This window comes from Paenibacillus rhizoplanae, assembly GCF_042684125.1.
GTDB classification, from domain to species: Bacteria; Bacillota; Bacilli; order Paenibacillales; family Paenibacillaceae; genus Paenibacillus_AQ; species Paenibacillus_AQ rhizoplanae.
This window is the reverse complement of the sequence record NZ_JBHUKY010000058.1, coordinates 1-115,343: the sequence shown is the minus strand read 5'-3', so window position 1 is coordinate 115,343 and position 115,343 is coordinate 1. Positions and strand designations below refer to the sequence as shown.

General features: G+C 50.7%; 101 protein-coding genes, 2 tRNA genes and 1 other annotated feature (1 of these 104 running past the window's edge). Of the genes, 83 read left to right on the top strand and 20 right to left on the bottom strand.

Annotation, left to right across the window (positions count from 1 at the left end; genetic code table 11):
• Positions 1–354, top strand: the 3' portion of a protein-coding gene (locus ACFSX3_RS25235; protein ID WP_209993499.1) for a MarR family winged helix-turn-helix transcriptional regulator. Its footprint begins 69 nt before the window's first position; 354 of the gene's 423 nt are visible here — the last part of the coding sequence; its start codon lies off the left edge, out of view; its stop codon occupies positions 352–354.
• 52 nt (positions 355–406) lie between these two features.
• Positions 407–1,243, top strand: a complete 837-nt coding sequence (locus ACFSX3_RS25230; RefSeq protein WP_209993500.1) for an alpha/beta fold hydrolase — start codon at positions 407–409, stop codon at positions 1,241–1,243.
• Between the two features lie 102 nt (positions 1,244–1,345).
• Here ACFSX3_RS25230 and ACFSX3_RS25225 read toward each other — a convergent pair whose 3' ends face one another.
• On the bottom strand, positions 1,346–1,531 hold the full coding sequence (locus ACFSX3_RS25225; RefSeq protein WP_036723496.1) for a hypothetical protein: 186 nt from the start codon (positions 1,529–1,531) through the stop codon (positions 1,346–1,348).
• A 251-nt stretch (positions 1,532–1,782) separates the two neighbouring features.
• Positions 1,783–2,202, bottom strand: a complete 420-nt coding sequence (locus ACFSX3_RS25220; RefSeq protein WP_209993501.1) for a histidine kinase — start codon at positions 2,200–2,202, stop codon at positions 1,783–1,785.
• 255 nt (positions 2,203–2,457) lie between these two features.
• Here ACFSX3_RS25220 and ACFSX3_RS25215 point away from each other — a divergent pair, with 255 nt between their 5' ends.
• The 3 genes from ACFSX3_RS25215 to ACFSX3_RS25205 are packed head-to-tail and all read left to right on the top strand — an operon-like array spanning position 2,458 to position 4,965.
• Positions 2,458–3,456, top strand: a complete 999-nt coding sequence (locus ACFSX3_RS25215; protein ID WP_209993502.1) for an ABC transporter substrate-binding protein — start codon at positions 2,458–2,460, stop codon at positions 3,454–3,456.
• Positions 3,437–4,219, top strand: a complete 783-nt coding sequence (locus ACFSX3_RS25210) for an ABC transporter ATP-binding protein (protein WP_209993503.1) — start codon at positions 3,437–3,439, stop codon at positions 4,217–4,219. Before ACFSX3_RS25215 ends, ACFSX3_RS25210 begins: the two co-directional genes overlap by 20 nt.
• Positions 4,213–4,965, top strand: a complete 753-nt coding sequence (locus ACFSX3_RS25205) for an ABC transporter permease (RefSeq protein ID WP_209993504.1) — start codon at positions 4,213–4,215, stop codon at positions 4,963–4,965. Before ACFSX3_RS25210 ends, ACFSX3_RS25205 begins: the two co-directional genes overlap by 7 nt.
• A gap of 516 nt (positions 4,966–5,481) precedes the next feature.
• Here the strand turns inward: ACFSX3_RS25205 and ACFSX3_RS25200 are convergent.
• Positions 5,482–6,309: a TerC family protein gene (locus ACFSX3_RS25200; protein WP_209993505.1), complete on the bottom strand. Its 828-nt coding sequence runs from the start codon at positions 6,307–6,309 to the stop codon at positions 5,482–5,484.
• 568 nt (positions 6,310–6,877) lie between these two features.
• On the opposite strand from ACFSX3_RS25200, the gene nifB reads away from it, so the two are divergent.
• From nifB to ACFSX3_RS25120, 16 genes are all read left to right on the top strand, one after another.
• The gene (gene nifB, locus ACFSX3_RS25195; protein WP_209993506.1) at positions 6,878–8,245 is read left to right on the top strand and encodes a nitrogenase cofactor biosynthesis protein NifB; all 1,368 of its coding nucleotides are present in this window, start codon (positions 6,878–6,880) and stop codon (positions 8,243–8,245) included.
• Between the two features lie 6 nt (positions 8,246–8,251).
• The gene (nifH, locus tag ACFSX3_RS25190) at positions 8,252–9,118 is read left to right on the top strand and encodes a nitrogenase iron protein (protein WP_036723486.1); all 867 of its coding nucleotides are present in this window, start codon (positions 8,252–8,254) and stop codon (positions 9,116–9,118) included.
• A gap of 33 nt (positions 9,119–9,151) precedes the next feature.
• Complete coding sequence (gene nifD / locus ACFSX3_RS25185; RefSeq protein WP_209993507.1) at positions 9,152–10,609, top strand: nitrogenase molybdenum-iron protein alpha chain; 1,458 nt, start codon at positions 9,152–9,154, stop codon at positions 10,607–10,609.
• Positions 10,606–12,165 carry a nitrogenase molybdenum-iron protein subunit beta gene (gene nifK, locus ACFSX3_RS25180; protein ID WP_209993508.1) on the top strand — a complete coding sequence of 520 codons (1,560 nt, stop codon included), beginning with the start codon at positions 10,606–10,608 and terminating at the stop codon, positions 12,163–12,165. The genes nifD and nifK overlap by 4 nt, the downstream gene beginning before the upstream one ends.
• A 96-nt stretch (positions 12,166–12,261) precedes the next feature.
• Positions 12,262–13,626 carry a nitrogenase iron-molybdenum cofactor biosynthesis protein NifE gene (gene nifE / locus ACFSX3_RS25175; protein WP_209993509.1) on the top strand — a complete coding sequence of 455 codons (1,365 nt, stop codon included), beginning with the start codon at positions 12,262–12,264 and terminating at the stop codon, positions 13,624–13,626.
• A complete protein-coding gene (gene nifN / locus ACFSX3_RS25170) occupies positions 13,616–14,944 on the top strand; it encodes a nitrogenase iron-molybdenum cofactor biosynthesis protein NifN (protein ID WP_209993510.1) in 1,329 nt (442 codons plus the stop codon). The genes nifE and nifN overlap by 11 nt, the downstream gene beginning before the upstream one ends.
• Positions 14,919–15,332 carry a nitrogen fixation protein NifX gene (gene nifX, locus ACFSX3_RS25165; protein ID WP_209993511.1) on the top strand — a complete coding sequence of 138 codons (414 nt, stop codon included), beginning with the start codon at positions 14,919–14,921 and terminating at the stop codon, positions 15,330–15,332. The genes nifN and nifX overlap by 26 nt, the downstream gene beginning before the upstream one ends.
• Positions 15,313–15,879 (top strand): DUF269 domain-containing protein, encoded by a 567-nt coding sequence (locus ACFSX3_RS25160; protein ID WP_209993512.1) that lies wholly within the window; start codon positions 15,313–15,315, stop codon positions 15,877–15,879. The genes nifX and ACFSX3_RS25160 overlap by 20 nt, the downstream gene beginning before the upstream one ends.
• A gap of 47 nt (positions 15,880–15,926) precedes the next feature.
• Complete coding sequence (locus ACFSX3_RS25155) at positions 15,927–16,679, top strand: HesA/MoeB/ThiF family protein (protein ID WP_209993513.1); 753 nt, start codon at positions 15,927–15,929, stop codon at positions 16,677–16,679.
• Positions 16,676–17,818, top strand: a complete 1,143-nt coding sequence (locus ACFSX3_RS25150) for a homocitrate synthase/isopropylmalate synthase family protein (protein ID WP_209993514.1) — start codon at positions 16,676–16,678, stop codon at positions 17,816–17,818. The genes ACFSX3_RS25155 and ACFSX3_RS25150 overlap by 4 nt, the downstream gene beginning before the upstream one ends.
• 203 nt (positions 17,819–18,021) lie before the next feature.
• Positions 18,022–18,792 (top strand): Cof-type HAD-IIB family hydrolase, encoded by a 771-nt coding sequence (locus tag ACFSX3_RS25145; protein ID WP_339219958.1) that lies wholly within the window; start codon positions 18,022–18,024, stop codon positions 18,790–18,792.
• 344 nt (positions 18,793–19,136) lie between these two features.
• Positions 19,137–20,300, top strand: a complete 1,164-nt coding sequence (locus tag ACFSX3_RS25140) for a BclA C-terminal domain-containing protein (RefSeq protein WP_209993515.1) — start codon at positions 19,137–19,139, stop codon at positions 20,298–20,300.
• Positions 20,301–20,509: 209 nt separating this feature from the next.
• Positions 20,510–22,216, top strand: a complete 1,707-nt coding sequence (locus tag ACFSX3_RS25135; RefSeq protein ID WP_209993583.1) for a glycoside hydrolase family 13 protein — start codon at positions 20,510–20,512, stop codon at positions 22,214–22,216.
• A 281-nt stretch (positions 22,217–22,497) separates the two neighbouring features.
• Positions 22,498–23,235 (top strand): class I SAM-dependent methyltransferase, encoded by a 738-nt coding sequence (locus tag ACFSX3_RS25130; protein ID WP_209993516.1) that lies wholly within the window; start codon positions 22,498–22,500, stop codon positions 23,233–23,235.
• A gap of 41 nt (positions 23,236–23,276) precedes the next feature.
• Positions 23,277–24,266 carry an MBL fold metallo-hydrolase gene (locus tag ACFSX3_RS25125; protein WP_379255301.1) on the top strand — a complete coding sequence of 330 codons (990 nt, stop codon included), beginning with the start codon at positions 23,277–23,279 and terminating at the stop codon, positions 24,264–24,266.
• A gap of 584 nt (positions 24,267–24,850) precedes the next feature.
• Positions 24,851–25,429, top strand: coding sequence for a TetR/AcrR family transcriptional regulator (locus ACFSX3_RS25120; protein ID WP_379255302.1), 579 nt, complete (start codon positions 24,851–24,853; stop codon positions 25,427–25,429).
• 53 nt (positions 25,430–25,482) lie between these two features.
• On the opposite strand, the gene ACFSX3_RS25115 is transcribed toward ACFSX3_RS25120, so the two are convergent.
• Both ACFSX3_RS25115 and ACFSX3_RS25110 read right to left on the bottom strand, forming a co-directional pair.
• Positions 25,483–26,307 (bottom strand): hypothetical protein, encoded by an 825-nt coding sequence (locus ACFSX3_RS25115; RefSeq protein ID WP_209993518.1) that lies wholly within the window; start codon positions 26,305–26,307, stop codon positions 25,483–25,485.
• 41 nt (positions 26,308–26,348) lie between these two features.
• Positions 26,349–26,948: a phosphatidylglycerophosphatase A family protein gene (locus tag ACFSX3_RS25110; RefSeq protein ID WP_379255304.1), complete on the bottom strand. Its 600-nt coding sequence runs from the start codon at positions 26,946–26,948 to the stop codon at positions 26,349–26,351.
• Between the two features lie 195 nt (positions 26,949–27,143).
• Here ACFSX3_RS25110 and ACFSX3_RS25105 point away from each other — a divergent pair, with 195 nt between their 5' ends.
• The 16 genes from ACFSX3_RS25105 (at position 27,144) to ACFSX3_RS25030 (ending at position 42,066) form a co-directional block, all read left to right on the top strand.
• Positions 27,144–28,265 (top strand): GerMN domain-containing protein, encoded by a 1,122-nt coding sequence (locus ACFSX3_RS25105; RefSeq protein WP_209993519.1) that lies wholly within the window; start codon positions 27,144–27,146, stop codon positions 28,263–28,265.
• Positions 28,266–28,456: 191 nt separating this feature from the next.
• Positions 28,457–29,215: a ribonuclease PH gene (rph, locus tag ACFSX3_RS25100; RefSeq protein WP_036694812.1), complete on the top strand. Its 759-nt coding sequence runs from the start codon at positions 28,457–28,459 to the stop codon at positions 29,213–29,215.
• A 1-nt stretch (position 29,216) separates the two neighbouring features.
• Complete coding sequence (locus ACFSX3_RS25095) at positions 29,217–29,858, top strand: XTP/dITP diphosphatase (RefSeq protein WP_209993520.1); 642 nt, start codon at positions 29,217–29,219, stop codon at positions 29,856–29,858.
• A 486-nt stretch (positions 29,859–30,344) separates the two neighbouring features.
• Positions 30,345–32,267: a glycosyl hydrolase family 18 protein gene (locus ACFSX3_RS25090; protein ID WP_209993521.1), complete on the top strand. Its 1,923-nt coding sequence runs from the start codon at positions 30,345–30,347 to the stop codon at positions 32,265–32,267.
• Between the two features lie 309 nt (positions 32,268–32,576).
• A complete protein-coding gene (locus ACFSX3_RS25085) occupies positions 32,577–33,011 on the top strand; it encodes an NfeD family protein (RefSeq protein ID WP_209993522.1) in 435 nt (144 codons plus the stop codon).
• Positions 33,011–33,946: an SPFH domain-containing protein gene (locus tag ACFSX3_RS25080; protein WP_209993523.1), complete on the top strand. Its 936-nt coding sequence runs from the start codon at positions 33,011–33,013 to the stop codon at positions 33,944–33,946. Before ACFSX3_RS25085 ends, ACFSX3_RS25080 begins: the two co-directional genes overlap by 1 nt.
• Positions 33,947–34,090: 144 nt before the next feature.
• Complete coding sequence (locus ACFSX3_RS25075) at positions 34,091–34,549, top strand: cupin domain-containing protein (RefSeq protein WP_209993524.1); 459 nt, start codon at positions 34,091–34,093, stop codon at positions 34,547–34,549.
• Positions 34,550–34,739: 190 nt separating this feature from the next.
• Positions 34,740–35,576 (top strand): aldo/keto reductase, encoded by an 837-nt coding sequence (locus tag ACFSX3_RS25070; RefSeq protein WP_209993525.1) that lies wholly within the window; start codon positions 34,740–34,742, stop codon positions 35,574–35,576.
• Positions 35,577–35,751: 175 nt separating this feature from the next.
• The gene (gene nikB, locus ACFSX3_RS25065) at positions 35,752–36,669 is read left to right on the top strand and encodes a nickel ABC transporter permease (protein WP_379313395.1); all 918 of its coding nucleotides are present in this window, start codon (positions 35,752–35,754) and stop codon (positions 36,667–36,669) included.
• Between the two features lie 24 nt (positions 36,670–36,693).
• Entirely contained in the window at positions 36,694–37,533 is an 840-nt protein-coding gene (nikC, locus tag ACFSX3_RS25060) for a nickel transporter permease (RefSeq protein ID WP_209993527.1), read from the top strand.
• A complete protein-coding gene (locus tag ACFSX3_RS25055; protein ID WP_209993528.1) occupies positions 37,534–38,319 on the top strand; it encodes an ABC transporter ATP-binding protein in 786 nt (261 codons plus the stop codon).
• A gap of 40 nt (positions 38,320–38,359) precedes the next feature.
• A complete protein-coding gene (locus ACFSX3_RS25050) occupies positions 38,360–39,187 on the top strand; it encodes an ATP-binding cassette domain-containing protein (RefSeq protein WP_209993529.1) in 828 nt (275 codons plus the stop codon).
• Entirely contained in the window at positions 39,184–40,815 is a 1,632-nt protein-coding gene (locus tag ACFSX3_RS25045) for a nickel ABC transporter substrate-binding protein (protein ID WP_379313391.1), read from the top strand. Before ACFSX3_RS25050 ends, ACFSX3_RS25045 begins: the two co-directional genes overlap by 4 nt.
• A complete protein-coding gene (locus tag ACFSX3_RS25040) occupies positions 40,812–41,117 on the top strand; it encodes a class I SAM-dependent methyltransferase (protein ID WP_379255317.1) in 306 nt (101 codons plus the stop codon). Before ACFSX3_RS25045 ends, ACFSX3_RS25040 begins: the two co-directional genes overlap by 4 nt.
• Before the next feature lie 7 nt (positions 41,118–41,124).
• A complete protein-coding gene (locus tag ACFSX3_RS25035) occupies positions 41,125–41,310 on the top strand; it encodes a hypothetical protein (RefSeq protein WP_379255318.1) in 186 nt (61 codons plus the stop codon).
• 12 nt (positions 41,311–41,322) lie between these two features.
• Positions 41,323–42,066: a class I SAM-dependent methyltransferase gene (locus tag ACFSX3_RS25030; protein WP_339225521.1), complete on the top strand. Its 744-nt coding sequence runs from the start codon at positions 41,323–41,325 to the stop codon at positions 42,064–42,066.
• Between the two features lie 90 nt (positions 42,067–42,156).
• Here the strand turns inward: ACFSX3_RS25030 and asnB are convergent, their stop codons facing one another.
• The gene (gene asnB / locus ACFSX3_RS25025; RefSeq protein WP_209993531.1) at positions 42,157–44,001 is read right to left on the bottom strand and encodes an asparagine synthase (glutamine-hydrolyzing); all 1,845 of its coding nucleotides are present in this window, start codon (positions 43,999–44,001) and stop codon (positions 42,157–42,159) included.
• 148 nt (positions 44,002–44,149) lie between these two features.
• On the opposite strand from asnB, the gene ACFSX3_RS25020 reads away from it, so the two are divergent.
• Both ACFSX3_RS25020 and ACFSX3_RS25015 read left to right on the top strand, forming a co-directional pair.
• Positions 44,150–44,506, top strand: coding sequence for a hypothetical protein (locus ACFSX3_RS25020; RefSeq protein ID WP_209993532.1), 357 nt, complete (start codon positions 44,150–44,152; stop codon positions 44,504–44,506).
• Positions 44,507–44,694: 188 nt separating this feature from the next.
• Positions 44,695–44,768 (top strand) — tRNA-Arg (locus ACFSX3_RS25015).
• A gap of 965 nt (positions 44,769–45,733) precedes the next feature.
• Here the strand turns inward: ACFSX3_RS25015 and ACFSX3_RS25010 are convergent.
• Both ACFSX3_RS25010 and ACFSX3_RS25005 read right to left on the bottom strand, forming a co-directional pair.
• Positions 45,734–47,680, bottom strand: a complete 1,947-nt coding sequence (locus tag ACFSX3_RS25010) for an arginine--tRNA ligase (RefSeq protein WP_209993586.1) — start codon at positions 47,678–47,680, stop codon at positions 45,734–45,736.
• 54 nt (positions 47,681–47,734) lie between these two features.
• Positions 47,735–47,956 (bottom strand) — a binding site (T-box leader).
• Positions 47,957–48,190: 234 nt separating this feature from the next.
• Positions 48,191–48,496 (bottom strand): hypothetical protein, encoded by a 306-nt coding sequence (locus ACFSX3_RS25005; RefSeq protein WP_209993533.1) that lies wholly within the window; start codon positions 48,494–48,496, stop codon positions 48,191–48,193.
• A gap of 193 nt (positions 48,497–48,689) precedes the next feature.
• Between ACFSX3_RS25005 and ACFSX3_RS25000 the strand changes: the two genes are divergently transcribed.
• Positions 48,690–49,049, top strand: coding sequence for a hypothetical protein (locus tag ACFSX3_RS25000; RefSeq protein WP_209993534.1), 360 nt, complete (start codon positions 48,690–48,692; stop codon positions 49,047–49,049).
• Between the two features lie 126 nt (positions 49,050–49,175).
• On the opposite strand, the gene ACFSX3_RS24995 is transcribed toward ACFSX3_RS25000, so the two are convergent.
• The 4 genes from ACFSX3_RS24995 to ACFSX3_RS24980 all read right to left on the bottom strand — a co-directional run bounded on the left by ACFSX3_RS24995 (position 49,176) and on the right by ACFSX3_RS24980 (position 55,095).
• A complete protein-coding gene (locus tag ACFSX3_RS24995) occupies positions 49,176–52,520 on the bottom strand; it encodes a DEAD/DEAH box helicase (protein ID WP_379255321.1) in 3,345 nt (1,114 codons plus the stop codon).
• Between the two features lie 65 nt (positions 52,521–52,585).
• Positions 52,586–53,272 carry a TetR/AcrR family transcriptional regulator gene (locus tag ACFSX3_RS24990; protein WP_209993535.1) on the bottom strand — a complete coding sequence of 229 codons (687 nt, stop codon included), beginning with the start codon at positions 53,270–53,272 and terminating at the stop codon, positions 52,586–52,588.
• Positions 53,273–53,329: 57 nt separating this feature from the next.
• Positions 53,330–54,367, bottom strand: a complete 1,038-nt coding sequence (locus tag ACFSX3_RS24985; RefSeq protein ID WP_209993536.1) for an ABC transporter permease — start codon at positions 54,365–54,367, stop codon at positions 53,330–53,332.
• On the bottom strand, positions 54,364–55,095 hold the full coding sequence (locus ACFSX3_RS24980; protein ID WP_209993537.1) for an ABC transporter ATP-binding protein: 732 nt from the start codon (positions 55,093–55,095) through the stop codon (positions 54,364–54,366). The genes ACFSX3_RS24985 and ACFSX3_RS24980 overlap by 4 nt, the downstream gene beginning before the upstream one ends.
• 184 nt (positions 55,096–55,279) lie before the next feature.
• Here ACFSX3_RS24980 and ACFSX3_RS24975 point away from each other — a divergent pair, with 184 nt between their 5' ends.
• From ACFSX3_RS24975 to ACFSX3_RS24940, 8 genes are all read left to right on the top strand, one after another.
• Positions 55,280–55,723 carry a hypothetical protein gene (locus ACFSX3_RS24975; protein ID WP_209993538.1) on the top strand — a complete coding sequence of 148 codons (444 nt, stop codon included), beginning with the start codon at positions 55,280–55,282 and terminating at the stop codon, positions 55,721–55,723.
• A 171-nt stretch (positions 55,724–55,894) separates the two neighbouring features.
• Positions 55,895–57,331 (top strand): stalk domain-containing protein, encoded by a 1,437-nt coding sequence (locus tag ACFSX3_RS24970; RefSeq protein WP_209993539.1) that lies wholly within the window; start codon positions 55,895–55,897, stop codon positions 57,329–57,331.
• 44 nt (positions 57,332–57,375) lie between these two features.
• On the top strand, positions 57,376–58,239 hold the full coding sequence (locus tag ACFSX3_RS24965) for a phosphate ABC transporter substrate-binding protein (RefSeq protein WP_209993540.1): 864 nt from the start codon (positions 57,376–57,378) through the stop codon (positions 58,237–58,239).
• A gap of 90 nt (positions 58,240–58,329) precedes the next feature.
• Positions 58,330–59,274 (top strand): phosphate ABC transporter permease subunit PstC, encoded by a 945-nt coding sequence (gene pstC, locus ACFSX3_RS24960; protein ID WP_209993541.1) that lies wholly within the window; start codon positions 58,330–58,332, stop codon positions 59,272–59,274.
• Positions 59,274–60,155, top strand: coding sequence for a phosphate ABC transporter permease PstA (pstA, locus tag ACFSX3_RS24955; RefSeq protein ID WP_209993542.1), 882 nt, complete (start codon positions 59,274–59,276; stop codon positions 60,153–60,155). Before pstC ends, pstA begins: the two co-directional genes overlap by 1 nt.
• A 228-nt stretch (positions 60,156–60,383) precedes the next feature.
• Positions 60,384–61,190 carry an RQC-minor-1 family DNA-binding protein gene (locus ACFSX3_RS24950; protein WP_209993543.1) on the top strand — a complete coding sequence of 269 codons (807 nt, stop codon included), beginning with the start codon at positions 60,384–60,386 and terminating at the stop codon, positions 61,188–61,190.
• Positions 61,183–61,608, top strand: coding sequence for a hypothetical protein (locus tag ACFSX3_RS24945; protein ID WP_209993544.1), 426 nt, complete (start codon positions 61,183–61,185; stop codon positions 61,606–61,608). The genes ACFSX3_RS24950 and ACFSX3_RS24945 overlap by 8 nt, the downstream gene beginning before the upstream one ends.
• A gap of 18 nt (positions 61,609–61,626) precedes the next feature.
• On the top strand, positions 61,627–62,859 hold the full coding sequence (locus ACFSX3_RS24940; RefSeq protein ID WP_379255332.1) for an SEC-C metal-binding domain-containing protein: 1,233 nt from the start codon (positions 61,627–61,629) through the stop codon (positions 62,857–62,859).
• 688 nt (positions 62,860–63,547) lie between these two features.
• On the opposite strand, the gene ACFSX3_RS24935 is transcribed toward ACFSX3_RS24940, so the two are convergent.
• Positions 63,548–63,621: transfer RNA gene (locus ACFSX3_RS24935), tRNA-Arg, on the bottom strand.
• Between the two features lie 153 nt (positions 63,622–63,774).
• Here ACFSX3_RS24935 and ACFSX3_RS24930 point away from each other — a divergent pair.
• The 5 genes from ACFSX3_RS24930 (at position 63,775) to ispG (ending at position 69,553) form a co-directional block, all read left to right on the top strand.
• Positions 63,775–64,704, top strand: coding sequence for a hypothetical protein (locus ACFSX3_RS24930; protein WP_209993545.1), 930 nt, complete (start codon positions 63,775–63,777; stop codon positions 64,702–64,704).
• Between the two features lie 96 nt (positions 64,705–64,800).
• On the top strand, positions 64,801–66,144 hold the full coding sequence (gene tig, locus ACFSX3_RS24925; RefSeq protein ID WP_209993546.1) for a trigger factor: 1,344 nt from the start codon (positions 64,801–64,803) through the stop codon (positions 66,142–66,144).
• 280 nt (positions 66,145–66,424) lie between these two features.
• Positions 66,425–67,015, top strand: coding sequence for an ATP-dependent Clp endopeptidase proteolytic subunit ClpP (gene clpP, locus ACFSX3_RS24920; RefSeq protein ID WP_209993547.1), 591 nt, complete (start codon positions 66,425–66,427; stop codon positions 67,013–67,015).
• Between the two features lie 12 nt (positions 67,016–67,027).
• On the top strand, positions 67,028–68,284 hold the full coding sequence (gene clpX / locus ACFSX3_RS24915; protein WP_209993548.1) for an ATP-dependent Clp protease ATP-binding subunit ClpX: 1,257 nt from the start codon (positions 67,028–67,030) through the stop codon (positions 68,282–68,284).
• 129 nt (positions 68,285–68,413) lie between these two features.
• The gene (ispG, locus tag ACFSX3_RS24910) at positions 68,414–69,553 is read left to right on the top strand and encodes a flavodoxin-dependent (E)-4-hydroxy-3-methylbut-2-enyl-diphosphate synthase (protein ID WP_209993588.1); all 1,140 of its coding nucleotides are present in this window, start codon (positions 68,414–68,416) and stop codon (positions 69,551–69,553) included.
• Positions 69,554–69,651: 98 nt separating this feature from the next.
• Here the strand turns inward: ispG and ACFSX3_RS24905 are convergent, their stop codons facing one another.
• The 4 genes from ACFSX3_RS24905 to ACFSX3_RS24890 are packed head-to-tail and all read right to left on the bottom strand — an operon-like array spanning position 69,652 to position 73,698.
• Positions 69,652–70,755: a GerAB/ArcD/ProY family transporter gene (locus ACFSX3_RS24905; RefSeq protein ID WP_379255335.1), complete on the bottom strand. Its 1,104-nt coding sequence runs from the start codon at positions 70,753–70,755 to the stop codon at positions 69,652–69,654.
• Positions 70,756–70,786: 31 nt separating this feature from the next.
• Positions 70,787–70,999, bottom strand: coding sequence for a hypothetical protein (locus ACFSX3_RS24900; protein WP_209993549.1), 213 nt, complete (start codon positions 70,997–70,999; stop codon positions 70,787–70,789).
• On the bottom strand, positions 70,996–72,216 hold the full coding sequence (locus ACFSX3_RS24895; RefSeq protein ID WP_209993550.1) for a Ger(x)C family spore germination protein: 1,221 nt from the start codon (positions 72,214–72,216) through the stop codon (positions 70,996–70,998). The genes ACFSX3_RS24900 and ACFSX3_RS24895 overlap by 4 nt, the downstream gene beginning before the upstream one ends.
• An 18-nt stretch (positions 72,217–72,234) precedes the next feature.
• Positions 72,235–73,698 (bottom strand): spore germination protein, encoded by a 1,464-nt coding sequence (locus ACFSX3_RS24890; protein ID WP_209993551.1) that lies wholly within the window; start codon positions 73,696–73,698, stop codon positions 72,235–72,237.
• Between the two features lie 189 nt (positions 73,699–73,887).
• Here ACFSX3_RS24890 and lonB point away from each other — a divergent pair, with 189 nt between their 5' ends.
• The 30 genes from lonB to ACFSX3_RS24740 all read left to right on the top strand — a co-directional run bounded on the left by lonB (position 73,888) and on the right by ACFSX3_RS24740 (position 109,467).
• Entirely contained in the window at positions 73,888–75,597 is a 1,710-nt protein-coding gene (gene lonB / locus ACFSX3_RS24885; protein WP_209993552.1) for an ATP-dependent protease LonB, read from the top strand.
• Between the two features lie 234 nt (positions 75,598–75,831).
• Positions 75,832–78,231 carry an endopeptidase La gene (lon, locus tag ACFSX3_RS24880; RefSeq protein ID WP_209993553.1) on the top strand — a complete coding sequence of 800 codons (2,400 nt, stop codon included), beginning with the start codon at positions 75,832–75,834 and terminating at the stop codon, positions 78,229–78,231.
• Positions 78,232–78,243: 12 nt separating this feature from the next.
• The gene (gene yihA, locus ACFSX3_RS24875; RefSeq protein ID WP_209993554.1) at positions 78,244–78,909 is read left to right on the top strand and encodes a ribosome biogenesis GTP-binding protein YihA/YsxC; all 666 of its coding nucleotides are present in this window, start codon (positions 78,244–78,246) and stop codon (positions 78,907–78,909) included.
• 30 nt (positions 78,910–78,939) lie between these two features.
• Positions 78,940–79,527, top strand: a complete 588-nt coding sequence (locus ACFSX3_RS24870) for a non-ribosomal peptide synthetase module (protein WP_209993555.1) — start codon at positions 78,940–78,942, stop codon at positions 79,525–79,527.
• A 101-nt stretch (positions 79,528–79,628) separates the two neighbouring features.
• A complete protein-coding gene (locus ACFSX3_RS24865; RefSeq protein ID WP_379255340.1) occupies positions 79,629–80,411 on the top strand; it encodes a tyrosine-protein phosphatase in 783 nt (260 codons plus the stop codon).
• Between the two features lie 86 nt (positions 80,412–80,497).
• Positions 80,498–82,525, top strand: a complete 2,028-nt coding sequence (locus ACFSX3_RS24860) for an S-layer homology domain-containing protein (protein WP_209993557.1) — start codon at positions 80,498–80,500, stop codon at positions 82,523–82,525.
• A 93-nt stretch (positions 82,526–82,618) separates the two neighbouring features.
• Complete coding sequence (locus ACFSX3_RS24855; RefSeq protein ID WP_339219911.1) at positions 82,619–83,395, top strand: YveK family protein; 777 nt, start codon at positions 82,619–82,621, stop codon at positions 83,393–83,395.
• Positions 83,376–84,062, top strand: a complete 687-nt coding sequence (locus ACFSX3_RS24850; protein WP_209993559.1) for a CpsD/CapB family tyrosine-protein kinase — start codon at positions 83,376–83,378, stop codon at positions 84,060–84,062. Before ACFSX3_RS24855 ends, ACFSX3_RS24850 begins: the two co-directional genes overlap by 20 nt.
• A gap of 41 nt (positions 84,063–84,103) precedes the next feature.
• Positions 84,104–85,936 carry a polysaccharide biosynthesis protein gene (locus tag ACFSX3_RS24845; RefSeq protein ID WP_209993560.1) on the top strand — a complete coding sequence of 611 codons (1,833 nt, stop codon included), beginning with the start codon at positions 84,104–84,106 and terminating at the stop codon, positions 85,934–85,936.
• A gap of 23 nt (positions 85,937–85,959) precedes the next feature.
• Positions 85,960–86,640, top strand: a complete 681-nt coding sequence (locus ACFSX3_RS24840; protein WP_209993561.1) for a hypothetical protein — start codon at positions 85,960–85,962, stop codon at positions 86,638–86,640.
• A gap of 2 nt (positions 86,641–86,642) precedes the next feature.
• On the top strand, positions 86,643–87,692 hold the full coding sequence (locus tag ACFSX3_RS24835) for a stalk domain-containing protein (protein WP_209993562.1): 1,050 nt from the start codon (positions 86,643–86,645) through the stop codon (positions 87,690–87,692).
• A 106-nt stretch (positions 87,693–87,798) separates the two neighbouring features.
• Complete coding sequence (locus ACFSX3_RS24830) at positions 87,799–88,401, top strand: sugar transferase (RefSeq protein ID WP_379255346.1); 603 nt, start codon at positions 87,799–87,801, stop codon at positions 88,399–88,401.
• Positions 88,402–88,440: 39 nt separating this feature from the next.
• Positions 88,441–89,331: an NAD-dependent epimerase/dehydratase family protein gene (locus ACFSX3_RS24825; RefSeq protein WP_209993563.1), complete on the top strand. Its 891-nt coding sequence runs from the start codon at positions 88,441–88,443 to the stop codon at positions 89,329–89,331.
• Positions 89,328–90,533, top strand: a complete 1,206-nt coding sequence (locus tag ACFSX3_RS24820) for a glycosyltransferase family 4 protein (RefSeq protein ID WP_209993564.1) — start codon at positions 89,328–89,330, stop codon at positions 90,531–90,533. The genes ACFSX3_RS24825 and ACFSX3_RS24820 overlap by 4 nt, the downstream gene beginning before the upstream one ends.
• A gap of 58 nt (positions 90,534–90,591) precedes the next feature.
• Positions 90,592–91,608, top strand: a complete 1,017-nt coding sequence (locus ACFSX3_RS24815; RefSeq protein WP_209993565.1) for a polysaccharide biosynthesis protein — start codon at positions 90,592–90,594, stop codon at positions 91,606–91,608.
• Positions 91,609–91,612: 4 nt separating this feature from the next.
• Positions 91,613–92,728 (top strand): polysaccharide biosynthesis C-terminal domain-containing protein, encoded by a 1,116-nt coding sequence (locus tag ACFSX3_RS24810; protein ID WP_209993566.1) that lies wholly within the window; start codon positions 91,613–91,615, stop codon positions 92,726–92,728.
• A gap of 2 nt (positions 92,729–92,730) precedes the next feature.
• Positions 92,731–93,864 (top strand): non-hydrolyzing UDP-N-acetylglucosamine 2-epimerase, encoded by a 1,134-nt coding sequence (gene wecB / locus ACFSX3_RS24805; protein ID WP_209993567.1) that lies wholly within the window; start codon positions 92,731–92,733, stop codon positions 93,862–93,864.
• A complete protein-coding gene (locus tag ACFSX3_RS24800) occupies positions 93,857–94,852 on the top strand; it encodes a glycosyltransferase family 2 protein (RefSeq protein ID WP_209993568.1) in 996 nt (331 codons plus the stop codon). The genes wecB and ACFSX3_RS24800 overlap by 8 nt, the downstream gene beginning before the upstream one ends.
• 46 nt (positions 94,853–94,898) lie before the next feature.
• Positions 94,899–96,116, top strand: coding sequence for a glycosyltransferase (locus ACFSX3_RS24795; protein WP_209993569.1), 1,218 nt, complete (start codon positions 94,899–94,901; stop codon positions 96,114–96,116).
• Between the two features lie 32 nt (positions 96,117–96,148).
• On the top strand, positions 96,149–97,417 hold the full coding sequence (locus ACFSX3_RS24790; RefSeq protein ID WP_209993570.1) for an O-antigen polymerase: 1,269 nt from the start codon (positions 96,149–96,151) through the stop codon (positions 97,415–97,417).
• 33 nt (positions 97,418–97,450) lie between these two features.
• Positions 97,451–98,695 (top strand): glycosyltransferase family 4 protein, encoded by a 1,245-nt coding sequence (locus ACFSX3_RS24785; RefSeq protein WP_209993571.1) that lies wholly within the window; start codon positions 97,451–97,453, stop codon positions 98,693–98,695.
• Between the two features lie 67 nt (positions 98,696–98,762).
• Positions 98,763–100,091: a flippase gene (locus ACFSX3_RS24780; protein WP_209993572.1), complete on the top strand. Its 1,329-nt coding sequence runs from the start codon at positions 98,763–98,765 to the stop codon at positions 100,089–100,091.
• 20 nt (positions 100,092–100,111) lie between these two features.
• Positions 100,112–101,023, top strand: a complete 912-nt coding sequence (locus ACFSX3_RS24775) for a glycosyltransferase (RefSeq protein WP_209993573.1) — start codon at positions 100,112–100,114, stop codon at positions 101,021–101,023.
• Between the two features lie 6 nt (positions 101,024–101,029).
• The gene (locus ACFSX3_RS24770) at positions 101,030–102,331 is read left to right on the top strand and encodes a UDP-glucose dehydrogenase family protein (RefSeq protein WP_209993574.1); all 1,302 of its coding nucleotides are present in this window, start codon (positions 101,030–101,032) and stop codon (positions 102,329–102,331) included.
• 95 nt (positions 102,332–102,426) lie between these two features.
• On the top strand, positions 102,427–102,963 hold the full coding sequence (locus ACFSX3_RS24765) for a YdcF family protein (RefSeq protein ID WP_209993575.1): 537 nt from the start codon (positions 102,427–102,429) through the stop codon (positions 102,961–102,963).
• Between the two features lie 271 nt (positions 102,964–103,234).
• Positions 103,235–104,638 carry a helix-turn-helix domain-containing protein gene (locus ACFSX3_RS24760; RefSeq protein WP_209993576.1) on the top strand — a complete coding sequence of 468 codons (1,404 nt, stop codon included), beginning with the start codon at positions 103,235–103,237 and terminating at the stop codon, positions 104,636–104,638.
• Between the two features lie 500 nt (positions 104,639–105,138).
• Entirely contained in the window at positions 105,139–106,434 is a 1,296-nt protein-coding gene (locus tag ACFSX3_RS24755) for a helix-turn-helix domain-containing protein (protein ID WP_379313381.1), read from the top strand.
• A gap of 121 nt (positions 106,435–106,555) precedes the next feature.
• Positions 106,556–106,708 carry a hypothetical protein gene (locus ACFSX3_RS24750; protein WP_209993577.1) on the top strand — a complete coding sequence of 51 codons (153 nt, stop codon included), beginning with the start codon at positions 106,556–106,558 and terminating at the stop codon, positions 106,706–106,708.
• Positions 106,709–106,785: 77 nt separating this feature from the next.
• Entirely contained in the window at positions 106,786–108,570 is a 1,785-nt protein-coding gene (locus tag ACFSX3_RS24745) for an aminopeptidase P family protein (RefSeq protein WP_209993578.1), read from the top strand.
• Positions 108,571–108,657: 87 nt separating this feature from the next.
• Entirely contained in the window at positions 108,658–109,467 is an 810-nt protein-coding gene (locus ACFSX3_RS24740) for a Fic family protein (protein WP_209993579.1), read from the top strand.
• Positions 109,468–109,555: 88 nt separating this feature from the next.
• On the opposite strand, the gene ACFSX3_RS24735 is transcribed toward ACFSX3_RS24740, so the two are convergent.
• The 3 genes from ACFSX3_RS24735 to ACFSX3_RS24725 are packed head-to-tail and all read right to left on the bottom strand — an operon-like array spanning position 109,556 to position 114,683.
• Positions 109,556–112,726, bottom strand: coding sequence for a hybrid sensor histidine kinase/response regulator (locus ACFSX3_RS24735; protein ID WP_379255365.1), 3,171 nt, complete (start codon positions 112,724–112,726; stop codon positions 109,556–109,558).
• A 54-nt stretch (positions 112,727–112,780) separates the two neighbouring features.
• Positions 112,781–113,689 carry a DMT family transporter gene (locus ACFSX3_RS24730; RefSeq protein ID WP_209993580.1) on the bottom strand — a complete coding sequence of 303 codons (909 nt, stop codon included), beginning with the start codon at positions 113,687–113,689 and terminating at the stop codon, positions 112,781–112,783.
• 25 nt (positions 113,690–113,714) lie between these two features.
• The gene (locus ACFSX3_RS24725; RefSeq protein WP_209993581.1) at positions 113,715–114,683 is read right to left on the bottom strand and encodes a metallophosphoesterase family protein; all 969 of its coding nucleotides are present in this window, start codon (positions 114,681–114,683) and stop codon (positions 113,715–113,717) included.
• Positions 114,684–115,343 lie beyond the last annotated feature (660 nt).

The window sequence follows — 115,343 nt, the reverse complement described above, 5'->3', positions numbered from 1 at the left end:
GAGATGGCGAAGCAGGGAGTAGACGGCATTGCCACCTCACATGGGGATATTCTTTATGCGCTGCTGTCTAAGCACAGACTCACCATGGCCGAGATCTCGGCCCATATTCATAAGGACAAATCTACGGTTACAGCACTTGTGGATAAGCTGGTCCGGCTGGGACTGGTTATGAAGAAGAGGGATCAGGAGGACACGCGGTACGTATACGTCACTCTAACCGGGAAGGGGAAGGAGCTGGAGCCTGTATTTGAATCGGTCTCTTCTGCCTTGCTGAAGCAGTTCTACCGCGGTATCACGGAAGAGGAGCAGGCGATTTTGCTGACGATTTTGATTAAAATCAATCATAATTTCTAAAAAAATTTGCATGATAGTTTGATATCAAACTAATTATGGAAAGGATATTACAATGAGAGACTACACTGATGAATTACCGCCGCATACAGAGAGATATGTAGGTGAGCATGATCTGTATCTAGAGATATACAAGGGAGAGGAGGCTCGGGAAGGCCAGGAACAGGAAGATAAGGCACCCCTGCTGTTTGTGCACGGTGCGTATACCGGAAGCTGGATGTGGAGCAAGTACCTTCCCCACTTTATCCGCGAAGGCTGGACCTGTTATGTGATGAATCTGAGAAGTCATTACCGGAGCCGGGTGCTGGATATGACGCAGATTACCTTTGAAGATTATCTGGAGGATATCCATGAAGTGGTGCAGTTGATCCAGGCTGAATGCGGAGTTACTCCTGTCCTGATCGGGTTCAGCATGGGCGGGATTCTTAGCCAGAAGGTGGCAGAGACAGCCGGGCTGGCCGGACTTGTGCTGATTGATTCAAGTCTATGCAGAGAGGTACATGAGGAGGTCCCTTATACGGATATCGTCAGAACGATACCAGGTAATGTAGTGCCCGCTCCGGTCCGCGAAGAGGGGAGCAGCCTGGATGAAACGGCAGAAGACATAGCGTTTCAGCGCAAATACCTGACGATGGAGTCCGCCAAGGCTTTTCGAACTTTTTCTTATCATTTCGGGGCAGCGGGGGTATCCGTAGACAGCATGTCCATTACTTGCCCTTGTCTTGTGATCCATGCGGTTAACAGTGATGAGGATGAGCGCCGTGGCAGAGCCAATGCAGCGTATTTCCGCGCAGCCTATGCAGGTCTTTGGAATACCACCCATACCGGCCTGCTCGTAGGACAGCGCTATCTGGAAGCGGCACAGACGATCCTGCGGTGGTTAGCAAGATAATATAGTGCAACAAATAAAAGGCCGCCTGAACCGGGATGCTCCCGTTCCTTAGCGGCCTTAACCTGATAGGTGAAGGTGTTCTATATATAGATCTAATTGGAATTAGTGAAATTTGACGGTCTTGATGCGCGATTCCTGTTCGTAAGTAAGCGGACTTGGGGTTGGCGGTGTGTGCAGATGGCGGTGTGCGCTGTATTCCATTCTCCGGTAATCCTCTTCTCCGGAAGCCATCCCCGGCTGCCACATCCCGGTTACCCAATTCTTCAGTTCCTTAATTCCTGCCAGCATTGCATTCATCCTCCTTGGCGATGAAATACGGTAATGAACCTCTGGGAAATCTCTTTTGGTTACGTTTTCATTATAGCATACATAATCCATAAAGCAATGAAATGTCCGCCTATAAAAGACAAATAAATAAGGAATAATGTTGATATAACTGGGTTTGTATTTGTATAAGAGAACGATGTCCTTGTGGGATGGACTATGTGCGGGCAACAAAAAAGCGGCAGCCGGGAGGGCGGTCGCTTCGGGGCAGGATTTTATGCAGAAGCAGCTAAACGTTTCAATTCAGCTTCCTGATCTATAGAACGCCGGGCCAGTATATCCAGCGTTGCGTCATGTCCTCGTAGGCTCCGGTCGATCCGCTCCAGCGTATCACGGCCTGCAACGACTTCAGCGTTGACTTCGGACACCGCTTGTTGAATAAGCGGAATTAGCTTCGTATCTTCCTTAATACTTTCAATGTCAGCCTTGATGATCACCAGTTCGGCTGAAATTTCAGACTTGAATGCAGCGAATTCTGACTGAAGATTTTTAACATCAGCCTTGATTCCTGAAATTTCGGACTTCATTCCTGTAACTTCGGATTTAACTCCTGAAATTTCGGATTTTAATTCTGAAATTTCGGACTTTACTCCTTGCAGCTCGGCAAGAATCTGCTGGAGAATTACATCGCTCATAGGGCACAGCTCCTTAGATAGGGTTGGAATAAGACTGCTGCTTGAAGGGGGGATACCTGCGGAATAGGTACAGGTTATTATAGCATATTTGCGTCATTATTGGGTGCTGCTGTAAAAAGAATTCCATGAACATATTGGACATTAGAAGACTGATACTTAAATTTATAAATATACAAAATAGGACAATGGGTGTACTATGTATGTGAATAAATTCGCATGAAGCGTAACCGATAAGAGATGGGGGAATCAAGATTCATGAAGACAAGAAACTGGAAACACCTTATGAAGCTAGTCGTGCTGACTGCTGCTGTCAGCGTGGTAGCTGCCGGATGCGGTAGCGCAAATCAGGCAGGAAATGCCAAAAATTCGAATACAGGAGCTGCTGCAGCTGCACCTGCTGAGGCTGTTACGATATCGCTGGGACTACTGCCATCCATCGACGCGATTCCTTTTATTATTGCCCATGAGCAGGGATTCGATCAGAAGCATCATGTGAACCTGGATATCCAGACCTTCAAGAGCGCGAAGGATCGTGATGTGGCTTTTCAGGCGGGTAAGGTAGATGGCCTCAGTGCGGATCTGGTGGCGATCTCGATCTATAATGAGGCAGGACTCGATGTCAAAATCACCAGCACGACCACAGGTGAATTCGACCTGCTGACCGGAAATGATGAAGTGAAAGAGGTAAAGGATCTGAAGGGGAAGACCGTCATCCTGTCCAAGAATACCTCGACACAGTATACCGTCGCCATGATGCTGAAGCAGGCAGGCCTGTCGGAAGCCGATATTACTGTAACGGAAGTGCCGCAGATTCCAACGCGTCTGGAGCTGCTTAAGAATAATAAGGCGGATGCGGCTGTTTTGCCGGAGCCTTTTGTAACCATGGGCCGCACTGCCGGTCTGCGCGTTCTCAGCTCTACTCACAGTGCGGGTATCAATCCGTTTGTGCTGGCTTTTCCGCAGAGTGCCATTGATGCCAAGGGTCAGGGAATCCGTGATATGTACGCCGCTTATGATGAGGCTGTCCATTATATGAAGACGCATGACCAATCGGAATATATCGACCTGATTATTAAGGAAGTGGGTTTTCCCGACACGCTGAAGAATGAGATTAAGGTGCCGGAGTATCTGCCTGCGAACCAGGTGGATGTGAAGGAAGTGGAGGCTGCTTTTGCCTGGGCCCGTGAAAAAGGACTGCTGACCAAAACACTATCGGCTGAAGATGTGATCTCCGATGTCCAGTTTAAAAAATAGCGGTCTCCGCATTCATCAGCTCCATGTAGCTTATCAGAACGGGCAGCTGGCTCTGGGTGAAATGAACCTGACCCTGCCGGAGCACGGGATTTATACGGTGATCGGCCCTTCGGGCAGCGGCAAATCCACGCTGCTGCGGGCGATTGCCGGATTGCTGCCCGGTTACGAGGGGGAGCTGCTCTTCAATGGCAGATCTGTTCATGATAAGGACACGCTGATCGGGCTGGTGCCGCAGAATTATGGTCTGTTGCCCTGGAAGACGGTCCGTGACAACATCCGGATTGCGATGCGGATCGCCCGTCCGGGCGGGGCAGGCCACAATCGGCGGGAGCAGGACCGGCAAATTATGCATTGGCTTGAATCCATGGGGATTGCCCAGCTCGCCGGCCGGTTTCCGCTCTCACTGAGCGGCGGTCAGCAGCAGCGGGTAGCCATTGCCCGCGCCTTTGCCATTCTGCCGACCCTTCTGCTGCTGGATGAGCCGTTCTCGGCGCTGGACGCCATTACGCGGGAAGGGCTGCAGCAGATTTTTATCGACAACTGGCAGGCGCATCCGGCGACCACGCTGTTCGTCACCCACGATGTGGAGGAGGCGATTCTCCTGGGACAGAAGATTATCATCATGCTGCCGGGACAGCAGGAGCCGCCGGAGATTCTCGATAACGCTGCTGTATTTGCAATGAAGCATTCCGAGAAGCGGGAGAGCGATGAGTACTTTATGCAGTCCAAGAGAATCCGAAAGGTAATGATGGAGAAATGGTAAAACGACGGCATTTTGTTCACCTGCTGCGCCTGCTGCTCGTTTTTGCCGGAATGAATGTAGTCTGGTATGTCGCTTATCTGCTCATGAATCACGCGATTCTGCCCAGCCCGGGCGCGGTGTATAAGGCAATGTTTCAGCTGGGGGCCCATGATGTGGCGCTGAATATCGGCTACAGTCTGATGCGGATCACTGAAGGTGTGCTGCTGGCTCTGCTGCTGGGTCTGCTGGCCGGTCTGCTGATGGGCCGCTCCCCCTTCTGGAACCGGATACTGGACCCGGTCGTCTATCTGACTTATCCGATTCCCAAAATTGCGCTGTTGCCGGTGGTCATGCTCTTCTTCGGACTCGGAGAAACCTCCAAGGTGCTGATGATTATGCTGATCCTGCTGTTCCAGGTCATTATCTCGGTACGCGATGGTGTGAAGGCTATCCCCGAGAGTACTTATGATGTACTGACGAGTATAGGTGCCAGCACGATGCAGAAATTCTGGAATGTGACGCTTCCCGGCGCTTTGTCGGTGATCCTCAGTACCATTCGCATATCGCTGGGCACAGCGATTTCCGTACTCTTTTTCACCGAAATCTATGGTACGGAGCATGGTATGGGCTTCTTTATCATGGATGCCTGGCTGCGGCTGGACTACCCTGAGATGTATGCCGGAATTATGCTGTTCAGTCTGGTGGGGTTCGTGCTGTTCCTGCTGGTGGATGTGCTGGATTACAGATTTATGAAGTGGCGGAGATAGTGTTTGAGTGGGAGCAACGTGAGCACTTGGGTGGACGCTGCGCGAACGGACCGTTGTTCCAATCGCTGTGGTCTCCAGATTTTTTTTATTCCCCTATGTGGTGAAAATCCGGAGACCAAGGCGACCGCTGCCGCTTCTACACAATCGTTCCGTCCTCTCCGCTGTTTAAGCGGTATACAATACATCTAAGTTTCAAAAACTCAAAAAAGAAATCGCCCTTTTGGTAAGATGGAAAATTCATCATCCATCTCAAGGGGGCGATTTCTTTTTATTTTATGGACTATATAAGACGCACTATACAAATTAACAAAAAGCCAAAAGAAGCGGAGGGGAAATTTGGAACTGTAGGAGCGAAAGCGACCGCCTTTGTATTTGGATTTCTACCGCGAGTAGCGGTTTCAATCAGGAAATTCAAATTGGGCAGCGGCCGGAAGTCCAAATGTTCACCGCAGCGACGACCAAGCTTTGAGTTCTAATCTTAAGGGCATCTTATATAGCTTTTCTTTCTAATAGAGATTATTTACCGAGCTGCTTATCGACTTCCTTGACAGGATTCTCGCCGACATTCTCTTCGGTCTTGACACTGCTCATGAACCAGCCTGTAGCTGCAATGATGATCAGAACCACATAGAAGGTTAATTTCCACCAGGTGCTGTGCGCGAAGTCTTCGGACAATACACCCAGGGAAGGGTGAGCCAGAGTGATGACAGCGAGCTTAATCCCAACCCAGCCGACGATGAAGAACGCAGCAACCTCAAGACCCGGACGGGTGTGAAGCAGCTTAACGAAGAAGGAAGCAGCGAACCGCATAATGACGAGTCCGATGAATCCGCCCGCAAAGATCACGAGGAACTGTCCGCCGTCAAGGCCGCCGATGTGGCCGATTCCGCTTGGCGGAAGGGCAACGGCAAGGGCTACAGCAGCGAGGATGGAGTCCACCGCAAAGGCGATATCGGCTACTTCCACCTTAAATACAGTGAACCAGAAGCTGGCTTTCTTCTTATTCACAGCTCCAGGGCTTCCGCTTTCAGCGGCGTCTTCCGTGACCGGCTTAGCGAATAACACTTTTCGGAAGATGTGATTCCCCGCGATAAATAATAGATAGAGCGCTCCGATGGCTTGTACCTGCCAAATATCCACCAGATAGGAGATGACGAACAGCGATCCGAACCGGAACACAAAGGCCCCGGCCAATCCGTAAAACAGCGCCTTCTTACGTTCCTCATCAGGAAGATGTTTGACCATGATTGCCAGTACAAGTGCGTTATCTGCGGCAAGCAGCCCTTCCAGTGCTACGAGAACGAGCAATACCCATCCGTATTCTAATAATAATCCCCAATCCATTGCTGTTTCCTCCTCAAGTGGTTTAGCTGCTTTGATGAAAAATACCCATGATACCCATATTGTAACCAAAATTATATAAAAAAGACCTTTACCAAACAGATTAGCCTTTGGAATAAAGGTAACCTGATCGGTAAAGGTCTCGCTAACAATAATTTATTGCCGATAAAACCGGAGAACATCCTCACATTCTCGTATTGACGATTTTATCTAACAGCTACTCCCCTTTACGGGATTATATGAAATTATAAGGTATTTCGCTTCTGACTAAAAGTATCATATCCGAGTTAAGAGGCGTTGTCAATGCTTTTGTGAGAACAAATATCAATAGAAATGGAAGGATTGAAAACGGAAACATGATAAGTCTGAGTCATATAAGTTGACGTATCATATGGCGAAACTGCAAACAAAAGGAAATAAAGGGCGAAATGAACGTTGGACTAATTGACGATCCCCGGTAATGAAAATATGATGAGACTAATTAAAGCGGCCAAGTGAAGTAAATGTTAGATAAAATAACATTAACCGAAACAAAGGCTAGTTGAACCATAAAACTTTTAGGAGGTGGGAAATGATGCAGCCGTCATGTCTATCAAGTGAAGCGGAGGAGGAGATTAGCCGCCACCCTTGCTACAGCGAGGAGGCTCACCGGTTTTATGCCCGGATGCACATCCCGGTTGCTCCCGCCTGTAACATCCAGTGCAATTACTGTAACCGCAAGTTCGACTGTGTGAATGAGAGCAGGCCGGGTGTGGTCAGTGAGGTGCTTACTCCGGAGCAGGCGGAACGCAAGGTGCGGGGAGTTGCCTCCCAACTAATGCAGCTCTCGGTAGTGGGTGTGGCCGGACCCGGAGATCCGCTGGCGAACCCGGAGCAGACCTTCGATACCTTCGCCCGGGTAAGGAAGCATGTGCCTGATGTCTCCCTCTGTCTCAGTACTAACGGACTCACGCTGTACCGGCATGTGGATGAGATTATGGAGCTGGGCATCCGCCATGTCACGATCACCATCAACGCCATCGACCCTGAGGTCGGCCAGGCGATTTATCCCTGGGTGTTCGATGAAGGGGTCCGGTACGAAGGCAGAGAGGCAGCCGAGCTGCTGATCAGCCGTCAATTGCTGGGACTTGAACTGCTGGCGAAGCTGGGGATTCTGGTCAAAGTGAATTCCATTATGATTCCGGGGGTTAACGATCATCATCTGGCCGCAGTGTCAGCGCGGGTAAAAGAGCTCGGGGCTACGCTGCACAATGTAACACCGCTTATTATCGCACCAGGCAGCCAGTATGAAGCGGATGGGCGCAAGGCGCCCCGTCCGAAGGAATTGCTTAATTTGCAGGAGCAGCTGGGCCGCGGGGGAATGAAGGTTATGCGTCACTGCCGGCAATGCCGGGCCGATGCGATCGGGCTGCTGGGCCAGGACCGTAATCCCGATTTCCCGCTGGAAGCGATGGAGGCGGAGCCGGTCATTAATGAAGAAGCCCGGGCGATGTTCCAGCGTGAGCTGGACACCAAGATCCGCGAGCGAGTCTTAGCCAAACAGGCCAGACGCATTCAGGCCGGAGGGCAGAAGACGCGGGTCGCGGTTGCTACCAGAGGCGGTGACAAGGTGAATCAGCATTTCGGTCATGCCACTGAGTTCCTGGTCTACGACACCGACGGAACTGATGTGCAGCTCCTGGGTGTCCGCAAGATCCAAGCTTATTGCCATGGCAAGGCCGATTGTAACGGTGACAAAGCAACTACGCTGCAAGAAATTATATCGATTCTAAGTGACTGCCGCATTCTTCTCTGCTCCGGCATCGGCGAGGCCCCAAGGGCCAGCCTGAACACAAACGGTGTCCTGCCTCTTGTCCGCAAAGGCGGCATTCAGGAAGCCATTCTCGAAAGCGTGAAGTACAGCTCTTATTTTGAAAAACTAAACATTTCGAAGGGATGATGAACAATGAGACAAATCGCTTTCTACGGTAAAGGCGGTATCGGTAAATCGACGACTTCACAAAACACCCTGGCTCAGCTGGCCACCAAATTCAAACAAAGAGTCATGATCGTAGGCTGCGACCCGAAGGCGGATTCCACCCGTCTGATCCTGAATACCAAAGCTCAGAACTCCGTGCTGGAACTGGCGGCTGAGCTTGGCTCCGTAGAGGACCTTGAGCTTGAGGATGTGCTGCAGACAGGCTTCGGCGACATTATCAACGTAGAGTGCGGCGGTCCGGAACCTGGGGTAGGCTGCGCGGGACGCGGGATTATCACTGCGATTAACTTTCTGGAGCAGGAGGGCGCTTATCAGGATCTGGATTTCGTCTCCTATGACGTACTGGGTGACGTTGTGTGCGGCGGATTCGCCATGCCGATCCGTGAGGGCAAGGCCCAGGAGATCTACATCGTCTGCTCCGGCGAGATGATGGCGATGTACGCAGCCAACAATATCGCCCGCGGTATCCTGAAATATGCCACTAGCGGCGGCGTAAGACTCGGCGGACTGATCTGTAACAGCCGGAATACAGACCGTGAGGATGAGCTGATTATGGAGCTGGCCCGCCGCCTGAACACACAGATGATTCACTTTGTTCCCCGCGACAACATCGTTCAGCATGCCGAGCTGCGCAGAATGACCGTAGCCCAATATAATCCTGAGCACCAGCAGGCGAAAGAATATGAAATCCTGGCCGAGAAAATCCTCAATAACAAAATGCTGACGATCCCTACCCCGATCTCGATGGAAGAGCTGGAAGAGCTGCTGATGGAATTCGGCATTATTGAAGATGAAGAAGCTGCGATCAAGAAGCTGGCGGCTTCCGGGCAATAAGCTCTGAGGCGAAGAGAAAAGGAGGGTCAAACCATGGGGATGAATATTGAAGAGAATCAGAAGCTGGTTGAAGAGATTCTGGAAGCCTATCCCAAAAAGGCGCGGAAGGACCGCGAGAAGCATTTTCAGGTGGCGGATGAAAAGGCCATTGATTGCAGCACCTGTGCGGTGAAATCCAATATCAAATCCCGTCCGGGTGTGATGACCCCGCGCGGCTGCGCTTATGCCGGCTCCAAAGGAGTGGTCTGGGGCCCGATCAAGGATATGGTCCATATCAGTCACGGGCCGGTGGGCTGCGGACAATATAGCTGGGGCACACGCCGTAACTTTGCGAACGGAACGCTCGGCATCGATAACTTTACCGCGATGCAGATTACCAGTGATTTTCAGGAGACGGATATCGTATTCGGCGGCGATAAGAAGCTGGCCGTCATTATGCGTGAGATTACCGAGATGTTCCCGCTGGCCAAAGGGATCTCTGTCCAGTCGGAATGTCCGGTCGGCCTGATCGGCGATGATATCGAAGCAGTGTCGAAGAAGATGTCCAAGGAGCTGGAGCTGCCGATTGTTCCGGTACGCTGCGAAGGCTTCCGCGGGGTCAGCCAGTCGCTGGGCCATCATATTGCGAACGATGCGATCCGTGACTTCGTGCTGGGCCGTGCCGAGCTGGCGGAGACCGGTCCCTATGATGTGAATATCATTGGCGACTATAATATCGGCGGCGATGCTTGGGCCTCCCGTATTCTGCTGGAAGAGATGGGCCTGCGCGTTATTGCCCAGTGGTCCGGTGACGGCTCTCTGAACGAGCTGGAGGTAGCCCACAAAGCGAAGCTGAACCTGATCCACTGCCACCGCTCCATGAACTATATGGTGGACCATATGGAGAAGGCCTACGGCATCCCTTGGCTGGAATACAATTTCTTCGGGCCTACGAAGACGTATGAGAGCCTGCGGGCGATTGCAGCGCTTTTCGATGACACGATTCAGGAGAACTGCGAGCAGATGATTGCCAGATACAAGCCGGTGATGGATGCGGTGATCCGCAAATACAGACCGCGTCTGGAAAATAAGACCGTCATGCTGATGATCGGAGGCCTGCGTTCCCGCCACACCATCGGGGCTTATGAGGATCTGGGGATGGATATCGTAGCCTCCGGTTATGAATTCGCCCACAAGGATGACTATGAGAAGATGCTCCCGATGCTTGCCGAGGGGACCATTGTCATGGATGATCCTACCGCTTACGAGCTGGAAGAGCTCACGAAGAAGATGAACATTGATCTGGTGGGTTCAGGTGTGAAGGAGAAATATGTCTATCACAAGATGGGTGTGCCGTTCCGCCAGATGCATTCCTGGGATTATAGCGGCCCGTATCACGGCTTCGATGGCTTTAAGGTGTTTGCGAAGGATATGGATATGACCGTGAACAGCCCGGTATGGGATCTGGTGAGCAGACAAGGCAAAATGGAGCCGGAGGAGGCGGGCGTATGAGCAGGGATGAACTGAACATTAAAGATAATACCAGCTTGTTCAAAGAAGAGCGTTATGTGCAGCAGCGGGAGAACAAGAAGCCCTTCGAAGCGCCCTGCAGCGAGCAGGAGACCGCCGAAGCACTCGCTTACTCTAAGTCTGCCGAATATATGGAGAAGAATTTCAGCCGTCAGAATGTGGTGATCAATCCGCATAAAGCGTGCCAGCCGCTGGGTTCAGTCATGGCCGCGCTCGGCTTCGAGAAGACACTGCCGTTCGTACACGGGTCGCAGGGCTGCAACGCCTACTTCCGCAGCCATCTCAGCCGCCACTTCAAGGAGCCTACGCCGTCCGTGTCTACGTCCATGACCGAGGATGCAGCCGTATTCGGCGGGATGAACAACCTGATTGACGGTCTGGAGAACAGTGTCGCCTTGTACAAACCGGAGATGGTTGCAATCTGTACCACCTGTATGGCTGAGGTCATCGGGGATGACCTGAACTCTTTTATCGGCAATGCCCGCATTAAAGGGGTGATCAGTGAGGAATATCCGGTGGCCTACTGCAACACGCCAAGCTTCGTCGGTTCGCATATCACTGGCTACGACGCCATGATCAAAGGTATCCTGAGCTACCTCTACACCCGTTCGGGTACCAGAGGCAAGCCGGGTAGCGGCGCGGAGAGCGGGGAGAAGCTGAATGTGATGCTGGGCTTCGAGCCGTACACCGGCAACTTCGCGGAGCTGCGCAAGATTCTGGGAGCCTTCGATACCAAGTACACCATACTGGGAGACCACAGCGGGAACTACGATTCACCGGCAACCGGAGAGTATGAATATTACTACGGCGGCACGAAGCTTGCGGATGTTCCGCAGGCTGCCAATGCGCTTGCAACCCTGTCCCTGCAAAAGTATACGCTGAAGAAGACCCAGGAATATATCAGCGGTACCTGGAACCAGCAGCTGGCAGCGTTATCCACGCCGCTGGGCATTAAGGGCACAGATACTCTGCTGGATACGATCAGTGAGCTGACCGGTCTCCCGATTCCAGCAATACTCACGGAAGAACGCGGCCGTGTCGTGGATGCGCTGATGGATAGTCACCCTTACCTGCATGGCAAGCGGGTAGCGCTGGTAGGCGACCCGGATCTGCTTATTGGCCTGATCGGGTTCTGCCTGGAGACCGGAATGGAGCCGGTGCATATCGTCTGCTCGAACGGCGATGTGGATTACAACGAAGTGAAGTTCAAGGATGAAGCTGAGGCGCTGCTGGCAGCAAGTCCTTACGGTTCCGAAGCAACTGTGCATGTGGGTAAAGACTTGTGGCATATGCGCTCGCTGCTGCTGAATGATCAGGTGGATCTGGCGATTGGCAGCTCCCATCTGAAATTTGCCGCCAAGGATGCGGAGGTGCCGCTGGTGCGGGTCGGCTTCCCGATCTTCGACCGCCATCACATGCACCGTTATCCGATTATCGGGTATCAGGGAACACTCAACCTGCTCAGCCTGATCGTGAACACGATCCTGCAGCAGCTGGATGATCATAACTCCGGCTTTAATTTTGAGCTGGTGCGCTAGGGCCGGGATTCTTGCCATCATGGGCACTGCCTCATCAGGAAGAGCGCAAGATTCGTGTGGAACACAAGCCTCTTAAGCGAAGGAGATGAAGAGCCGATGGACCCTTTACGGCAAGATGAATTTGATTCTCAGGCTTGCGGGAGTATAGCGCCTAAGGCGAAGCCCTGTCCAAGGCCCAAGCCGGGTGAAGCTGCTGGAGGCTGCTCCTTCGACGGAGCCCAGATTACGCTGCTGCCAATTATGGATGCTGCGCATCTGGTTCATGGACCGATTGCCTGCGCCGGAAACAGCTGGGAGAGCAGAGGCACGTTATCCAGCGGCCCCTCGCTGTCCCAATATGGCTTCGCTACGGATCTTACGGATTCTGATATTATTTTTGGCGGCGAGAAAAAATTGAAGGACAGCATTGACTATATTGCCGGGCGCTTTGCGCCTCCGGCAATATTTGTATATTCAACCTGCGTGACCGCGTTGATCGGCGAAGATATGGATGCGGTCTGCAAGGAGGCGGCGGATCGGATCGGGATTCCTGTCATCCCGGTGAACAGCCCCGGCTTCGTCGGCAGCAAGAATCTCGGGAACCGGCTGGCGGGCGATGCGCTGCTGCAGTATGTCATTGGGACGGGGGAGCCGGAGCCGGAGACGGATCTCGGGGTCAACCTGATCGGGGAGTACAATATCGCCGGTGAGATGTGGGATATTGAGAAGCTGATGAACAGCGCCGGGATCGCCGTAACCTCGCGGATTACGGGAGATGCCCGCTATAAGGAGATTACGTGGGCGCACCGGGCGAGAGTAAATATGGTGGTATGCAGCCGGGCGCTGCTCGGCCTTGCCAAGGAGATGGAGGCGAGATACGGCATCCCGTATTTCGAAGGCTCGTTCTATGGTGCGAAGGAGACGACCTATTCGCTGCGCCAGATGGCCTATCTGATGAATGACCGGGAGATGGAGCGGCGCGTGGACCGGCTCACCGAGCGGGAGGAAGCCCGCTTAAGCCAGGAGCTGCGGCCTTACCGCAAGCTGCTGAGGGGGAAGCGGGCTGTACTCTATACAGGCGGCGTCAAAAGCTGGTCCGTAATCTCGGCTCTGAAGGAGCTGGGTGTTCAGGTCGTCGGGGTAGGCACGAACAAAAGCACGGAGGATGATGTGCGGCGGATTGCCGACCGCGTGGGTGATGATACGGAATACATTCCCGAGGGCGGGGCCAGCCGGATGATCAAGACGGTAAGAGAACGCAAGGCGGATATTATGATTGCCGGCGGCCGCAATATGTATGTGGCGATGAAAGAGCAGATTCCCTTCATTGATATCAATCAGGAGCGCCACAAGGCGTATGCCGGATATGAAGGGCTGCTGCGGCTGGCCAAAGAGCTGACCTACTCACTTACGAACCCGATCTGGAAGCTGGCGGCAAGCCCTGCTCCCTGGGATAAGGAGGCGCCGCCCTATGACCGTTAACCGGAGAAAAAAGCCCGCATCGGTCAACCCGATGAAGATCGGACAGTCGCTGGGTGCCGTACTGGCATTGCAGGGCTGCTACCGGGCCATGCCGCTGATTCACGGCTCCCAGGGCTGCTCCGCTTTTCCGAAGGCGCTCCTGACCCGTCATTTCCGGGAACCGATTGCCGTGCAGACCTCGGCGCTACAGGAGATGGATGTCATCTTCGATGCCAACCGCAATCTGGAGGAGGCGCTGAATCTGGTGCTGAGCAAGCACCGCCCGGATATCATCGGCATTATTGGGACGGAATTGACCGATGTAGCCGGTGTGGATTATCAGAACATGCTTAAGACGTATAAAAGAGAGCGGAATATGCGCGGAGGTCTCGCCTTCTCCGTGGTGCTGCCTGATTTTCGCGGATCGCTGGAATCGGGCTTCAGCTCTACGGTGGAGGCCATGATTGACGAGATGATCCAGCAGGTAGGACACCGGGGGACGAGAAGCATGAATACCCGGCAGATTACCCTGCTGCCGGGCTCGTTCTTAACCCCGGCCGATGTGATGGAGCTGAAGGAGATCATCTCCTCCTTCGGCTTCGAGGTGATTGCGCTGCCGGATATCTCGACCTCCTTGTCCGGCCATCTGCTTACCGGCTTCTCGCCGCTGACGCGCGGCGGGGTTCCGCTGGACTCTATGCTTCAGAGCCTGCAGTCCGGGCTGACGATTGCCGTGGGCGGCAGCATGGAGCGTCCGGCCAGACGGCTGCATAATGCCATAGGCACCCCGTATAAGGTATTCGAGGGGGCGATGGGGCTTAAGGCAACCGATGAACTGCTGCATTTCCTGCATCAGATCAGCGGAGAGCCGGTGCCGCTGCGGTATTGCTGGCAGCGGGAGAATCTGCTCGACAGCATGCTGGACGCCCATTTTCAATTTGCCGGAATGTCGGTTCTTGCCGCACTGGAACCGGATCATCTGTATTCGGTCTCGGGGTGGCTGGAGGAACTGGGCGTAGAGCAGAAGGCGCTGATCACCTCCTTCGAGACCCCGCTCATTGCCGGAATGGAGCGCGAGGTATGGGTGGGCGATCTGGATGATGCCGAGGTGCTGGGCAAGGGAGCGGATCTCTGGATCAGCAATTCCCACGGGATCGCCGGGGCGCAGCGGACGGGTACCGCGTTCATGCCGGCCGGGTTCCCGGTCTGGAATGAGCTCGGCGCTTACATGTCCGTCTCAGTCGGGTACCGGGGGGCGATGGAATGGAGTAATAAAGCAGGGAATCTGTTAATGCAAAGGGAGGCAGGGCACCGTGAAAGTAGCGTTCGCCACAGATGATGGAAGCCGTGTGAATGCGCATTTCGGACAGAGTCCGATGTTCGCTGTATATAATGTAACGAAAGCCGGGGCCGAGCTGGTGGAGCTGCGGAGACTGTCTGCCATACCGCACCAGGATGAAGCAGGCAAAATCGAAAGCCGCCTGGATTCCGTAGGCGACTGTACTCTGATCTTCATCATGCAGATCGGCGCATCGGCCGCTGCCCGGGTAACACGCCGGAAGATTATGCCGGTGAAGGTTCCGCTGGGCAGCCCTATCGAGGGGCAGCTGAAGCGGCTGGTCGAGATGCTTCAGGGCAAGCCGCCGATGTGGCTGGCCAAGGTGCTGCGGGCAGAGGAAGCGGAAGAGAATGAAGGAGGAGAAGCGGATGGAACCCATGACTTATGAGAGTGCGGCACTGCAGGGTACGGTGATTCCGGGAGCTGCGGCGGTGAGACAGCGCAGTCCCAAAGCGCGCAAGGAGCTGAATCCGGAGACCGCAGATGCCCTGATCCGGCGACTGTGTCATCTTCTGGATGCCGGAGACTTCTTCGGACATAGCAGCAGCCTTCCACCGCTAGAGAAGATCGGGAAGCTGTTCCTGGCGTCTGCCGGGGATAAGGATCAGTCGGAATTCAATTGCGCGGTGTCGCCCAAGGTCCGCCAGCAGGTGCCGCTGCTGTTCCAGGCCATGGCAGGCGTTATGGAGGAGAGAACCGGCCTTATGATCCAGAGTACAGCGGAGATTAACGGGGAGGGCTTCGGCCGGGGGCTGCTCTACAGCGGCAGAGTTATTGTGGTGCTTAAGAGCCTGCGGGCCGGCTTCCCCTTCCCGTTCACTTCGGCAGAGAAGACGATTTCGTACGGGGTGGAGTGTATTGAAGAAGGAATGGCTTGGCTGGAGAAATATAAGGAGCTGACTTCAGCGCACGGCCTGCTTAGCCTGGAGGGCTAGAGTAAGAAAGGAATATCTAATATAACTGGTCACAGGGGGAGTCAGTGATGGAGCAGCTTGCCGGAGGGTTAGAGCTGGAACGGTACACCCGGCAGCTGAAGCTGCTCGGGGAGGACGGGCAGAAGGCGCTGAAGGAAGCGACGGTTATGGTGGCCGGGATCGGCGGGCTTGGCGGAACGGCTGCCCTTTATTTGGCGGCGGCTGGCGTGGGCCGGCTTATTCTGGCTCATGAGGGGGTGATTGTGGCCCCGGATTTGAACCGGCAGATTCTGATGGACAGTGAGCATCTCGGCCAGGAGCGGATGAGTACGGCGATTGCCCGGCTGAAGCAGCTGAATCCGCATGTGGAGATTGAAGGCTATAATTCAAGAATTGAATATCCTGCGGCATGGCCTTGGGTGGAAGCGGCTGATCTTGTGATCGATGCCCGTTACGACTTCCCGGAGCGTTATGCGCTGAACCGGCTGTGTGTAGATACGAATACACCGATGGTGGAGGCGGCCATGTATGGCTTTGAAATATCGCTCACTACGGTGATCCCCGGACTTACGCCTTGCCTTGAATGTCTGTATCCGGAGTTGCCGCCGCAGTGGGAGCCGCTCGGCTTCCCGGTTCTGGGCGCCACCTCCGGGATTGCCGGTTGTCTGGCAGCGCTGGAGGCCGTAAAATGGATTACAGGGGTAGGGACAACTTATGCGGGCGTAATGCATCGCTTCAGCTCACTCGACTTCGCCTGTTATAGCGTCCGTATTACCCGTAATCCGAATTGCGCTTGCTGCGGAGAGGGAGGTAAACCGTGAAACGTCTCAAGCTATGTGACACGACACTCAGGGATGGTGAACAGGCGGCTGGAGTATCATTCACGAGGGCGGAAAAGCTGGAAATCGCAAAGTTGCTGTCGGAGAGCGGAGTAGAGCAGGCAGAGGTAGGCATTCCTGCCATGGGCAAACGGGAACAGGAGGATATTGCCGCTGTTGCTGAGCTGGGATTACCCATGAAGCTAATGACATGGAACCGCTCGGTCCCCGGGGATATTGACAAGGCCAAGGCTACCGGTGTGAACTGGAGCCATATCTCCATTCCGGTGTCGGAGATTCAGCTGCAGGGGAAGCTGGGGCTGACGCCCCGGGAAGGGCTGAACAAGCTGCTGCGTACCGTGGAATACGGGCTGCGGCAGGGCATGACCGTATCGGCAGGCATGGAGGATTCCTCCAGGGCGGATATGAGCTTCCTGATTGAAGTGGTGAATACCTTATACAAGGAAGGCATCCGCAGGTTCCGGTATGCAGATACCGTCTCGGCCCATCATCCGGGGCAGGTGGCAGAGCGGGTAAGCCAGCTGCTGGGAGAAGTGCCTGAGGATGTGGAGCTGGAGGTACACTGCCACAATGACTTCGGGCTGGCCTGCGCGAACACGCTCAGCGGCATAGCTGCCGGAGCGGTGTGGGCCAGTACGACGGTGGCCGGGATCGGCGAGAGGACCGGCAATGCGGCCATGGAGGAAGTAGCCATGGCCTGGCGCTATTTGTACGGCGGGGAATGCGCGGTCCGGCTGGAGGGGCTCCAGGGCCTCGCGGACAAGGTCATCGCCGCGTCCGGCCGCAGTGTCGGCGATGCGAAGCCGGTCGTGGGGCAGCTCGCCTTCACCCATGAATCCGGGATTCATGTGGACGGGCTGATGAAGAAGCAGGAGACGTATCAGTTCTTCGATCCGGCGGTGGTCGGCCGCGCGCACCGCTATGTGCTGGGCAAGCATTCCGGCAGCGGCGGCGTGGCCCATGTGCTGGAGCAGCAGGGGCTTGCGGTCAGCGCCGAGACAGCCGGCCGTCTGTTGGAGAAGGTCCGGGCCTACGCGGAGGCCCGCAAGGGCACTGTGCCGGAAGTCATGCTGCTGCAGTGGCTGATGGAAGAGCAGCAGCGCGCGCAGAATGCGGTATAATATATATTTTTAAATATGCGGATGCTTAAGCTGGGCTGTCCTCCATGTGGAGTGCGGCGCAGCTTTTTTTGGAATATAATGCCTGATGATATCCGAGTTAGGCAGAGCGGCGGGGAGAATAGACTCCACTTTGACGGAGGATTTTGTTACAATTTGAGCAGGCTGTAAATAGGCAGAGCGTATGGAGAAGGGAAGGCATCACTTTGAAGAAAACGATTTTTTTCGATATTGACGGTACAATCTATGATGAAGACAAGAATATTCCGGCTTCCACCAGAGAAGCGATAGCGGAGCTGAAGAGACGCGGGCACCATGTAGCGATTGCTACAGGAAGAGCGGATTATATGTTCGAGGGGCTGCGTGAGGAGCTGGGAATTGACTCGTATGTCTCACTGAACGGACAGTATGTAGTCTATGAAGGGAAGCCGGTGTACAAGAACCCGATTGCGACCAGCGTGCTGGAAGAGCTGACCTTGTTCGCGGAGAAGCTGGATCACCCTGTTGCGTATACGGATACGGCGGGCATGAGAGTGAATGTGGCCGATCATGAGTACATCAATACGAGCGTCGGTTCGCTGAAGCTGGTATTTCCGACGCATGATGCGGGATATTTCCTGAAGAATGACATCTACCAGGCCATGATCTTCTGTCCGCAGGAGAGTCAGGTGGTCTACGCCGAGCGCTACCCGGAGCTGAATTTCATCCGCTGGCACCCGCTGTGTATGGATGTGCTGCCCGGCAACGGCTCCAAAGCGAACGGGATCGCGGAGATGCTGAAGGTGATCGGGGTGGAGAAGGAAGAGGTCTATGCTTTTGGCGATGGCCTGAATGATGTGGAGATGCTGGGGTATGTCGGATATGGCATTGCCATGGGCAATGGCGAGAAGGAAGCGAAGGCGGCCGCCTCCTTCATTACGAAGTCTGTCCGTGAGGACGGCATCTATGAAGGCTTGAGGATGGTGGGACTGCTGTAGATTACCTCCAGGGGCGTTGCCCGGAGCGGAAAGGCTTAGACGAGTATTCGATTGCAGTTTATGCAATGGAATACTTTTTTTTGCATTTTGAACGGGTTCTATTGCAATCAAATATGATCACCGGGGCAATCGAAGGCGGGTTGTCCGGCAATAGTATATGTTTTGGCTGGACGGGGTGTGATAGGGCGGGTGAACAATTTTGGCTCTGCGCAGATGAATTCAGCTTGTCCAACCGGTACAAATCACCCGTTTTCCCAAAATAAATATTTGCCTACGGGATGAATGTCCATGCCTCCTCTGGGTTAACGGAGTAGGATACATAAAGTCTGTAGGAGGTGTTGAGCATGGGTCTTACCAAACATAAGAGAAAGAAGCGGATCTGTAAAGATGAGATCGCAGAATGCCCGCTGCCAAAAGTGAAGCGTCCTGTGAGAAAACGGAAGGACAACCAATGCGGCTGCAAGAAAATTATCGTCAAGCAGCAAATTGTCCGCGTCAATATTCCATTAGGTGCGCTGGGAGCAGCGGGTGCGGCCGGAGCCTTAAGCGCGGCAGGCGCTGTTGAAGCACTGGGAGCGGCGGGAGCCGCAGGTGCCGCAGGTGCGCTCGGTGCAGCGGGAGCGGCCGGAGCGCTGGGCGAACAAGGAACCGCAGGGGCACTGGGGGCAATCGGCGCAGCCGGAGCACTTGGCGCCGCTGGCGCAGCCGGTGCCCGTGGAGCAGCGGGAGCAGCAGGGCTGTTGGGCGCAGCCGGAGCAGTCGGGGGGCTGGGCGCAGCCGGTACCCAAGGTGCACTCGGAGCGGCGGGCGCGGCGGGAGCATTAGGCGCGGCAGGAGCGCTCGGCGGGATCGGTCCGGCGGGCCCGGCAGGAGCCATTGGCCCGGCGGGCCCGGCAGGAGCCATTGGCCCGGCGGGCCCGGCAGGAGCTATCGGTCCGGCGGGGCCTGCGGGAGCAGCAGGAGCTATCGGTCCGGCGGGGCCAGCGGGAGCGGCAGGAGCCATCGGCCCGGCGGGGCCAGCGGGAGCAACGGGTGCAACAGGGGTTGCCGGTCCAGCCGGGGCAACGGGAGCGACGGGTGCCACAGGGACGGCTGGCGGAATTGCCGAGTTCGGTTACGTATATAACCTCGGTGCGCAGGTAGTGCCGATTGAGGCAGATGTGTCTTTTGATACAAATGGGCTGCTTACCCCCGGGATTACCCATGCCCCTGGTACAACTACAATTTCGGTGACCAATGCCGGAATCTATGAGGTTAATTTCTCGGTCTCGGGTGTAGAGCCCAACCAGTTTGCCCTGTTCGTGAACGGGGCAGAGGTTCCGGGAACGGTCTATGGGTCGGGTGCAGGCACCCAGCAGAATACCGGCCAGGCGATCATCGCATTATCGTCAGGCGATGTGCTGACGCTTCGGAATCACAGCTCGGCTGCTGCAGTCACCCTGCAGACGCTGGCTGGAGGAACACAAGCCAATGTCAATGCTTCGATTGTTATTAAGCAGTTGGCTTAGTGACTCTTTTGACCAGAATAAATCCACTCATTGGGCCGGATACGTCCCGGCAGAAGACGGGTACCCGATCAGGGTATCCGTCTTTTCTTTTGCGCGGCAAAGGTCGATCAGGCTTGTGAATACACTGGTTGGTTGAAGGCGGTTGTTCTGGTTAAAATATATTAATGTGTCTTATGCAACAGGAATCGAGAGAAGCGGAGGTATCTGAAGTGAACCCTAAATGGTGGAAAGAGAGTGTTGTCTACCAGATCTATCCGATCAGCTTCATGGACGCTAATGGTGATGGAATTGGAGATTTGCGCGGAATATTATCGAAGCTTGATTACTTGCAGGACCTCGGAGTGGATGTGATATGGGTCTGCCCGATCTATAAATCCCCGAACCATGACAATGGCTATGATATCAGCGATTATTGCGACATTATGAAGGAATTCGGCACGATGGATGATTTTGACCTGCTGCTGCGCGAGATGCATTCCCGCGGGATGAAGCTGATGATGGACCTGGTGCTGAATCATACCTCGCATGAGCATCCGTGGTTCGTGGAGTCCAGAAGCTCGAAGGACAATCCCAAGCGGGACTATTATATATGGCGACAAGGTAAAAACGGCGGTCCGCCGAACAACTGGGAATCCTACTTCAGCGGTTCGGTCTGGGAGCTGGATCCCCGTACGGATGAATATTACCTGCATCTGTATTCCCGGTTCCAGCCGGATCTTAACTGGGAGAATCCTGCTGTCATCGACAAGCTGCATGAGATGGTGGAGTGGTGGCTGAAGAAGGGAGTGGACGGCTTCCGTTTTGATGCGATTGCCCATATTGTGAAGGCGGAGGGTTACCCGGATGCGCTGAACCCCGGCGGCACTCCGACGGTCCGCGCCTATGACATGTTCTCGAACCTGGAGCATGTGCATACCCTGCTGCAGAACCTGCATGATAAGGTGCTCTATTACTACGACATTATGACGGTTGGGGAGACCTCGGGGCTCGGGCCGGAGCAGGCGCTGGATTATGTCGGTGACGGACGCCGCGAGCTGAATATGACCTTTCAGTTCGAGCATATGAATCTGGATGCCGCCTCGCCGGGCAGCGGGAAGTGGGATGTGGTGCCCTGGAAGCTGACGGATCTCAAGAGGATCATCAGCGATTGGCAGACTATGCTGCATAACCGGGGCTGGAACGCCAACTATCTGTGCAACCATGACCAGCCGCGCTCGGTGTCGCGGTTCGGCGATGACCTGTACTACCGGGTCCCGTCGGCCAAGATGCTCGCCACCTTCATCCATATGCTTGAAGGCACGCCGTATATTTATCAGGGTGAGGAGATCGGCATGACCAATGTAGCCTTCGAGTCGATCGTTGATTACCGGGATGTCGAGACCTTGAACTATTATGAGGACAAGCGAAAGAACGGCGTTCCCGAAGCCGACATCATGGCTGCAATTCATACCAAGAGCCGCGACAATGCCCGTACTCCGATGCAATGGGATGATGGCGAGGAAGGCGGGTTCACCGCAGGGAAGCCCTGGATCAGGGTTAACTCGAACTCCCGGGAGATTAATGCGGCCAGCAGCGTCAAGGACCCGGACTCTATTTTCAATTATTATAAGAAGCTGATCCAGCTCCGCAAAAAACATCAGGTCATCGTCTATGGTGAATACGGACTCTTGCTGGAGGAGCATCCCGAAATCTATGCCTATACCCGGACGCTGGAGGATCAGCGGCTGCTGGTGATCCTCAATTTCTACGAGCATGAGCCTGTATTTGAGCTGCCGGAGGAATTCCAGCCCGCCGAGAAGCTGGAGCTGCTGATCTCTAATTATCCGCCCGTCAAAGAGGAGGATCTGCGCCAGCTGAAGCTTCGTCCTTATGAAGCGCGCGTGTATCTGCAGCGGATGGATACGAGTTCTGCTTAAGCGAACCGAACCCATAACCGAAACTATAGATGTGTAGCAGTCCCGGCTGGGTCACCGGGACTGCTGTTTGTTATGCGAAAAACCGAATACATATGCGCCGCGAAGGAATACTTTTTTTATCCGCACAGTGATCCTGTTCCTATAATTATAAATAAACTATTATGTGTTGCAGGTCTGTGACTTCGCTGGGCTTCTACAGTAAAAGGCGGTACAATAGGCGTTATTAGAGACAGGGATAAGCCCGTGCGGTGAAGCGGGGTGTGGAAGGAGCTAGGAAAGAGATGAGTGAGTGGTATGAGAAATGTTTTGGCGAGGACTATCTGATTGTATACAGACACAGGGATTTCAGCGGTGCGCGTCATGAGGTGGAGAGTATGATCCAGTGGCTTGGCCTGCCCCGGGGGGCGAAGGTGCTGGACCTCTGCTGCGGTATGGGCCGCCATTCGCTGGCTCTGTCGCGGGCTGGCTATGAAGTAACGGGCGTAGATTTGTCGGAGGTACTGCTGCGTGAGGCGCGTGCGCAGACGGGGGCGGAGCAGATAACCTGGCTGCACTCGGATATGCGTGAGCTTCCGCTTGCGGGAGGCTTCGATGCCGTGGTCAATTTGTTCACTTCCTTCGGGTATTTTGAAGAGGATGAGGAGCAGATTAAGGTGCTTAAGGAGATCTGCCGGATGCTGAAGCCGGGTGGCCGGTTCATCATTGATTTTCTGAACCCGGCTTACGTCATCCGCCATCTGGTACCCCATTCGGTCCGGGAGGACGGAGATGTCCAGATTGACGAGACCCGCCGGATCGAGGAAGGGTATGTGAAAAAGAATATCCTGCTGACCTCGAAGGCTGGGAGCGCTCCGGCCCGCAAGTGCCAGGAACGGGTGAAGCTCTACACGCTGGAGGATTTCCGCAAAATGCTTGACGCTGCCGGGCTGCGGCTGGATACTGTTCACGGCGGCTACGATGAAGAGGAATATGACGCTGAATCCTCGGCCCGCATGATTTTCATGGGAGGTAGACCTTAGAGATGGCATCAGGGAGAGGGCTTAGAGGAGGCGAAGGAAGGTTGAATAAGGAGATCGTTCAAGCTTGGGACGGCGGAGTACTTCAGGTATCCGTACCGATGGGGCTGCCGCTGCGTCAGGTTAACAGCTATCTGCTGCCGGACAAGGACGGCAGGGTTACAGTTATTGATCCAGGCCCGCATACACCGGCTGCCGAGCTTGCCTGGCAGGGGGTACTCGAGGCGCTGAGCCTTACCTGGAGGCAGGTGCGGGATATCGTGGTTACCCATCATCATCCCGACCATTATGGCCTTGCGGGCTGGATGCAGTCCCGCAGCGGAGCCCGGGTATGGATGACCGAGCGGGCTCATACCGAAGCCGGTCTCGCCTGGGGCGATGAAGCGATTCTGAATGAGGCGCTGCCGGTCTTTTTCCGGCGGCATGGCATGCCGGAGGAGTGGATCACAGGCATCCGCGAGCATCTGGAGGGCTTCCTGCCCGAGGTGACCCCGCAGCCGGAGGTCACCTACATCAATGCCGCGGAGCCGTTTGTAATGGGCAGCCGTAAATGGCAGCCCATTCTCACAGGCGGGCATGCGCCGGGGCATGTGTCGTTCTACCACGGCGGCAGCGGGCAGATTCTCTGCGGCGATGCTGTGCTGCCGCAGATTTCGCCCAATGTCGGCCTGCAGCCGGGCAGCGATCCGCAGCCGCTGCTGACGTTCCTGGAGGGGCTGCGGGAGCTGCGCAGCCTGCGGGTTACGCTGGCGTTCCCGGGCCACCGGGAACCGTTCCCGGGGTTCACGGCGCGGGTGGACAGCCTGCTCCGGCATCATGAGGAGCGGCTGGATACAACAGCCGCGCTGCTCGCAGGCGGACCGCAGAGCGGGTTCGCGGTCTGCGAGGGGTTGTTCCGCAGCCGGGTCGCGACAGCGCACCAGATGCGGTTCGCCATGAGCGAGGCGCTGGCCCACCTGGCCGAGCTGGTGCGCCGGGGGCGGGCAGCCGAGACGGAGGCCGGGCCCGGCCTGCTTTTCACGGCTGTGGAGTAGGCGGCGCGAGGAACGGGCCGACTGCTGGCAGCAGACTACATCATACTGTAATCTGCTGCCGCTAACCCACGACTCATCACACTATACGTAGCCCATAACACGCAGTCCAATACACGTAGCTCATAACCCGCTGATCCCTGCGCACAACCCGCTGTTCGAAAACCGCTCATTTGCCTGTTGTTACCCTCGCACTATTCTGGAAACCTCTACTACTGGAACACTTGAAAGAAAGGTGAGAACTTGTAGTCTTTAATTAGCACTACTGATTCCATCAAAGTTAGCTGCGTGTGATAATCAAAGGGATAAATCCCATTGAGCAGTCTGAATGAAGAGCACAAGTGCCCCTGAATTTGCCGAAAGTGAGCTGGGTGAGCGAATGAAGAGCACAAGTGCCCTTGAATTTGCCGAAAGTAGCCGAGTAGCGCAAATGAAGAGCACAAGTGCCCCTGAATTGGCCGAAAGCGGTCGGGGAGCATGAATGAAGAGCACAAGTGCCCCTGAACTCTGCACACGTGTTGATTTTTTGACAACTGTTAAATATAATGAACCCAACTAAGAGCTGAGGGGAAGGAGTTGTAAGAGGGATGGCGGTGGACAGGCGGATCGGGAAGACGCGGGATGCTATTTTTAAGGCGTTTCTTAGTCTGATGGAAGAGAAGAGCTTTGAGCAGATTACGGTCCATGAGATTGCAGAGCGGGCTAATGTGAGCAGAGGTACTGTTTATCTGCATTTTGTGGACAAATATGATCTGCTGGATAAGTGTGTTGAGAAGGAAATGACGGAGCTGCGTGACCGTTGTATGGGTGTTCAGGAGAATCTCGATTTTACCTCTTCCGGTCCCCTGCTGCGTACGGCTGAATATGTGGAACAGCATGCTACCGTTTTCATTACACTGATTAATAACAGCGGGATTCCTGCCTTCAGAACCCGTCTGCATGCCATGCTGATGGAGGGACTGGCGGAGCAGATCGATATGGATGGTGTGAACCAGGGGATGAACAAGGAGATGCTGCTGCATTTTATGGCTTCGGCTGCTGTGGGAGTAATGGAATGGTGGATTACACACTCGCTGCCGATTTCGGCCAAAAAGCTGATGGAGGATATTAGTATCCTCCTCGAACGCAACCAAATGGGGCCGCAGCCGCTGGACGCTCTGCCCTAGACAATGATCTGTCTGTGTCGTCCAGTGGCCTGCGGCCTGCGATTATCCCATTCTTAAGAATCCGGCTGGATCACCTTCATCTTGGACGGGTTGTTGATTTTGTATTTGACCGGGTGCTGGGAGAGCTTCTTGGCTACAATCTTCGCTTCAAAAGAAACGGGGTCGCCCTCCTTAAGCTCCAGCTTCTTCAGCGTGGCACTGTGGCTCGACCAGACTTCGTCAATGGCCAGATCATGGCCTTCTATGGCTATGTTTTCATAGATAATAACTTCATCGTCATTATCCGAAAAGTGGTTGGGAACGGTCGTAAATTCTTTGACAACCGCTGTAACCTTGAGCTTGTCTTCCGGCAGCTGCAGGGCGGGCTTCTTCTTGGAGGCAGCTGGCTTGCGCGGCTTCTCTGCAGGAGCCGCTGTCTCCGCAGCAGTCACGCCTTCAACAGCGCTCCCACTCTCTGAACGCTCCGCAGCACCAACACTCCCGCTCCCGCTCTCTAAACGCTCCGCACCCTCCACATCGCCCTCAACCGGCTGGTTCTCCAGCAACTCAGCTTCTCCGGCAGCTTCTGCCGGGTCCTCAGCCCGTGCATCCGCCGCCGCTTGCGCGCGCTGGCCGAAGCTGGCGGTCTGCATTTCTTTGAGGTAGGCCGGGTGGATGCAGTGCTGCTGCTTGTTCTCGAACTGGACCACCACCGTCTGATTATCCACAAACCCTACAATTTCGCAAGGCAGGGTCAGGCCCTGCCGCTTGTACAAATAAGTCTTGACCCGGGTGGCTGAACCGGGCAGAAGATTCCATTCCTTACACCGCTCAATCCGCTCATCCTCACTCTCGAAATCCTGGACAGTCAGCGGCTCCACTACGAACGAATAGGTCATGCACATTCGCACCTTTCCTTTTATAAATAATAGCTCTCGTCTTATTCCGGCAACGTCTCCTCCAGCCGGCTGCGCCGTGCAGCCTCTTCCACATCCTCCGGTTCAAGTTCCAGGCCAAGCTTCTGCTCAATTTCCGCCTGCTTGCGGTGGGCAATACGGCTGCTGGCTGCTGCGGCTACGGCACCTACGATATCATCCAGATAAGTATGGATCTGGCCCGTGGTTTTGTCATTCAGCCTTTCCAGCACGCCCGGCTTAAGCTTGTCCACATACCCGAAGTTGGTGAAGCCGATGCTGCCATATACATTCACGATGGAAAAGGCGAGAATCTCATCCACCCCGTATAAGCCTTCGTCATTCTCAATCATTTCCTGCAGCGGGGCAAACAGCTTCCCCTCTTCGGCCAATACATCCAGCTGGATGCCGGTCAGAACCGCATTCTGCACCTCACGCTTGCTGAGTACCATCTCGACGTTATGAATACATTCCTCCATGGTCAGGCCCGGATAGTATTTCTTTTGCAGCAGCATGACAAGCTCGGCGATCTCCTCTAAGGTTACCCCGCGCTTGTGCAGCCAGTACCGGGTCGCTTCGGCAACGGCTTTGCTGTTGAGGCTGTAAGGAATTTTGGCATCAGTCATAGGAAGTCCTCCATTCGTGAGTCGGGTGTGATTTGGGTATGTACTAAATTGTACGCAAGCGGCAGACCGATGTCCAGAAACGTCCGAATAGAATCTCTGTAATTTAGGATAAGCTGTTGTTATTTTTTGGACACAGGGCTCGTATACATAGCAGTACAAACTGATCTTAACGCTAGAAAGGGGTAATGAAGATTGATGAAACCTGTGAAACACCTCCGCGGGGCGTCTGCGGCTTGCCTGCTGGCCGTTCCGCTTGTGCTCTCCGGCTGCAGTCTGTTCGGTTCAGAATCCGCTGCTGTGGACCCGCCTCCCGCCGCCGTAGAAGCTCAAATGCTACAAGTGAGCGGGGAAGATACGCTGGATACCGGTGTATTCGGACCCGCATCCCTGAATGAGACGGATCTGTCCGCCGGGGTGAAGGATACCGGAGCGCCTGCTGTAGCCGGTGAGCGGACCACTGTGTATCTGGAGGATCAGAACGGTCTGCTGGCTCCGGTGGCTCTGTCTTTTCCGAAAAGCGAGGACACAGTCATGCTGAAGAATTCCCTCACGGCACTGGTCAGCAAGGGGGATTACGCGTCTGCACTGCCTAAGGGCTTCCAAGGCGTACTGCCCGCAGGGACGATAGTGAATCAGGTGTCGGTCGGCCAGGACCATGTCGCGATTGTTGAATTCAACTCAGCGTTTAACGACTACGATCCTGCGGATGAACGCAAAATTCTCGAAGCGCTGACCTGGACACTGACCGGGCAGGATGACATCAAGGGAGTGCAGCTCTGGGTCGATGGCAAAAAACTCACTGAAATGCCGCTGCAAGGCACACCGCTGGATCGCCCGCTGGCCCGCACCATGGGCATTAATCTGCCGAAGCATAACGCACTGATGATGAACTCCAGCGCAGTCACAGTCTATTTCGCAGCTGCTTCACCGGATGGCGGCCATCAGTATTATGTTCCGGTTACCCGGTTTGTACCCGCTGGCGGGGATACGGTGAAGGCTGCTCTGAGCGAGCTGATTGCCGGACCGCAGTCCGAGAACGGCCTGGAGATGGTCATGACGCAGGGAACGGTGGTCGATTCTGTAAAAGCAGGGCAGAACGGAGTAGTCACCGTATCGCTGACCGATGATATGTTCGAAGGCAGCACAAGCATTCCCGAGGAGATGCTGGAGTCGGTCGTGCTGACGGTGGCCCAGAATACAGATGATTCGCTGGTGCAGATCCGTCTGAACGGCAAGGATACGGTTACGGGTACCAATAACGTCGATTACGGCCAGCCTGTTTCAGCGCCGGAATATGTGAACGAGCTGCCGCTTTAGACCGAATCCATCGGTTTAAAAAGATGCTTTTGTGCCTACTCTTTGATAGAATAAAGTATTGTTCATCCGAATAACGGGTCAGGAGCAGCGGTGCCGTTCTCTTCCATAGGGGGCGGCACCCGTTTCTGCGTATAAGATACGGATGAATGTATACACAAACTTCGCGCTATACGATGTAGGAGGCAGAAAAGATGAGATCAAACGGACGCAACGAAGATCAGCTCCGGCCAATAACGATAACGACCCAGACCAACAAATATGCAGAAGGCTCCGTCATCATTGAGATGGGAGATACCAAGGTCATCTGTACGGCAACCGTGGATGAGAAGGTCCCGCCGTTTCTGAAAGGACAAGGCAAGGGCTGGGTAACCGCCGAATATTCGATGCTTCCCCGCGCGACCCAGACCCGCAACCAGCGTGAAGCCGCGCGCGGCAAGCTGACCGGGCGGACCATGGAGATCCAGCGTCTGATCGGACGGGCCTTGCGTTCGGTGGTGAATTTGCAGGCGCTCGGCGAACGCAGTATTACGCTGGACTGTGATGTGATTCAAGCGGACGGGGGAACGCGGACGGCTTCGATCACGGGCGCTTTTGTAGCGATGGCCTTCGCCATGAACAAGCTTGCCCTCCAGAATAAGCTGACGGTCTTCCCGATTACGGACTACCTGGCAGCCATCAGTGTGGGGGTAGTCGGCGACAAGACACTGCTCGATCTGAATTATGAAGAGGATTCCAAGGCGAAGGTGGATATGAACGTGGTTATGACGGGCGGCGGTGCTTTCGTTGAGGTTCAGGGCACAGGCGAAGAGCGGCCATTTACCCGACAGGAGCTTGACCAGCTGCTGGGTCTTGGAGAGAAGGGGATCTACGAGCTGATCGCTGTGCAAAAAGAAGTCCTTGGCGCCATCGCGCTCAAAATCCCTGCCGGCCAGACCGGCCAAGAGGTGTAGGATGAAATCCGGCAGCGGAATTCTGATTGTCGCAACGAAGAACAAAGGCAAGGTGCGGGAGTTCCAGCATGCCTTTGCTCCCCTGGGACTCACGGTCAAAAGCATGTATGACTACCCGGATCTGCCGGATGTAGTCGAGGACGGGGCCACTTTTGCCGAGAATGCCTTCAAGAAATCACGCGCCGTAGGGGATGCCCTTGGACTGCCGGTGCTGGCAGACGATTCCGGGCTCTGCGTAGAGGCGCTGGACGGAAGCCCCGGCGTGTATTCGGCCCGCTATGCTGGTGAAGCAGCGGATGATGAGGCGAATAATCTGAAGCTGATGAGCGAGCTGGAGCGGCTGAAGCAGGGGGAGGATACCGGACAGCCGCTGCTGAGTCCCGCCCGGTTTGTCTGTGCCCTGTCGCTCTATGATCCGGCGGACGGCCGGGAATGGACGGCTGAGGGTACGGTCGAAGGCTGGATTACCTCGGAGCCTGCGGGCGGCGGCGGTTTCGGCTATGACCCGCTGTTCTATCTCCCGGAATATGAGAAGACGATGGCTGAGCTGACGCTTGCGGAGAAGCAGGCGATCAGCCACCGCGGGACGGCGCTGCGGCGTCTGACCGAGAAGCTTGCTGCCGCGCAGAGCGGCGGTCAATAGAAGATTTGGATACTGTAGAAGCAGCCCGTAAGCAGAATATGCTTAGGGCTGCTTATTTTTTTAGATAATAATCCCCCCTGATTATGGAAATTTATCCCTAGCATATCCTCCGGCTTTGTATGAGAATAAGAGTTGACTTCACCCCTTCGCAGATCCTGCATCCTCCCGCAAAATCGCCGCAAACTACCCACCCTGCCCTGTACCAGACAACAACGTAGGCCTCAGCGGAGCGAGTGATCCGTATGCTGCTGAACTGCGCTTTTTTTGAGCTGTATAACTATTCTACCAGTCAGACTGCCAGGAATTTAATAGTTTCACAGGGTGAAGGTCAAGGCCAATCGGGTCCGGGAGGTGAACGCTGAGCTTTCTCATTCTCATTCGCGGCAAGGGAAGAACGGTCACTTAATATCCTTGATGGCAGAGGCGCATGTATGTCCATGAAGCAGGCTTACAGGTTACGCATTGAACCGGGGAGGTAATCACGAAATGGCCTTTATCAAAAGAAAATCCTTTGTGCTTGGCTTGGCGGCAGTTCTTTTCCTTACTCTTTTTTCGGCTTTTGGTGCAAATAGCAGAACTGTTCAGGCAGCCGGAGACTACAAGATTGTCGGCTACTATGCTTCATGGGCCGCCTACGGGCGGGCTTATAATGTAACGGATATCGATCCTGGCAAAATGAATGTCATCAACTATGCCTTTGCCGACATCTGCTGGAACGGAATACACGGCAATCCTGACCCGACCGGGCCGAATCCGGTCACCTGGTCCTGCCAGAACGAGCAGGGGCAGGCGATCAGCGTGCCCAATGGCACCGTAGTGCTGGGCGATCCCTGGATCGATGCCCAGAAAAGCTTCGGCGATGACAAATGGGATGACCCGATCAAGGGAAATCTGAAGCAGCTCTGGAAGCTGAAGGACAAGAATCCGAGCCTGAAGACGATGATCTCCGTCGGGGGCTGGACCTGGTCCAACCGCTTCTCGGATGTGGCTGCCACGGCGGCAACCCGTGAGGTGTTCGCCAATTCCTCCGTGGATTTCATCCGCAAATACAAGATGGACGGTGTCGATCTGGACTGGGAATACCCGGTTAGCGGCGGACTTGCGGGCAATAGCTACCGCCCTGAGGATAAGCAGAACTACATCCTGCTGCTCCAAAAGATCCGGGAGAAGCTGAATGCCGCCGGAGCTGCTGACGGCAAAACGTATCTGCTGACTATTGCCTCCGGTGCAGGCCCCACTTACATCCAGAATAACAATCTCAGCGGAATCGCCGCTGTGGTCGACTGGATCAACATTATGACCTACGACTTCAACGGCAGTTGGAACCCTACCACCGGTCACAATGCGCCGTTGTATTATGACCCGGCAGCCGCATCTTCAGGGTTGACCGAGCCGGCGAATTATAACATCGACAAGGCGGTGACCAGCTATCTGAGTGCAGGCGTACCGGCTAATAAGCTGGTGCTCGGCATGCCGTTCTACGGCCGGGGCTGGGGAGGTGCTCCTGCTGCGGGGAACGGGCAATATCAGGTATCTGCCGGGATATCCTCCACCGGAACCTGGGAGAAGGGCAACTACGATTTCAATGATTTGGAAGCGAACTACATTAACAAGAACGGTTATACCCGTTACTGGAACAACACCTCCAAGGTTCCTTATCTCTACAACCCGGCCAACCAGACCTTCATCAGCTATGATGATGCCGAATCCATCGGGTACAAAGCGACCTACCTGAAATCAAAGGGTCTGGCCGGAGCGATGTTCTGGGAGACCAGCGGCGACCGCAACAAGACGCTGCAGACCAAGCTGGGCGCAGAGCTGGGAGGCGGAGTGGTGACACCAACGGCTACGCCGGTGCCGACCGCGACAGTCGCACCGACCGCAACAGTGAAGCCATCGGCTACGCCGACCGCGACAGTGGCACCGACGGCCACGGTGAAGCCATCGGCTACACCGACAGCGACAGTGGCGCCAACGGCTACGCCGGGGCAATGCTCGGCGGTTGCATGGAGCTCGGCCGCTGTCTACACGCAAGGCCAGCAGGTCTCCTACGGTGGACTGCTGTATCAAGCCCAGTGGTGGACGCAAGGAGACCGGCCGGACCTCAGCGATGCCTTCGGGGTATGGCGGGTGATCGGCACTTGCGGCAACGCAACTCCGCAGCCGACAGCTACGCCACTCCCGACAGTAAGTCCGTCGGCTACGCCGACAATAGCGCCAACGGCTACGCCGGTAGTGACGCCAATCCCTTCGGCTACTCCAGGCGCTGCTGCCTGGAGAGCGGGTACTGCGTATAGTGTCGGCAGTATCGTAACTTACAGCGGGCAATCTTACACCTGTCTGCAGGCGCATACCTCACTGGCCGGCTGGGAGCCGAATGTCACTCCTGCGCTCTGGAAGCTGAACTAAAGGCGGAGCGGACAGCGCAGGAATCCAACCATAGGGCATGACTATGCCTAAGTATAGAACAAGGAACGGTGCCGGCTTTTAAGCTGGCACCGTTTTTAATTTGGTTAATGATTTTTTTTCGCTTCGATTGGATATATTTATGTTTAAATACAATTTAGCCATCCTGTATTCCGCTTAAGGTTCATAAGCTTCCACAGGGTGAAATATAATGAACAGACAGGCGGCTGTCCCGGCCTCCAAAAATATTATGAAACGTGATGCCGATTATTTCGTTATAGTAGTATATAGCGGAAGGTGGTGGGTTCACCAATGAGTATGTGGGTATTGTGGTTAATTGCCGCTGGCGTCTTGTTTGTTGTAGAGATGTTTACGTTTACATTCTATTTGTTATGGCTTAGCCTGGGAGCCTTGGCTGCCGGACTGGTTGCGCTTGTGCTGCCGGATGCATGGCTGCTGCAGGTCGTAGCGGGTTCGCTGTTAGCCCTGGTCCTGACGTTCTTCACCAAGCCATTGTCTGAGCGGCTGCGCAATGCGCGGGGCTTCAAGGATACGGGTACCGACATTGTCGGCAGGCAAGGTCTGGTCGTTGAACCGATTGAGCCTGGCCGTTACGGGCAGGTTAAGATTGGCGGCGATACATGGAGTGCAACCTCAACAGTGGCACTGGGCAAGGGTCAACAGGTAATTGTAGTAAGAAGAAGCACTACCATTATTGAAGTAGAACGATGGGGGGATATGTACTAATGGAATTGGTGATTATCGGAATTATTATTGTTGTCGTCGTAGTATTTATCGCAATGACTATCAAGATTGTCCCGCAGCAAAGAGTTGGGGTTGTAGAGCGTCTTGGTAAATTCCACCGTCTGCTCACACCAGGTCTGAACATTCTGATTCCGGTCATTGATCAGGTGCGGGTTTATCATGACCTGCGGATTCAACAGGCGAATGTACCGCCGCAGACCGTAATCACGAAGGATAACGTACAGGTGCAGATCGATACGATTATCTTCTATCAGGTAGTAGGTCCAGAAGAAGCGACGTACGGAATCTCCGATTATGTGTATGGGGTACGGAATATCTCCACAGCTACCATGCGTCAGATTATCGGTAAGCTGGAGCTGGATGAAACCTTGTCCGGCCGTGAAAAAATCTCCTCCGACATCCGTCTCGCGCTGGATGAAGCGACAGAGAAGTGGGGCGTGCGCATTGAGCGGGTCGAAGTTATCGATATCAAGCCGCCGCTCGATATCCAGGAAGCCATGGACAAACAGATGAAGGCCGAACGTAGCAAGCGTGCGATTGTACTGGAGGCGGAAGCTGCTAAGCAGGATATGATCCTTCGTGCTGAAGGGGATAAGCAGAGTAAGATCCTGAAGGCGGAAGGGGATAAGGAAGCCCGCATCCGTCAGGCGGAAGGTCTCGGTCAGGCGCAGGAGCTGGAAGCCCTCGGCCAGGCCAAGGCGATCGAAGCAGTGGCGATGGCCGAGAAGGCCCGGATTGCCATGATTGCCAGCGCAGGACTGGATGAAAAAGTACTGGCTTATCAGTCCTTTGAAGCTTTGACAGACATCTCCAAGGGACCTGCGAACAAAATATTCCTGCCGACCAGTGCGGTGGAGACGCTGGGCAGCCTGGGAGCCATCGCCGAAGTATTCAAGGCTAGCAAAGAAGGCAAATAAGCGTTAGACAATTTACAATTCTTGCAGTTTCCGTTACAGTTAATAGCACAATCAGGCCGAGGCTTAGCAGGTACTCCGTACCTCTTAAGCCTTTGCTTATGAAGACTGTTTTGCCGCTGTGCAAAACTTGAAGGAGAAGATACCGTGACGCAAAAAGAAATTTCTCCGCTCGTAGAAACACTGGGGCTGCAGCCCCACGTTGAAGGCGGATGGTACAAGAGACTTTGGAATGCTCCATTTGAGATTCCTCAGGAGACGCTGGGCGAGGCTTATTCGGGCCCGCGCGCTTCAGCTTCGTCGATTTATTTCCTGCTTCATGCTGACGAGAGTTCAGACTTTCATACCGTGCTGTCCTCCGAAATCTGGCTGTATCATTCCGGCAGCCCGATTGTGCTCAGTCTGGGAGGCAACGGCGCAGAGCCGGAGAACGTAACGGAGGTTATCCTGGGTCTGGATATCGCTGCGGGCCAGCAGCCGCAGGTTGTGATTCCTCCCGGCGTATGGCAAGCCGCGCGCCCGCTAGGTGAAGAACCGGCGCTCGTCTCCTGCATCGTATCTCCGGAGTTCCACTTTGACGATTTCAAGCTGATTGACAAGAAATAAGCGGGTTTAGGTAATGGAGTACGGCCGAATAGGGCTGTGCTCCATTTTTAACATAATAGGCATACAATCTTCACGATTTGGCAACCTATTCGCTATAACGGTGAACGGATTTCGCAGTTGGATGATTATGAGAGCGGGAATACGGTTAAGGAAGCTTGTTGAATTCAAATTAGGCTTGGAGGGTATCGATATGAGTGAAATGAACGCACCATTTACAGGCGGGCCTACCTTGAACGATGGCGTGACCATGCCGTGGCTGGGTCTTGGCGTATGGCAGACCAAGGATGGCGAAGAGGTTATCCGTGCGGTGAAGTCTGCGGTGGAGACGGGGTATCGCAGTATTGATACGGCTGCCGGCTATAACAATGAAGAGGGTGTGGGGCAGGCAATCCGTGAATGCGGAGTTCCCCGGGAAGAGCTGTTTATTACCACCAAGGTCCGCAACCCGGATCAAGGGTATGAATCTACCCTGAAGGCTTTTGAAGTCAGCCGCAAGAAGCTGGGCCTGGAGCAGGTGGATTTGTACTTGATCCACTGGCCGGTCGCCGGCAAATATAAAGAAACCTGGAAAGCGCTGATCCATCTGCAAAAGGAAGGGCTGGTCAAATCCATCGGGGTAAGCAATTTCCAGACGCATCATCTAGAGGACATCATCGAGGACAGCGGAGTGGTGCCGGTGGTGGATCAGGTGGAATTCCATCCGCTACTGACCCAGCGTGAATTGCTGAAATATGCACGGGCGCATGATATCCAGCTGGAAGCCTGGAGTCCGCTCATGCAGGGGAATCTGGACCTTCCACTGCTGAAGGAGCTGGCGGAGCGGTATGGCAAGACAGTAGCGCAGATTGTTCTGCGCTGGGATCTGCAGCAGGGCGTCATTACCATTCCAAAGTCGGTCCATCAGGAGCGGATCATTGAGAACGCCGGATTCTTCGACTTCACACTCAGCGATGAGGATGTTAAGGCAATCGAGGATCTCAACCAGAACCACCGCTTCGGCCCGGACCCGGATAATTTTAATTTCTAAGCTGACAGATAGAGCATTATAAGCTGTAGATGCAAAGAGACGGTCTCCCCAAGGGAGGCTGCTTTTTGCATTTGGCGGCAGTGTGGCATTTTTTTAGGACTATTCATTTAAAATTTTTATGTTATAATCGTAATTATTACGATTAATAATGGAGTTGAATGCCATCATACGATATTTGTTGCAACGTTTATTCCAGCTGGTTCCTGTGCTGCTGGGTATCTCTGGTATTACTTTTGCACTTATGCACTTAACCCACGGTGATCCTGCAGAGATTATGCTTCGTGCTGACGGTATTAAGCCTACATATGAAGCCATTGAGGCGACCAGACATACACTTGGTCTGGATGGACCTGTATATATGCAATATTTTCATTGGTTGTACCGGGTGCTTCATCTCGATTTGGGTATATCCTACAGCAGTAATCGTCCGGTGTTCACAGAGCTAATGAACCGTTTCCCGGCTACTGCGCTGTTGAGCAGCTGCTCCATATTGGCCGCAATTCTTATAGCTCTGCCTGTGGGTGTAGGATCTGCACTGTATCCGGGGAAATGGTTTGACCGGCTGGGGAGAGTATGTGCTCTGTTCAGCGTTTCCATGCCAGGTTACTGGCTGAGTTTGCTCCTGATTTATTATGGTTCAGTGAAGCTGAGGCTATTTCCTGTAATGGGAATGGATGGGCTATCCAGTGTCATTCTGCCTGCATTTACACTTGGGTTTGGAATGGCAGGGGTGTACATCCGGTTGATCCGTTCCAGTCTTCTGGACGTTCTGGGTACGCTCTACATCAAAGCGGCGAGGGCCAGGGGGCTGCAGGAATGGAGGATCATAACCATACATGCGCTTCGCAATGCACTTCTTCCGAGTCTTACCCTATTTGGGGTTAACATAGCAGGGCTGCTAGGCGGTTCTGTTATCGTTGAGACTATATTTTCCTGGCCGGGGATCGGAAAGTATGTGATTGAGGCGATTTTTGCGAAAGACTATATTGTCATTCAGGGGTATGTATTATGGATGGCTGTCGTCGTTGTCCTGATTAATTTGGCAGTAGATTCGTTACAGCTAATGCTGGACCCGCGCATCAGGCTGCGTTGACGCTGTGAAAAGGAGTAAGGTGTTATGTTTCGGAGTAGCTTATTCAAGAATAACGGAGCGAAGCTGGGGGCAGGGATTGTCTTTGTGTTCATTTGCGCAGGACTCTTTGCCTCCTGGCTCTCCCCTTCCGATCCGCTGCAGATTCACATGGAGCATAAGCTGAGCATGCCTTCCTGGCAATACCCGCTCGGTACAGATCATCTGGGGCGCTGTGTGCTATCCCGTATAATCTATGGGACAAGGACCACGTTGTATTATTCGTTTATCGTTATGACTGTAGTATTTGCCATTAGCATCCCCGTTGGGTTACTGGCTGGTTACGCTGGCGGCAAGATTGATCATTGGATTATGCGGATCATTGACATCTTACTTGCTTTTCCCAGCTTAATTCTATCTCTCGCGATTACAGCCATGTTAGGCGCCAGTATGAACAATCTGTTAATCGCATTTGCAGCAGTCTGGTGGACGGGATATGCCAGAGTGATCCGCAGCCTGGTGCTTCAGATCAAGGAAAGCGGATATGTTGCAGCCGCCAAAGCGTCGGGCACTTCACATTTGCAAATTGTGCTCAGACATGTCCTGCCGATTGCGGCGCGCCCCATCCTGGTTCTGGCTTCTATGGAGGTTGGGACAATTATGCTCTCGATTGCGGGTTTGTCCTTCCTTGGTCTGGGAGCCCAGCCGCCTACACCGGAATGGGGGATTATGCTGAACGACAGCCGCGCCTATATTCAGACAGAGCCGCGGCTCATGCTCTTCCCTGGAATGGCAATCCTGCTGGCAGTTCTGGGCTTTAATCTGCTGGGGGAAGGCTTGCGCCGCACAGCGCATGATTACGATTCCCGGGAGGTGAGCATCCGGTAAATGAACAATGAATCCACCCTGCTGAAGGTCAGCCACTTATACACCAGCTTCCATACCGGAAGTCAGCAAGTCAAGGCTGTAGAGGATGTCAGTCTCGAAGTGAGGTCCCGGCAGATTGTCGCTTTGGTCGGCGAGAGCGGCAGCGGTAAAAGTGTTACGGCTATGTCTATTCTGGGACTGGTAGACCCTCCAGGCTTCATTGATGGCGGAGAAATCTGGCTTCGCGGCAACAATCTTCGGGAGTGCTCCACCCGCCAGTTAAGGAAGCTCCGAGGAACAGAAATGGCTGTTATTTTTCAAGACCCCATGAACGCGCTGAATCCGGTGCTTTCGGTTGGAAGACAGATCATGGAGACGATTATCCTGCACCGGCAAGTCACTGGACAGGAAGCAAGGCAGCTGGCCATGGAGCAGATGCAGCAAGCAGGCCTTAGCGATCCTGCGCAGCTATTTAATAAATATCCTTTTCAAATTAGCGGCGGGATGTGTCAACGGGTCATGATCGCTATAGCACTGGTGTCCGGTGCAAGCTTGCTCATTGCTGATGAGCCTACAACGGCACTGGATGTAACCATTCAAGCACAGATTCTTAAGGAGCTGGACCGGATCAGATGGGTCAATAATATGGGCATCCTGTTAATTACGCATGATCTCGGCGTTGTCGCCGAGCTTGCAGACTATGTATATGTGATGAAGTCCGGAAGGATTGTGGAAGCAGGAGACGTCTTTGACATCTTTTCACATCCATCGCATCCCTATACGAAATACTTAATGGACTGCAGATAACAACTATAATATTACATCGTTTGCTGGGAGGTGGTGATCTATGAAGCTGCTGGAGGCGGTAGGTCTGAATAAAAAGTATGAAATGAAAAGGGGGTGGTTCACACCTGATGCCAGAAGTGTGCATGCAGTGAACAATCTGTCCTTCAGTCTGGAGAGCGGAGAAACCCTGGGACTTGTGGGTGAAAGCGGCTGCGGGAAGAGTACCTTAGCCAGACTTTTGCTGGGACTGGAGAAACCCTCCTCCGGAAGAGTGCTGTACCGAGGTATGGATTATACAGACTGGAGCTTCAGCGAGATGCGCAAGATCCGTAGCAGGATGCAGATGGTGTTCCAGAACAGCCTGGGCTCCTTTAATCCATTGTTTACAGTAGAGCAAATTATTGGAGAGCCTCTTCGGAACTATGGGGAGAGGAAGACCGGCGCGCGCAGAGTTCTGGTAGCTGACACACTTGAGCTTGTAGGACTTGAGCGGAAGTACATTCACCGTTATCCTCATGAACTCAGCGGCGGCCAGCAGCAGAGGGTCGGAATTGCCAGAGCCCTCGCGCTGCGTCCGGAGCTAATGATCTGTGATGAACCGTTCTCAAGTCTTGATGTCACCTTGCGGAAGCAAATGATGGATCTGTTGCAGGAATTGAAGCGTGAGCTGGGATTATCCTACGTGTTCATTACGCATGACTTGTCCGTCGTGAACCGTTTTTGCGACAGTGTGGCTGTTATGTATCAAGGGGGAATTGTGGAGAAGCAATCAGGTGAGGGGCTCATGCAGCAAGCAGCCCACCCTTATACAAGAAGATTGCTCTCCTCGATACCGGTGCAAGACCCTCGCTTAAGGAGAAAAGATAGAGAAAAGGAGTACAGAGAATGAGAACCTACTCAAAGTCAAAAAGCCTGTTAACAACATCGCTATTCTTCCTGCTTCTTATAATAATTATGGGAATGTCAGGTTGCAGCAATTCTGATGGAGCAGCACAAGCCTCTGAATCCGGGGACAAGGCGCTCACTGTGGCCATATCGGCTGATACCGGTCTTGACCGGCTGGATGCCGGGGCCTATGATGGTTCGATGAATGTGCATGCGATGATATACGACGGATTAGTAGAGTACGGCGAAAAGGGCGAAATCTTGCCTTCGCTTGCGGAGTCATGGGACATCTCAGAGGACGGGAAGGTCTATACCTTCCATCTTCGTCAGGGTGTGAAATTCTCAGACGGTACGGAATTTAATGCGGATGCGGTTAAGTTCTCCTTCGAACGCTGGATTAAGGACCCGTCCAACTCGCTGAATGTGGCTACAGCCATGCAATCTCTTGTTGTCGTAGACAAGCATACCATTACTATGACATTCAACAAAACCTATTATCCTTTCCTGACCGAGCTGTCCTTTGCCAGACCGGTACGGATTATAAGCCCTACCGCAGTGGAACCAGCAGGTGATATTACAGGTACTTTCGTCAAAGCGATTGGAACCGGTCCTTGGATGGCAGAGAGCTATAAGACAGATCAGGAGGCCGTACTTGTCAGAAATCCTAATTATTGGGGAGAAATGCCGAAGCTGTCCAAAATTATCATGAAGGTCATTCCTGACCCGCAGTCCAGAGTACTGGCGCTGCAAAGCGGCGATGTGGATATTGCCGGGGGACAAATGGGGAAAATTCCAGTCGAAAGTGTACCCGTGATCGAAGCGGATTCCTCACTAAGCCTGCAAAAGGCACCGGGAACGAGCTCACATTTCATGATTTTCAACTACAATACGTCTGCTCTGCAAGACCTGAATGTCCGCAAAGCTATTAATTTGGCGATGAACAAAAAAAGCATTGTGAACGATCTTATGAACGGTATTGGAAATGAGGCCGAGGGCCTATTCCCGCTGACCGTTCCCTATGTCACAGAGTCAAACAATACATGGTACGGCTTCAATCCGGAGGAAGCGAAGCAACTGCTGGCAGCTTCCGGCTATAAGGATTCGGATGGAGATGGAATTGCCGAGAAGGACGGAAACCCGCTTGAGTTCAATTTCGTGCTTCAACAGGCTGAATATCCGGAATGGAAAGCCATCAGTGAGCTGATTCAATCCGAACTCCAAGAGATTGGCATTGCCGTCAATCTTCAGGTGCTTGAGCCAAATGCCTATTATGATGCTTTATGGACAAGCAAAGCTTATGATCTCATCCTGTATAGGACCTATGATGATGCCTACAATCCTCATTCGTTCCTGTTGTCGCTGTTCCACCGGACCACTGAAGCAGCTGCTGTGGTATGGTCGGATGCGGAACTGGAAGCACAGATTGATACCGCAGTCGGAGCCATGGATCTTCAAGAACGTCAGAGTGCCTATGATTCCATATTCTTAAGAATGTATAAGGAAGCAATGTTTGCAGCTGTTTATTTCCCAGATGACATATTGGCTGTAAATCATAGAGTAACCGGATTTAAGCCTGGGTACACCACGTTCACACCTATCTTTTGGAACCAGCTTGATGTGGGTAATGAATGATGCTGAAAGAGATTTCGAAATACTGGAGTTCCAGCTCGGAGAGCTATGACAAGGTCATCCAGACTCAGTTCCGCAGTACAAAAACCATAGACCTCTGGAAACAGCTGCTGACGAAAGGGCTGGGAAATAAACCTCGTCAAAAGGTGCTGGATGTGGGCACCGGACCGGGATTCTTCTCTATCCTCTTATCGCAGATGGGTCACCAGCCTACAGCGGTGGATGCCTCACAGGGAATGATACTTGTCCTGGACCCTTATTCTGTTCACAGAACGAAGAATCCGCCAGCGGAGCAGCCAGGATAAAAGCCTTTTGAGCGAGCTGCCGTTTGTTAATGTACTTAGACCTGAAGCCGATGAAAAAGCGCTGATACAGGCCGGATTCCGCAGCATAGATATTCAGAGGAACTTTATTCCTGCCCGCGTAATGCCCCTGAATTATTTGAAATACGGTTATCAGAATGTGAACCGGTTCATGATACTTGCCAAGAAGGAGTGAATGATATTGAGTATGCAACAAGAGGTAGAACAGTATTGGGAAGGCGAAGCAGAGCTGTACAGTGAAGGTATTCAAAAGGAACTGAACGGCTTCCAGCGGGAGGCCTGGCTGAAGCTTATCCTTGGTCATGCACCGCAGAAGGAAAGCCTGCATGTTCTGGATATTGGCTGTGGTCCCGGTTTTTTCTCTGTCATTCTCTCCAGCGCCGGACATTTGGTTACGGCCATTGATTGTACAGACAATATGCTGGAAGAGGCGCGTCTGCACTCAAGCCGGGAAGGGGTCAATGTTACTTTCCGCAAGATGGACTCGCATAAGCTGGATTTTGCTGCGGAAAGCTTTGATCTAATCGTGTGCCGCAATGTCACTTGGAGTCTTGCCGATCCGCAGTCAGCCTACAAGGAGTGGGAAAGAGTGCTCAAGCCGGAGGGACGGCTGCTGGTCTTCGATGCCAACTGGAACCGTCATCTATGGGATGAAGAGATGGCGCGGAAGCATGCGGAGGATCAGCAAGCCTATATAGATAGGGGCTATGGTGAGCTTCCGCATCATAAGGATATAGAAGAAACTGACCGTCTGAGTCTTGCCTTGCCGCTGACCAGAGAGTGGCGGCCGAAGTGGGATGTGCAGGCACTCACAGAGGTGGGCTTCTCTGCTGTCTATACAGAAGAGAATCTGAACGATAAGGTGATGGATGAGAAACAGCAGGTCTTGAACCGGTCAACGCCGATGTTCATGATTTGCGCTGTAAAGTGAGACGGACCGGCTTTCCCGATAAAATGTAAATGTAAAATAGAAATAGCGACTCTCTTTAATGAGAGCCGCTGTTTTTGGTTTGAAGCGCCATCAGCCGAAGGACACATTGTATGTCTTTAGCCACAGGTTGACCTGGGCCAGATAAGCGAATAATTGCGGGCCGGACATCAGCTGGCCGAACCACGGCAGGTTGGTGGAGGACTCTGGCGATGCGGCGATTTCTCTGATTTTGGCCGGATCAATGAGCGGGAGGATGGGGGAAGAAGGATCGTCCAGAATGCTTAGTACCTGTGAGCGCACCTTGTTCAAATAGGCAGGATTATGCGTTTTGGGGTACGGGCTTTTTTTGCGGTAGAGCACATCGTCCGGCAGTACACCCTCCAGCGCCTTGCGCAGGATGCCTTTCTCCCGGTTGCCTACCATCTTAATCTCCCATGGAATGTTAAAAACATATTGCACCAGCCGGTGGTCACAATACGGAACGCGTACCTCCAGTCCCACGCCCATGCTCATCCGGTCCTTACGGTCCAGCAGGGTCGGCATGAAGCGGGTAATGTTGAGATAGGACATCAACCGCATCTGTGCCTGTTTGCCGGTTTCGCCGTCAAGCTTAGGTACCTCAGCCACCGCATCGCTATAACGGTCACCCAAATATTCCAGCGGACGTATCCACTCCCTTATTTCTGGCGACAATAGACTGGCGCGCATTGTGGGAGCCACTGACCAGGGGAAGGTACCGGAAGATAACATCTCCTCGCGGTGGAACCAGGGATAGCCGCCGAAGATTTCGTCTGCGGCTTCGCCTGAGATGGCTACGGTGGCTTTCTTTTTGATCTCCTGGCAGAACAAATAGAGGGAGGAATCCACGTCGGTCATTCCCGGCAAATCACGGGAGTACAGGGCGTTATCGAGTGCGGCTACCAGCTCCGGTGTGTCAAAAGCGATAAAGTGATGGTTCGTGTCCAGCTCGTCGACCATCCGCTGAATCCAGGGACCGTCAGCTCCGGGCTGGAAGGCATGGCTTTTGAAATGCTTATCGTTGTCTACATAATCGACGGAGAAGGTATCGACCCGGCCCTGGCCGGTCCGCTTGTAATAATCCACGGCAAGCGCAGTCAGGGCGCTGGAATCGAGTCCGCCGGAGAGCAGCGAGCAGACCGGAACATCGGAGACCAGCTGGCGTTCAAGCGTATCCTGAAGTAATTCACGCACCCGTGCTGCCGTTTCATCTACGTTATCCGTGTGCTGAACACTCTCCAGCTTCCAATAAGCATAGGTGCGGATTCCGCTGCGGCTGTAAATCATGGCATGACCGGGGCGAAGCTCGAATATATCTTTGTATACCCCTTGTCCCGGAGTCCGGGCTGGACCGATAATGAAAATCTCGGCCAGACCCTCCGGCCCGACCTTCGGCTGGACCAGGGGATGCTGCAGCAGCGCCTTGGGCTCGGACCCGAAGACGAAGACGTCATCGACTTGGCTGTAGAACAGCGGCTTCACACCCAGACGGTCGCGGGCCAGGAATACCTGATCGCGCAGGCTGTCCCAGACGGCAAAGGCGAAGATGCCATTGAGCTTCTCCGTGCAATCCGGACCCCATTCGATGTAGGCATGCAGCAGAACCTCTGTATCGCATTCCGTGAGAAAATGATGCCCGCGCTGCTTCAGCTCTTTTTTCAGCTCAGGGGCATTATATAGCTCGCCGTTATATACTATTGCGTATAACTTATCCTCATGGCGGGCAATCATCGGCTGTGCACCGTTCTCAGGATCGATGACGCTGAGTCGGCGGTGTCCGAAGGCAATAGGCCCTGAAATCCAGGTTCCGGCTGCATCCGGTCCGCGGTTGGCTAATGTTTCGGTCATTCTGACAAGCAGTTGCGAGTGCCCTGTAAGATCACCGCGCCACTGGACAAATCCGGTTATTCCGCACATGTCTGATTCATCCTCTCTTTTGTGCGATTGTTGTCTGTCCTTTCTTTTTTGCCAAGTAATACAGATATATGCCGATTGAAGGGATAAAATGTATGTCCTTATCCGAACACTAGGGGAGAGGGAAATTTGCCAGGAGGGATGATGACAAGTGTATTACATTAAAGACGCCAAAATCCGCAGAATGACTGACTACGACGGCGCGCCTTGCGCAGAGGTTGGCGTATTACCTGGAGCTGTGGACGATTCCGCGCTGCTGGTGTATATTGTTGAGGATCAGCGCGAGGAGGGCTATGAAATTGTCCGGATTCTGACGAATGATGCGGATACGGCCACCGACTGGTTCGACAATAATCTGCATGATGCCTTCCAGGACGTTACGGTCAGCGGCTTCACCGGCAGTACGGTGATGACCCCGGAGGATGAACGTTCCAAGTTCCAGCGCGAGCTATTGATCTTCGGCGATCTGAAGCGGCAGCTGGGCGAGCATTTCCGGCAGGTTCCCTGAGCCCACATCTTCCGCAGGTCATGTCCAGGCTTGACTATAGAACAGGAGGCTTTCCGTATGAGGACACGGGAAGCTTCTTAACTGGAAGAGTTTGGTCTTGCTAATTCTGGTGAATCAGGTATAATAAATAACGTTGCGTTAATACATATCTCTTCAAAAGCTTCAAGTAATACAATGTTATCCTACATGTCCCGGTAGCTCAGTTGGATAGAGCATGCGCCTTCTAAGCGCACGGTCGGGGGTTCGAATCCCTTCCGGGACGTCAAAGCAGCAGCCTTCCTTCGGGAGGGCTGTTTTGTTGTCCGGAGGATGAGAACCCAAGGCGCCAGCCGGGGACGTTGGAGCATAAGCTTCGGGAGGAATACTTCGCAATCAGCCCGAATGGGCTGTATCCCTTCCGGGACGTCAAAGCAGCAGCCTTCCTTCGGGAGGGCTGTTTTGTTGTCCGGGGGATGAGAACCCAAGGCGCCAGCCGGGGACGTTGGAGCATAAGCTTCGGGAGGAATACTTCGCAATCAGCCCGAATGGGCTGTATCCCTTCCGGGACGTCAAAGCAGCAGCCTTCCTTCGGGAGGGCTGTTTTGTTGTCCGGAGGATGAGAACCCCGCTTTATTTTGAGTAGGATCAACGTGGGCGCTTGGGTGGACGCTCCGCGAACGGACCGTTGTTACAATCGCTGTTGTCTCCAGATTTTATTTTATTTCCCTAATCGGAAAAAATCCGGAGACAAAGGCGACCGCTATCGCTTTTACACAATCGTTCCGTCCGCTCCACTGTTTAAGCGGTATACGGATACATAACATCCCAAAACTCAAAAAAATGTCCTTTAGTAAATGGAAGAAACAGCAACCAAAATAAAAAGCTTGTACATCAATATAGTATGGACAAATTATCTCTGAATTCACCGGAAATGGGCCGAATGAGGAGCACAAGTGCACCTGAATTCACCCAGAAGTGAGCTAAATGAGTAATCAGGTGTAAAAGTGCACTTGAATTCACCCAGAAGTGAGTTAAATGAGTAATCAAGTGTAAAAGTGCACTTGAATTCACCGGAAGCGGGCAAAATGAGAAAATGAGGTGCAGAAGTGCACCTCATTACGCCAGATGCCTCCAGAAGTGGGCGGATGGAGAAGGGGGGAGCCGTGCAAGCTGCACGGACCCGCATAGGTTCCTGTTCATTCATCCGCTAGAGTAGTTGGTTCTTAAGATGATAGAGACTTAGTGTGTCTACATCCGCTCGGGCTTAGGCAGACCGAGTACGTCGAGCGCCTCGCCCAGCGTATCGGTGAAGCTCCGGGTCAGCCACAGGCGGAAGGTGATGCTGGCTTCACCGCCTTTTAGAATCGGACAAGCCGAGTAGAAGTTGCTGAACAACGAGGCCAGGGAATAGGCATAGTTACAGATCGTATTCGGCGTAAGCTCCCGGCTTGCTGTGTAGAGTGTGTCCTGCCACAAGCTGAGCTGTCTGAGCAGAGCAAGCTCAGCTGCTTCGAGCTGCGCCGGGAACAGCGGCACGCCGCCAACGCCAGACTCGCCAACGCCGAACTCGCCAACGCCAGACTCGCCAACACCGTTCTCGCTCCCGCCGCTCTCGCCCCCGCCACCCGCCGCAGCGGCCTTACTAAGCACGCGCTGCGCCCGGGCGTAGGCATACATCAGGTAGACGCCGGTGTTGCCGGAGATTTCCATTGCCTGCTTGAAGTCGAACACAATCTCGGTGCCCAGATTGAAGCGCAGCAGGTAGTAACGGATGGCAGCGGTGGCGATGAGCCGGCTGGACAGGCCGTTTTTGTCCGAACGGGTGGATTCAATCATGTCTTCCATGAGCCGGACCAGCTCGGTTACCTTAATGCCGACTCCCTGGCGCCCGGACATGGCGTAGGAGCTTTTGCCGCTGGAGGTATCAATGCCCAGCCCTGCCGCAGAAGCGGGACTCAGCGAGACCACCCCATAGCTGACATGATGCAGCGCGTCTGCCTGCACACCGAATCCCAGTGCCTTGAGCGCCTGCTTGACCATCAGCTGCGGATATTCCTGCCGGTAATCGATGACGTTCACGACCTGGTCCGCCCGTCCAAAAGGCAGAGCCTGTCCGCTCAAGCCGGTCGTCCACAGTCCGCTCTGAAATTCGCTGTAGCTGAAGTCCTTCTCCAGCAGTCCGAACTTCCACAGATGATAGGCAATGTCCTTGGCGGTATAGGTCAGAATTCCGTTCGAGCGCACCAGCACCTTATCCTTCTGATGCTCCTCCTGCGTGTCCGGTGCGGTGTCGTCAGCAGGTTGCTTCAGAATCCAGCAGCCTGCCAGCTTGCCTTCCGTCTCCTGCACGAAAATCTCCGTCTGCGACAGCAGCTCGAATGCCGAGGACCAGAAGCCCTCCTTCAGAATGCTGCTCTCCCACACCAGCAGATCGTAGTCAATGCCGAACCCCCGCATCTCCTCTACATGCTCTTTCACGATCTGCCCGGCGACGAGGTTGCCAATCCAGGCGGTATTGCCATGGCCCTCCTCCAGCGCATGAAGAATCTCGGTCCGCTTCTGCACCATCTCCGGCTGCTGCGCGTACGTTTTGTTAATCTCGGCATAGATGTCCCAGCAATAGTCCCCGAACCGGACATGGGCTCCCTCCAGCGGAACATTCAGCAGACCAGCTACGGTATCTGCCAGCTGATTGCCGAGATCATCCACATAGTTGTGCACCTCAACGGTATGGCCGGTCGCCCGCAGTACTCTCACCAGCGCATCCCCGATACAGGAGTTTCTCAGGTGGCCGATGTGCAGGCTTTTATTCGGGTTGACGGAAGTATGCTCGACAATCACCTTCAACCCCTCAGCACCCTTAGGCAGCGTGAAATTCCCCTTCGCCCGTGCCCAGGCCTCCCAATCCAGATACATATTAATAAACCCCGGCCCGGCCACCTCGGTTCTCAGCACCAGTCCCTGAACAGAGCCCGAAGCTTCGAGCTCGGCAACGATCAGCCCGGCGATAGCCAGTGGAGCTTTGCGCAAGGGGCGGGCGAGCTGCATGGCGATATTGCTGGAATAATCCCCGTGGTCAGCACTCGCCGGCTGCTCCAGGGCAACATTTACTTCTGCGATGGCGGGCACGCCCAGGGTTAACGCGATTGTGTGAACAGACTGCTTCAGACTTTCTTGGATAAGCTCACTTAGCATTGGCATGAATAACAACCTCCTGAATAAAATAACGACAAAAAAAGCCTTCATCTCCTAAGAGACGAGGCTTGTGCGCTCGCGGTACCACTCTCGTTGCTGAGCCTGACGGTTCAACCACCTTACAGGTTAACGGTCCTCGGCCGGGGCTTCCTACTCTAAGGTTCAGAAGTCCATCTCACGGGTGCGCTTCATGGTTCTAATCTGTACCGGCTTCCACTTTCCCGGCTCGCTGGGGACTAGATATAAGACCATTACTCTCCCGGTCATCGATTGAATATGGATTTGTATCAGTATAGCGAATTTCTGGAAGAAAGCAAGAGCAGATTAGCGTGCAGCAGGAGTCCTCCGGTTAAGAATTACACATCACTAGGCGCCCCTGTCAGATTCTTGATGTCCGTTGAACCGTAAATCAGCAGCATAATTACAATGACCAGCAGGAGTCCGCCGGCAAATCCTTCTCCGTCAAAACTGTCCATAGCCCCGTTCCCTCACTTTCACTTCCGTATGTGTTCAGGTGTTTTCGGCTTTCTTTTTCAAAGCGGTCATGATCTCGTTCAGCGTCAGGCTGCTGTTGTCATCGAGGAAGCTGACCAGTTTATCGACGTTGTCACTGCTTAGCTCGCTTAAGGTTTTATATTTGCCGACCAGACTGACGAACATCGACGCGTCCGTGTACATCTGGATAGAGTCTACTTTCAGCTTGCCGGTCAACAGAAGGGCAGCTACGGCAAATTCAAGCCCTTTTGGCGTTTGGGTTTTGGAGCTGGGCGGCGTTTTTTTGGCGGCGGGCTTCTTTCCTTTTCCTGGAGGGGGCATGGGAGTCCCTTCTTCCGTTCGGCGTTCGTCTGCAGAAAGCGCGGCCCATGGGCAGTCTTTCCTTATTCAAAGGATATGCGTGCCTGCGGTCATTGGTGATTAGGCTCAGGCCTGTGTCCACACCGTTATAGGAAAGTCCGAATATGAATATATCGTACTTTGACACTAGAACTTCAAGGGAGGACGATACAGGATGGCGATTTTATCAACAGGACCGATAGAGAACAATGCCGTTTCGGGAGTCAGACCTACGCAGACGGTGACGGTAAGAATAGTGAAGCGGAGTGCCCCGGGCAGCGCTACTATTAGTATTCAAGGGTATGTGCTGGGCACCACCAGAACGCTGTATGTCAGTGAGGTGATTGAGGTTGCTTCGAATCAAGTGGTAACCCGGGATTTTTTTGCCGATCTGAATGCCTATGAATTTGTGTTCATCACTGGAGAAGTAGACGAAGATGAGCTCGGAATATCCGTGTGGGGCAAGACATCAACCGGCCAGCTGGTGAATGCACACCGTGTAGTGACGCATGAGAAATTAAGCTCAGACGTATAGAGGGTTAGGGTATTATTCTGGACTTGCCAGTTGTAAAATGAAACAGGGACCTTTCAGAGCTACTCGCTCAGAAGGTCCCTGTTTAGATTTGCTAGAGCAGAGGGGGGCTACACCAGGTTGTTCAACTCAGATGGAGAGGATCTCACGGATATCCTGCTCGCTCAGGCTCGACAACGCCTCCTGCCCCGGCTGGATCACCTCGTCAATCAGGTTTTTCTTTTTCTGCTGCAGCTCGTACATTTTATCCTCCACCGTACCCTGGGCTACCAGGCGGATGACCTGGACGATCTTTTTCTGCCCGATCCGGTGGGCGCGGTCGGCGGCCTGCTGTTCAACCGCAGGGTTCCACCACAGGTCATAGAGAATGACCGTGTCAGCGCCGGTCAGGTTGAGGCCGGTGCCGCCTGCCTTCAGCGAGATCAGGAACAGGTCGCGCTCGCCTTCATTGAAGCGGCTGCACAGCTCAACCCGCTGGGAGGCCGGGGTCTGTCCGTCCAGATAGAAATGCGGAATCCCGAGCAGCGCCAGCTCGCGCCCGATCATGCCAAGCATCTGCGTGAACTGCGAGAAGATCAGCATCCGCTTGCCGGAGCTGCGGCATTCGTCGATGATCTCCAGCAGCTGCTCGAATTTGCCGGAGCCCCCGGTATATCCGTCTACGAACAGGGCCGGATGGCAGCACAGCTGGCGCAGCCGGGTCAGTCCGGCCAGCACCTTGATCCGGCCATTGCCGAAGCTGTCGCTGTCCAGATGCTTGAGCGCTTCTTTGCGCAGCCGGGCCAGGTAGGCGACATAGAGCCGTTTCTGCTCCGGCAGCAGTTCGGAGGCCTGGATGGACTCGATTTTGTCCGGCAGCTCCTTCAGCACATCGCTCTTCAGGCGGCGCAGCAGGAAGGGGCGGGCGCGTCTGGCGACCGTCTCCCGGGGCAGGTCATGGAAGGCCTTCTTCCCGGGGAACAAGCCGGGGAAGACGACGCTGAAGATCGACCACAGGTCCTCCAGCGCATTCTCCACCGGTGTACCCGTCAGCGCAAAGCGGTAGCGGGTCTGAAGCAGTCTGACCGCCTGTGAAGTCATAGTCTCATGATTCTTGATCATCTGTGCTTCATCCAGAATGAGCGTGTGGAACGACCGCTTGGCATACTCGTCCACATCTCTGCGCAGCAGCGGGTAAGAAGTAATAATGACATCATGCCCGGCCGTGTTCCGCACGGTCCGGCTGCGCTCACCGGCGGTGCCGTCGGCAATGACCGCCTGAATCTCCGGGGCGAAGCGCTTCAGCTCGTTAAGCCAGTTATAGAGCAGGGAGGCAGGCGCTACAATAAGTGCAGGCACGCCGCTCTGCCGGATGTCTTCCAGCATAGAGAGCAGGAAGGTGATGCTCTGCAGTGTTTTGCCGAGGCCCATATCGTCCGCCAGAATCCCGCCGAAGCGGTAATGGGCCAGCGTCCTCATCCACTGGAAGCCGTACTGCTGATAATCCCGCAGCACAGAAGCGAGACTCTCGGGTACAGGGAAGTCCAGATTCTCGGGACTCGCCATATTAGCCAACAGCCGCCGGAAGGAGCGGCCGGTCTGGATGTTCTCTCCCTGGACGGTGCCCGCATGGAGATGGAGGGCGCGGACCAGCGGCAGGGAGAACTCCGTACTTCGGATATCCACGCTGCGGACGCCCAGCTCGTTCATCAGCGCGACAATTTCCTGGAACTCTGCGGTATCCAGCGGGAGCAGGGCTCCGTCCTTGAGCCGGTGGTATTTACGCTTTTCCTGGAGAGATTTCAGGACCTCTGTAATATCCTTCTCCGTGATGCCCTCCATGGCGAACTTGAAGTCCAGCCAGTCGGTCTTCTCGTTCCAGCTCAGGCTGACCTTGGGCGCAGCATGCTCCGTAAGCACCCGATCCTTGACCGCAGTGGTCGCATAGACCTGAAGCAGCGGTTCCAAGAGCGGGATGGTATGGTGCAGGAAGTCGAATTCCCCGTCCTCGTCACGCATGATATATCCGCTCTCCGTCCGCGAGAAGGACTCATGCGCCATCAGGTCCAGAATCCGCCGCTCCGCTTCCCCGTCCCGCATCAGAATGACCTCGCTGCTCCGCTCATGCGCCTTCTCCTCGAGCGGGTTGATCACAATCCCGCCGTACTGGAATTCCAGCCCGGCCAGCAGCCGGTCCCTCACCCGGTCCAGGTATAGCCTGGCGTGGAGCTGGGTCTGGACGATGCGGTCTGCTATAGCGCCCGTAATGCTTACCCTGCCAAGCTTCTTCAGCCCGGGAATGACCGTTTCCATGAAAGGCTCCATCTGCTCGGGCGCAATCGCCAGGCTGTCCCGCCGGCTGCCGCTGAGCATCCGCTTCAGCTCGGAGAGACGCCCGCATTCCTGCGCCGGGAGCTTCAGCAGCCTGCCTTCAGTCAAGACCAGCCCGTAGCTCTCCAGAATCGTAAGCTGCTCAAGCCCCCGGACATCCAGCCGGTAGCCTTCCTCCTGTGCCTGGTCGAACTGGAAGCTAAGTGGCAGCGGCTCCTCCGAGAGGGACAAGCGCTCAAGCAGAAGCTCTCCATGTTGAAGGCGTACAGCAGGCGCTGCTTCTAGTGTGGGATACAGACTCTCCCAGAAAAAAGGGGTCACCGGCAGCAGCCGGTCATTTCCCGGAAGGCTGGAGCCGGTAGCATACGGATTGTTGAGTCTGTTGTAGACCTTCTCATTCTGCATGATCTCAATCAGCTTCAGCAGGACCTCATTATCTTCCTTAGAGAAGCTGTGCAGGGCGGGATCATAGCTGAAATGCGCTGTGAACTCAAAAGGCTCGCCCCGGTGAACCTGCTCCAGAAAAGGTCTGATCTTCTGCGCGATATAGAGGCGCTTAGGACCCAGCTTCATTTCAATTCCAAGCATCGTGCTGCTGTAGCCGATGGTGAAGGGCCGGCAGATGAACTCGACCTGGAGCGGTGTCCGCAGATCGATATACGTGCCTGCACCGCTTGGCCGCTGCCGCCCTCCGGTGAATATTCCGAGCATGCTGCTCACCAGCTGGCGGTCTCCGCTGCGCTCCCTGTGCTCTGCCCCGGAGGGGCCGGGGCTGCCTTGCGCCAGCGGCGGACTGCCAGCCCTTGTAGGGTAAGCCTCCTCCGCATCTGCCTGCATATCCTCAGCCGGTTCAGCTCCAGCAGCCCGGCTGCGGTAGAGGACCATCACCAGCGCCGCCGCAATATGCTTGCAGAAGGGTCCGCCGTGATAGTACGCCGGGCACGTGCATTCTCCCTGCACATCCCCGTCGCTGTCGATAAGCAGCGCAATCTCATGGCTCTCCAGCCCATGAACCTCAGCGCGGTATTTGGAATATTCGTCTTCCTCGGTATGCTCTGTATAGACAAGGTCCACCTTATGGGCATGATAATAAGCCATCCCCTGATCAAAAGCGGCATTGCCGCACAGCAGCTTAATTACCCGCTCCGGCACCTGAAAACCCACGTATACTCACTTCCTTTTATTGCTTCTGTCTAAGCCATACCTCGGCATTATGCCGTGCCTTAAGATTATCCATTCCCGCCGATCCCGTGCAGGATGAAGCTTACGGTCTGTTCAATCTCTGCCTCATCGTCCCAGTCCTGCTCCGGCATCAGCAGCAGCCGGACCAGCAGGTAGCCGACAATCGCTGAGATCGTGAAGCGGATGATCGCAGGAGTAGGCGCGTCAATCACCTCGCCTTGCGCCTTGAAGTGCTCGGTGATTGTAGTTACACGCTCCAGAACCTGCTCGAAAATATTCTCGGTCAGCTGCTCCTTCAGCGCAGGCTGGAAGGGGATCTCCTGAATGAGAATTTTGACGATTTTCAGATTCCTGCGGACGAACTCCAGCCGGTTCAGCATGAAGGCCTTGAGAAAGGCTTCGTAGCTCTCGAACGGCACATCCAGCACACCGCTGAAGTTGCGCAGCACGAACGGGGCAATCATCCGGCTCATGGTAGGGACCACGATGGCGAGCAGCAGCTCTTTTTTGGTCCGGTAATAACGGAAGATCGTGCCTTCGGCCACGCCGGCCTTCTGGGCAATCTCACTGGTGGCGGCTGCCGAGAACCCCTTCTCTGCAAAAACATCAATCGCCGCCCGCAGAATGGACAGCTGCTTGGGCGTGACCTGCTCCTTCTCGCTGAGGTCCAGCAGCTCCTGGACCCACTGGTCTTGCTCCAGCTGCCCCTGATCGGCAGCAGGGTTATTCTCCATCAATAGAACCTCCAGACTCTTGCAGTTCCTCCTAGTGTACCATAGCCCGTTCACCCTTTACATTCTGCGGTGCTTGCGCAGAGCCAGCACATTCAGCAGCATGAACAGCAGGGAGAAGGCGATCAGCATGAACACATCCCCGGCGATATCACTCCAGCCTCTGCCGCGTACCATGATATCCATCAGTGCCTGTGAGCCGTAATACATGGGAGTGGCGAGTCCAATGCGCTGGAGCCAGAGCGGCAGGGTATCCAGCGGAAACAATCCGCTCAGGAAGATCTGCGGCACAATGACCAGGGGGATGAACTGGATCATCTGCAGCTCATTGGCGGCGAATGCCGAGAGCAGGGTGCCGAGCGTCAGCGCCGACATCGACAGCAGCAGCGTCATCAGCAGCACGTAGCCGAAGCTGCCCGTCATCATAATCCCCAGCACCTGGATGGAGAACCAGGAGATCAGCAGGGCCTGGAAGACGGTGAAGATGCCGAAGCCGCAGACATATCCGGTGACGATCTCCCAGCGCTTCAGCGGGGTGGAGAGCAGACGCTCCAGCGTGCCCGTGGTCCGTTCGCGCAGGAAGGAGACACCGGCAATCAGGAAGACGAAAAAGAAGACAAACACCCCGATCATAATCGGCCCAAAGCGGTCAATCGTCTTCATATCCTCCGCGCCGTAGAGGTAGCTGATCTGCGGCTGGAGCTGCCCGCCGCCTGGCGCTTGCGGCCGGAGGCTCTGCGCAGCTTCCTGGAGCGCCATGATCACAGCGCGGTTAGCCGCCGGATTGCTGCCTTCAAGGACAACAGCGGGAGCGTCTCCCTTCATGGTAAGGAGAGCATCGATGTCGCCCGCCTTCAGGGCGGCCTGCCCGGAAGCTTCATCGGCATAGCCGGTAACCTCAGCCTGCTGGGCTTCCAGCGCTGAACTGAACACTGCCGCGCCGCCGGAGACGCCGATCTTCGGCTCATAAGCATCGCTGCCGAACACCAGGCTCATGAGGCTAAGCACCAGCAGGGGAGCGATGAACATCAGCGCCATGGTTCTCCGGTCATGGATGAACTGCTGCAGAATTCTCAGGGTAATCGCCCGGATTCTCATCGGCGTACACCTCCATAGTAGAGGAAGGCTTCCTCAATGCTGGCAGTGCCGGTAGCCTGAAGCAGTCCGGCCGGAGTATCGGCCGCCAGCAGTACACCGTCCCGGATCATCGCCAGCCGGTCACATTTCTCCGCCTCATCCATCACATGTGTGGTCAGGACAATCGTTGTTCCCTTGCGGTTCAGCGCCTTCAGCTCCTTCCAGATGGACTGGCGCAGCACCGGATCGATGCCGACGGTCGGTTCATCCAGCAGCAGCAGCGGCGGCTCGTGCAGCAGGGCAATCGCCAGGGACAGGCGGCGCTTCATGCCGCCGGAGTATTGGTCCACCCGTTTGCGGAGATGCTCCTGCAGGTTCACCAGCTCCATCACATCCCCGATCCGCCGCGTGCGGTTGCCGCCCTTCAGTCCATAGAGAGCGGCGAAGAACTCCAGATTCTCCTTGGCGCTAAGCTCGGTATACAAGGCATCCGACTGGGCCATATACCCGATTTGCTGTAGCATGGCAAGCTTCGGCATCCGCACACCCAGCACGGTGACCTCACCGGAGGTTACCTCGTCTATGCCCGTAAGCAGCTTGACCAGCGTGGTTTTGCCGGAACCGGATGGCCCCAGAATCCCGAAGGTCTCTGCCTGATTCACCTGTAGCGTAATATCCTTTAACACGGTTTTATTGCCAAAAGCCCGGTTCACATGAGTAACCGCAATGACAGGCTTTCCCTGATCCATGACAATCTCCTCCATCCGTCCGAATAATGAGTGAGCGCTCACTCATTATATTAATGATTCCTTGTTCAAAAGTAAATAAAATTGTAAGGATTATCCGTTACTCCCACCCTTCATCCGGGTAATAAAGAGGACATCCTATGTTTACCGGCATCCTGCAACCCAATTCACTAAAGGCGGTGGAATTATGGCTGGACATAAGCTGCTCCTTCCTCTAGGCGTGCTGCTGGCTGCGGCTGGACTTAGCGGCTGCGGCGATGCGGACAAGTCGGCTGGTGGCGGACGGTTTCATACCTTGGCAGACGAGAAGACTGAGGCAAGGCAATATCTGCCGGAGGACCTGCCGATTCCCGAAGGGGCAGGCATTACTTTTACCCAAGGTGAACAATCAGAGGGGAAGAAATCCTCCATGCTGATCTATCAGACGAAGGAGAGTATGGCCGCTCTTGGAACTACATATCAGAAGTATGTAAGAGAGAAGGAGCTGGAACGCGGGACAGAGATTGTGGACAGCCGCAACCTGCTGATTAACGGTAAAGTGAACGGCTCCTATTCGTATTCTATTATTGGCAGCCCCTCGGATTCAGAGCGCGGCGGGAACGAGATTATCGTGACATGGATTATGAATTAACACAGGGTTTACAATAGGCCGGTCCGGGAAGATTCCCGGGCGGGTCTTCTTTAGTTTGGGCTTGTAATTATTTGTACAGTTAATATTTCCATAACATTCCTCCGCAACAGAATTGACACTCGTAGACGAAAATAACATTAGCAGTTACCTATAGGAAAAGGGTGAATCTAATTGAAGAATAGTAAATGGATCGGCGCGGCTCTGGCTTCCTCACTTCTCATAACAGGGGGAGCTGTTAGCGTTCTGGCTACAAGCAGCCATGTAAGTGCAGCAGCCGTGAAGACAGCCACAGCCGTAGAGGGCAGCATGACCTGGAGCATCAACGGTACGCCGGTTGCACTCAGCACCATCAACAGCGGCGGGTACAAGCTCTATTCATTAAGCCAGGTAGCCGCAGAGCTGGGAGCAGGACTTGTGCACGGCAGCAGCGGAATCCAGCTCAATGACAGCAAAGGTCTACATAGTGTACAGATCCAGGCTGGTGTGAAGAGCTATCAGGTGGATGGCGAAACCCTGGAATTCACAGTGGCCCCGGTTGTGCGTAACAGCAAAACGTATGTGGAGCTGACGAAGCTGGTTACGGCGCTTGGCGGTGAGCTTGCGGCCGATGACCATACGATCCTGAGCTTCGCCCGGCCCGCCGGTTCATTTGACACCCTTCACTGGAGCGCTGACGGTGGCCTGATTGCGAATCAGAGCGACGCTGAATCCACCCTGCTCTATAAATTTACCCAAACTCCAGGCAACTATGATCTGTTCTCTTCCAGCGAAGGTGCGGTGGATTTCGCAGTCTCTGCCGACCAGCAGTGGGGCGCATTCAGCGATGAGACCGGCCAGCTGAAGCTGATCAACCTGTCCACCGGTCTAATCAGTTCGCTCGGCAAGGACACCAGCGTGAAGACAGATATCGTGTGGTCCAGTGACGGCAAGACGCTCTATTTTGTCCAGGGCGACAAGCAGGAGAAGCTGGCACAGATTTCAGTAGAGACCGGAGAGGTCAAGGCTCTGCTCGAAGATAAAGTAGAGAACAAATCGGAGCTTCGGATATCGGCAGACGGCAAAAGCGCAGTGTACATTGTCAACATCACAGGTACCGCGAAGAATGATGCCGACAGCACAGAAGATTCACTAACCGTAGACTTCAGCAAGGCCGGAGAACAGCTCTATAAGCTGGATATTACCACCAAAGGTGCTAAGCCAGTAGCCTTGACTACTACACCAGACAACAAGCTGTATCCTGAGATTCTGGCAAACGGCAGCGTGTCCTACCTGAGCGCGGATGCGGACGGCAATGCCGCTAACACGCTGAAGCTGATTACAGCAGACGGTAAAAGCACAGATGTTGCCCTCGGTGCAGAGGCGAACTGGTCCACAGGGGTTAGCACGGGCCTCGTTGTCTCCGGAACTACAACGGACGGCAGCACGGTAATCTACTCTATTGCAGGCAGCGCAGCTCCGGTTGAACTGTACCGGACAGCCGAAGATGTATCGGAAGTAGCGGTATCGGCAGACGGCAGCAAGCTGGGGATCATCAGCGACGGCAAGGTACTGGTCATTCAGAACGGCAAAGCACTGCAACTGTCAGGCTCACCGGAAGCTGTTAATTAAACACAACATTTATCGGCGCACACCGCCGGGAGGAGAATTCAGACATGAAGATGTTCAAAAAATTCACAGTTACAGCACTCACCGCAGTTATCGCGGTTACCGCATCCTTTGCAGGGGTAGCCGCAGCAGCGGACAGCCTCAAGGGTAAAATCACCGTTAACGGTTCTACGGCTCTGCTTCCGCTGACGCTGCAGGCGGCCAAAGAATTCCAGAAGCTTCACCCTAAAGTGAAGATCGCCGCTTCCGGCAAGGGCTCCGTGACCGGACCGCAGGCCGTGAAGAAAGGCATTGCCGATATCGGAGCCTGCGACTGGGATGCCAGCATTGATGTTCCGGGCTTCAAGGCCTTTGACGGCCAGGTGGCGAATAAGGTCGCTGTGATTCCTTTTGCAACCATCGTTAATAAGAATGTCGGAGTAGACAACCTGACTACAGAGCAGCTCAAAGGCATCTACGCCGGGAAAATCACGAACTGGAAAGAGGTCGGCGGATCGGATGCGAACATCGTAGTGATCACCCGTGCCTTCGGCTCCGGGACCCGCGTGAACTATCAGGCCAAGGCGCTGGGCGGCGGAGACATCGTGAAGAAAGAGAAGAACTACAAGGAAACCGGCTCCAGCGGCGACATGAAAACAGCTGTAGGTACAACGCCTAACGCTATTGGATACATCGACCTTGTCTATGTAACCGGCGGCGATATCAAGGCTGTGAAGTTCAACGGTGTAGAAGCTAACACGGATAACGTAATCAACGGCTCGTACAAGATCTGGGCTTACGGCTACTATATGACAAAGGGCCAGCCGACCGGCGCGACCAAAGAATTCATCGAATATGTACAGAGCAAGAAGTTCCAGCAGGGCTCGCTCAAGAAGCTGAAGTTCATTCCAATCTCTGCTATGCAGTCCTAAGATCCTTGAACCAAGCAGGCACAATAGATTGATAGGTAACAGCGGCCAGCTCCGGGAAATACGGGGTTGGCCTCTTACAGGAGGGAAAGTATGGGGGCACCGGTTCATGGCCTGACAGCGAAGATACAGACAAGCCTAGAGGAAGTTAAACGTAACACCAAGCGGCACCGCAGACATCTGCTCGGCAACAGCATCTCCCGTTATTATTTCTTATTCAGCATCCTCGCGCTCTGTCTTGTGCTGGGACTAGTTATTGTATTCATCGGCAAAACGGCGCTGCTGCTCTTCACCCGCATCTCCCCGCAGGACTTCTTCTTCTCGTTCAACTGGACGCCGGAAGACGAGGCCTTCGGCGCCGCCGCCTTCATCGTAAATACATTGTCGCTTACCGCGCTGACCCTGGTCATTGCCGTGCCCATCTCGGTCGGGATGGCTGTGCTCTGCGCAGAGATTGCCCCGAAATGGCTGAAGAGCTTCATCCGTCCGGTGCTCGATCTGCTGGTCGGTATTCCTTCTATTGTATACGGCTATCTGGGCTTGACCGTGCTGCTGCCCTTCCTGCGCAGAGTCAGCGGAGAAGGTCTGGGAGACGGACTGCTCGCCGCCGCACTCGTGCTGGCATTAATGGTGCTGCCAACGATCTGCCGGATCAGCGATGATGCCATTGTTGCGGTGCCGCGAAAATACCGCGATGCTGCCTATGCGCTCGGCTCGACCCGCCTTCAGGTCATTATGCGTGTCGTTCTGCCCGCTGCCAGCCGGGGCATTATCTCGGCGGTGATTCTTGGCATGACCCGCGCAGTCGGAGAGACCATGGCGGTGGTGATGGTCATCGGTAATACGCCGCAGCTGGCGAAGAGCCTGTTCGCGCCCACCTCGGTGCTGACCAGTAATATCGTGATGCAGATTTCCAATGTGGAATTTGACTCCACCTGGAACTACTCGCTGCATATGATGGCCTTCCTGTTGCTGCTTATCTCGTTTGTGCTGATTCTGATTATCCGGCTCCTGGGCCGCAAACGGAGGGATGCCTGATGAACGGATTCACCCGCACACGCCATACGGCCAGAGCCCAGCGGCGTAATAAAATGGCGACCATCGGCTTCTACACGCTGGGCGTTCTGGTCATGCTGCTGGTCTTCTGGCTGCTGTTCACCATTCTGAGCAAAGGCTTGCCTTCACTCAGACCTGACTTCCTGCTCAAGCAGCCGGAGGAGATCGATCCCGGCGGCGGGATTGGTCCCGTCCTGTTCAACTCCTTCTATATCCTGTTCATCTCCCTCCTGATCTCCGTTCCGATCGGGATCGGTGCAGGGATCTATATGGCGGAGTACGCGCCGGATAATGCCTTCACGGGTGCGCTCCGCATCTGCGTGGAATCCCTGGCCTCGGTGCCGTCCATCGTGTTCGGCCTCCTGGGCCTGGCGATCTTCGCCGAGTACTTCGGCGTCGGCCTGACGATCCTCGGCGGGGGAGTCAGCCTGGCGCTGCTGAATCTGCCGATGCTGGCCCGCGTCACGGAGGAAGCGGTACGCGCGGTTCCCGGCGAGATCCGTGAAGCCGGCTATGCCCTCGGCATGACGAAGTTCCATGTCATCCGCAAGGTCGTCGTGCCGGTAGCCCTTCCGGCGATCGTCACCGGTGTCTGCCTGGTGGCCGGACGCGCCTTCGGGGAGTCGGCGGTCATTCTCCTGACCGCCGGACTCAGCACCTCCGGCGAGATGTGGGATTTCAACCTGTTCTCCCCAGGCGAGACTCTGGCTGTACATCTGTGGTATGTACAGTCTGAGGCCATTGTCGAGGATGCGCGGCAAATCGCGGATAAGTCTGCCGCCGTGCTGGTCTTTGTCGTGCTGCTGATTAACTTTATGTTCCGCTTTCCGCTGTGGCTGGGTAACCGCCGCCGGGGGCGCTGATCCTAAGAACGGAAGTATTCTTACGCTAATGAACAGGCTGCCTGCTGTGGAGGAATCCACACGGGCAGCCTGTTTGCTGTGAAATGGAGGAGTCTTTGGATTGCTCATGGAAGCTCTGAAACTTAACTCTGAGTCTCCTATCCCCCCGTCTGGATATGTTATAATTCGACTAAATAGGTGCAGGCTGGACTAGCCTGTGCCCATCCAAGGAGAAGGAGGAAGAACGCTGTGAGTACGCAGAAGAAGAGCCGCCGTAAGCCGAACCGGAAGCAGACGACCGCTTATCCATTGAACACGCCGCTGCCAAGACCGGAGTTTCTAGCCATTCTGCAGGCAGCCGATGAGATTATCGCCGCCGGAGGGCGTACGCTTTTGGCCAAGATCCTGAAGGGTTCGAAGGAGAAGAAGCTGCTTGAACTCGGCCTGGATCACACTCCCGCCTATGGCTTCTACCGCGAACTGACGATGGAGCAGACCCTGGAGAAGGTGGACGTCCTCATCGAAGCCGGGTATCTGAAGACCGAGCTGTCCGGGAAGCTTCCCCTGATCGAGTTCACCGTCTACGGCTGGACCGTCCGGCGGGAACGAAGAGCGGAGGAACTCCTGCGGGAGTGGGAGAACTGGCTGGACCAAGGGATCACGCCGGTCAGTATGGAGTATTTGAAGGACCGGAACCGGGGGATGATTCTGATGTTCCTGTTCAAAATCCTGTGTTCCGGTGCCCGGAAATACATTCCTTTTTTACAGCAATGGCAGCCCATAGAGTTCAGGAAGGTACAGGCTGAGATCAGGCAGGTAATAGCAGACCTGAATGAGCGCGAACGGCTGGTGGAGATGGAGTGGCATGAGCTGCTGCGGGAACGTGCGCAATCACTGATTGTACGTTCGCGCGATCCAGTGCTGCTGCAGTGTGCGGAATGCGGCTATCCGTATGTATTCGATCACCTTGATTTTAGCTGCTACCGGGCAGATGGCATTTATTTTCCTGAGAAGTGTCCCGATTGCCGGCATCAGGAGGAGTCCTTGCATGAATAGGCTTGAACTGCGAACGAAGGTACGCCATGTGGTCAATGAAATCGTTTCGGAGAAGGGTTTCGTAAGTCCCCTGGATGTATTCTTGAGGATCGGGAAAATCACTCCTAAGCTCGTAGAAGAGTGGCGCTTCGGAAGAGTGCCATATTTGGAACGTGTGCTTCAGGGCAATCTGTCTCAATTCAGCTTTATCATGTCGCTGCTTCGCGAGAACGCGCGGGAGCTTCATTTGAAGCCGTCTTACACCGCCTATATGAGGTGGGGCAAAGGCCCGAAGCGACCGCTCCGCTTTTCAAAGTCCGGAGATCCCAATGTTGAGAAACATTACGCTACTCATTATGTGCCGGCTAAGCAGGAGGTACCTCGAAATCCATCGTTGACTAGTGGGAATATGCAGCCGAAGGGTGAGGAAGCAACATAATAAGAGGGGGACCTGCTAATGTTCAATACCGAACAAGTAAAAAGCTTTATTCTCCATCCGGAGCCGGCTGTGAGCAATACCGCTTTGAGGTATTTTGCCGACAGTTTCTTGTATGAACACGATACTGCGCTGATGCCGCTTGTGTTACAAAAGCTGAAGCAATGCAAGGATACCGAAGAGGTTCACCTGTTTCATGCCTATAAGTTCCCGCAGACCGAGGAAACGATCCGTGAGCTGCTGGCTTGGTACCAATCTCCTTCCACCCACTATAATACAAGATTTCTGGCGCTGGGAATTTTGAAGAATTGTGATCTTCGGCTATTAGACCCGTTCATGGAGTCTGTCCAGGAAATTCCGGAATGGAAAATTAAGGTTGATCAGAAGATTCGCCTCTCAAAGATGACAGCCCAGGAGCTGTTGGACGAATTTAGCTTATTTATGGAGCAGAGTTCAGGGAAATACTGGGATGAGTTCGATAATGTGTACGGGGATGAGCTAGTGAATGAGCTGGCGCTTAGACAATGTCTGGACGCTGATACTGTGCTGGAGAAGCTGCGCGATAACGACCCGGATTCTCCGAGCTACGAAGTCCACTATCTAATCCAACTGGCAGGTCAGATGAAGCTGGAGACGGCTATCCCTGTGCTGTGCAGTTTTTTGGGTACAGATGATGATTTGCTTCCAACCACTTCCGTTGACGCGCTGGCTCAAATAGGCACAGCCGGGGTGATCAAGACGTTAACCGAGCAATATGTCTCTGCTTCACAGGAATTCTTCCGGATATTTGCTGCCGATGTATTCGGAAGAATTAAGCTGCCGGACTCCGAGGAGGCGCTGCTCGCCTTATTGCCGGAAGAACGTGATATTACCAATGCGACTAAACTGGCTGATGATCTTTGCCAACTGGGATCGGTAAAAGGACTTCCGCTCGTTGAGGCCATGGTGAAGGAAGGCTATGACGAGGGGTATTTAAATCTTATGGAATCACTGTATGCCTACTGTGTGATTTCAGATATTGCTCACCCGTCACTGCCGCAGTGGAAGAAGAAGCTTGATGCGGAAGAGGCGCGGATGGCCAAGCATAAGAAAGAAATGGACCGGATGTTTAGAACCAAAGCCCCTATAGGAACTTATAACAGACTGAACGGAACTGACAAAACGTACACAGCCCCGGCTAAAGTAGGCCGCAACGACCCCTGCTCCTGCGGAAGCGGGAAGAAGTACAAGAAATGCTGTGGTGCTAATGCTTAATGGGTGGGACTAGAGCCGGTTCATGTTGAACAAATAGAACGTAGCCACCAGCAGAGCTATCCGGACTGAGGGTACGCTATTCGTCGAAAAAACCAACTTTTCTGTCTTAAACGGACTCAGAGGACGTTAAACTGTTCATTTGAGCAGGAAATGCGAAGGAACGGGTTACTTAACGGCCCCTGAGTCCGCATGGCCCTGCGGACAGGCGGGATCCGCCCAAATAAGGGATCGTCAGTCCGCAAAGTTCGTGCATGGTTCTTATTCCTCCACTACTAAAGAGTGAGGGCGGGTCTGTGAAGTTCATTTCCCGCTCAAACAGCGGAGAGGACGGAACGATTGTGGAAAAGCGATAGCGGTCGCCTTTGTCTCCGGATTTTTACCGATTAGGGAAATAAATAAAATCTGGAGACAACAGCGATTGTAACAACGGTCCGTTCGCGCAGCGTTCACCCAAGCGACAAAAGAACATCCCGCTCAAAATAAAAGGGGGTTCTCATCCCCCGGACGACAAAACAGCCCTCCCGAAGGAAGGCTATTTCTATGACGTCCCGGAAGGGATACAGCCAAAATTCGGCTGATTGCGAAGTAGTGCTATCGAAGCGTATGCTCCAACGTCCCCGGCTGGCGCCAAGGGTTCTCATCCCCCGGACGACAAAACAGCCCTCCCGAAGGAAGGCTGTTTCTATGACGTCCCGGAAGGGATTCGAACCCCCGACCGTGCGCTTAGAAGGCGCATGCTCTATCCAACTGAGCTACCGGGACATGATGACTGGCTTAAAAGCAAGCAAAAATTATATTATCATACATAGTTAACTTTTTCAACTTGTTTTTTTGAAACCGTGCAGGGATATGCTATAATCAACAATTGATTAAGGCGCAGAAGCGATTACAGTTCGGAGAAAAGGAGGTGCCCTCATGAATCAATTCAATTCCCCGGCCAAAGAGAACATCGTGCTGTTTCCCAAGACATTGGATTACTACCAGATACAGCTCACGGTTATGCTGGAGAGTGAACGTTACGGGGAAGCGATGGAGCTGCTGCGTTTTTTGCTGCAGTGCCAGGGACAGGAAGAGCGGCACTACGAGGAATGGCAGTCGCTGCTGGATTGGCTGGTGGCAGCCTTCCCTAACGCTGCGCAGGGCGGTGACGGGGACGGTGTCCCGGATGCAGAGGAGATGGATTTGGGGGAAGAGGATATGGCCCGCATTTTGGCCAGATCCAAGCTGGAGGAGGATGCAGACTACCCGGATAAACTGCTGAAGCGGGTCATGAATGAACCGCTGTCCGAAGCGACAGTGCTGGCGCTGGAGCAGCTCTCCTACCTGGAGGGGAGCGGGGTGGACGAAGCGCTGACCGGCTGGCTCCAGCAGGCGGAGGTGCATCCGCTGCTGCAGTTCCGTACACTGCAAACCCTGCGGCGCAGAGGGGCGCAGGGGGCAATCAGGCTGAGCCGGGGCCATGAGACCGCTGAGGTGGAGATCGAGACCGTGCCGCTACAGAACGATGAGTTCCCGCCGCAGATCAGCCAGGTGCTGGAACGGGTGGCTGAGCAGGCGGAGGTGCATGAGCCGACGCTGTATTATTTTGCCCAGGAGCTCTGGGGGCAGTTCATCATGTCCATCTACGGGACGGAGGATTACCGCAAGCTGCTGGACGGAGAGTATTCGCAGCTCGATATTTGGGCGGGAGCCCTGCACCAGATGGTGTCGGAGAGCCTGAACGGGAACCGCAAAGAAGAGGAAACACGGGGCATGTATGGTATCACGGGCAGCATGCGCTTCCAATTCGAGGGGGCCTACCGTTCGCTCAGGGGATTTGTAAAGAGTTCTCTACTTGATAAATAAAGTAATGTTGTATATAATATAGTGGTTATTCTGTGCGTGAAATGTTGGACTATTTTAAGTAAACATGCAACCTATTTTTGGAGGGAAAAGTATATTATGAAAGCAACTTGGGAAAAGATAGAGAAGAACCTTGGAGTTCTTGAAGTCGAAGTTGAAGCGGAACGCGTAGCATCAGCACTCGACAAAGCTTTTAATAAAGTGGTAAAGAAAGCAAACGTACCTGGATTCCGTAAAGGTAAAGTGCCTCGTCCGATTTTTGAATCCCGTTTCGGTGTTGAAAGCCTGTATCAGGATGCTATCGACATTCTTCTTCCTGAAGCTTACGGCGAAGCCGTTGAACAGACTGACATCTTCCCTGTAGACCGTCCAGAAGTGGACATCGAGCAATTCGCTAAGGGCCAGCCGTTCATCTTCAAAGCGAAGATCACAGTTAAGCCGGAAGTGAAGCTGGGCGAGTACAAAGGTCTGGAAGTTCCAGTACAGAAGGCAGAAGTAACTGACGAAGAGCTGGACGCTGAACTGAAGCGTCTGCAAGAGCGTCACGCTGAGCTTGTTGTCATTGAAGAAGGAGCAGCTGTGAACGGCGACATCACTATCATTGATTTTGACGGTTCGGTAGACGGCGTACCATTCGAAGGCGGACAGGCTGAGCGTCATTCCCTGGAGCTGGGCAGCAATTCCTTCATTCCAGGATTCGAAGAGCAGGTAGTGGGCATGTCCACTGGAGACTTCAAGGATGTTGAAGTAACCTTCCCTGACACTTACCACGCTGCTGAACTGGCAGGCAAATCTGCTGTATTCAAAGTGAAGCTGCACGAAATCAAGCGCAAACAGCTTCCTGAGCTGGATGATGAATTCGCCAAGGATGTTAGTGAATTCGACACACTGGAAGAATACAAGGCAGACCTGAAGGCACAGCTCGAATCCCGTAAGCAGGAAGAACTCAAAGGCGTTCGTGAAACAGCGGTAGTTGACGCAGCAGCAGCTAATGCTGAAGTTGAAATTCCTGAGGCCATGGTCGCCAGCGAAGTGGAGAACATGGTTCGTGATTTCGATACCCGTCTCCGCCAGCAGGGCATGAACATGGATATGTTCCTTAGCTTCTCCGGCCAGACCCGTGAAGACCTGCAGGGACAAATGAAGGGCGATGCTGAGAAGCGCGTTCGTAACAACCTTGTTCTGGAAGTTATTGCTAAGGAAGAGAAGATCGAAGTTTCCGAAGAAGAAGTTACGCAAGAGCTGGCTACTATGGCTGAAGCTTACAAGCGTTCTCCTGAAGAAATCCGCAGCATTCTGGCAGCCAATGGTTCCCTGAGTAGCCTGAATGATGAGATCTCCCTGCGCAAGACCATCGATTTCCTCGTTAGCAACAGCGTGGAAGTTGAAGCTCCGGCAGCACCTGTAGAAGAAGCGGCAGCAGAAGAAGCAAGCGCTGAGTAAGCTTCTAACCTTTACCTAGAGCGGCTATCCAATTAGCCTCCATAGAGATTTGATAAGGCACGTAAGTTTTTGTTACGTGCCTTATTTTTATCGGGGCAGACGTTTGTAAGTACATATCATGAATCCGGCAATTGGCATTGTCTGTGGAATTGCGATATAATGGCATGCACATGAGCAATGCGGTTTATGGCACAGTGAATAAATGACATCCTGCTTTGAACGTGTTAAAATATTTCTGAAACGGAAAGACTAATCTGTATAGAGAAAAGAGGTTGGTGGCATGAGTCTGGTACCAATGGTTGTGGAAACGACAAGCCGGGGAGAACGCTCATACGATATCTATTCCAGATTGCTCAAGGATCGCATCATCTTCCTGAGCAGTGCGATTGACGATGATGTCGCCAATCTGGTTATTGCGCAGTTGCTGTTTCTGGCGGCAGATGACCCCGAAAAAGACATTCACTTGTACCTCAACTCGCCCGGTGGTTCTGTTACAGCCGGCATGGGTATATATGATACGATGCAATATATCAAACCGGATGTTTCAACGATTTGCGTAGGGATGGCAGCCAGTATGGGATCTTTGCTCCTGACAGCCGGAGCGCCTGGCAAGAGATATGCGCTGACCAACAGCGAAGTCATGATTCATCAGCCGCTCGGCGGCGTTCAGGGGCAGGCGTCAGACATCTGGATTCATACCGACTGGATTCTCAAGACGAAGGCGAAGCTGAATCAGATTTATGTAGAACGCACAGGTCAGCCCCTTGACAAAATCGAACGGGATACAGACCGCGATAACTTCATGAGCGCGGAAGAAGCGAAGGAATACGGGCTCATTGACCAGGTACTCTCTTCACCGATCAAATCTTAAAGGGGTGGTAAGATGTTTAAATTTAATGATGAAAAAGGGCAGTTGAAATGCTCCTTTTGCGGCAAATCACAAGAGCAGGTTCGTAAGCTAGTAGCGGGACCTGGCGTTTATATATGTGACGAATGCATCGAGCTGTGCACGGAGATTGTGGAAGAGGAGCTTGGCCACGAAGAAGAGCTGGATATGAAGGATATTCCGAAACCGAAGGAAATCCGTGATATTCTGGATCAATACGTTATCGGCCAGGAGCAAGCGAAGAAATCGCTCTCCGTTGCTGTATACAATCACTACAAGCGCGTGAACAGCCAGAGCAAGATTGAAGATGTGGAGCTGACGAAGAGCAACATTCTGCTGCTCGGACCTACAGGCTCCGGTAAGACCCTGCTGGCGCAGACGATGGCGAAGATCATCAACGTTCCTTTTGCCATTGCAGATGCCACTTCCCTTACGGAAGCAGGTTATGTGGGTGAAGACGTTGAGAACATTCTCCTGAAGCTGATTCAAGCGGCTGATTATGATGTGGAGAAAGCCGAACGCGGTATCATCTATATAGACGAAATTGATAAGGTAGCGCGTAAATCCGAGAATCCGTCCATTACCCGTGACGTATCCGGTGAAGGCGTTCAGCAGGCGCTGCTGAAGATTCTGGAAGGTACGGTTGCTTCGGTTCCACCGCAAGGCGGACGCAAGCATCCTCATCAGGAATTCATCCAGATCGATACTACGAACATTCTGTTCATCGTGGGCGGTGCCTTCGACGGACTGGAGCAAATGATCAAGCGCCGTATCGGCAAAAAAGTCATCGGCTTCAACGCTGCGGTTGAAGGACAGAAGGATCTTAAGGCCGGTGAATACCTGTCCATGGTATTGCCTGAGGATCTCCTGAAGTTCGGTCTTATCCCCGAGTTCGTTGGCCGTCTGCCGGTCATCTCGACCTTGGAGCCGCTTGATGAGAGCACACTGGTACGTATCCTCTCCGAGCCTAAGAATGCGCTCGTGAAGCAGTATGTGAAGCTGCTGGAGATGGATAATGTAGCCTTGAAGTTCGAACCGCTTGCCCTTGAAGCGATTGCTAAGGAAGCGATCAAGCGGAACACCGGTGCCCGTGGACTGCGTGCCATCATCGAGAGCATTATGCTTGATGTGATGTACGAAGTGCCTTCACGCGATGACATTAAGGATTGTGTCATTACCGAGAAGGTGGTCCAGGAGAAGTCCCTGCCGGAGCTTAGTCTCAAGAAGGATAAGAAAAAAGAAGAAAGCGCGTAAGCCAGGCGTAAGTACCGGGCCTGACACGGCTTAACAATACAGCTCAGGGTCTCCACTTTCTCCCGCACATCCCGCATGACCTGCGGGAGCGGAGAGGGTGGAGCTTTGATCGTTATGGGGGAGAAAACCATGTTCCTGAGACACCAGACCCGTCCCGTCAATGTTGGCGGAGTGATTATCGGGGGTAACAACGAGGTTGCCATCCAAAGCATGTGTACGACCAAGACCGCCGATGTAGAAGCAACCGTAGCCGAGATTCTGCGGCTGGAGGAAGCCGGCTGTCAGCTCGTGCGTGTAACGGTCAACAATGAAGAAGCGGCAGCAGCGATTAAGGAAATCAAGAAGCAGATTCATATCCCGCTTGTAGCGGATATTCATTTCAATTACAAGCTGGCTCTGCTGGCGATTGAGAACGGCATCGACAAGGTGCGGATCAATCCCGGCAATATTGGACGACGTGACAAGGTTGAAGCTGTCGTTAAGGCCTGTAAGGACAAGGGGATACCGATCCGTATTGGCGTTAATGCCGGTTCACTGGAGAATCACCTGCTGGAGAAATACGGTTATCCTACACCAGAGGCTATGGTGGAGAGTGCCCTGTACCATATCGGCATTCTGGAGGAGCTGGATTTCCACGATATTATCGTATCGCTGAAGGCTTCGGATGTGCCGATGGCTATTGAGGCATACCGCCAAGCTGCAGAAGTAATTCCTTATCCGCTGCATCTGGGCATCACTGAATCCGGCACTCTGTTCGCTGGAACAGTGAAGAGCTCGGCCGGGATCGGCGCCCTGCTCTCCATGGGCATCGGCAGTACGGTGCGGATCTCCCTGAGTGCTGATCCGGTGGAGGAAGTGAAGGTCGCCCGTGAGCTGCTGAAGACCTTCGGTCTGATCTCGAATGCGGCTACCCTGATCTCCTGCCCGACCTGCGGACGCCTGGATATTGACCTCTTCTCGATTGCGAACGAAGTGGAGGAGTACATCTCCAAGCTGAAGGTGCCGATTAAGGTATCCGTCCTCGGCTGTGCCGTGAACGGACCGGGTGAAGCCAGAGAAGCGGACATCGGCATCGCCGGTGCGCGCGGAGAAGGACTGCTGTTCCGTTACGGCAAGATGATTCGCAAGGTGCCCGAGGCAGAGCTGGTCTCTGAGCTGAAGAAGGAGATTGACATTATTGTCGAGCATTTTGAAGCGACCGGTGAGATTCCCGGCCGCAGTCACGCCGGACTGGCTCCGGCAACGCCAGCCGGCAATACCGGGAACTAATACTATATATAGCATCATGCCCTGCCCGCCCGGAGATGATCCGCAAGCGGGCAGGGCTTTTTGGTATGTCCGGCAGCGCTAACGCAGGCAGCAGAATCTTAAGATTTGGCTGCGGAGGCGCCCAGTTTATGGCGGATCAGTGCGATCAGATACACGACCAGCGGAATAAATACGAGGTGGATGGCGGCGAATTTCCACCAGACATTTTGGGCTATATCTAGCACATACACTATGTTGATATAAACACTGGAGGCTAAGACGAATAGCAGGATTGCCAAAGGATAGATCAGGTGAGAAGTGCGCTTCAGGTTGAAGACGATCTGCAGGTTCTGCAGGAGCAGCAGGAAGAGCAGCGATATTTTGATGAAGAAGGTCATAATCCAGATTGTAATCAATATTCCCTCTACCCGTTGCAGCACGTTGCCGATATTAATGGTCTTCGCCAGAACGAACACCGGGTAAATGCTGTTCGAGGTCTGTTCAATCCCGAGGACCATTACGCTAAGCAGTACCAGCACGAAGAGGATCAGCCCGCCGGCGGTCATTCCGCCGAGCAAAGCCCGCGCCTGCTTACCAGGCAGCTTCACCAGAGGGAGGAAGCCCATTAATACAATGGGCTCCTGGAACATGGAGGATTGGATGCCGGCAGACAGAGACGGTCCCACGCCATCCTCCATGACGGGAAGAATATGCGTCCAGGTGACTTGAGGAATCAGGGCCAGTATGAGCAGCATCAGCAGCAGCAACAGCCAGGGGAAGAGCAGCTCACCTAATCGGGCCAGGATAATGATACCCTTCCGGGCACCGATGACGATGACGAGGAGGAATATCAACTTGATCGCCTCTTGCGGGGTTTCAGGCATCACCTCTGTGGTGATGAAGGTTCCCATATCTCCGAGTAAAGTACTGGTAAGGGTGAGGAAATAGAATAAGTAGATGAGCGAAAATGCCTTGCCCGGCCATCGGCCCAGCACGGACTCCAGAATTTCAAACAGATTCTGGCCCGGATACATGCGGGAGAGAGCGAGACATAAACCAGCCATCAAAAGATTGATGAGCAGGCTGATGAGGGCGGCGATCCAGGCATCCTCTCTGGCGACCAGTGCTATGGAGCCGGGCAAATCAAGGATGGAGGTTCCGGTGGCGAGCCCGAAGGTCAGGATGAAGAATTGTACGGAGGAGAGCTTCATGGACTTGCTCACAGGTCTGTCACCCTTTCGGTTCAATTAGTGGTTACAAGTGAAGCAGCTTAACGATGCTCTCTACCCAGTTCATGGGCCGGATCACAGTAGAGCCTGCCATGTCGGCAATGGTGGCTGAAGCAGTAAGCAGCCAGAGCACGCAGAAGACCGCCGTATCCTGCGGAGAACGCAGCCGGATCAACTGGGGGAGCTGCGTAACGGCGGCAACCAGCAGGATCAGAAGCAGCAGCCAATCCCAGTTCATTTAGACTCCATCTCCCTTCTCTGCGGCTGATCAATTGAACCGATCCGCCGGACATGCGCATCACAGTCTACGCTTATCTTCACCTGCTTGAAATGCTCGTCCCACTCCTCACGGTAGGTTCTCCAGAGCCGGGGATATTTGCGGTGCAGCGCTTCGCCGAAGCCGAAGATGTCAGAGGCAAACGTCTTCTGCACATTTTGAATATTCCTGCTCATCACTGTTTTGTATTTCTTCTCGATTTCGGTCTGGAGTGTCTCCACATTGGCTGGCTTGCTGAGATCGATGGTGCTCTGGATCGTGGTAAGGTCGACCTCGACATTGATCCTCACCGTGAATTCGGGCTTACCGTCCGGGCCGATCCGGGGATGGATACGGCTCTCGGAGCGGGTGACGATGAATCCAATCTTGCCTCCATCGGGGCAGGTGACATTGCCGTTAGTAGAGCTTACTTCATTTAGCGTATAATTGACGGTCTTGCTTGTGCTCTCCCCCAGCCAGCCGACCAGGCGGTCTTTCTTGAAGATGGCCATTCCCGCCTGGACAATCTGTGACTTTGGTACAATGGATTCGATATTTTGGAGCGTGCCTCCCCCTGATGTATCTCCTTTAAGCTGAACACCGGACATAATAGGATTGGAGCCGCCGCGCTCCAGCTCAAGAATGAATTGCTGCAAGGTGATGCTGCCGGTAGCCGCCCAGTTTTTGTGGGAGACCAGAATGGAAGAGTAGAGCGAATTGGCGGGAATCGGCTCAAACGACGTGTTAATCTCCAGAATATCTGAGGCCAGGGAGTGCTTCGCAACCACCAGGAAGAAATCACTGCGGAGCTGATGGTTCCGTGTAATGAAGTCCATAATGTCACTGACCCCTTGCCGGGCCAGCTCTTCCCCCAGAACCAGAACCCGGATATGGGATAAATAGAGAGCGTGCGGTGCGGCGCTGAGTATATGCTGCAGAGCGTCGGGGACGGTCTGTCCGGTGGCTTTGTAGGTGAGAACCGGCAGGCTTTTGCCGGATTCCCCTTTATTATTACGGGCTTCCCCGGAATTCAGCACCTGAGCGGACACGGCGTAACCCTGAGGAGCGGTATCAATCCCCAGCGCCATGACCACGGCCAGTTCGTTCAGCTCCTTGCTGCTCCAGCATCCGGGTAATACCGCCAGACTGAAGACCAGAAGAAGAACCGGGAGGACTTGTTGGAAACGTTGGGTATTCATAGGAAGCACTCCTCTCTGTCAGTTATGCCCCGTGTATTTCTTCATGCTCCGCCTGGACATCCGGATTAGGCTGTCCTTTTGGCTCTTCCACTGCCAGGGTGCGAAGGAGGTCATGTAAGGGAGGCCCATGGATTCCAGGCTGCATAGATGCAGTCCCAGAATTAATAAGGCGACAATAATCCCGTACAGGCCGAAGGAGGCGCCGATTACCATCATCCCGAAGCGTAGAATCCGTACCGAAATGCCGATGTTGAAGGCTGGCAGAGCGAAGTTGGAGATGGCGGTAATGGCGACTACGATAACCATTGCGGCCGACACCAGCCCCGCATCCACCGCAGCCTGGCCAATAACCAGCGTGCCGACAATAGATACGGACTGGCCGATTGACTTGGGCAGGCGAATGCCGGCTTCGCGCAGAATCTCGAAGGTAATCTCCATCAGGGAGGCTTCAAAGAAGGCCGGGAATGGAATACCTTGACGCTGTCCAATCAGGCTGATCAGCAGGGATGTCGGAATCATCTCCTGGTGAAACGTGGTAATCGCAATATAGAAGGCGGGGGTCAGCAGGGCTACGGCGAAGCAGAAATACCGGAGGATACGGACCAGGCTGGCAAAATCGCTCCGCTGGTAGTAATCCTCACTGGACTGGAAGAACTGCACGAACAGCGCAGGGACGATCAGCACGAACGGCGTGCCTTCCACCAGAATGGTAATCCGTCCTTCGAGCAATGCGGATGCGGCGGAATCCGGTCGTTCCGTATTGTAGACCGTAGGAAAAGGGCTGTATTGCCGGTCCTGAATCATCTCCTCAATGTAATTGCTCTCCAGCACGCTGTCGAGTCTGGCCGCATCCAGCCGTCTGCGCAGCTCCTGCAGCACTCCCGGATCAACATTGCCTTCAATATACATGACTGCTATGTTGGTCTGTGTCTGTTTCCCGAGAATTCTCTCTTCAATGCGCAGCTTCGGATTCTGGATTCTCCGGCGGATGAGCGCGGTATTATCCCGCAGGGATTCTGTGAAGCCTTCGCGCGGCCCTCTGACCACGGACTGGGAGCTGGCGTCCTCCACGGCCCGCTGCTTGAGCGCTTCTGTTCCGGCAGAGAGGGCGATTTCTCCTCCGTCGATGAATACGATAGAATTGCCGGCCAGCAGCTCCCTCTCTACCCGGGGATAATCGCGAATCTCCCCGACCTTACCCAGTGCGAGGGTGCGTGTCTTCAGCAACTGCAGGCAGCTTGCCGGCTCAGGGTTGCTGAATGCATTGAACAGATCCTCGTCCTCATGGATCGCGTGGATCATCTCTTGCGGATCAGCCATGCCTTCAATATAGATAATGACAGCGGCGAGCGGGCCGAGCTTCATGAACCGGTAGATGATATCTGTGCTTATGCCCAGCCGGTCCTGCAACCCATTGGTGAATTCATCTAGTGACTGCGGCAGCTTCCCCTGTGTTATTTCTTTCTGTTCCATATGTCTCATGGGCTTCACCTCCTGTCATTCGCGTATAGTCTTTCCGATTATGGAAATCGTATGCAATATGCGGGCCGTCAGGGAGGCGGAGGCTTTTGTTTTTTTGCTGCGGGAGTTTATGAATGTTTGAAACGGCTATACTACCAAGTAGTAGCTGAATACAGAACAGGTAGACGGAAGGATACAGGAGGGTGACCTATGGAACTAAGTATATTGCTGATGGTCGTGCAGCTTTTTTTCGCGCTGGTCATCGGTGTTTATTTTTGGAATCTGCTGCGGGGACAGAAGACGAACAAGACGGCGGTGGACCGGGAATCGCGTAAGGAGCTGGACAAGCTGCGGAAGATGCGGATGATCTCACTGACCAAGCCGCTCTCGGAAAAGACACGCCCCGCCTCTATCGACGATATCGTCGGACAGAAGGACGGGCTGCGCGCCTTGAAGGCCGCGCTCTGCAGTGCCAATCCGCAGCATGTCATTATCTACGGGCCGCCGGGTGTGGGCAAGACGGCAGCAGCGCGGGTAGTTATGGAGGAAGCGAAGAAGAATGCGTTATCGCCGTTCAAGCGCGACGCCAAATTCACCGAGATTGATGCCACTACGGCGCGCTTCGACGAGCGCGGAATTGCCGATCCGCTGATCGGCTCCGTGCATGATCCGATCTATCAGGGAGCAGGGGCCATGGGCGTGGCCGGAGTCCCGCAGCCGAAGCCGGGAGCGGTGACCAAGGCGCATGGCGGAATTCTGTTCCTCGATGAGATTGGTGAGCTGCATCCCATTCAGATGAACAAGCTGCTGAAGGTGCTGGAAGACCGCAAGGTGCTGCTGGAGAGCGCCTATTACAACTCAGAGGACAGCAATACACCAGCGTATATCCATGATATCTTCCAAAATGGCCTGCCTGCCGATTTCCGGCTGGTAGGAGCCACGACACGATCACCGGACGAGATCTCGCCGGCGCTGCGTTCGCGCTGCATGGAGATTTATTTCCGTCCGCTGCTGCCGGAGGAGATTGCCGTAATCGGACGGGATGCCGTCCAGAAGATCGGACTGAAGCCAAGCCCCGAAGCGGTGGAGGTTGTGCAGCAATATGCTACGAACGGCCGTGAGGCGGTGAATATGATTCAGCTGGCTGCCGGGCTTGCGCTGACCGAAGGCCGGGATACGCTGAGCGCTGCGGAAGTGGAATGGGTCGCAAGCAGCAGCCAGCTGCCGCTGCGGACGGAACGCAAAATCCCTTCCGCTCCGCAGGTCGGACTGGTCAACGGCCTTGCCGTCTACGGACCCGGCATGGGCACGCTGCTGGAGATCGAGGTCTCAGCCGCTCCCGCCCTTAACGGGCCGGGCAGGCTGAATATCACCGGCGTAGTCGATGAAGAGGAGACGCGCGGAGGCTCGCGGACCGTGCGGCGCAAGAGTATGGCCCGGGGCTCGATTGAGAATGTGCTGACCGTCCTGCGCACCATGAAGCTGGAGCCGGACAAGTATGACCTGCACATTAACTTCCCCGGCGGGACACCGATTGACGGTCCGTCCGCCGGGATTGCCATGGCGGTGGCCATCGTCTCCGCCATCCGGAAGCTGCCGGTGGATAACACGGTGGCGATCACCGGGGAGATCGGCATCCATGGCCGGGTGAAGCCGGTCGGCGGTGTGGTCGCCAAGGTGGAGGCTGCCTTTCAGGCGGGAGCGACCACCGTGCTGATCCCGAAGGAGAACTGGCAATCGCTGTTCGCCGATCTCGGCGCGCTGCGGGTGATCCCGGTGGACACCGTGGAGGAAGTCTTCCGCCACCTGTTCGGCGCGGACACGGCAGACATCAGAATGCCCGCTGTATCGGGCGAGACCTTCTCTTCGGCGCCTTCACTGCTGAAGGCGGACGCCTCGGGCGAGAGTATGCCTGGATAAGACAGGAATAGTGCGAAGGAATCCTCTGGCGGGTAGCTGCCGGGGGATTTTTTTGAGCGGATGAGGAGAGGGGAGCAGCGGCATAGGACACGAATGTTCAGCGAATACTACATACTAATGGGTGAGCGTGCCAATAACACCAATTGCAGACACGGGTTGTTGGTGTTTTCATGCGGCTTTTGTTAGAATGAATGCATATGACACAACTTATGAACCATGGGAGGTGCGAAAGCGATGATACAAAGTAAATCCAAGGGTCGTCGTTTTCCTTTATTACCGCTTAGAGGTCTTCTTGTATATCCCAGTATGGTTCTGCATCTGGATGTAGGCCGTGAGAAGTCCGTCCGGGCATTAGAGAAAGCTATGGTTGAAGATAATTTGATTCTCCTGTGCTCCCAGTCTGAAGTCAATATTGAGGAGCCGGGGCAAGAGGATATATTCCGCGTGGGTACGGTGGCGAATGTGCGGCAGATGCTGAAGCTTCCCAATGGTACGATCCGTGTGCTGGTGGAAGGCGTAGAGCGGGCTGAGATACTTCATTATACGGACAACGAGGAGTACTATGAGGTGATGGCGCGTGAGCTGCCGGAGCAGGAGGATGTGGACCAGGAGAGCGATGCCCTGATGCGCAGCGTGCTGAGCCAGTTCGAACACTACATCACTTTGTCCAAAAAAGTAACGCCAGAGACACTCGCTGCGGTCTCCGATATAGAGGAGCCTGGGCGGCTGGCGGATGTCATCACCAGTCATCTGGCGCTGAAGATCAAGGACAAACAGGAGATCCTGGAGACCATTGACGTCAGCAAGCGTCTGGAGAAGCTGCTCGATATCCTTAATAATGAGCGCGAAGTGCTGGAGCTGGAACGCAAGATCAGCCAGCGTGTGAAGAAGCAGATGGAGAAGACCCAGAAGGAGTATTACCTGCGTGAGCAGATGAAAGCGATCCAGAAGGAGCTTGGCGAGAAGGAAGGCCGGGCCGGTGAAGCCGATGAGCTGCGCGCCCAGATGGAAGAGAAGAACCTGCCGGAACAGGTGCAGGTGAAGATTGAGAAGGAAATCGACCGTCTGGAGAAAATGCCGGCAAGCTCGGCCGAAGGCAGCGTCATCCGCAACTATGTGGATTGGCTGCTCAGTCTGCCTTGGAGCGAAGCCACAGAAGATGATCTGGATATCCGCAAGGCGGAAGAGGTGCTGGACGCAGACCACTATGGTCTGGAGAAGCCTAAGGAACGGGTGCTGGAATACCTGGCGGTGCAGAAGCTGGTCAAGGGTCTGAAGGGGCCGATTCTGTGTCTGGTAGGTCCTCCGGGTGTCGGCAAAACCTCGCTCGCCCGCTCTATCGCCCGCTCCCTGAACCGCAAGTTCGTCCGTATCTCGCTGGGCGGCGTACGGGATGAAGCCGAGATCCGGGGTCACCGCCGTACGTATGTCGGCGCAATGCCGGGCCGGATCATCCAGGGAATGAAGACGGCAGGCAGCACTAATCCGGTCTTCCTGCTGGATGAGATCGACAAGATGGCAGCGGACTTCCGCGGCGATCCGTCGGCGGCCCTGCTGGAGGTGCTGGACCCGGAACAGAACAATACGTTCAGCGATCACTTCGTTGAGCTGCCGTTCGACCTGTCGAACGTCATGTTCGTCACTACAGCGAATGCCGTGCACAACATTCCGCGTCCGCTGCTGGACCGGATGGAGATGTTGTTCATTCCTGGCTATACGGAGCTTGAGAAGCTGCAGATTGCCAGCCGTTATCTGCTGCCGAAGCAGCGCAAGAGTCACGGCCTTGCGGAAGAGCAGCTGTCCATCGGAGATGATACGCTGCTGAAGATGGTCCGCGAGTACACCCGCGAATCCGGGGTGCGGAATCTGGAGCAGCAGATTGCTGCCCTCTGCCGCAAGGCGGCGAAGCAGATCGTCTCGGAAGAGAAGGAGCGCGTCAGCATTCTTCCGGAAGAGATCAAGGATTATCTGGGAGCCTCCAAGTTCCGCTATGGGATGGCAGAGCTGGAGGATCAGATTGGTACCGTTACCGGGCTGGCTTGGACCGAAGTTGGCGGCGATACACTGCTGATTGAAGTAACCGTGGTCCAAGGCACCGGGAAGCTCACGCTGACCGGACAGCTCGGCGATGTGATGAAGGAGTCGGCGCAGGCCGCCTTCAGCTATACCCGCTCGAAGGCGGAGGAGCTGGGGCTTGCTCCTGATTTTCACGAGAAGAACGATATTCACATTCATATTCCCGAAGGTGCGATTCCCAAGGACGGCCCGTCCGCAGGGATTACGATCGCCACGGCGCTGATCTCCGCGCTCACCAAGCGGTATGTCTCCAAGCATGTGGCCATGACCGGCGAGATTACGCTGCGCGGACGCGTATTGCCTATCGGAGGCCTGAAGGAGAAATCCCTGGCCGCCCACCGTGCGGGCTACAAGAAGATTCTTATCCCGAAGGACAATGAACGCGACCTCAAGGATATCCCCGAGAGTGTCCTGAGTGATGTCGAGTTCGTGCCGGTGTCCCATATGGATCAGGTACTGAAGCACGCGCTTGTAGATCATGCAGATGGAATCAACACCGATTCAGATACAGATACAGATACAGAAATAAGCATTGAAGCGCCCAGTAGTGTGCATTAGAAAGGAAGTCTTATGAAAGTTAACAACGCCGAATTTATTATCAGTGCCGTAGGCCCTGACCAGTACCCCATGGATGCCTTGCCGGAGATTGCTCTGGCAGGGCGCTCCAACGTAGGGAAGTCCTCTCTGATCAACCGGATGATTAACCGCAAGAATCTGGCCCGCACCAGTTCTACACCGGGCAAGACGCAGCATATGAACTATTACCGTGTGAATGAGAGCATGTATTTCGTTGACTTCCCGGGGTATGGCTACGCCAAGGTCTCCAAGACGCAACGCGCCTCCTGGGGCAAAATGGTCGAGAAGTACATGGCAGAACGCGAGACGCTGAAGATGGTCCTGCTTATCGTAGATCTGCGCCACCCGCCGACCGTCAATGACAAAATGATGTTTGACTGGCTGAAGCACTACGATCTGCCTCTCTGCGTAGTAGCCACCAAAGCGGACAAAATTCCGAAGACCCGCTGGCCGAAGCATATCAAGATCATGAAGCAGGAGCTCGGTGTGCTGCCGGGAGACAGCTTCATTGCGTATTCATCGGAGATTGGACTTGGCAAAGACGAATTATGGGAACTTATTGATAGACATACTCTACCCACCGAAGAAGAGCTTCCGGCAGAACCGGATGATCAGGATTCCGGGGATGAACCGCAGCATGAAGCGCCTTCCGAGACTTAAGGGTTAGTCATTAAGAATTGAGGGATGTTTATGGCTCAGCGTCTGGCGATGGAATATGTGAATGCAACGATGCAAATGACCGAATTTCAGCTGAACCAGTTTCTGCTAACCGCCGATACCAGCTATATCAGTCACCGTGTGAAGGTACTTGGCGCGGGCGAACAGGAGATTGTGCTGGAGGAGGCCGGGGGCGAGGAGGTCCATCTGTCTTTTGAACGCAAAGGCGGCATCTATATGGGTTCCTTGTCCTGCAGGGTGGTGAATCCTCATCTGATTAATGCAGTCCGCAAATTATTCTTCATGTATAAGGGCACGGGTACCGTAAACCGCATTTATAAGGATCTAACGATGATGTATTACTACGAAGGCGGCTCGGTGCGCCGGATCTCGGAAGTGAGGCCGGGCGGCATCAAGCTGATCTATCAGCATAAATATTCAGTGGCAGAGATGCTGGCTGTCTACAAGCTTCAGAGCGTAGAATGTGAGATTGAGCAGCTCCGTCAAGAGGTTAATAGACTGCTCGATATGCGCAACCGTAGTCAGCAAGAGGCAGTGATTAAGGAAGTCGATGAGAGACTTGCAGAGGCGGCCTACCGGCTGTTCCGACTGGAAGCATAAATGATATTGTTTTAAAATTTGGCAATCATTTCCTAGTGAAATGGTTGTATTTTTTTGCGAAAACTATACATATCCTCTACGAAAGGACCGATATACAACATATGATAGATATCCATAGCCACATTCTACCTTTCATGGATGACGGAGCCGCTGATTACGACGCCGCTCTCGCCATGGCGCTTGACGCCCATAACGATGGTATTACAACTGTAGTAGCTACCCCTCACCATGCGAATGGAGTCTATATGAATCCGGCTCAGGAGATTCAAGCGGCGGTGCGGGTGCTGAATGCGAAGCTGCAGGAAGCAGGCAATCCGCTGGTCGTGCTGCCGGGGCAGGAGATCCGGATCTACGGAGAGCTGCTCGATGATCTGGAGCGCGGACAACTGCTGACACTTGCCGGTTCCCGGTATATTTTGCTGGAGATGCCCTCTTCACGGGTGCCCCGCACTATGGAAGAGACCTGTCATGAGCTGGTCATTCAGGGAATGGTGCCGGTTATCGCCCACCCGGAGCGTAATGCGGAGGTTGCTGCCGATCCGTCCAAGCTGCTGCGATTAATTGAGCTTGGCGCTCTTGGACAGGTAACTGCACAGAGTATCGCCGGCGTCTTCGGGAGTAAGCTGCAGAAGCTGTCGCTCCAATTATGCCGGCAGCATGCCGTGCATATTATTGCATCGGATGCGCATGATTCTGTACACCGTCCCTTTGGATTAAGCGAAGCTTACGGGGTGGTGCGGCGGGAATTGGGAGAAGAGTCATTCGACTTTTTTCTACAAAATTCGCGCGATCTCCTTACAAATAAGGAGATTAATCGAGCTAATCCTATTCAATCTACCAGCAAACGTCATAGATTGTTCGGATTTCTTTCTCGTAAGGGGTGACCTTCTGTGTCATTAATGGTAGAATGGGTATTACTGGATTCTTGCACTATTATTAATACAAATACATACACAGAGGTGGATGACAAGTGACTTTGAAGAAAAAATTGGCAGTATCTACACTAGCAGTAAGCATGGCAGCGGCATCCGTTGCCGGATTCCCGTTCAGCAGCAAGGGGCTGGCTGAACATTTTGGAGTGAGTACAGCTTCCGCAGCAGCAGTAACTAATGCAGGTGTGAAGGCGAAGGTTGAGAAGATTTATGCTCAGCTTACAGAGACTGAGAGACAAGCACTTCTTGCTTATGAGAAGGAAGCAGGCAATATCAGCGCTGAAATTTTCGAACAGATTTTCCAACCAGTACTTTCCAAGCTTGCCTTAGAAGCTGATGATCTTGCAACTGCTCATAAAGCATTCACGAGCGTATCCAGTGTAGTCTACGATGTATATGACAAGGATTACACTGCGATTAAGGCGATCCGCTATGATGAGAAGAATGTGGACCTGCTGAAGAGAATTGCAGTTAAGGCTGGCGTAAAGAATCTTACGGCTGACGATTTCAATGAATTCCTGTTCGGCGACAAAGGCGTTGAAGCTGAACTTCGCGCAATGATCAGCAATAAGTCCAAAACTGACTTGATGAACCTGGTTCTTAATGCTTCTAGCACTGATGATGCTCTGAATACATTGCTGAATGAAGCCATTACCAAGGTTCTGAATCACAACACAATTGAGGGTGGCCTTACCGTAAGCCAGGTAGTCTACAACCTTAACATTACTCCAGGAGATATTAAGCTCAGTCTTAAGAACCTGAAGGATACAATCCCAACAGCCGCGCCAGCAGTGAAGGCTCTTGCTTTAGCTTATGTGAGAGCTTACATTAACGAGCCTGTAATTACTGAGCCTAATCCTCCTGGAACTGGCACTGGCGGCGGTGGCGGTGGCGGCACAGTAACAACTCCAGTTACGAACCCTACAGCTACACCAGGTGTATACGATGTATCCAAGCTGGTAACGATTGTAGGCAACAAAGCAACCCTGAAGCTCGTAGATGCTGATGTACTGAAAGCCTTTGATGCACTGGTTGCAGCTAATGCCGGTAAGACAGGTCTTACGCTTACCCTGAACCTGGGTACAGTGAACGCGGCAACAGTAGAAGTGCCATTGTCCAAAGCAATCATCGAAGCAGCCAAGGCGAAAGGCATTGCCAACATTGCAATTACTTTCAACGGCTTGACTGTAACGATTCCAGTAGGACAGTTCAGTGAAGCTATTACACTGACTACTTCCACTGTAGCAGATACAACCGTAACATCCCTGTCCAGCATGAAGCTGGCATCCAGCGTATATGACTTCGAACTGACTGTAGGCGGTGTGGTTACATCAACCTTCAAGCAGCCAATCATTATCAAGCTGCCGCTTAAGAATACAGAAGGCCTTGACCGTGAACTGTTGTCCGTTGCGAAGGTAGTCTACAAAGAACTGCAATATCAGGGTGGTGTTGTAGATGGTGATCACATCACTGAACCGCGTGACGGCTTCTCTTCCTATGCTGTACTGGAGAACAAAGTCAGCTTCAAGGATGTTGCAAGTGTTCAGGCCTGGGCTGGAAGACAGATCTCAGTCGTAGCAGCCAAGGGTGCTATTGAAGGCGTAGGCAACGGCAACTTTGCTCCGAAGAACAATGTGACCCGTGCAGAATTCGCCAAGATGCTGATCCGTGCACTGAACCTGGAGAACAACTCCGCGAAGCAGAGCTTCGGTGATGTAAGCTCCACTGCCTGGTATGCTCCTTATGTAGCTGTTGCTGCTGAGAAGGGCATCATTACTGGACGCAGTGCAGCCCAGTTCGATCCTAGTGCAACGATTACCCGTGCGGAAATGGCAACGATGATTGCCCGTGCCGTGAAGTCGCAGAAGCCAGATGCTGCAACTAGTGTCAGCTCCCTGAGCAAGTTCTCCGATGCAGGCAAGATCGCTGCTTCCCTGAAAGACGGAGTAGCCTTCGCTGCCAGCAATAACCTGGTTATCGGCAACGCCGGCAAGTTCAATCCTAACAACACAGCTACACGTGCTGAAGCTGCAGTGATTATCTACCGCACCATCAACTTCAAGTAAGTAAATAGTATTGTGGAGAGCCTCCTCTCGTCGTTTAGAGAGGAGGCACTTTTTTGGAGAATATAAGAATTTACAGCTTGGAGGGAAATGCACTTGTCAGCACAAGAATTGGATTTGCGCGATTATTTCCAGATTGTCAGGAAGAGACTGTGGATGATTATCAGCATTGTTATCGTGGCCTGTGTTCTTGCCGGGATCTACAGCTTATATATCAAGAATCCGGTCTATGAAGCTTCAACGAAGATCATTGTTAATCAGACGCCTACCCAAGCTACGGCAGCACAGCTGGATCTGAATCAGATCAATACCAACATTCAGCTGATCAATACGTACAAGGAAATTATCAAGACTCCCGCAATCCTCGATGTTGTAGCCCAGAACTACCCGCAATTCGGGATTACGGCAGAGGAAATGCTGAAGAAGGTTAACGTGAGTTCTGTAAATAATACGCAGGTGATGACACTTGTCGTTCGAGATAATTCATACCAGAGAGCCGCAGAGATCGTGAATGCCATATCCCTTGTATTTAAGCAGGAGATTCCGTCCTTGTTCAACGTACAGAATGTGTCCATCCTCAACGAAGCCAAGCTTAATCCGCCAGTTACACCCGGACCGGTAGAGCCGAATGTGGTGATGAACCTCGCGATTGCTTTTATCGTATCCCTGATGATTGGTCTGGGGATTGCCTTCCTGCTGGAGTATCTCGATGATACGCTGAAGACAGAAGACGACATTAAGAAATACCTTGGACTTCCGACTATAGCTATGATTACCCGGCTGGGTCAGGAAGAAACCAAGACCACCGGGCAGCAGGCTCAGGCACAGAGCAGAAAGGCGGGGGAACTAGAGCATGTCACAGCAGCCAAATAAACAACGCCATCTGATCACCGTGACCAACCCGCGTTCGCCGGTATCCGAAGCCTTTCGGGCACTGCGCACGAACATTGATTTCTCCTCTGTAGATGAACAGATCCAGATTATTATGGTCACTTCTTCCGGACCGGAGGAAGGGAAATCAACCGTTACCGCCAATCTGGCCGCTGCGTACGCGCAAGCGGATAAGAAGGTGCTGCTAATCGATGGTGACTTGCGTAAGCCTACGGCGCATAAGACTTTTTCCCTGAGTAACCGGTATGGGTTGTCCTCCTTGCTCTCTCAGCAGGCGAATCTGGCCGATGTGATTCAGGAATCCGGTGTGAACAACCTGTATCTGATGACATCCGGCCCGATTCCTCCGAATCCTGCTGAGATGATGGCCTCCAACCGCATGAGTGCGGTGCTGCAGGAGCTGCGCCAGTTATATGATGTCATTCTGATTGATACTCCGCCGCTATTGGCCGTTACAGATGCACAGATTGTTGCCTCCAAGAGTGACGGCGTAATTATGGTGGTCAGCTACGGTAAGGTGAAGCGCGATATTGCAGCTAAGGCGAAGGCCAATCTGGACCGGGTCGGGGCCAAGATGCTGGGCGTGGTTCTTAACAACGTGAAGCGCAAGGCCAGTGAAGGCTACTACTATTACTACTATGGCAATTGAATTGTTTAATAGATAAATTGTTGTTTTTGGAGGCACTGAAAATGACAGCAAAAACAAGAGTGTTGGTATTATTCATGATCGACATTGCGATCATATGGTTCAGCATCGTGACTTCCTACCTGTTCCGCTTCTACAATGAGATTCCGCCGGAATATGTGGTACAGATGATCGTGTTCGGCGCTATCTCCACGGTGGCGATCGGGGGAAGCCTGGTCTACTTCGGACTCTACCGCAGAATGTGGCAATATGCCAGTATTAACGAGATTATATCGGTTCTCAAAGCTATTGTAGTAGGAGCGTTGTTATCTTACGTTGCCGCTTATATCATCCTGCCCGAGCGCGTGCCATTCAGCATAGAAGTCCGGGCGATGGAGACGGTTCTGCTGCTGGTGGGGGGCGTCCGCTTCTTCTGGAGAGTCTTCCGCAGTGAACGGAGCAACAATAAGAATACTGAGCTTCATACGCTGATTGTCGGAGCCGGAGATTGCGGAATCCTGATTGCCAAAGAACTGATGGGACCTTCCTTCGCGAGCACCCGGCTGGTTGGATTCATCGATGACAGCGCAGATAAATATCACATGTCCATACTGAGTGTACCTGTACTGGGTAACCGTTATGATATTCCGCGGATTGTGAAGGACAAAGAGATTCACGAGATTATTATCGCTATGCCCTCGGTCTCCAGAACCCAAATATCCGAGATTATTAATCTGGCCAAGGCTACAGGCGCGAAGCTGAAGATTATCCCGGCACTGAACGATCTGATCGCAGGCAAAATCTCTGTAAAGAAGCTCCGCGATGTCAGCGTAGAGGACCTTCTGGGCCGTGAGCCGATTGTTGCAGACATGAACAGTATTTTGGGCTATGTTCATAACAAAACCGTACTGGTAACAGGCGCAGGAGGTTCGATTGGCTCAGAGCTATGCCGCCAGATCTCACCTTTTGCACCGGACAAGCTGCTGATTCTGGGACATGGCGAGAATAGTATCTATACCATTGAGATGGAGCTGCGTAAGAGCTTCCCTTACCTGGAGATCGTGACTGTAATTGCTGACGTTCAGGACCGCACCCGGTTAATGGATGTATTCCAGAGCTATAAGCCGCAGGTGGTCTTTCATGCGGCAGCACATAAGCACGTTCCTCTGATGGAGCGCAACCCTTCCGAAGCCATCAAAAATAATGTCTTCGGGACCCGCAATGTAGCCGACTGTGCAGACATGTATGGTGCAGAGCGCTTCGTGATGATTTCGTCCGACAAGGCCGTGAACCCGACCAGCGTCATGGGAGCCACGAAACGGATTGCCGAGATGTATGTGCAGAGTCTCAATGTAGCAAGCCCTACCAAGTTCTCTGCGGTACGCTTCGGTAACGTATTAGGCAGCCGGGGCAGTGTCATTCCCGCCTTCAAGCAGCAGATTGCAGCCGGTGGGCCTGTCACCGTAACGCATCCCGAGATGGTCCGTTACTTCATGACTATTCCCGAGGCCGTTCAACTGGTGATTCAATCCGGTTCCTTCGCGAATGGCGGAGAAGTATTTGTCCTGGATATGGGAGCACCAGTTAAGATTCTGACTCTGGCCGAGGACTTAATCACACTGTCCGGTTACGAGCCTTACAAGGACATTGACATCACCTTCTCAGGCATCCGTGAAGGCGAGAAGCTGTATGAAGAACTGTTGACAGATGAAGAGAACCTGGGTTCCACTCAGCATGACCGGATCTTCATCGGCAGACCTAACGTCATCACCCGGAGCCAGATGGAGCTAGAATTCAAACGGTTGGAACGGGTTGTCACCGAAGATGCAGAAGCCATCCGTGAAGTGATTAACCAGATCGTACCGATGCAGCCAGTCATCCAGGCAGCCATTAGCTAATTAGAGATGTGGAGGTACCTGAAGTGAAGAGATGGAAAAAAGTGTTGATCTGGACGTTGTCGGTCATCGTGGTGTTAGGTGTTGGCGGGCTATTCGCAGCCAATTATGCTGTCGATAAGCTGATGAACTCAATGGCAGGCGGTTTCGATGTGGAAGCCGGCAATACGCCCAGTGTCCCTCAAGGACAAGTGATTGAGCCTGTGGTAGCAGATAGTGACCCGTCTGCGGAGCCAGCAGCTTCCGTTGATCCGGCTTCAAGCTCTGCACCAGCTAGCACACCTGCATCCGGTAATGCCGCTGATCCGGCAGCTGCCAGCACGGACAAGCCGATAAGTACTGGCAAGCCTGCAAGCACTCCTGCTCCTACCCCTGCGGGTGTGGATGGATTAGCCCATATTTCAACGGACAAGGCCAAGGAAGTTCAAGAGAATGTAACGATCACAGATAAAGCGAATGTGGCAGCCATTGTAGCCGCTAAGCTCAGTGTCTCAGATATTAAGAGATTGCAAGAGCTAGCTCAAGGCGGACTTAGCAATGAAGAGAAGCGGGAAGCCCGTAGCATTATCCTCGGCAAGGTCTCAGAGGAGCAATATAACGAATTAGCTCAGATTGCCAAGAAGTACGGCGTCAGCCAAGGCAAGACCCGGGATCAGATCTTAGCTGAAGAAGAACAACTCAAAGCCCAAGAAAAAGGAAGTGAATAGGCATGTTCAAGATCAAGATTCCTGCAGCAGCACTTCTGAGCGTAGCCTTAATGGGCTGTGAGCCCCTGACAGCATCGGCCCCTGTTACCGTAGCGGCAGCTACCCCTGTAGCAACTGCAACAGCTGCTCCCATCAAAGCGTCTAATGCTATCAAAGTGCAGAATGTGGATGTAACCTTGCTATTCGATGGTGTAGCACTACAGCCGCCAGCCGGACAACATGTGTTCATGTACAATAACACCACCTATGTCCCTTTGCGCTTCATGTCCTATGCCCTGCAGAAGAGCGTAAGCTGGGATGCCAAGAACCTGAAGGTAACCGTAGCTGAGCCAAGCAGTTCAGAGATGGTGGTCATTAAGGAATACCTGATGAATGCGACGTCCAGTCCTTCTTATGCAGCCAAGAATATTACGCTGAACAACGTTAATGCAAGTTATGTATTTAGCGGGAGCACTAAGGCATTACCGAAAGGCCAGTCCAGTTATCTGCTGAACGGCTCGATCTATGTCCCCCTAAGATTCTTATCGGAATCCGTAGGAAATTCCATTAGCTGGAATTCGAAAACAAAGACCATTACTGCAAATTCTAAGAACTACGAAGAAAATACAGCTTCGGCGAAACCAACCGACAAGGGAATTAGTCCAGCTGCAAGTGCAACACCGGCACCAGCAGCAACTCCAGCGGCTGAACCAGGTGGAGCAGCAGGCGGTTCAGGATCGGCAGGAACAGGGTCCGGTAAGGTTTCATATGAGAGTATTACTAGTGAGACTGAAGCGAAGCTGAGCGCGCTACAGTCGCAGAGCCAAGCTGCTTTGACAGGAATACTTCTGGAATACTTAAGTGCAACAGATGATACCGCCAAGCAGAGTATCAAAGAAAAAGGGAAGCAGCAATTAGCTTCGTCTAGAGCATCTTTCAATAGTATACTTGCTGACGCTGAACAAAAACTAAACACTAATGGATATAGCACAGCTATTATAAAGCAGTATAAAGACGCATTTGAAGCAAGCCTTCAACAGGGGATAGCGGGAGCTGCATCACTAGTAAATTAAGAGTTGAAGAAATCATCAATAAATAGAAGTGTGGTTCACAACTATTGTTATCTTTTGTACGCAATTGTAGCTGTGAACCATAGTAACTTAAGGACAAGGTGAACGTATGAAGCCTTATATGATCGTAAAACAAACTTTAGATTTCATATTGGCTCTAATTGGAATGCTCCTGTTATGGCCTTTTTTCTTGATTATCGCTGTGGTAATCAAGTCTACATCTAAAGGTCCTGTTCTATTTCGGCAAAAACGGTTAGGCAGGAATAAGCAAGAATTCTATATTCTCAAGTTCAGAACCATGCGTACAGATACACCAAGCGATATGCCTACACATCTGCTGCAAGATCCAGACTTTTTCATCACCAAAGTAGGCAAATTCCTCAGGAAGACAAGTCTCGATGAGCTTCCTCAGATTATAAATATTCTCAAAGGCGACATGAGCATAATAGGCCCGCGCCCTGCACTGTGGAACCAGGATGATCTAATTGCAGAGCGAGATAAGTATGGAGCGAATGAGATTAAGCCTGGGCTTACCGGGTGGGCGCAGGTTAATGGGCGGGATGAGTTGGAAATTCAATTCAAGGCTAGTCTGGATGGAGATTACTGTAGTAAGATGAATTTTTGGTTTGATATTAAAGTCTTTACAAAGACCTTATTTATGGTTCTCAAGAGCGAAGGTGTTAGGGAAGGCAAACAGAGTCAGTCGATTTAATCAATACAAACTATATCAACATTATAATTGAGGTCAAGTATGAAAAACATTTTAATTACAGGTTCTTCGAGTTATGTGGGGAATGCCTTAGGGGACTGGCTTAGAAACTGGCCTGAAGCCTATAATATTGACTTTATCTCAATGAAAAATGCCTCGTGGAGTTTAGTGGATTTAAGTATTTATGACGTTGTTTTTCATGTTGCAGCTATTGTTCACAAGAAAGAAAAAAAGTATATGGAAGAACAGTACTTTGAAGTGAATAGAGATTTAACTTTAGAGTTAGCTAATAAATCAAAACTTGCTGGTGTTAAACATTTCATCTTTATGAGTTCATTTTCAGTTTATGGGATTGAAGGTGATATAACTAAAGATATTATGGTATCAGCTAATACTCAGTGCAGCCCGAATTCTTATTATGGAAAGAGCAAATATGAAGCCGAACTAGGACTGCAATTTTTGGAGTCAGAAGAATTTAAGATCTCAATAATAAGAGCTCCTATGATTTATGGACCAAACTCTCCAGGGAATTATGAAAGACTTAGAAAGTTAATTCTGCAAATCAAAATATTTCCTTACATAAATAATCAAAGAAGTATGATCTTTATAGATAATCTTTCTGAGTTTATAAAGTTAACTATAGATAATGGAACAAACGGTGTTTTTTCTCCTCAAAATAAGGAATATGTGAATACCTATGAATTAGTAAAGCTGATATCAGAAGAGAATGATGCAAGTACCTTTTATTCTAAAAAATTAGGGGAATTAGTTTTGAAAGTAGGCAAGAAGAAGAGCATTGTCAATAAAATCTTTGGGAACTTAAAATATGATTTAAGTATTTCAAATTACTTTGATTATAAATATGCTCTAATAGACTTTCCAGATTCTATTAAATTATGTGAAAAAATATCTGAAAAGAGTGCTGAAAATTGAAAAGAGATGTACTGATATTATGCCAATATTTTTATCCTGAGTATATTTCATCTGCAACACTCCCCACGGAGATGGCAGAAGATATGGTTGCTAGCGGGCTAACTGTAGATGTTCTTTGCGGTTATCCGTTGGAATATAGTAAAGCAAAGAATTTACCTAAAGAAGAACAATATAAGCAAATAAATATTAGGCGTATAAAATATATTCAATTGGATAAGAAAAAAACTTTGAATAGGCTTATTAACTATTTTTCTTTCATAGTTAGTATGTTTTTAAGATGGCCTAGTATGCTGAAATATAAAAGTATCATTGTATACTCTAACCCACCGTTATTACCTATAATTCCAGCTTTATTAAGTGTCATTTTTAGAAGGAAATTCATATTTGTTGCTTATGATATCTATCCTGACTTAGCGGTTCTAATGGATACAATAAAAAAGGGTAGCCTGATCTATAAGGTGATGAAAATTACAAATAGGATAGTATATAAAAATGCTGAGCATATAGTTGCTTTGGGTGAAGAAATGAAAAGCTATATGCTGGAAAATAAATTAACTTTAGAAGAAGAGAAAATTAAAGTGATTCCTAATTGGTATGATGGAACCAAACTGAATCTCCAAAAAGGTAATAGAGTAAAAGGAAATAGGAAATTCAGAGTGCTTTACAGTGGAAACATGGGGACATGTCAAGATATGGACACAATACTTAACTGTATTCATACTATGAGAAATTATCATAATGTTGAGTTTGTATTAACAGGACATGGGAACAAAGTTGAAGAAATAACCTCATTTATTAAAGAGAAAAACCTTGAGAATGTAGAACTACATGGATTCTTATTGGGTGAAGAGTATATTAATATGCTCACTTCAGCAGATTGTTATCTTGTGAGTCTGGAACGAGGGGTTGAAGGCATGAGCGTTCCCAGCAAAACTTATAGTTATTTAGCTGCGGGGAGGCCACTATTAGCAATAATGTCTTCGACAACAGATATCTCAATGAAAATTATTGATAATGCTGCAGGTTTTTCATTTGAGCAAGGTGAAGTGGATAAACTGGCCCAGGCAATCGGGTATTTATCCAATAATACTGATATTTGTGATGAAATGGGGGCAAATGCTTTCAAAGTTTTCAAAGAGAATTATGAAAGGCAAATAAGTACTAACAAATATATAGATTTGATTAAAACATCTGTTATATAAATATATAAAAAGTTTTCTGGAAAATAATATCTAGCTTATATTAAGGAGTGGAACTATTTTGTTTACTGGAAAAACGTTATTAATCACTGGTGGAACTGGGTCTTTTGGTAATGCCGTACTTAAGCGTTTCTTAAATACTGAGATAAGTGAAATTCGAATTTTCTCAAGAGATGAAAAAAAGCAAGATGATATGCGGAAAGAATTAAGAAATGATAAAGTGAAATTCTTTATAGGGGATGTAAGGGACTATAATAGTGTAGCCGCAGCTATGCATAACGTTGATTATGTTTTCCATGCTGCGGCCTTAAAACAGGTTCCTTCATGTGAATTCTTTCCAATGGAAGCTGTGAAAACAAATGTGATTGGCACTGAGAATGTTCTTAATGCTGCAATTGCTTTTGGAGTAAAAAAGGTTGTATGTTTGTCAACAGATAAAGCTGTATATCCGATTAATGCAATGGGTATTTCTAAAGCAATGATGGAGAAGGTAATGGTTGCAAAATCAAGAACTATATCTCCAGAAAATACATTAATATGTGGGACTCGTTATGGTAATGTAATGTGTTCTCGTGGATCAGTCATTCCGTTATTCATAGAACAAATTAAAAATTATGAAGATATAACTATCACTGATCCTGATATGACAAGATATTTGATGTCTTTAGAAGATGCTGTTGAACTTGTACTCTTCGCATTTAATAAAGCCGTACAAGGCGATATCTTTGTGCAAAAAGCCCCTGCATCTACTATAGGAGAGCTTGCGCTCGCGCTAAAGGAACTATTTGAGTCGGATAGTAATACTAAGATTATTGGGACAAGACATGGTGAGAAACTGTACGAAACATTGCTTACGCGAGAGGAAATGTCTAAAGCAGACGACTTAGGAAGCTATTATCGAATTTCAGCCGATACCAGAGATTTGAATTATGATAAATTCTTTGAACAAGGTGACAAGGAGATTTCCGAAGGATGGGAATATAATTCTCACAATACTGAAAGATTAGATGTGCCAGGCATTAAAGAACTCTTGTTAAGTCTAGATTTGATCAAAAAAGAACTTAATGGTAGGGGCTAATAAAATGAAGACAATTTTAGTTACGGGGGCATATGGTTTTATTGGACGTAATTTAATAGCTTCTCTTAAATGTAAAGAGGATATTGAAATATTAAGAATTGGCTCTAAACATTCTCTACGGGATTTAGAAGAGTACGCACTTAAAGCAGATTTTATTTTTCACCTTGCTGGGATCAATCGGCCCATGAATGAAGAAGAGTTTATGACTGGCAATTTTGATTATACTCAACATCTGGTAAATATACTGCACTCACACGGTAGGAATACTCCAATCGTATTATCATCTTCTACACAAGCCGAACAAGATAACCCCTATGGGAAGAGTAAGCGTGCAGCAGAAGAGGTGGTACTTTCTTATGGACGGGAAGTAGGGGGGGATACGTTTGTGTACCGATTGCCAAATGTGTTCGGGAAGTGGAGTAAACCTAATTATAATTCTGTAGTTGCAACATGGTGTTTCAATATAAGTAGAGATATACCCATTCAAGTAAATAATCCGGATGCTGAAATAACATTGGTATATATCGATGACGTAGTAGATTCTTTCATGAATAAACTAGATGGTATGAACACGATGAATTCCACTGATTTTTATAACATTCCTCGTTCTTTCAGTATTAAGCTTAAACATCTAGAAGCTAGCTTGTTAGCTTTTAAGAAAAGTCGGCACACATTAGTTATTTCGGATTTGAAGAATGATTTTGAACGTTTTTTATACAGTACATACTTATCCTATTTACCAGAAGATGATTTTGGATACGATCTGGAAATGAAGCATGATAATAGGGGGTGGCTAGCAGAATTTATTAAAACAGAACATTCAGGGCAAGTCTTCATCTCACGCACTAAGCCGGGAATTACTCGTGGTAACCATTGGCATCATACTAAAGTCGAGAAATTCCTAGTAATTGAGGGTGAAGCTATAGTGAATTTCCGTCATATCGAAAGCGAACAGATCATTGAGTATCCCGTAAATGGGCGACAGCTAAAAGTAATAGATATTCCACCAGGCTATACGCACTCCATTACGAACACGGGTACTTCAGACGTTATTACTCTATTTTGGGCAAATGAGTTGTTTAATCCTGATAAGCCAGATACTTATTACTTGGAGGTATAAATATGGAAAAGCTAAAAGTCATGACCATCCTTGGTACAAGACCAGAAATAATTCGGTTATCTGAATGTATAAAAGCTTGCGATAAATATTTCAATCATATTCTTGTACATACAGGCCAGAACTGGGACTACACATTAAATGAGGTATTCTTCAATGAACTTGAACTTCGGCAACCTGATTATTTTCTAGAGGCAGTAGGAACTAATCTCGGGGAAACAATGGGTAATATTATTGCCAAATCGTTTGAAGTCCTGGACAAAGAAAAACCAGATGCTCTTCTAATCTTAGGAGATACGAATAGTGCTCTCAGTGCAATTGCCGCAAAAAGGTTAAAAGTACCTATCTTTCATATGGAAGCTGGAAACAGATGTTTTGACCAGAATGTGCCGGAAGAAATTAATCGGAAAATTGTTGATCATATTTCGGATATTAACCTGCCGTATACTGAACATTCAAGAAGATATTTATTATCTGAAGGTTTCCGTAAAGAACATATCTTTGTAACAGGTTCACCGATGCAGGAAGTGTTACAAGCCCATATGGATAAGATTGATGCAAGTGATGTGTTAGAGCGATTAAATTTAGAGGCTGGAAAATATATTATTGTCTCTGCTCATCGAGAAGAAAATATTGATAACGAGCAGAACTTTATGTCTCTGATGACTGCAATAAACAAAATCGCGGAGAGATACCAAATGCCAGTAATATACTCCACACATCCTAGAAGTATGAAGTATATTGAAGAGCGGAAATTCAAATTCCATTCGCTTGTGCAGAATCTTAAGCCGTTTGGGTTCTTGGATTATAACAAGTTGCAAAAAAATAGCTATTGTGTTCTTTCTGATAGTGGTACTTTATCGGAAGAAAGTGCGATGCTTGGTTTTACAGGTGTTCTACTTAGAACTTCAACTGAACGTCCTGAAGTACTAGATAAAGGCACTGTGATAATTGGAGGAATAAACGAGATAGAACTTTTGCAGGCTGTTGAATTAGGTATTACAATCTCACAGGTGAATAAAGAGAACATATTAGTTCCAGACTATGAAGATAGAAATGTATCACTTAAGATAGTTAAAATTATACAAAGTTATAAATTTATTATTAATAGCTATGTTTGGAGAAAAAGTAATGATTAGTGTGATAATTCCATTATTTAATGTAGAAAGATTTATTGAAGAGTGTCTAAGATCTTTGGAAAATCAAATCTATAAAAACTTTGAAGTTTTAATAATAAATGATGGTTCTACTGATAATTCAGTTTTCATTGTGGAAGAATATATTAAAATAAGTTCTATGTGTATCAAATTAGTAAGTCAAAAAAATGCAGGTGTAAGTGCTGCTCGCAATAAAGGAATAGATGAAGCTATAGGGGAATATTTATGTTTTGTAGACTCTGACGATATGGTCACACCTGAGTATCTAAGCGGATTAATAGATTTGATTAAAACTAATAAGTCTGAAGCTGCTTTTTGTGGATATAAAATGGTTTCTGAAAATTACAAAATAGATAAACATTTAGAAAGTTATAATTTAAGTTCACATGAAACAATATCATCCTATCAAGCTTTGGAAAAATACCTATACCATGAATTTGTGTCTGGTGCATGTTCACTTCTAGTAAAAAAAGACTTACTAGAAAAATATGAATTGAGATTTACTGAAGGCTATCGCTACAGTGAAGATTTGGAAATGGTATGGAAAATAATATCGATATGCAAGAGTATTTCTATAAACAAAAATCAAATGTATCTCTATAGAACACGCAGAGGATCAGCAATGACTTTTGTTGACGAAAAAAGGGATGATGGATTTAAGTTAATGATAGGTTTGGAAGAGCATTTTAGGTATTATAGGCCTGATTTTTTTATGGAATTTAGTAAGTTTGGAGTAGCAAGATGGGTATGGGCTACATTATGGCAAATTGCAATTACAAGTGAAAATTATAGTGACTTTAAAAGTAATACTAAACAATATAATCCTGAAATTTATATGAGAAGACTATTTAAATTTCCGGAGTGTAGAGTTAGTATTAGCTCGTTAATTTTTTATTTATCACCCTTTATTTACTATGCAATTGTAAAAAATATTGGGAAAATTTTAATACAAAGAAAAAAGATTATTTAGAATAAGTTATGAATTGAATAAATAGGAGTATATGGAGAGGTGGAAAATGAACATACTTTATTTCGGTAGTGCATGTGACAAAGAATGGTTTACTTTAATCTCAAATAGGCGCAAGTTACCTTCGTTAGTAGCACAATATAAGTTTGAAACAGCTATGCTTGAAGGCTTTTCAAATATAAATGATATAAATATGAAAATTTATTATCTATATCAAGAAGCGTATTATCCAAAGGGGGAGATATTTTTTAGAAGAAAGAAAGCTAAAATAAACAAGAAATATATTATCAACTATATTTCTATTATAAATTTACCGATGCTTAAAGAAATTATTTTTTTTCTTAAAGGTTTTTTAAAAACATTATTCTGGGGAATAAAAAACCGGAGAGAAAAAGAAAAGGTGATTCTTACTGCTTTTAATTATACTCCTTTATCTGTTGGTATATTCTTAGCAGCTAAATTATTTAGTATTAATAGAATAAACATATTCACTGATCTTTCGTCTGATATTATAAATGACCAAAGACAAAAGGATATGATATGGTTTAAAAGATTGATACTTCCAATTTACTTGAATTTGGTTGAGAAAGTTGAAAGTAGTTATGATATGTATATCTTGTTTACTGAAGCAATGAATTCGAGAGTTAACCCAAACAATAAACCGTATTTAATTATAGAAGGTATATACAATAGTCAACTTGATATGAAATATAAGAAAAAAGAACGAGCCTTGATGTATGCGGGAACATTAGCACAAGAGTACGGTATAAAAGTTATTCTTGATACTTTTGAACAAATTCAAGATGAGAAACTCGAATTATGGATCTTTGGTGATGGAGACATGAAAACTTATATCGAAAAATTGTGTAACGAAAATAAAACGATAAAATATTTTGGTTTTTTACCGCATGATGAAGTTTTTGACTATGAAAAAAGAGCTACTCTTTTAGTGAATTTTAGAGATCCCCAAGATAAATATACTTCATATTCTTTTCCATCTAAGACATTTGAATATATGGTGTCAGGTACACCATTCTTAACTACCAAATTAAAGGGTATACCAGATGAATATTATAACTATTTGTTCACTGTTGATAAATACAGCATAGATAATTTAAAGGATAAAATAATTGAAATACTAAATATGAATAGTGATGAACTAGATTTGGTTGGATTTAAAGCAAGAAACTTTATAATAGAAACGAAAAATAGTCTTGTACAAGCTACAAAAATTATTAAAAAGATCCAAAATGATTTAATAAAGTGAATATAAGAGACTTTTTCATTAAGGAGAAAATAATGAGTTATTTAATTGGTCTTATTTGTATTCTTTTTGTTTTTCTATCATATAAATATGATCATAAATTATATAATCCATATATTTTATTTAATTTATGGTGGGGAACAACTATTTTTATTTCTGGATTGGGTCTTTTTGGGATTTATATTCCGAACGTAAATACTTACTTTTTAATGCTTTTGGCAATAGTTTTTTTCAATTTATCAGCGTTCTTTAAATTTAGAAAGATTAATAAATCTACATTGAAAATTACAATAAACAAAAATCATAATAATAATGAAAATAAGTCCATTAAGTTTGTGATATTTATGGAGTTAATTATTATTGCATATTTATTAAAAAGAACAATATTAGTACTGAAACTCCTTTTATCGGGGATGAGCTACCAAACTATTAGGTATGAATTCTTTTATGCGGATAACATAAATAATGGATATGATCAATTAGTTAATGCTTGGTTTGTTTTACCGATAATCACCTTTAGCATAATTCTTCTTTCTCTAATGATTATAGAGAAAAGAAATAATAGAGTTTTGCTAATTTTAACTTTAATAAGTGTTGGACAGTATTCTTTTTCTTCTGGCGGACGAAGCTTATTACTAACTTCTGGTTTAATATTAATAATGTCATGGATGATTAGTAAGGATAAAGTCAAGGTTAGCTTTTTAAGTAAAATAAAAATACGTATTAGCATGATTGTACTTGTGATTGCGATGTTTACAATAACTATCTTTAGAAATGATACATTAGGAAACCCTATAATTCAGGCTTTTAAAACAATAGTGTTATATTTCACAGCTCCATATATCTATTTCGAAAATTTAATCGGTCTTGTTATTCAAGATAAAGTGACACTCTACGGGGGAGCTTTTTTTGGAGGAATTATTGATGTGTTTGTGCTGTTTTGCAGATACATAGGCTTTGATTTAACACAAATCTCCACTCATGTTGGGAAATATAATCAATTATATCTATCGGTTGGAGATAGCTCATACTATAATGCATTTCCCACTATGATTTTTACATTCTTCTACGATTTTGGTTACTTGGGGATAGTACTAGAGTCTTTTATATTTGGGTTAATGGCAAATTATTTCTATGGGAAAATGAAGAGAGAAGATAGTACAGCTTCAAAGGGAATATATATTATTATTGTTATAATGATTTATGAAAGCGTAATGAGATGGATTGGAACTAGTGCAACACCTTGGATTGTTATTTTATTATTATTCATATTTGATAAAATATCTAAATTTAAAAAAACTTGAAATAGATATAGAAAAGAAGTGGAGGGATATAAAATGCGTGTTTTATGGCTTACTAACATAGCAATACCTGAAGCAAGCAGTTTAATGAATGATGATATTCTTCCTTTGGGAGGGTGGCTTGTCAATACATCGAAAGATTTATCAGTTCAAGAAGATTTAACTCTGTCAATTGCGTTTCCTTATAAAAAAAATAGAAATCAAAAACTACAGGGTGAAAAAATTATATATTATTCTTTTCCTGCAATTAAAAACGAATATGATAGTGACAACCTATTAGAAATAATAAATGAATTTAAGCCTGATATAGTACATGTATTTGGTACTGAATTCACACATTCCCTTACTATGATAAATATCTGTAATGAGAAAAATATAAAATCAATTATATCAATCCAAGGATTAGTTTCTATAATAGCTCAGCACTACCTAATGGGACTTCCTGCTAAGGTGAAATATGGATTTACCCTTAGAGATTTTATCAAAAGAGATAGTGTACTGCAACAAAAAAAGAAATTCGCAATGCGTGGAAAACACGAGATTAAAGCTTTGAAAAAAGCTGAAAATGTAATAGGAAGAACTAGCTGGGACAAGGCCTGCACAACACAAATACATCCTGATATCAATTATTATTTTTGTAATGAAAGCTTGAGAGAAGAATTTTACAAACATACATGGGAATACGAAAACTGTGAGATTCATTCTATATTTGTAAGTCAAGCCTCATATCCAATAAAAGGTTTGCACATTATACTACAGGCATTACCAATAGTTTTGAGGAAATATCCTGAAGCTAAATTATACATAGCAGGTGCTGATATTACAAAGTCTGATACTTTATTTCAAAAAATGAAAATATCAACTTATGGGGCATATATAAAATCATTAATAAAAAAACATGAATTAGAAGATAATGTTTTTTTCACTGGGTACCTTAATGAAAGAGAAATGTGTAATAGGTTTCTAAAATCAAATGTATTTGTTTCTGCATCAATTATTGAAAATGAATCAAACTCATTAAGTGAAGCAAAACTATTGGGAGTTCCTTCTATTTCCTCCTATGTAGGTGGAGTGACCGACCGAATAAAACATAATGAAGATGGATATTTTTATCAATACGACGCAAACTATATGTTGGCTTATTATATATGTGAAATATTTGATGATAAAAGTAACACTATTAAACTATCTCGAAATGCTAGGGAAAACTCCATTAAATATCATAACGTTCAAGAAAATACTGAAAAACTCCTAAATATTTATAAAGAAGTACTTAGATAAAGGGGAGCTTAGTGTTAGTAATAATATGTGGAAATCTCTAATTAATTTAAATAAAGTGGTGACAATCATGAATGTGAAAGATAAACTTATTGATTTTGAAAAAAAAAAGATTAATGGCGCAGCAAAAAAAACATTTATTAACTCTGGATGGTTGATTACTGATAAAGTTGTCACTATGATTATAGGCATATTTATTACAGCTGTCATAGCCCGATATTTAGGACCTGAAAATTATGGGAAATTTAATTATGCTCTAGCTTTCGTTTCCCTATTTACAGCTATTTCAACGTTAGGATTAGAAGTTTTAACTGTAAAATCTATTGTTAATAAGGATGAAAATGAGGGCACTATATTATATACAAGTTTAATACTTAGAATTATAGGCGGGGGGATTTTAATAATCCTTTCTTCTATTTTTATAAGACTTATCGAGCCCAATGATTCGATGTTACATATCTTAGTGTTAATTATGTCTTTTTCAATGTTAATTAAATCTTTTGAAGTAATTGAATATTGGATTCAGGCATATCAACTAGCTAAAGTAACCTCCATTATACACATTATGACAACCCTTATCACTGCAATATTAAAAATAGGCTTGATAATTTTCAATGGTGGACTTATTGCTTTTGCTTTAATTTATACTATTGATGCGATATTAATTAGCATTGCGCTCACTATTTCATATTTTAAATTAAGAGAAAATAGATCTTTTTGGAAAGTTAGTATTGTCTATGGAAGAGGTATTTTAAGACAAAGTTGGTATCTTATTCTATCAGGTTTAATGATAACGATGTATATGAGGCTGGATCAAGTAATGCTAGGCTATATGATGGATACCAAAGTTGAGCTGGGAATTTATTCAGCTTCCGCTCGAATAGCAGAAATGTGGTATTTCATACCTATGGCAGTAATCACTTCATTTAGACCTGTGATTATGAAGAAAAAGGGGGATAATATTGACTACATAGACTCAATACAAAAACTATATAAAATTATAGCGTGGATGGGAATACTCATCGGTATTATTATCATTATTCTAGCGAAACCGATCATATTAATTTTATATGGTGTTGATTATCTAAGTGCTTCTAAAATACTTTCTGTAAGTATTTGGGCTGGAACTTTTGCTATGTTGGGTTCTGCTAGATCAATATGGTTAGTTTGTGAAGGCCTGCAAAAGTTCACCCTAGCATATACGTTTGGTGGATTGATAGTAAATATTATTTTAAACTATTTTTTAATACCTCATTACGGTGCGTTTGGAGCAGCAGTTGCGACTCTGGTTTCACAGTTTTTCGCAAATATAGTTGTATTATCATTATTTAAAAAGACAAGAATCTCTTCTATTATGATTCTAAAATCGTTTATCCCTAAATTTCATTTGAAGAAATAGTTTATTAAAGGAGCTCTACTATGCTTGCACCTGTGGCGATTTTTGTTTATGCAAGACCTGAACATACTATAAAAACTATTGAAGCTTTGGCTAATAATTTATATGCAGAAGAGACTGATGTTTTTATATTCTCAGATGCTTCAAAAAATAACAAGACCGAAAAAGATGTTAAACTTGTTAGAAAATATATTGATCTTCTTTCAGATTATAAATTTTTTAAGAGTGTTACGATAATAAAATCGAAAACAAATAAAGGTCTTGCGAATTCTATAATCTCAGGTGTTAACGAAGTTATTAACCTAAATGGAAAAGTTATTGTACTTGAAGATGACCTAGTAACTTCACCGGATTTTTTAGTCTATATGAATGATGCATTAGACTTTTATGAGAATGAGAAGAGAATCTGGTCTATAAGTGGATATACATTTGGTATTAAATTTCCTAAAAAATATACGAGCGAAATTTATTTATCTTATCGTGGATGCAGTTGGGGCTGGGCAACTTGGAGGGATAGATGGGACAGTGTGGATTGGCTTGTAAGCGACTATAAGAATTTTAAGAGTGAGAAGGATTTAGTAAAGAAGTTTAATCGTGGTGGAAGAGATATGTCCTCTATGTTGGATGCTCAAATAGAAAAGAAGATTGATTCATGGGCTATTCGTTGGTGCTATAGTCAATTCAAATCCAATATGCTTACTGTATATCCTAGAGTATCAAGAGTGAAGAATATTGGACTTGATGGATCGGGTACGCATAGCGGAATAAGTAGTAGGTACGATGCAAATCTCAGCAGCAGTATTAAAAGATGCGAATTTGATTATCCAGAGTTGAATGACAAGATTATAAAATCTTTTAAAAACAAATTCGGGACAAAATTAGAGTATTTTGTTATATGGAATAAAAACCTCATAAAAAAAATGTTAAGGATATGATTATATATGAAAATCTCTGTAGCAGGAACAGGTTATGTTGGACTAGTAACAGCTGTTTGTCTAGCCGAAAGAGGAAATAATGTTACTTGTTTAGATATTGATGAAGAAAAAATATCGCAGATGAACAAAGGTATTGCTCCGATATTTGAACCTGGTTTAGAAGAGCTTATGAAGAAAAATAAAGATAATATTACTTATACTACTGATTACACAAAGGCATACAGTGATGCACGAATCATTATAATCGGTGTAGGAACTCCTGAAAAGAAAGATGGATCTGCAAATTTAAATTTTGTATATGAGGTTGCTAGGCAGATAGCACAAACAGTTGAGAATGATTGTGTAGTAATAGTTAAATCAACAGTCCCTGTAGGAACTAATGATAAAGTTGAACAGATTATTAATATAAATAAAAAGAATAATGTATTGATCGAGGTTGTTTCCAATCCAGAGTTCTTATCTCAAGGTACGGCCGTTAACGATACACTTAATGCAGCAAGAATAGTATTAGGTGTTGAGTCTGAAAATGCAGAAAATGTATTAAAAAAAATGTACAATGATTTCAACATTCCGTTCGTTGTTACCGATCGTAGAAGTGCAGAAATGATTAAGTATGCTGCTAATGATTTTTTAGCTTTGAAAATATCTTATATTAATGAAATGGCTAACCTTTGCGAAATCGTTGGAGCAAATATTGACGATGTAGCTACTGGAATGGGAATGGACCCTAGAATCGGTAATCGTTTCTTGAATGCTGGTATAGGTTACGGAGGATCATGTTTTCCCAAGGATACCAAAGCCTTGCATTGGCTTGCCAGCTTTAATGACTACGAGTTGAAGACGGTCAAGGCAGCAATTGAAGTGAATGAGAATCAGAAAATAAAACTCATAAAGAAATCTAGAAAGTATTACGATACTTTTAATGGCCTTAATATTGCCGTGTTAGGGTTAACATTCAAGCCTGGGACAGATGATTTAAGGGATGCCCCTTCTTTAGTTAATATCCCTTTGCTAATTGAGGATGGTGCTCATGTTAAGGCGTGGGACCCTGTGGGGGCAGAGAATTTCAAAAAACTGTTTCCAGATGAAATCTATTATTGTGATTCAATACAAGATACTTTAATAGATGCTGATATATGTTTTATCTTTACGGAATGGGCTGAAATTAAGAATTTTCCACTTTATAAATATAAAGAGTTGATGAAGAATCCACTTATACTTGATGGACGAAATTGTTACTCCCTTACTGAGGCAGAGGAAGCCGGATTAGTGTATGAATCAATTGGTAGAAGAAAAGTGAATAGCTAAATCTTATGCTTAGTAAAAAAAGAAAAAGAATCCTCAAACCCCTTTTTACTCTTTTCATTGTAGTAGTGGTTCTGTCCATTGTTGCAGGAAGATTTTTGATTATATCCCAGTTTCCCAAGCAAGCCGATGTCATCATCATCCTCAGCGGAGGGGAAGGCCGGGTAGAGCAAGGGGTTAAGCTGTTTCAAGAAGGATACGCGCCGCAGCTTCTGCTGTCTAACTCCCAGGAGATCACCGGCCCCGCCGGTGACATGCGCCAAACCGCCCTATCTCTGGGCATCCGGGAAGATGCTATCCTGACGGAAGACGCTGCCGAGAGCACCTACCAGAACGCCCAGTTCACGCTCCCGATCATGAAGCAGAAGGGCTTCAAGTCGGCGATTGTGGTGTCGTCGGATTTTCATATACGGCGGGTGAAGTTTATCTTCGATCATGTGTATAGGAAGTCGGGGATTGAGCTGACTTATATCGGGGCGGACTCGGGCTATAACGCGAATGCGTGGTGGAGTGACCGGTATAGCCGGGAGACGACTTTTAACGAATATATTAAGATGATCGGCAATGCCTTCGGCTACAATGGCCCGGAAGCGAAGGGTTCACTGGAGCAGATCAAGCGCTGGTTCCGCAGGTAACGGGAGGATCAGGAGACCCAGCTGTGGATGAAGCGGGGGAATAGCGACAGCGGAGGCCAGCGCTTCGCAAATGTGATACCGGGACGACAGAGACCTTATGAGACCAATAGGGTCTCTATTTTTTTGCCATGATGGCAAACGGGTTGCCAGTAGTTCACGGATTAGACTAATCTGCAGCATTCTACATTATTGACCATTGGAATAATGTGGCATATTATTACAACTATACAACAAACAAATAATATTTGGATTCCAGTTAGGTGGTGTTTACGTGGTCCCTACTACTAGAACTATGATTCGCGATCAATTAGCGTTGTATTTGTCGCATAAGGGAATGACTATTAATCAATTCTCGGGCCAATCCGGAATTAATTCAGGAACGCTCAGCCGGATACTTAGTGGTCACCAGCCCATTGCTATGAACCATCTGGAGCGAGTCACCAAGGCGATGGATCTGCCGGAGGATCATTTCTACAGCTTATACGTGGATGAATGTTTCTATTTCTCGTCACCTACCTGGCGGCGTTTGCGGCCTTTTCTTGTACGCTCAGCTGAGCTGGGCCGTCTGGATTGCGTTGAACAGGTGGTTCAGAATCTGCTGGAGAATCTGGTCTATGCCCCCATGCTGTTCGAAGTGGCTGAAGGCCTGTTTCAAGAGGGGCTGTGGCAAGCTGCCGAATTGCTGTATAAGAATGTGAGCGCCAGTGAGAAGTATCAGAATTCCGAGCGACTCGCGTTATGCCAATATCGTCTGTTCCGTATCGCCATTGGTGATGACCAGGCGCGGAATTTACAGGCTGCGCATCTCTTCGAAGGTTACCTGGACCGGCTGGATGAAGCGGATCAATTAGACGGGTTGAATCATTTGGGTCATGTCTACGGTTCAATGCATCGGTGGCATAAGGTGGATGAACTCGCAGAGAAGATGCTGCAATTAGCAACTATTCGTTATAATCTCCAGCGTCAGTCGGACCGTAGAGAGAGTGACGAGAAAAAAACCGAGGAACCTCTGTACTTCTATATTTTGTATGCTCAGCTTATCCGTTCAGCAGTGTGCAAGGAATTAGGAGATTTCAATTCGGCATTAGATTGGGTGTCCCTCTATATGGATGGGAGCTGGATACAGGAGGACAATGAAGAAGTGAAGCGGACTGTGGCTCAGTTCCAGGAGTGGGGTACTGCAAACAGACTGCTATATCAGGTGCTGGGAGGACAATCCGAAGTACTCTCAGCATATGTCGAATATATCTCCCACCGACCGGATGAGATTTTCATAGCATTATACAATATTATCTTGTCGGCTAACCGTTATGACTGGAATGTTGATTCTATTCTGGAGCGATTTGCTTCCTATATTCCTTACCGGACAAATCTTGCTGAGTATGGCGTTCTTCATAACAAACAAGTCATTGCCAACCAATACTCGCGATTTCTTGCTGAAATGGCATTCTATTATTTACATAATAAACGCAAAGAAGGGATTATCTTCATCCTGAAAAGTATGGAATCATCTGCTAGAATCAATAACGAGAGTAATCTCCTCAAATGTGTCGATCTATTCGAACAGTATCGGCATCTGGCAGATGAAGAAGAGCAAGAGCAATACAAACTTCAAATTAGGGAGGTGCAGGATTCACATGAAAAGAAAACTCATCAAGCTTCTAGCTTCCTGTAGTCTGGTTATTGCAGTTATGATACCTGTTGTTACTATTGAACCCATAGCAAGTACTAGCCCTCAAGCTCTGATTCAAATTATGAATCACGGTTATGGTGGTTGATACTTATCGGGCAGCAAATATATTAAGATGATTGGCAATGCCTTCGGCTACAATGGCCCGGAAGCGAAGAGTTCACTGGAGCAGTTTAAGCGCTGGTTCCGCGGATAAGGCACGACACCTTCGCGATGGATACAGAGCAGGTTCTACCGGGACGACAGAGACCTTATGAGACTAATAGGGTCTCTATTTTTTTGCCATCATGGCAAGCCGATTGCCTGCAGTTCACGGATTATACTAATCTGTAGTATTCTACGTTATTGACCATTGGAATAATGTGACATATTATTACAACTATAAAAGAAATTATATTGGATTCCAGTTAGGTGGTGTTTGCGTGGTCCCTACTACTAGAGCTATGATTCGCGATCTATTAGCGTTGCATTTGTCGCAGAAGGGAATGTCTATTCATCAATTCTCGGGACAATCCGGAATTAATTCAGGAACGCTCAGCCGGATACTTAGTGGTCACCAGCCCATTGCTATGAACCATCTGGAGCGAATCACCAAGGCAATGGATCTGCCGGAGGATCATTTCTACAGCTTATACGTGGATGAATGTTTCTATTTCTCGTCGCCTAACTGGCGGCGTCTGCGGCCTTTTCTTGTGCGCTCAGCTGAGCTGGGCCGTCTGGACTGCGTTGAACAGGTGGTTCAGAATCTGCTGGAGAATCTGGTCTATGCCCCCATGCTGTTCGAAGTGGCTGAAGGCCTGTTTCAAGAGGGGCTGTGGCAAGCTGCCGAATTGCTGTATAAGAATGTGAGTGTCAGTGAGAAGTATCAGAATTCCGAGAGACTCGCGTTATGCCAATACCGTCTGTTCCGAATCGCCATTGGTGACGATCAGGCGCGGAATTTACAGGCTGCGCATCTCTTCGAAGGTTTCCTGGACCGGCTGGATGAAGCGGATCAATTAGATGGATTGAAGCATCTCGCTCATGTATATGTTTCATTGAGCAAGTGGCATAAGGGGGATGAGCTGGCAAAGAAGATGCTGCAATTAGCAACTATTCGTTATAATCTTCAGCTTCAGTCGGACCGTAGAGAGAGTAACGAGAAAAAAACCGAGAAACCCCTGTACTTTTATATCCTTTACGCTCAGCTTATCCGTTCAACTGTGTATGAGAAATTAGGAGACTATCAATCGGCATTAGATTGGGTGTTCCTCTATATGGATGGGAGCTGGATACAGGAGGACAATGACGAAGTGAAGCGGACTATGGCTCAGTTCCAGGAGTGGGGTACCGCAAACAGACTGCTCCATCGGGTGATGGGAGGCCAATATGAGGCCCTCTCTGAATATGTCGAATTTATCTCTGAGCGACCAGATGAGATATTCATAGCTTTACACAATATTATCTCATCGGCTAACCGCTACAATTGGGATGTTGATTCTATTCTGGAGCGATTTGCTTCCTATATTCCTTACCGGACGTATTCTACAGAATTTGGCGACTATAATCGGCAGGTTATGTTGGACCAGCACACTCAATTCCTTGCTGAATTAGCAGCCTATTATTTAAATAACAAGCGCAAAGAAGGGATTGGATTCATCCTGCAAAGCTTGGAATCGTCTGCTAGAATCAATAACGAGAGCAATGTAATCAAATGTGTCGATCTGTTTGGGCAGCATCGGAATCAAGCAGATGAAGAAGAGAATCAACAATACAAAGTTCGAATTGGAGCATACCTATAAAGTGTCTTTTTACAAAAAAAGTAATACACTTCCCCCTCCCCCTCCACAATGCGACAAACAAACCAGGTATCCCGGTCTATAATTAGGAGCAAATCTATTTATAGTCTGGGAGAAATGGACCATGCCCAATTATTATTTTAGGGAAGTGTGGACACCGCTGTGCTTGTTCGGAATCAGATTCTACCGGGATGACCAGGACCGGCTGTGGATCAAGAAGGGGAAGCAGCGGCGGCAGCTGGTACGGAAAGGCGATAGTGACACGATGGAGACCTGAGGGTCTTCATCTTTTTTTATAGTAAATGCAGGTGTATGATGATTCAGTAGACTAGATAGAGAGAAGGAGTTACGGATATGTTGCCTAAGGAGAAGGTACATAAGTTAAGAGAATGGATGGCGGAGCGCGGGATAGCGGCCTGTGTGGTATTGAGCGGGGATGCTCACATCAGTGAATATGAGGGGGAGCACTGGAAAAGCCGCCGCTGGATTACCGGGTTCACCGGTTCCGCCGGAACGGCTGTGATCACGCTAGCGGATGCTGGCTTGTGGACGGATGGCAGGTATTACATTCAGGCGGAGCGGGAGCTGGAAGGCTCGGGCATCCGTCTGTTCCGCATGGCTGAGCCGGGCGTTCTGCAATGGGACGAATGGCTGGCCGAGCAATTGCCGCATGGAGCACGTATGGCCGTAGACGGCAGAACGTTGTCCGTATCCGCTATGAAGGGCTTGCAGGCCAAGTTCGCAGAGAAAGGGATTCAGACGATTACCGACCTCGACCCGGTAGGGGCGATCTGGACGGACCGGCCGCCTATTCCGGCCGAGCCGCTAATGCTGCATGATGAAGAGTATGCGGGCCTCAGCCGGGTGGCTAAGCTGGAGCAGGTCCGGGAGGGGATGAAGCGTAAGGATGCTGATTATTATGTGCTGTCCGCGCTGGATGATCTGTGCTGGCTGTTCAACATCCGGGGACGGGATATCCCGTTCAATCCGTATGTGACTGCTTTTGCCATAGTAGGGGTACATAACGCAATATTATTCGCCGGAGGCCATAAGGCCACCCCGGAAGATAAGGATACGCTGGCCCGGGATGGCGTGGAGATCAGGGAGTATGATGACATCCTACCGTTCCTGCAGACGCTCCCGGAAGCGGCTTCCGTGCTGTACGATCCGAATAAAACCGGATATCGTCTGGCGGCTGCCATCCCGGACTCCGCTCGTATCATTGAGGCGGTGGGTCTCGTGGTGGCACTCAAGTCGCTCAAGAACGAGGTGGAGATCCGTAATATCCGTGATGTCTATTTGAAGGATGCCGTAGCCCTTGTAGGATTGTTCAAATGGCTGCAGGAGACCGTCCCGGTGCGTCTGGTGACAGAGGTGGAAGCAGACCAGAAGGGGCTGGAGCTGCGCCGACAGCAGCCGTTATTCGCTGAGCTAAGCTTCTCCAGTATCTCTGCCTACGGCGCGAATGCTGCGATGATGCACTACTCGCCGTCTGCCGACCATCCGGTAGAGCTGGAAGCCAGAGGTCTGTATTTGCTGGATTCGGGTGCTCACTTCCTGAACGGGACAACGGATATCACCCGCACGCTGGCGCTTGGCCCGCTGACGGATGAGGAGAAGAGAGATTTCACGCTGGTGCTGAAGTCTGTGATTGCGCTGTCTACGGCCAAGTTCCTCTACGGCTCCACCGGATCTACCCTCGACATCCTCGCCCGCAAGCCGATGTGGGATAATGGCTTGGATTACAAGTGCGGAACCGGGCATGGTGTGGGCTACTACTCCAATGTGCATGAAGAGCCGCAGCGGTTCAGCTTCAAGCCGAATCCTGTCGTCCTGGAAGCAGGGATGATTATCACGGTAGAGCCGGGAGTCTATAAGGAAGGCCGTCATGGTATCCGCACGGAGAACACGCTGCTGATTACGGAGGATGTGACTACGGAGTTCGGAAGATTCCTGAAATTCGAAAATCTCTGCTATTTGCCGATAGACCTCCGGGCGATTGAGCCGTCTATGCTAAGCGGGGAGGAGCTTGCTTGGGTGAACCATTATCATGCTGAGGTGTACGATAAGCTGGCTCCGCTGCTGGATGAGGAGCACCGGCTGTGGCTGAAGCGGGAGACGGCGGCTTTGGTGTTGTAAGGAATAGTGAATTTGATGCGTATAATTGAATTAGTGTTAAAATAAAAATCAAGACGAAATACTTTCTGTAGAGTAGGAGGGATTGAAATGCCAGGTTATGATCCGGAGAGATTAAATAAGTTTCCTCAATTAACAGAAACTCAAAGTAAACAACTTCAGGAGGCTTCTTTGAGGTATCCTCTGGAGTCTTTTCTGATGAACTATCGGAATGTGGAGGAGATTGGAATTGATTTTGTATATTCTTCTGCTAAATTAGAGGGAAATACATACTCCAAAGTGGACACCATCAATCTTTTGAAAATGGGCATCACCGCTGGAGGTAAGTTATATTCTGATGCGCAAATGATTCTGAATTTAAGAGATGCCTATAATTTTGTGCTTACTTCAAAAGATAAAGCAATAGATCGTTACTTTATAATGGATGTACATTCCATCCTGGCCAAAGATTTATTGCCGGCGGCAAATTGCGGAGCCCCACGTGAGGATTTAGTCAGAATATCTGGAACGGACTATTCCCCTCCTGTGGGCAGGGATTACTTAAATGAGGAATTAAAGTATCTGCTTGAGGTGGCTGGGACCATCAAAAATCCGTTTGAACGTGCCATTTACCTGAAGCTTAACCTATGTTATCTGCAGTATTTTCAAGACATAAACAAACGGACCGCACGCATGGTGCAGACGTTCTCGCTACTGGGCAATGGCGAAATGCCGCTATTGGCAGGATATGTGAAGAGCAGTGGTTATATCGAAGCGATCCTGGAGTATTACAATACAGGAAGTTATGTGCCATATCTATCATGGTTTGTATCTTCATACAGACAAATGGTCAAGTCTTTAACGGACTCGCCGACAATCACAAAATCTAGATCAGTGGATCTTCGGAATAATAATAACTGAATCCACGACACACTAATAACCCGCAGCTCTGGAGTCTTCTCCTGAACTGCGGGTTATTCATGCTGCTGTTATGGAGGGGGCGGGCGAATCAGCCCTGCCTCCGCTCAGGAATCACAAAGGATACCGTAGTGCCAGCCCCGGGCTGGCTGCGGATGACCAGGCCTTCGCCGTAGAGCTGGGTCAGCCGCCGGTTAGTGTTCAGCAGACCGATGCCGCGGTGGGCCTGGAAGGTGTCGTCGAGCAGACGGGCGACCTGTTCCCCGCTCATGCCCTTGCCGTTATCCTCCACTTCGAAGGAGGTGTATCCCTTCTCACGGTGAATGCGGATATAGAGCTTGCCTCCGGCTTTGCGGCTCAGCAGGCCGTGTCTGACGGCATTCTCCACCAGCGGCTGAAGGGTGAGCGGAGGAAGCAGCAGCTCGATGCCGGGATCAACCTCCCATTCGATCTGCAGACGCTCCTCGAAGCGCGCCTTCTCAATGAAGAGATAGGATTCTACCAGCTCCAGCTCATGGGATAATCCGACGAGCTGCTGCGAGTTCATATAATCGAAGCTGATACGCAGGTAGGAGGAGAAAGCCTCCCCGAGATCACGCATCTTCGGCAGGTCGAATTCACTCAGCGCCAGCAGCGCGTTCAGCGTGTTGAACAGGAAATGCGGCTGAATCTGTGCCTGGAGATAAGCTGCTTCCATCCGCAGGCTCTGGGTGACGGACTGCTTCAGTCCGGTCAGTGAGCGGACCCGGTATTTCAGCTCCAGCGCGTCCACCGGCTTGGCGACATAATCATTGGCCCCGGCCAGGAAGCCGGTATAGATGTCCACCGGCTGGTTGCGGGCCGTGAGCAGCAGGATCGGCAGCTCCGAGAGGGTGAAGCGCTGCCGGACGATCCGTGTTAATTCATAGCCGGACATGTACGGCATCATCACATCGGCAATCAGCAGATCCCACGGCTCGGTGCCCAGCAGCTCCAGGGCTTCCTCGGCGCTGGTGGCGGTCACCAGCTGATAATGCTCTGCCGAGAGCATGCTGGAGAGCACCTTGAGATTGACCGGATCATCGTCGACGGCCAGGATCAGAGATTTGGCTGCCCGGGAGGCTGCCTGCATCTGCGGCGGAGTCGTTAACTCCATGGGGACTGTAAGATTGCGGATATCGGACTGCTGTAATAGCAGCCGGCTCTCCTCAAGCAGCAGCCCTTGCAGATCCGGGTTGTCCGGTTGCCTTGCGGCGTCTGTATCCTGATCCGTCATCTCCCGGGCCCCGGCAGAGGAGGCCAGCGGAAGGGTGAAGGTGAACACTGAGCCTTTGCCCGGCTCTGAATCAACCGTGAGGTCTCCTCCGTGCAGCTCGGTCAGCTGCTTGCTGATGCTTAAGCCGAGACCGATGCCGCCGCCGTCAATGATGCCTTTGCTGCCCTGCTCATAGGGGGAGAAGATCCGCGCCTGTGTCTCCTTGTCGATCCCCGCCCCGGTATCAGCTACGCTGATCCACGCAAGCTTGCCGTCGTCGACAGCGGAGACGGTGACCGTTCCGGCCTGTGTGTATTTGATGGCATTGTGCAGCAGGTTATAGAGAATCTGTACAATCCGCTTCTCATCCCCCCAGACCGGCGGCAATGAAGCGGGAAGCTCATTACGCAGCTGCAGCCGTTTACCTTCGATCATGAATTCGAACATCCCCAGCACGCCCGAGACCAGTGAACCCATGGCCAGCGGCTCGCGCTGCAGCACAATCCGCTTCTCCTGAAGACGGGTCACATCAAGCAGATCGTTAAGCATCAGGGACATCCTGTGGCTGATCGTAATGAGTAACTCCAGATCCTTATAGCTTTGTTCGTCCAGCATGTGTTGTTCCTTGGAGGCTACAGTCTGGGCAATGCTGATAATGCCGTGCAGTGGTGTCCGCAGCTCATGGGAGGTATTCGCCAGGAATTCGTCCTTCTTCTGGTCGCTCTCCTTCAGCTGCTGGTTGAGCAGCCGGTTCTCCTCTGCATTGCGGAAATACCGCTTGAACCAGTAGGAGGAGAAGCCGATAATGGCTGCAATGACATCTACAGGATAATACAGAATACTCCCCTTGGCATTGGATTCCATGGCCCCGCCCATGACGCTGGAGCCGATGGCTGCGGCAGCAAACAGCAGGAAGAAGGAATCCTGCTCCTGCCGCATCACCATCCGGCCAATAGAATAGATAACACCGGCTACCGGAAGCAGGTAGAAGACGGAGAAGAACAGTCTGGCATAGACCACGTAATGTGCCGGTAAGATCAGGACATAGGCGGTATAGAGCAGGAGACCCAGCAGATAGATTTTGAACAGACGGCCGGGGCGCTCGTAGGCAGAGAAGCTGCGCGTCAGCAGCAGCATGAATAGGGACAACGCAGGATAGGCCAGCATTTTGAGCTTCAGTGCCCAGGTATAGTTAATAGGGAACCAGAGCAGGAGAATCGTATCGTTATCGACTACAATGGTAGTTGCTACTGCCATCAGCAGGAGGAAGAAGAGCAGGAACGCCCGCTGCTTCCGGTTAAAAAAGAACAAAATCCCCGCATACAGCGCATGCAGCAGCATGATCATGAACGCCACCAGCTGGAAGCCGAGTGAATACATCCGTTCGCTATCCACCGCTGTAATGGAGCCGAAACGGATCGATCTCACAATCCCGCCCTCCAGCGGATGGTCGTAGTTGGCTGCCCGGACGAGGAGAACAATCTCCTGTCTTCCCGGATTCTCGTAGGCTGCGGTGTAAGAGACCGCCTTAGGAATATAGTCCCCGCTATTCACCGCCAGCTTCCCGAAGCTGGTCTCTCTCTGCTCGTTAATATCGATGCTGGAGGCGGCCTGAATCCGCTGAATCCAGAAGCCGTAAGACTCAGTCTGTGACGGGTCTACGAGTATACGCAGCTTGTATGTACCATAGCCCAGCGAGGATTGCTCCCCTTCCGGGAAGCCACTGCTCCAGTCACCGGGAACCTGGACAACATGCGGTGTGGCCGCAGCAAGTGCGGCGGAATCCTCATAGCCCAGGAGCTGGCCGGGATAGAATTCCCATTCTCCATCCAGCTGGATGGACGGGGAATTCCCGAAGTCCCAGCCCCGCATATCCAGCACACCTTGCTGTGCCTCGGGATGCTCAGACGCCGTATTGGCATTGAACCACAGATAGCGCAGACTGATCAGAATGGTTAGATAGAAAAGCAGCAATAGAACCTGCTTGGGGTTGAATCTGGCTTTGGCGTTCATCATGTGTGTACTCATCGAGGTTATCTTCATCATACGGTTTCAATTCGACATCTGTGATAGTTATCCTGCTTACCCCCAGATGCCAATTAGCAGAATTCCGCAGAAAATGACGACCGAGCACACCAGCCGCCGCAAACCCTGCCGCTCCTTCAAGAGAAGCACACCGAGGAGAGTGGCGAATATCGTCCCGATCTCCCGCAGCGGGCTGATGTGGGCGAGCGGCGCCTGCTGAAGTGCGAACAGGAACAGCAGATAGGAGCCCGGATTCAGCACGCTGCCCAGCAGGATGGTGAATGTGTTGCGGCGCCACTCTTCAAGCAGCTTCCGTGATCTCAGGACCGCCGGAGTTAATCCGGCCACGAAGCCGATATTCGTCACCTCAAGCAGCGCCAGCGGCGACATATGCTGAAGGTTCAGCTTATCGACGAACACGTAGCAGGTGGTGCATAATCCCACGCAGAGGGCCATGAGTACCGGTGTATAGTAGCCTAAGGTGGTGCCGGAGCCGGATGCAGATGGAGTGCCGGACATAGACCCGGACCCGGATGCAGCCGGGAGGCTTCTTCTGGAGCCGATTCCGCTGAGTACAGCGAAGCCGCCAAGCATACAGCAGATCCCGATCCAGCCATAGACAGATAAGGACTCCTTCAGAAAAATAACCCCGATCAGCGGGATCAGCAGCGTGCTCGTTCCCCGCATCACCGGGTAGATCTGGGACAGGTCGCCCATCTCATAGGTTATGGATAAAAGCCAGGAATATAAGGCCTGCAGCGCTACAGACAGCAGCAGCAGGGCGTAAGCACCGGGGGCCAGCGGCTGTGTCCACAGCTCGGCAAGCAGGACCGGCAGCAGCAGCACCGTGGAGACCATCATGATCGACCACAGGAAGCTGCTTTTATTCAGGCTTCTCTTGGTGAACATGCTCCACACCGCGTGGCACATACCGGAAGCCAGCACCAAAAGAATAGGCAGTAGCATGGATTGTCAACCCCTCAAGAATTCATTAATGTTGTGGTTCGGCAGCAGGGAGAGGTGTATGGGCGGGCTGTTCAGAGCACCGGGAGCCATCTTCCAGCCGGAGCCAGGTATCGAAGGACGGATGGTCCTGCTCTAGACGGATGACGCGCGCTCCCCGCTTGAGGTTGTCGTGCCCGTAGGTATTATAGCCGGTTGCCCGGCCATAGCTGAGGCGGATGCCATGCAGCGTGCCGGTGAAATCATTGATATGGTCATGTCCGCAAAAGGTGCCTGCCACATCGCCCATCTCTACGAGGGCAGCGAACAACCCTGAATTCAGAACCGGAGCGCAGACCCGCTCATACTTATGTCCGTAGCAGGTCTGAGTGTTCCACATCTCGTCATATTCGGGCAGCGGGATATGGAAGAACGCCAGTGCAGGCCGCTTGGCCTGACCTTCTCCGGGATTCAGCCGCGCAGACTGCTCTGCCAGCCAATCCATCTGGTTACGCCGGACCCAGCTATACCCAGGAATATGCTCCAGCGGAGAGTAGGCGCCCGTATCCAGCATATAGAGGGTGGCACCCGCATTATGGCCCGCGCCTTCAATCTCCAGGACGTAATTGCTTGAACCGGCAAGCTCGGCCGGACCAGCTTCAGCCAGGCAGTGCGGAGACTCCTGAGCAATCTCCATCAGCTCGCTGTAGGTCACTCCGTTCTCCGTGTCATGGTTGCCGAATACGAACGCCCAAGGCACCCCGGAATTCACTACAGCAGCCACTGCATCGCGGAAGGCCTGCTTGGGGTCCTGGCAAGGAAGCTCGCCTTCACGAACCGGACCCGTATAGATCGTATCCCCTGTAAAAATAACCAGGTCCGGCCGCTCCGCCTTCAGCACCAGCTCCATCAGCTCCCGGGTCTGCTGATCCTCTGCTCTTCCATCCATCCAATGGAGGTCGGTGAACTGTACAATGGTGAAGGTGCCGTCTGGCCGAAATGATAATTTACTGTTCATGCGGGAAATCCCCTTTCTTGTCCATCAGATCATGGATAAGGCGTGTGGTGATGTAACCATCAGCCTTGTTCATTCGTGGTGTTGTTGATTTATGTTACTTCGTGTTGTTTCATGTTGATTTTAGGCTGGTATTGTTATTCTGTCAAGCAACCTTTCGTGCTGATTGCATTCTCTGCAATAGAATTAGCTCGATATTAGGCAAAAGCTCATTCTGCTGTAGTTCATACAATAGTTTTTACTAATATAGCTCCAAAACCTCTTCTTAGCAGAATTCTAATGTACAAAGTGCAGCAGAGGCTATTTTTCGGACAATTTTGGAGTAATCTGCTGTATAAAGTACAATGTGTGCCACACACACATGCTACCAAGGATATTTCTGTGGCGGGGGCCAGCATTGACAGGTGGAATTTCGGTCCATATACTGGAGGAATCAACATGAATAAACTAGAAACAACATTTTAACTAGAGTTACTCAACATACATTGATTTTACTAACTAGTACAGCGTCAGATTTAAAAGGGTGAAGTTAAAGCGCCACTAAGCGGAAGTCTCGATTTAACGGACTGAGTGGGTTTAGAATAGATAGTAGACGCCACTTAACGGACGGAGGGATAATAAGGATCACGGAGGTGTGTTGCCATGGGTGAACAACGAAAACGG

Excerpts from the sequence above, each read along its gene's own strand:
- ACFSX3_RS25230 (WP_209993500.1), top strand. The coding sequence starts at position 407 with ATGAGAGACTACACTGATGAATTACCGCCGCATACAGAGAGATATGTA.
- ACFSX3_RS25225 (WP_036723496.1), bottom strand. The coding sequence starts at position 1,531 with ATGCTGGCAGGAATTAAGGAACTGAAGAATTGGGTAACCGGGATGTGG.
- ACFSX3_RS25220 (WP_209993501.1), bottom strand. The coding sequence starts at position 2,202 with ATGAGCGATGTAATTCTCCAGCAGATTCTTGCCGAGCTGCAAGGAGTA.
- ACFSX3_RS25215 (WP_209993502.1), top strand. The coding sequence starts at position 2,458 with ATGAAGACAAGAAACTGGAAACACCTTATGAAGCTAGTCGTGCTGACT.
- ACFSX3_RS25210 (WP_209993503.1), top strand. The coding sequence starts at position 3,437 with ATGTCCAGTTTAAAAAATAGCGGTCTCCGCATTCATCAGCTCCATGTA.
- ACFSX3_RS25205 (WP_209993504.1), top strand. The coding sequence starts at position 4,213 with ATGGTAAAACGACGGCATTTTGTTCACCTGCTGCGCCTGCTGCTCGTT.
- ACFSX3_RS25200 (WP_209993505.1), bottom strand. The coding sequence starts at position 6,309 with ATGGATTGGGGATTATTATTAGAATACGGATGGGTATTGCTCGTTCTC.
- nifB (WP_209993506.1), top strand. The coding sequence starts at position 6,878 with ATGATGCAGCCGTCATGTCTATCAAGTGAAGCGGAGGAGGAGATTAGC.
- nifH (WP_036723486.1), top strand. The coding sequence starts at position 8,252 with ATGAGACAAATCGCTTTCTACGGTAAAGGCGGTATCGGTAAATCGACG.
- nifD (WP_209993507.1), top strand. The coding sequence starts at position 9,152 with ATGGGGATGAATATTGAAGAGAATCAGAAGCTGGTTGAAGAGATTCTG.
- nifK (WP_209993508.1), top strand. The coding sequence starts at position 10,606 with ATGAGCAGGGATGAACTGAACATTAAAGATAATACCAGCTTGTTCAAA.
- nifE (WP_209993509.1), top strand. The coding sequence starts at position 12,262 with ATGGACCCTTTACGGCAAGATGAATTTGATTCTCAGGCTTGCGGGAGT.
- nifN (WP_209993510.1), top strand. The coding sequence starts at position 13,616 with ATGACCGTTAACCGGAGAAAAAAGCCCGCATCGGTCAACCCGATGAAG.
- ACFSX3_RS25160 (WP_209993512.1), top strand. The coding sequence starts at position 15,313 with ATGGAACCCATGACTTATGAGAGTGCGGCACTGCAGGGTACGGTGATT.
- ACFSX3_RS25155 (WP_209993513.1), top strand. The coding sequence starts at position 15,927 with ATGGAGCAGCTTGCCGGAGGGTTAGAGCTGGAACGGTACACCCGGCAG.
- ACFSX3_RS25140 (WP_209993515.1), top strand. The coding sequence starts at position 19,137 with ATGGGTCTTACCAAACATAAGAGAAAGAAGCGGATCTGTAAAGATGAG.
- ACFSX3_RS25130 (WP_209993516.1), top strand. The coding sequence starts at position 22,498 with ATGAGTGAGTGGTATGAGAAATGTTTTGGCGAGGACTATCTGATTGTA.
- ACFSX3_RS25120 (WP_379255302.1), top strand. The coding sequence starts at position 24,851 with ATGGCGGTGGACAGGCGGATCGGGAAGACGCGGGATGCTATTTTTAAG.
- ACFSX3_RS25115 (WP_209993518.1), bottom strand. The coding sequence starts at position 26,307 with ATGACCTATTCGTTCGTAGTGGAGCCGCTGACTGTCCAGGATTTCGAG.
- ACFSX3_RS25110 (WP_379255304.1), bottom strand. The coding sequence starts at position 26,948 with ATGACTGATGCCAAAATTCCTTACAGCCTCAACAGCAAAGCCGTTGCC.
- ACFSX3_RS25105 (WP_209993519.1), top strand. The coding sequence starts at position 27,144 with ATGAAACCTGTGAAACACCTCCGCGGGGCGTCTGCGGCTTGCCTGCTG.
- rph (WP_036694812.1), top strand. The coding sequence starts at position 28,457 with ATGAGATCAAACGGACGCAACGAAGATCAGCTCCGGCCAATAACGATA.
- ACFSX3_RS25095 (WP_209993520.1), top strand. The coding sequence starts at position 29,217 with ATGAAATCCGGCAGCGGAATTCTGATTGTCGCAACGAAGAACAAAGGC.
- ACFSX3_RS25090 (WP_209993521.1), top strand. The coding sequence starts at position 30,345 with ATGGCCTTTATCAAAAGAAAATCCTTTGTGCTTGGCTTGGCGGCAGTT.
- ACFSX3_RS25085 (WP_209993522.1), top strand. The coding sequence starts at position 32,577 with ATGAGTATGTGGGTATTGTGGTTAATTGCCGCTGGCGTCTTGTTTGTT.
- ACFSX3_RS25080 (WP_209993523.1), top strand. The coding sequence starts at position 33,011 with ATGGAATTGGTGATTATCGGAATTATTATTGTTGTCGTCGTAGTATTT.
- ACFSX3_RS25070 (WP_209993525.1), top strand. The coding sequence starts at position 34,740 with ATGAGTGAAATGAACGCACCATTTACAGGCGGGCCTACCTTGAACGAT.
- nikC (WP_209993527.1), top strand. The coding sequence starts at position 36,694 with ATGTTTCGGAGTAGCTTATTCAAGAATAACGGAGCGAAGCTGGGGGCA.
- ACFSX3_RS25055 (WP_209993528.1), top strand. The coding sequence starts at position 37,534 with ATGAACAATGAATCCACCCTGCTGAAGGTCAGCCACTTATACACCAGC.
- ACFSX3_RS25050 (WP_209993529.1), top strand. The coding sequence starts at position 38,360 with ATGAAGCTGCTGGAGGCGGTAGGTCTGAATAAAAAGTATGAAATGAAA.
- ACFSX3_RS25045 (WP_379313391.1), top strand. The coding sequence starts at position 39,184 with ATGAGAACCTACTCAAAGTCAAAAAGCCTGTTAACAACATCGCTATTC.
- ACFSX3_RS25040 (WP_379255317.1), top strand. The coding sequence starts at position 40,812 with ATGATGCTGAAAGAGATTTCGAAATACTGGAGTTCCAGCTCGGAGAGC.
- ACFSX3_RS25030 (WP_339225521.1), top strand. The coding sequence starts at position 41,323 with ATGCAACAAGAGGTAGAACAGTATTGGGAAGGCGAAGCAGAGCTGTAC.
- asnB (WP_209993531.1), bottom strand. The coding sequence starts at position 44,001 with ATGTGCGGAATAACCGGATTTGTCCAGTGGCGCGGTGATCTTACAGGG.
- ACFSX3_RS25010 (WP_209993586.1), bottom strand. The coding sequence starts at position 47,680 with ATGCTAAGTGAGCTTATCCAAGAAAGTCTGAAGCAGTCTGTTCACACA.
- ACFSX3_RS25005 (WP_209993533.1), bottom strand. The coding sequence starts at position 48,496 with ATGCCCCCTCCAGGAAAAGGAAAGAAGCCCGCCGCCAAAAAAACGCCG.
- ACFSX3_RS25000 (WP_209993534.1), top strand. The coding sequence starts at position 48,690 with ATGGCGATTTTATCAACAGGACCGATAGAGAACAATGCCGTTTCGGGA.
- ACFSX3_RS24990 (WP_209993535.1), bottom strand. The coding sequence starts at position 53,272 with ATGGAGAATAACCCTGCTGCCGATCAGGGGCAGCTGGAGCAAGACCAG.
- ACFSX3_RS24985 (WP_209993536.1), bottom strand. The coding sequence starts at position 54,367 with ATGAGAATCCGGGCGATTACCCTGAGAATTCTGCAGCAGTTCATCCAT.
- ACFSX3_RS24980 (WP_209993537.1), bottom strand. The coding sequence starts at position 55,095 with ATGGATCAGGGAAAGCCTGTCATTGCGGTTACTCATGTGAACCGGGCT.
- ACFSX3_RS24975 (WP_209993538.1), top strand. The coding sequence starts at position 55,280 with ATGGCTGGACATAAGCTGCTCCTTCCTCTAGGCGTGCTGCTGGCTGCG.
- ACFSX3_RS24965 (WP_209993540.1), top strand. The coding sequence starts at position 57,376 with ATGAAGATGTTCAAAAAATTCACAGTTACAGCACTCACCGCAGTTATC.
- pstC (WP_209993541.1), top strand. The coding sequence starts at position 58,330 with ATGGGGGCACCGGTTCATGGCCTGACAGCGAAGATACAGACAAGCCTA.
- pstA (WP_209993542.1), top strand. The coding sequence starts at position 59,274 with ATGAACGGATTCACCCGCACACGCCATACGGCCAGAGCCCAGCGGCGT.
- ACFSX3_RS24945 (WP_209993544.1), top strand. The coding sequence starts at position 61,183 with ATGAATAGGCTTGAACTGCGAACGAAGGTACGCCATGTGGTCAATGAA.
- ACFSX3_RS24940 (WP_379255332.1), top strand. The coding sequence starts at position 61,627 with ATGTTCAATACCGAACAAGTAAAAAGCTTTATTCTCCATCCGGAGCCG.
- ACFSX3_RS24930 (WP_209993545.1), top strand. The coding sequence starts at position 63,775 with ATGAATCAATTCAATTCCCCGGCCAAAGAGAACATCGTGCTGTTTCCC.
- tig (WP_209993546.1), top strand. The coding sequence starts at position 64,801 with ATGAAAGCAACTTGGGAAAAGATAGAGAAGAACCTTGGAGTTCTTGAA.
- clpP (WP_209993547.1), top strand. The coding sequence starts at position 66,425 with ATGAGTCTGGTACCAATGGTTGTGGAAACGACAAGCCGGGGAGAACGC.
- clpX (WP_209993548.1), top strand. The coding sequence starts at position 67,028 with ATGTTTAAATTTAATGATGAAAAAGGGCAGTTGAAATGCTCCTTTTGC.
- ispG (WP_209993588.1), top strand. The coding sequence starts at position 68,414 with ATGTTCCTGAGACACCAGACCCGTCCCGTCAATGTTGGCGGAGTGATT.
- ACFSX3_RS24900 (WP_209993549.1), bottom strand. The coding sequence starts at position 70,999 with ATGAACTGGGATTGGCTGCTGCTTCTGATCCTGCTGGTTGCCGCCGTT.
- ACFSX3_RS24895 (WP_209993550.1), bottom strand. The coding sequence starts at position 72,216 with ATGAATACCCAACGTTTCCAACAAGTCCTCCCGGTTCTTCTTCTGGTC.
- ACFSX3_RS24890 (WP_209993551.1), bottom strand. The coding sequence starts at position 73,698 with ATGAGACATATGGAACAGAAAGAAATAACACAGGGGAAGCTGCCGCAG.
- lonB (WP_209993552.1), top strand. The coding sequence starts at position 73,888 with ATGGAACTAAGTATATTGCTGATGGTCGTGCAGCTTTTTTTCGCGCTG.
- lon (WP_209993553.1), top strand. The coding sequence starts at position 75,832 with ATGATACAAAGTAAATCCAAGGGTCGTCGTTTTCCTTTATTACCGCTT.
- yihA (WP_209993554.1), top strand. The coding sequence starts at position 78,244 with ATGAAAGTTAACAACGCCGAATTTATTATCAGTGCCGTAGGCCCTGAC.
- ACFSX3_RS24870 (WP_209993555.1), top strand. The coding sequence starts at position 78,940 with ATGGCTCAGCGTCTGGCGATGGAATATGTGAATGCAACGATGCAAATG.
- ACFSX3_RS24865 (WP_379255340.1), top strand. The coding sequence starts at position 79,629 with ATGATAGATATCCATAGCCACATTCTACCTTTCATGGATGACGGAGCC.
- ACFSX3_RS24850 (WP_209993559.1), top strand. The coding sequence starts at position 83,376 with ATGTCACAGCAGCCAAATAAACAACGCCATCTGATCACCGTGACCAAC.
- ACFSX3_RS24845 (WP_209993560.1), top strand. The coding sequence starts at position 84,104 with ATGACAGCAAAAACAAGAGTGTTGGTATTATTCATGATCGACATTGCG.
- ACFSX3_RS24835 (WP_209993562.1), top strand. The coding sequence starts at position 86,643 with ATGTTCAAGATCAAGATTCCTGCAGCAGCACTTCTGAGCGTAGCCTTA.
- ACFSX3_RS24830 (WP_379255346.1), top strand. The coding sequence starts at position 87,799 with ATGAAGCCTTATATGATCGTAAAACAAACTTTAGATTTCATATTGGCT.
- ACFSX3_RS24825 (WP_209993563.1), top strand. The coding sequence starts at position 88,441 with ATGAAAAACATTTTAATTACAGGTTCTTCGAGTTATGTGGGGAATGCC.
- ACFSX3_RS24810 (WP_209993566.1), top strand. The coding sequence starts at position 91,613 with ATGAAGACAATTTTAGTTACGGGGGCATATGGTTTTATTGGACGTAAT.
- wecB (WP_209993567.1), top strand. The coding sequence starts at position 92,731 with ATGGAAAAGCTAAAAGTCATGACCATCCTTGGTACAAGACCAGAAATA.
- ACFSX3_RS24800 (WP_209993568.1), top strand. The coding sequence starts at position 93,857 with ATGATTAGTGTGATAATTCCATTATTTAATGTAGAAAGATTTATTGAA.
- ACFSX3_RS24795 (WP_209993569.1), top strand. The coding sequence starts at position 94,899 with ATGAACATACTTTATTTCGGTAGTGCATGTGACAAAGAATGGTTTACT.
- ACFSX3_RS24790 (WP_209993570.1), top strand. The coding sequence starts at position 96,149 with ATGAGTTATTTAATTGGTCTTATTTGTATTCTTTTTGTTTTTCTATCA.
- ACFSX3_RS24785 (WP_209993571.1), top strand. The coding sequence starts at position 97,451 with ATGCGTGTTTTATGGCTTACTAACATAGCAATACCTGAAGCAAGCAGT.
- ACFSX3_RS24780 (WP_209993572.1), top strand. The coding sequence starts at position 98,763 with ATGAATGTGAAAGATAAACTTATTGATTTTGAAAAAAAAAAGATTAAT.
- ACFSX3_RS24775 (WP_209993573.1), top strand. The coding sequence starts at position 100,112 with ATGCTTGCACCTGTGGCGATTTTTGTTTATGCAAGACCTGAACATACT.
- ACFSX3_RS24770 (WP_209993574.1), top strand. The coding sequence starts at position 101,030 with ATGAAAATCTCTGTAGCAGGAACAGGTTATGTTGGACTAGTAACAGCT.
- ACFSX3_RS24755 (WP_379313381.1), top strand. The coding sequence starts at position 105,139 with ATGTCTATTCATCAATTCTCGGGACAATCCGGAATTAATTCAGGAACG.
- ACFSX3_RS24750 (WP_209993577.1), top strand. The coding sequence starts at position 106,556 with ATGCCCAATTATTATTTTAGGGAAGTGTGGACACCGCTGTGCTTGTTC.
- ACFSX3_RS24745 (WP_209993578.1), top strand. The coding sequence starts at position 106,786 with ATGTTGCCTAAGGAGAAGGTACATAAGTTAAGAGAATGGATGGCGGAG.
- ACFSX3_RS24740 (WP_209993579.1), top strand. The coding sequence starts at position 108,658 with ATGCCAGGTTATGATCCGGAGAGATTAAATAAGTTTCCTCAATTAACA.
- ACFSX3_RS24735 (WP_379255365.1), bottom strand. The coding sequence starts at position 112,726 with ATGAGTACACACATGATGAACGCCAAAGCCAGATTCAACCCCAAGCAG.
- ACFSX3_RS24730 (WP_209993580.1), bottom strand. The coding sequence starts at position 113,689 with ATGCTACTGCCTATTCTTTTGGTGCTGGCTTCCGGTATGTGCCACGCG.
- ACFSX3_RS24725 (WP_209993581.1), bottom strand. The coding sequence starts at position 114,683 with ATGAACAGTAAATTATCATTTCGGCCAGACGGCACCTTCACCATTGTA.